The sequence below is a fragment of the Sporolactobacillus putidus genome (assembly GCF_014647035.1).
Taxonomy (GTDB): Bacteria; Bacillota; Bacilli; order Bacillales; family Sporolactobacillaceae; genus Sporolactobacillus; species Sporolactobacillus putidus.
Window position 1 is genome coordinate 346029 of record NZ_BMOK01000001.1, and the last position, 103816, is coordinate 449844.

General features: G+C 47.8%; 88 protein-coding genes, 14 tRNA genes, 3 pseudogenes and 2 riboswitches. Of the genes and pseudogenes, 27 read left to right on the forward strand and 78 right to left on the reverse strand.

Annotated features, from left to right (window positions below):
* Window positions 1–462 precede the first annotated feature (462 nt).
* Both IEX81_RS01725 and IEX81_RS01730 read right to left on the reverse strand, forming a co-directional pair.
* Window positions 463–699: a hypothetical protein gene (locus tag IEX81_RS01725; RefSeq protein ID WP_188801248.1), complete on the reverse strand. Its 237-nt coding sequence runs from the start codon at window positions 697–699 to the stop codon at window positions 463–465.
* Window positions 700–965: 266 nt separating this feature from the next.
* Window positions 966–1562, reverse strand: a complete 597-nt coding sequence (locus IEX81_RS01730; RefSeq protein WP_229727423.1) for an SGNH/GDSL hydrolase family protein — start codon at window positions 1560–1562, stop codon at window positions 966–968.
* 225 nt (window positions 1563–1787) lie between these two features.
* On the opposite strand from IEX81_RS01730, the gene IEX81_RS01735 reads away from it, so the two are divergent.
* Together IEX81_RS01735 and IEX81_RS01740 are read left to right on the forward strand one after the other, a co-directional pair.
* Window positions 1788–2798, forward strand: coding sequence for an aldo/keto reductase (locus tag IEX81_RS01735; RefSeq protein WP_188801251.1), 1011 nt, complete (start codon window positions 1788–1790; stop codon window positions 2796–2798).
* A gap of 242 nt (window positions 2799–3040) precedes the next feature.
* Window positions 3041–3946 carry a YitT family protein gene (locus IEX81_RS01740; RefSeq protein WP_188801253.1) on the forward strand — a complete coding sequence of 302 codons (906 nt, stop codon included), beginning with the start codon at window positions 3041–3043 and terminating at the stop codon, window positions 3944–3946.
* Window positions 3947–3960: 14 nt separating this feature from the next.
* Here IEX81_RS01740 and IEX81_RS01745 read toward each other — a convergent pair whose 3' ends face one another.
* Window positions 3961–5202, reverse strand: coding sequence for a multidrug efflux MFS transporter (locus IEX81_RS01745; RefSeq protein ID WP_229727424.1), 1242 nt, complete (start codon window positions 5200–5202; stop codon window positions 3961–3963).
* A 261-nt stretch (window positions 5203–5463) separates the two neighbouring features.
* Here IEX81_RS01745 and IEX81_RS01750 point away from each other — a divergent pair, with 261 nt between their 5' ends.
* Window positions 5464–6348 carry a LysR family transcriptional regulator gene (locus tag IEX81_RS01750; protein ID WP_188801257.1) on the forward strand — a complete coding sequence of 295 codons (885 nt, stop codon included), beginning with the start codon at window positions 5464–5466 and terminating at the stop codon, window positions 6346–6348.
* A 63-nt stretch (window positions 6349–6411) separates the two neighbouring features.
* Here IEX81_RS01750 and IEX81_RS01755 read toward each other — a convergent pair whose 3' ends face one another.
* From IEX81_RS01755 to IEX81_RS01780, 6 genes are all read right to left on the reverse strand, one after another.
* Window positions 6412–7116: a TerC family protein gene (locus IEX81_RS01755; protein ID WP_188801259.1), complete on the reverse strand. Its 705-nt coding sequence runs from the start codon at window positions 7114–7116 to the stop codon at window positions 6412–6414.
* A 359-nt stretch (window positions 7117–7475) separates the two neighbouring features.
* Entirely contained in the window at window positions 7476–8120 is a 645-nt protein-coding gene (locus tag IEX81_RS01760) for a response regulator (RefSeq protein WP_188801261.1), read from the reverse strand.
* Window positions 8113–9156 (reverse strand): sensor histidine kinase, encoded by a 1044-nt coding sequence (locus IEX81_RS01765; protein WP_188801263.1) that lies wholly within the window; start codon window positions 9154–9156, stop codon window positions 8113–8115. The genes IEX81_RS01760 and IEX81_RS01765 overlap by 8 nt, the downstream gene beginning before the upstream one ends.
* Window positions 9157–9161: 5 nt before the next feature.
* On the reverse strand, window positions 9162–9962 hold the full coding sequence (gene liaF / locus IEX81_RS01770; protein ID WP_373292311.1) for a cell wall-active antibiotics response protein LiaF: 801 nt from the start codon (window positions 9960–9962) through the stop codon (window positions 9162–9164).
* Between the two features lie 188 nt (window positions 9963–10150).
* Window positions 10151–11371, reverse strand: coding sequence for an ABC transporter permease (locus IEX81_RS01775; protein WP_188801267.1), 1221 nt, complete (start codon window positions 11369–11371; stop codon window positions 10151–10153).
* Window positions 11359–12111: an ABC transporter ATP-binding protein gene (locus tag IEX81_RS01780; RefSeq protein ID WP_188801269.1), complete on the reverse strand. Its 753-nt coding sequence runs from the start codon at window positions 12109–12111 to the stop codon at window positions 11359–11361. The genes IEX81_RS01775 and IEX81_RS01780 overlap by 13 nt, the downstream gene beginning before the upstream one ends.
* 234 nt (window positions 12112–12345) lie before the next feature.
* Between IEX81_RS01780 and IEX81_RS01785 the strand changes: the two genes are divergently transcribed.
* From IEX81_RS01785 to IEX81_RS01795, 3 genes are all read left to right on the forward strand, one after another.
* Window positions 12346–12783, forward strand: a complete 438-nt coding sequence (locus IEX81_RS01785; protein ID WP_188801271.1) for an HIT family protein — start codon at window positions 12346–12348, stop codon at window positions 12781–12783.
* Window positions 12784–12918: 135 nt separating this feature from the next.
* The gene (locus tag IEX81_RS01790; protein WP_188801273.1) at window positions 12919–13467 is read left to right on the forward strand and encodes a tryptophan transporter; all 549 of its coding nucleotides are present in this window, start codon (window positions 12919–12921) and stop codon (window positions 13465–13467) included.
* Between the two features lie 148 nt (window positions 13468–13615).
* The gene (locus IEX81_RS01795) at window positions 13616–14020 is read left to right on the forward strand and encodes a YtxH domain-containing protein (RefSeq protein ID WP_188801275.1); all 405 of its coding nucleotides are present in this window, start codon (window positions 13616–13618) and stop codon (window positions 14018–14020) included.
* A 112-nt stretch (window positions 14021–14132) separates the two neighbouring features.
* Here the strand turns inward: IEX81_RS01795 and IEX81_RS01800 are convergent, their stop codons facing one another.
* Together IEX81_RS01800 and IEX81_RS01805 are read right to left on the reverse strand one after the other, a co-directional pair.
* Window positions 14133–15365 (reverse strand): aminopeptidase, encoded by a 1233-nt coding sequence (locus tag IEX81_RS01800; protein WP_188801277.1) that lies wholly within the window; start codon window positions 15363–15365, stop codon window positions 14133–14135.
* Window positions 15366–15511: 146 nt separating this feature from the next.
* Entirely contained in the window at window positions 15512–16117 is a 606-nt protein-coding gene (locus tag IEX81_RS01805) for a YpmS family protein (RefSeq protein ID WP_229727425.1), read from the reverse strand.
* A 423-nt stretch (window positions 16118–16540) separates the two neighbouring features.
* Between IEX81_RS01805 and IEX81_RS01810 the strand changes: the two genes are divergently transcribed.
* Entirely contained in the window at window positions 16541–17428 is an 888-nt protein-coding gene (locus IEX81_RS01810; RefSeq protein ID WP_188801279.1) for a peptidylprolyl isomerase, read from the forward strand.
* A gap of 113 nt (window positions 17429–17541) precedes the next feature.
* Here the strand turns inward: IEX81_RS01810 and IEX81_RS01815 are convergent, their stop codons facing one another.
* The 12 genes from IEX81_RS01815 to IEX81_RS01865 all read right to left on the reverse strand — a co-directional run bounded on the left by IEX81_RS01815 (window position 17542) and on the right by IEX81_RS01865 (window position 31518).
* Window positions 17542–17835, reverse strand: coding sequence for a sporulation YhaL family protein (locus tag IEX81_RS01815; RefSeq protein ID WP_188801281.1), 294 nt, complete (start codon window positions 17833–17835; stop codon window positions 17542–17544).
* Between the two features lie 107 nt (window positions 17836–17942).
* Window positions 17943–18947 carry a 3'-5' exoribonuclease YhaM gene (yhaM, locus tag IEX81_RS01820; RefSeq protein ID WP_188801283.1) on the reverse strand — a complete coding sequence of 335 codons (1005 nt, stop codon included), beginning with the start codon at window positions 18945–18947 and terminating at the stop codon, window positions 17943–17945.
* 83 nt (window positions 18948–19030) lie between these two features.
* Window positions 19031–20416 (reverse strand): sensor histidine kinase, encoded by a 1386-nt coding sequence (locus tag IEX81_RS01825; RefSeq protein WP_188801285.1) that lies wholly within the window; start codon window positions 20414–20416, stop codon window positions 19031–19033.
* On the reverse strand, window positions 20416–21093 hold the full coding sequence (locus IEX81_RS01830) for a response regulator transcription factor (RefSeq protein WP_188801287.1): 678 nt from the start codon (window positions 21091–21093) through the stop codon (window positions 20416–20418). Before IEX81_RS01830 ends, IEX81_RS01825 begins: the two co-directional genes overlap by 1 nt.
* Before the next feature lie 291 nt (window positions 21094–21384).
* Window positions 21385–24216: an ATP-binding protein gene (locus IEX81_RS01835; protein ID WP_188801288.1), complete on the reverse strand. Its 2832-nt coding sequence runs from the start codon at window positions 24214–24216 to the stop codon at window positions 21385–21387.
* The gene (locus IEX81_RS16665) at window positions 24213–24341 is read right to left on the reverse strand and encodes a hypothetical protein (RefSeq protein ID WP_268239280.1); all 129 of its coding nucleotides are present in this window, start codon (window positions 24339–24341) and stop codon (window positions 24213–24215) included. The genes IEX81_RS01835 and IEX81_RS16665 overlap by 4 nt, the downstream gene beginning before the upstream one ends.
* Window positions 24341–25573, reverse strand: coding sequence for a metallophosphoesterase family protein (locus tag IEX81_RS01840; protein WP_188801291.1), 1233 nt, complete (start codon window positions 25571–25573; stop codon window positions 24341–24343). Before IEX81_RS01840 ends, IEX81_RS16665 begins: the two co-directional genes overlap by 1 nt.
* 307 nt (window positions 25574–25880) lie before the next feature.
* Window positions 25881–26717, reverse strand: coding sequence for a Cof-type HAD-IIB family hydrolase (locus IEX81_RS01845; RefSeq protein WP_188801293.1), 837 nt, complete (start codon window positions 26715–26717; stop codon window positions 25881–25883).
* 376 nt (window positions 26718–27093) lie between these two features.
* On the reverse strand, window positions 27094–27288 hold the full coding sequence (locus IEX81_RS01850; protein WP_188801294.1) for an alpha/beta-type small acid-soluble spore protein: 195 nt from the start codon (window positions 27286–27288) through the stop codon (window positions 27094–27096).
* A 166-nt stretch (window positions 27289–27454) separates the two neighbouring features.
* Window positions 27455–28003, reverse strand: coding sequence for a beta-class carbonic anhydrase (locus tag IEX81_RS01855; RefSeq protein WP_188801296.1), 549 nt, complete (start codon window positions 28001–28003; stop codon window positions 27455–27457).
* Window positions 28004–28148: 145 nt separating this feature from the next.
* Window positions 28149–28349 carry a cold-shock protein gene (locus tag IEX81_RS01860; RefSeq protein WP_188801298.1) on the reverse strand — a complete coding sequence of 67 codons (201 nt, stop codon included), beginning with the start codon at window positions 28347–28349 and terminating at the stop codon, window positions 28149–28151.
* Between the two features lie 346 nt (window positions 28350–28695).
* On the reverse strand, window positions 28696–31518 hold the full coding sequence (locus IEX81_RS01865) for a sigma-54-dependent transcriptional regulator (protein WP_188801300.1): 2823 nt from the start codon (window positions 31516–31518) through the stop codon (window positions 28696–28698).
* A 247-nt stretch (window positions 31519–31765) separates the two neighbouring features.
* Between IEX81_RS01865 and IEX81_RS01870 the strand changes: the two genes are divergently transcribed.
* On the forward strand, window positions 31766–32539 hold the full coding sequence (locus IEX81_RS01870) for a DeoR/GlpR family DNA-binding transcription regulator (protein WP_188801302.1): 774 nt from the start codon (window positions 31766–31768) through the stop codon (window positions 32537–32539).
* Window positions 32540–32572: 33 nt separating this feature from the next.
* A complete protein-coding gene (locus IEX81_RS01875; RefSeq protein ID WP_188801304.1) occupies window positions 32573–33418 on the forward strand; it encodes a Cof-type HAD-IIB family hydrolase in 846 nt (281 codons plus the stop codon).
* Between the two features lie 311 nt (window positions 33419–33729).
* On the opposite strand, the gene IEX81_RS01880 is transcribed toward IEX81_RS01875, so the two are convergent.
* On the reverse strand, window positions 33730–34422 hold the full coding sequence (locus tag IEX81_RS01880; protein ID WP_188801306.1) for a type 1 glutamine amidotransferase: 693 nt from the start codon (window positions 34420–34422) through the stop codon (window positions 33730–33732).
* Between the two features lie 185 nt (window positions 34423–34607).
* Here IEX81_RS01880 and IEX81_RS01885 point away from each other — a divergent pair, with 185 nt between their 5' ends.
* Window positions 34608–35525, forward strand: coding sequence for a ketopantoate reductase family protein (locus IEX81_RS01885; protein WP_229727426.1), 918 nt, complete (start codon window positions 34608–34610; stop codon window positions 35523–35525).
* 265 nt (window positions 35526–35790) lie between these two features.
* On the forward strand, window positions 35791–36690 hold the full coding sequence (locus tag IEX81_RS01890; protein ID WP_188801310.1) for a DMT family transporter: 900 nt from the start codon (window positions 35791–35793) through the stop codon (window positions 36688–36690).
* Between the two features lie 259 nt (window positions 36691–36949).
* On the opposite strand, the gene IEX81_RS01895 is transcribed toward IEX81_RS01890, so the two are convergent.
* Window positions 36950–37267: a TFIIB-type zinc ribbon-containing protein gene (locus IEX81_RS01895; protein WP_188801312.1), complete on the reverse strand. Its 318-nt coding sequence runs from the start codon at window positions 37265–37267 to the stop codon at window positions 36950–36952.
* Between the two features lie 264 nt (window positions 37268–37531).
* Here IEX81_RS01895 and pflB point away from each other — a divergent pair, with 264 nt between their 5' ends.
* From pflB to IEX81_RS01925, 6 genes are all read left to right on the forward strand, one after another.
* Window positions 37532–39775: a formate C-acetyltransferase gene (gene pflB, locus IEX81_RS01900; RefSeq protein ID WP_188801432.1), complete on the forward strand. Its 2244-nt coding sequence runs from the start codon at window positions 37532–37534 to the stop codon at window positions 39773–39775.
* Between the two features lie 45 nt (window positions 39776–39820).
* Complete coding sequence (pflA, locus tag IEX81_RS01905; protein WP_188801315.1) at window positions 39821–40582, forward strand: pyruvate formate-lyase-activating protein; 762 nt, start codon at window positions 39821–39823, stop codon at window positions 40580–40582.
* A gap of 140 nt (window positions 40583–40722) precedes the next feature.
* The gene (locus IEX81_RS01910) at window positions 40723–41571 is read left to right on the forward strand and encodes a MurR/RpiR family transcriptional regulator (RefSeq protein ID WP_188801317.1); all 849 of its coding nucleotides are present in this window, start codon (window positions 40723–40725) and stop codon (window positions 41569–41571) included.
* Window positions 41572–41710: 139 nt separating this feature from the next.
* A complete protein-coding gene (gene murQ, locus IEX81_RS01915; protein ID WP_188801319.1) occupies window positions 41711–42607 on the forward strand; it encodes an N-acetylmuramic acid 6-phosphate etherase in 897 nt (298 codons plus the stop codon).
* Between the two features lie 3 nt (window positions 42608–42610).
* Window positions 42611–43993 (forward strand): PTS transporter subunit EIIC, encoded by a 1383-nt coding sequence (locus IEX81_RS01920; protein ID WP_188801322.1) that lies wholly within the window; start codon window positions 42611–42613, stop codon window positions 43991–43993.
* 277 nt (window positions 43994–44270) lie between these two features.
* Window positions 44271–45341: a DUF871 domain-containing protein gene (locus tag IEX81_RS01925; protein ID WP_188801324.1), complete on the forward strand. Its 1071-nt coding sequence runs from the start codon at window positions 44271–44273 to the stop codon at window positions 45339–45341.
* A gap of 177 nt (window positions 45342–45518) precedes the next feature.
* Here the strand turns inward: IEX81_RS01925 and IEX81_RS01930 are convergent, their stop codons facing one another.
* Window positions 45519–46763 carry an MFS transporter gene (locus IEX81_RS01930; RefSeq protein WP_188801326.1) on the reverse strand — a complete coding sequence of 415 codons (1245 nt, stop codon included), beginning with the start codon at window positions 46761–46763 and terminating at the stop codon, window positions 45519–45521.
* Between the two features lie 259 nt (window positions 46764–47022).
* Here IEX81_RS01930 and IEX81_RS01935 point away from each other — a divergent pair, with 259 nt between their 5' ends.
* On the forward strand, window positions 47023–48006 hold the full coding sequence (locus IEX81_RS01935; protein ID WP_188801328.1) for a quinone oxidoreductase family protein: 984 nt from the start codon (window positions 47023–47025) through the stop codon (window positions 48004–48006).
* 53 nt (window positions 48007–48059) lie between these two features.
* On the opposite strand, the gene IEX81_RS01940 is transcribed toward IEX81_RS01935, so the two are convergent.
* The 8 genes from IEX81_RS01940 to IEX81_RS01975 form a co-directional block, all read right to left on the reverse strand.
* Entirely contained in the window at window positions 48060–48896 is an 837-nt protein-coding gene (locus IEX81_RS01940) for an FTR1 family iron permease (RefSeq protein WP_188801330.1), read from the reverse strand.
* A 378-nt stretch (window positions 48897–49274) separates the two neighbouring features.
* The gene (locus IEX81_RS01945; protein ID WP_188801331.1) at window positions 49275–51644 is read right to left on the reverse strand and encodes a bifunctional YncE family protein/alkaline phosphatase family protein; all 2370 of its coding nucleotides are present in this window, start codon (window positions 51642–51644) and stop codon (window positions 49275–49277) included.
* A 785-nt stretch (window positions 51645–52429) separates the two neighbouring features.
* Window positions 52430–53983, reverse strand: a complete 1554-nt coding sequence (locus tag IEX81_RS01950; RefSeq protein ID WP_188801334.1) for a phospholipase C — start codon at window positions 53981–53983, stop codon at window positions 52430–52432.
* A 643-nt stretch (window positions 53984–54626) separates the two neighbouring features.
* Window positions 54627–56039, reverse strand: a complete 1413-nt coding sequence (locus IEX81_RS01955) for a SpoVR family protein (RefSeq protein WP_188801337.1) — start codon at window positions 56037–56039, stop codon at window positions 54627–54629.
* Window positions 56040–56184: 145 nt separating this feature from the next.
* Window positions 56185–58515 (reverse strand): DUF4129 domain-containing transglutaminase family protein, encoded by a 2331-nt coding sequence (locus IEX81_RS01960; protein WP_188801338.1) that lies wholly within the window; start codon window positions 58513–58515, stop codon window positions 56185–56187.
* Between the two features lies 1 nt (window position 58516).
* Window positions 58517–59698: a DUF58 domain-containing protein gene (locus IEX81_RS01965; RefSeq protein ID WP_188801340.1), complete on the reverse strand. Its 1182-nt coding sequence runs from the start codon at window positions 59696–59698 to the stop codon at window positions 58517–58519.
* Window positions 59695–60657 carry an AAA family ATPase gene (locus IEX81_RS01970; RefSeq protein WP_188801342.1) on the reverse strand — a complete coding sequence of 321 codons (963 nt, stop codon included), beginning with the start codon at window positions 60655–60657 and terminating at the stop codon, window positions 59695–59697. Before IEX81_RS01970 ends, IEX81_RS01965 begins: the two co-directional genes overlap by 4 nt.
* Window positions 60658–60990: 333 nt before the next feature.
* A complete protein-coding gene (locus IEX81_RS01975; protein WP_229727427.1) occupies window positions 60991–62277 on the reverse strand; it encodes a globin-coupled sensor protein in 1287 nt (428 codons plus the stop codon).
* 314 nt (window positions 62278–62591) lie between these two features.
* Window positions 62592–62708: riboswitch (SAM riboswitch) on the forward strand.
* A 121-nt stretch (window positions 62709–62829) separates the two neighbouring features.
* Between IEX81_RS01975 and metE the strand changes: the two genes are divergently transcribed.
* The gene (metE, locus tag IEX81_RS01980) at window positions 62830–65136 is read left to right on the forward strand and encodes a 5-methyltetrahydropteroyltriglutamate--homocysteine S-methyltransferase (RefSeq protein ID WP_188801344.1); all 2307 of its coding nucleotides are present in this window, start codon (window positions 62830–62832) and stop codon (window positions 65134–65136) included.
* 364 nt (window positions 65137–65500) lie between these two features.
* Here the strand turns inward: metE and IEX81_RS01985 are convergent, their stop codons facing one another.
* The 3 genes from IEX81_RS01985 to IEX81_RS01995 all read right to left on the reverse strand — a co-directional run bounded on the left by IEX81_RS01985 (window position 65501) and on the right by IEX81_RS01995 (window position 69942).
* Window positions 65501–67078 (reverse strand): peptide chain release factor 3, encoded by a 1578-nt coding sequence (locus tag IEX81_RS01985; protein WP_188801346.1) that lies wholly within the window; start codon window positions 67076–67078, stop codon window positions 65501–65503.
* A 306-nt stretch (window positions 67079–67384) separates the two neighbouring features.
* On the reverse strand, window positions 67385–69127 hold the full coding sequence (locus IEX81_RS01990) for a phospho-sugar mutase (protein ID WP_188801348.1): 1743 nt from the start codon (window positions 69125–69127) through the stop codon (window positions 67385–67387).
* 146 nt (window positions 69128–69273) lie between these two features.
* A complete protein-coding gene (locus IEX81_RS01995) occupies window positions 69274–69942 on the reverse strand; it encodes an HAD family hydrolase (RefSeq protein ID WP_188801350.1) in 669 nt (222 codons plus the stop codon).
* Between the two features lie 260 nt (window positions 69943–70202).
* Here IEX81_RS01995 and yhbH point away from each other — a divergent pair, with 260 nt between their 5' ends.
* A complete protein-coding gene (gene yhbH / locus IEX81_RS02000) occupies window positions 70203–71360 on the forward strand; it encodes a sporulation protein YhbH (RefSeq protein WP_188801353.1) in 1158 nt (385 codons plus the stop codon).
* A 299-nt stretch (window positions 71361–71659) separates the two neighbouring features.
* Here the strand turns inward: yhbH and IEX81_RS02005 are convergent, their stop codons facing one another.
* The 14 genes and pseudogenes from IEX81_RS02005 to queG form a co-directional block, all read right to left on the reverse strand.
* Window positions 71660–72118: a hypothetical protein gene (locus IEX81_RS02005; RefSeq protein ID WP_188801355.1), complete on the reverse strand. Its 459-nt coding sequence runs from the start codon at window positions 72116–72118 to the stop codon at window positions 71660–71662.
* 267 nt (window positions 72119–72385) lie between these two features.
* Window positions 72386–72676, reverse strand: coding sequence for a hypothetical protein (locus IEX81_RS02010; protein ID WP_188801357.1), 291 nt, complete (start codon window positions 72674–72676; stop codon window positions 72386–72388).
* Entirely contained in the window at window positions 72658–73020 is a 363-nt protein-coding gene (locus tag IEX81_RS02015) for a hypothetical protein (RefSeq protein ID WP_188801359.1), read from the reverse strand. Before IEX81_RS02015 ends, IEX81_RS02010 begins: the two co-directional genes overlap by 19 nt.
* Window positions 73021–73256: 236 nt before the next feature.
* A complete protein-coding gene (locus IEX81_RS02020) occupies window positions 73257–73775 on the reverse strand; it encodes a hypothetical protein (protein ID WP_188801360.1) in 519 nt (172 codons plus the stop codon).
* Between the two features lie 12 nt (window positions 73776–73787).
* A pseudogene (locus IEX81_RS02025) lies at window positions 73788–75401 on the reverse strand (ribonuclease YeeF family protein); the annotation flags it as partial.
* A 126-nt stretch (window positions 75402–75527) separates the two neighbouring features.
* Window positions 75528–75782, reverse strand: a complete 255-nt coding sequence (locus tag IEX81_RS02030; RefSeq protein WP_188801363.1) for a DUF5344 family protein — start codon at window positions 75780–75782, stop codon at window positions 75528–75530.
* On the reverse strand, window positions 75782–76210 hold the full coding sequence (locus IEX81_RS02035) for a hypothetical protein (protein WP_188801365.1): 429 nt from the start codon (window positions 76208–76210) through the stop codon (window positions 75782–75784). The genes IEX81_RS02030 and IEX81_RS02035 overlap by 1 nt, the downstream gene beginning before the upstream one ends.
* A gap of 147 nt (window positions 76211–76357) precedes the next feature.
* Window positions 76358–76651, reverse strand: coding sequence for a WXG100 family type VII secretion target (locus tag IEX81_RS02040; protein WP_188801367.1), 294 nt, complete (start codon window positions 76649–76651; stop codon window positions 76358–76360).
* Between the two features lie 564 nt (window positions 76652–77215).
* Entirely contained in the window at window positions 77216–77779 is a 564-nt protein-coding gene (gene lepB, locus IEX81_RS02045; RefSeq protein ID WP_188801369.1) for a signal peptidase I, read from the reverse strand.
* Between the two features lie 133 nt (window positions 77780–77912).
* Entirely contained in the window at window positions 77913–78482 is a 570-nt protein-coding gene (gene lepB, locus IEX81_RS02050; protein ID WP_188801371.1) for a signal peptidase I, read from the reverse strand.
* 78 nt (window positions 78483–78560) lie between these two features.
* Window positions 78561–80456 carry a PrkA family serine protein kinase gene (locus IEX81_RS02055; protein WP_188801373.1) on the reverse strand — a complete coding sequence of 632 codons (1896 nt, stop codon included), beginning with the start codon at window positions 80454–80456 and terminating at the stop codon, window positions 78561–78563.
* A 178-nt stretch (window positions 80457–80634) separates the two neighbouring features.
* Entirely contained in the window at window positions 80635–81108 is a 474-nt protein-coding gene (gene trmL / locus IEX81_RS02060) for a tRNA (uridine(34)/cytosine(34)/5-carboxymethylaminomethyluridine(34)-2'-O)-methyltransferase TrmL (RefSeq protein WP_188801375.1), read from the reverse strand.
* A 105-nt stretch (window positions 81109–81213) separates the two neighbouring features.
* The gene (locus tag IEX81_RS02065) at window positions 81214–82113 is read right to left on the reverse strand and encodes an amidase domain-containing protein (protein WP_188801376.1); all 900 of its coding nucleotides are present in this window, start codon (window positions 82111–82113) and stop codon (window positions 81214–81216) included.
* 116 nt (window positions 82114–82229) lie between these two features.
* On the reverse strand, window positions 82230–83378 hold the full coding sequence (queG, locus tag IEX81_RS02070) for a tRNA epoxyqueuosine(34) reductase QueG (protein ID WP_229727428.1): 1149 nt from the start codon (window positions 83376–83378) through the stop codon (window positions 82230–82232).
* Between the two features lie 90 nt (window positions 83379–83468).
* Here queG and IEX81_RS02075 point away from each other — a divergent pair, with 90 nt between their 5' ends.
* Both IEX81_RS02075 and yvfG read left to right on the forward strand, forming a co-directional pair.
* The gene (locus tag IEX81_RS02075; protein ID WP_188801379.1) at window positions 83469–84137 is read left to right on the forward strand and encodes a B3/B4 domain-containing protein; all 669 of its coding nucleotides are present in this window, start codon (window positions 83469–83471) and stop codon (window positions 84135–84137) included.
* Between the two features lie 77 nt (window positions 84138–84214).
* Window positions 84215–84463 carry a protein YvfG gene (gene yvfG, locus IEX81_RS02080; RefSeq protein ID WP_229727429.1) on the forward strand — a complete coding sequence of 83 codons (249 nt, stop codon included), beginning with the start codon at window positions 84215–84217 and terminating at the stop codon, window positions 84461–84463.
* A 260-nt stretch (window positions 84464–84723) separates the two neighbouring features.
* Here yvfG and IEX81_RS16545 read toward each other — a convergent pair whose 3' ends face one another.
* From IEX81_RS16545 to IEX81_RS02095, 4 genes are all read right to left on the reverse strand, one after another.
* Window positions 84724–85059 carry a helix-turn-helix domain-containing protein gene (locus IEX81_RS16545; RefSeq protein WP_229727430.1) on the reverse strand — a complete coding sequence of 112 codons (336 nt, stop codon included), beginning with the start codon at window positions 85057–85059 and terminating at the stop codon, window positions 84724–84726.
* The gene (locus IEX81_RS16550; protein WP_229727431.1) at window positions 84972–85469 is read right to left on the reverse strand and encodes a Crp/Fnr family transcriptional regulator; all 498 of its coding nucleotides are present in this window, start codon (window positions 85467–85469) and stop codon (window positions 84972–84974) included. Before IEX81_RS16550 ends, IEX81_RS16545 begins: the two co-directional genes overlap by 88 nt.
* A gap of 110 nt (window positions 85470–85579) precedes the next feature.
* Entirely contained in the window at window positions 85580–86836 is a 1257-nt protein-coding gene (odhB, locus tag IEX81_RS02090; RefSeq protein WP_188801383.1) for a 2-oxoglutarate dehydrogenase complex dihydrolipoyllysine-residue succinyltransferase, read from the reverse strand.
* Between the two features lie 30 nt (window positions 86837–86866).
* A complete protein-coding gene (locus IEX81_RS02095; protein ID WP_188801385.1) occupies window positions 86867–89767 on the reverse strand; it encodes a 2-oxoglutarate dehydrogenase E1 component in 2901 nt (966 codons plus the stop codon).
* Between the two features lie 405 nt (window positions 89768–90172).
* On the opposite strand from IEX81_RS02095, the gene IEX81_RS02100 reads away from it, so the two are divergent.
* The gene (locus IEX81_RS02100) at window positions 90173–91042 is read left to right on the forward strand and encodes a CvfB family protein (RefSeq protein ID WP_188801387.1); all 870 of its coding nucleotides are present in this window, start codon (window positions 90173–90175) and stop codon (window positions 91040–91042) included.
* 86 nt (window positions 91043–91128) lie between these two features.
* On the opposite strand, the gene thiE is transcribed toward IEX81_RS02100, so the two are convergent.
* Together thiE and thiM are read right to left on the reverse strand one after the other, a co-directional pair.
* A complete protein-coding gene (thiE, locus tag IEX81_RS02105; RefSeq protein WP_188801389.1) occupies window positions 91129–91785 on the reverse strand; it encodes a thiamine phosphate synthase in 657 nt (218 codons plus the stop codon).
* 40 nt (window positions 91786–91825) lie between these two features.
* Window positions 91826–92638, reverse strand: a complete 813-nt coding sequence (thiM, locus tag IEX81_RS02110; RefSeq protein WP_188801392.1) for a hydroxyethylthiazole kinase — start codon at window positions 92636–92638, stop codon at window positions 91826–91828.
* 442 nt (window positions 92639–93080) lie between these two features.
* Window positions 93081–93179: riboswitch (TPP riboswitch) on the reverse strand.
* A gap of 231 nt (window positions 93180–93410) precedes the next feature.
* Between thiM and IEX81_RS02115 the strand changes: the two genes are divergently transcribed.
* Window positions 93411–93881 (forward strand): RpiB/LacA/LacB family sugar-phosphate isomerase, encoded by a 471-nt coding sequence (locus IEX81_RS02115; protein WP_188801394.1) that lies wholly within the window; start codon window positions 93411–93413, stop codon window positions 93879–93881.
* 207 nt (window positions 93882–94088) lie between these two features.
* Here the strand turns inward: IEX81_RS02115 and IEX81_RS02120 are convergent, their stop codons facing one another.
* Both IEX81_RS02120 and IEX81_RS02125 read right to left on the reverse strand, forming a co-directional pair.
* Complete coding sequence (locus IEX81_RS02120; protein WP_188801396.1) at window positions 94089–96197, reverse strand: glycosyltransferase family 39 protein; 2109 nt, start codon at window positions 96195–96197, stop codon at window positions 94089–94091.
* A gap of 353 nt (window positions 96198–96550) precedes the next feature.
* A complete protein-coding gene (locus IEX81_RS02125; protein ID WP_229727432.1) occupies window positions 96551–97429 on the reverse strand; it encodes a DNA adenine methylase in 879 nt (292 codons plus the stop codon).
* 70 nt (window positions 97430–97499) lie between these two features.
* Between IEX81_RS02125 and IEX81_RS02130 the strand changes: the two genes are divergently transcribed.
* Complete coding sequence (locus tag IEX81_RS02130; protein ID WP_188801398.1) at window positions 97500–97703, forward strand: hypothetical protein; 204 nt, start codon at window positions 97500–97502, stop codon at window positions 97701–97703.
* Window positions 97704–98176: 473 nt separating this feature from the next.
* On the opposite strand, the gene IEX81_RS02135 is transcribed toward IEX81_RS02130, so the two are convergent.
* Both IEX81_RS02135 and IEX81_RS02140 read right to left on the reverse strand, forming a co-directional pair.
* Window positions 98177–98557: an HIRAN domain-containing protein gene (locus IEX81_RS02135; protein ID WP_229727433.1), complete on the reverse strand. Its 381-nt coding sequence runs from the start codon at window positions 98555–98557 to the stop codon at window positions 98177–98179.
* A gap of 474 nt (window positions 98558–99031) precedes the next feature.
* Window positions 99032–99700, reverse strand: a complete 669-nt coding sequence (locus IEX81_RS02140) for a Crp/Fnr family transcriptional regulator (RefSeq protein WP_188801400.1) — start codon at window positions 99698–99700, stop codon at window positions 99032–99034.
* Window positions 99701–99851: 151 nt separating this feature from the next.
* Between IEX81_RS02140 and IEX81_RS02145 the strand changes: the two genes are divergently transcribed.
* Window positions 99852–100157, forward strand: a complete 306-nt coding sequence (locus IEX81_RS02145) for a cupin domain-containing protein (RefSeq protein ID WP_188801402.1) — start codon at window positions 99852–99854, stop codon at window positions 100155–100157.
* Between the two features lie 240 nt (window positions 100158–100397).
* On the opposite strand, the gene IEX81_RS02150 is transcribed toward IEX81_RS02145, so the two are convergent.
* Entirely contained in the window at window positions 100398–100760 is a 363-nt protein-coding gene (locus IEX81_RS02150; protein WP_188801404.1) for a DUF488 domain-containing protein, read from the reverse strand.
* Window positions 100761–100779: 19 nt separating this feature from the next.
* On the reverse strand, window positions 100780–101025 hold the full coding sequence (locus tag IEX81_RS02155) for a ferredoxin (RefSeq protein ID WP_188801406.1): 246 nt from the start codon (window positions 101023–101025) through the stop codon (window positions 100780–100782).
* Between the two features lie 132 nt (window positions 101026–101157).
* Between IEX81_RS02155 and IEX81_RS16795 the strand changes: the two are divergent.
* Window positions 101158–101310 (forward strand): annotated as a pseudogene (locus IEX81_RS16795) (SOS response-associated peptidase family protein); the annotation flags it as partial.
* Between the two features lie 155 nt (window positions 101311–101465).
* Here the strand turns inward: IEX81_RS16795 and IEX81_RS02160 are convergent.
* The 15 genes and pseudogenes from IEX81_RS02160 to IEX81_RS02230 all read right to left on the reverse strand — a co-directional run.
* A pseudogene (locus IEX81_RS02160) lies at window positions 101466–102091 on the reverse strand (DEAD/DEAH box helicase); the annotation flags it as partial.
* Window positions 102092–102191: 100 nt separating this feature from the next.
* A tRNA-Leu gene (locus IEX81_RS02165) sits at window positions 102192–102273 on the reverse strand.
* Window positions 102274–102287: 14 nt separating this feature from the next.
* Window positions 102288–102361: transfer RNA gene (locus IEX81_RS02170), tRNA-Cys, on the reverse strand.
* A 10-nt stretch (window positions 102362–102371) separates the two neighbouring features.
* Window positions 102372–102446 (reverse strand) — tRNA-Gly (locus IEX81_RS02175).
* A 7-nt stretch (window positions 102447–102453) separates the two neighbouring features.
* Window positions 102454–102525: transfer RNA gene (locus IEX81_RS02180), tRNA-Gln, on the reverse strand.
* Between the two features lie 9 nt (window positions 102526–102534).
* Window positions 102535–102610: transfer RNA gene (locus IEX81_RS02185), tRNA-His, on the reverse strand.
* A 17-nt stretch (window positions 102611–102627) separates the two neighbouring features.
* Window positions 102628–102698, reverse strand: a tRNA-Trp gene (locus tag IEX81_RS02190).
* A gap of 11 nt (window positions 102699–102709) precedes the next feature.
* A tRNA-Tyr gene (locus tag IEX81_RS02195) sits at window positions 102710–102791 on the reverse strand.
* Window positions 102792–102830: 39 nt separating this feature from the next.
* Window positions 102831–102903: transfer RNA gene (locus IEX81_RS02200), tRNA-Thr, on the reverse strand.
* 10 nt (window positions 102904–102913) lie between these two features.
* Window positions 102914–102989: transfer RNA gene (locus IEX81_RS02205), tRNA-Phe, on the reverse strand.
* 114 nt (window positions 102990–103103) lie between these two features.
* A tRNA-Asp gene (locus IEX81_RS02210) sits at window positions 103104–103179 on the reverse strand.
* A gap of 3 nt (window positions 103180–103182) precedes the next feature.
* Window positions 103183–103259: transfer RNA gene (locus IEX81_RS02215), tRNA-Met, on the reverse strand.
* An 18-nt stretch (window positions 103260–103277) separates the two neighbouring features.
* A tRNA-Val gene (locus tag IEX81_RS02220) sits at window positions 103278–103353 on the reverse strand.
* Window positions 103354–103422: 69 nt separating this feature from the next.
* Window positions 103423–103497: transfer RNA gene (locus IEX81_RS02225), tRNA-Glu, on the reverse strand.
* Between the two features lie 39 nt (window positions 103498–103536).
* A tRNA-Ser gene (locus tag IEX81_RS02230) sits at window positions 103537–103628 on the reverse strand.
* Window positions 103629–103816: the final 188 nt, after the last annotated feature.

The window sequence follows — 103816 nt, forward strand, 5'->3', positions numbered from 1 at the left end:
CCCTGTCGGCAGTTCTCATGGCTTCTTCCATATCTCCGAGCCTTTTATTATATTTTCACATTTATCATACATCAAAATGCTTCGCTGAAGAGAATACAGCGCATCCAAAATTTGAACTTTTGACGAATTTTATATAACTTTTATTAAATAACTTAGTTACGTAATAAACTGGGAAGAAAACGATTTGCCTGCTTTCCGGACAGGAACGTATTTCCCCGACACACGTATTAGAAAACTTGGCTTCGCCAATCCCTTGGCGCGGGCGTTGCCTTAGTTGCAGGGGCCAGGACGGTCTAATGCCGAACATGCCGCAGGACGCGGCGATCTGTTCAGTCGCTTTTACTATAATCCTTTAAAAATTTTATTCTTTCTTATAGTACAAAAAAAGCGGCACCAGGCAGCCGCTTTTTTTGCTTCGCATGAGTGAGAGGAGAGTGAACGGTGCCGGTCTGAAGTCTATGTTCATTTTCGGCAGCCGTAATGAGGAAGAAGATCTGATTTGCAGGCGGCGGAAAGACGTTCGGGGGCGCTGAACGACGGACGACGGTGCATGGCCCCGGGAATTTTGACTGGCGCTGACCGGCCAATTCTCAGCTTTGAAGCCCCGGCACTGTGTTTCACTTCTTCATCGCTGAACGGGCAGGCCGCTTGACCTGTCGGGAGCGTCCGAAAAGCAGGCTCTGCCTTCAGCTGCTCCATCAGGATTCCGGCTCTCTCGTTCGCTTGGCGGATCATTTGCTACAAAGAGCAGTGACGCACCAATTAAGGTAAATTTTTTACAAGGATCACAGTGCCCGGCCCCCTCTGCTTCGAATGATTCAAACATCTTGACCGGCGTGCAGGTCCTTTATTCCGCGCCGGAACGCTTCCGCTCTCTGCACATTCATCATAACCGGATATTCGTAAGCGGGCAAAACCGCAAATTGCGAATTGTCGCAGCATTTACTGCTGAAAATCCTTTCTTTTTAGCTTTCCGAACGGTTAAAAAAAGATTTTTTGTGATTTTCAGCCTTTTTAATTTCCCGGACAATCAGCGCAGAGAGCAGGTCATACCCCGCATTTGAAAAATGCAGTCCGTCTTCTTGCAACATCGGTCCATAATCCGATTCTTCCAGCATAAAACGATGCAAATCAATCAAGGAACTTTTTGTTTCTACAGCAGCTCGACGGACCGCATCGGCGTACAAGGCCACACGGGTGTTCATTCTCTTCCCTTTTTGTTTTTCTTCAATGACCGGGGAAGGGGTGATCAGGATCGCCTTGTCCGGTCCGCAGGCTTTGGCTATAATAACCACGTTGTCCGCAAACTTCTCTAGAGGAATGCCTTTGTGAAAGGAAGAATCGTTTGCCCCGAATAAAATCGTCACCCGATCATAGCTGTGGATCAGAACATCTCTGTCCATTCTCGCGAGTGCCTGTTCCGTGGTCTCTCCGGGTACACCCGCATTGCGCACCAGCCATCCCAGCCCCTTCTCCAGCCGCCTGGTCAGCGAAGGCTGTTCCCTTTTGCCATCCCAGCCTGCAGTTATACTATCCCCGAAACAGATTAGTCTTTTTTTCAAAGTTACTTCCCTCATTTCACGATTCGTTCCTTATTGCTGCGGAAAATCCAGGCACAGCTTTTTCATCGATTATTTTACACTTTTCACTGATGATCTCCAATCATCGGGGAAACGTCTAACCCAATGATGTGTTCCGTGCGCGTCGAATTCTTTGAATCTGTTCCCCTTTTCCTTTTATAATAAAAAAGGAATGAAATTCTTTTCAGAAAACAGAGGCGATTTTCCTTGGAAAGAACAACGATTTTGGGAACTGATGTTCAACCGACACGTGTCGCACTCGGAACATGGGCAATCGGAGGATGGATGTGGGGCGGTTCCGACGACAAAGAATCGATACGTACCATCAGGGAGGCGCTCGACAGCGGAATCAACACGATCGATACGGCTCCGGCCTACGGACAGGGGCACGCCGAGAAGGTTGTCGGCCAGGCGCTGAAAGAATACGGCAGGCGCAGCGATGTTGTTGTTGCGACAAAGGTCTGCCTGGACTGGGTCGGAACGGACGTCTTCCGCAATGGTTCCAAAGAGCGGATTCGCAAAGAGATTGATGACTCGCTGGCCAGGCTTGGCACGGATTATATCGATATCTATCAGGTTCACTGGCCGGACCCGCTTGTCCCCATTGAAGAAACGGCGGAAGCGATGGGCGCGCTGTACAAAGAAGGAAAAATCCGCGCTATAGGGGTCAGCAATTTCACCGCTCGGCAGATGGAAGCCTTCCGCAAAGTTGCGCCGATTCACACCGTTCAGCCACCCTATAACCTGTTTGAAAGGGACGTCGAGAGGGATGTGCTGCCTTACAGCTTGGGTCATGGCATCGTCGCACTGTGTTACGGCAGCTTGTGCAGGGGCCTGCTGAGCGGAAAAATGACGGAAGACCGCCAGTTCACGGGTGACGATCTCCGGCTCGCCGATCCGAAATTCCAGGCGCCTCATTTCGCACATTACCTTGCCGCCGTTCATGATCTGGAAAAACTCGCGCAGGAACGCTACGGCAAATCCGTGCGTGCGCTCGCCGTCCGCTGGATTCTTGATCGCACGAAAAATGGCATCGCCCTGTGGGGCGCCCGCCATCCTGACCAGATTGCGGCGGCAGCCGAAGTGGCGGATTTTAATCTGGACGATCAGGCATTGAAAGATATTGACAACATTCTTGATAAAAACATTAAGGAACCGATCGGCACCGAGTTTATGGCTCCTCCGACTCGCAAAGAATATGAGCAACAGCACAGTTGAGGGACTCCCCTTTCGGTAGTTTTCTATCGATGCCACTTTGGCCGGTAATGGGTGCTGCCGGGTCAGCGCCCATTACCGGCTTTTCTTTTAGTATTTTATTGACCACTCTTTGAGCCCTTTTCTCTGAAGAAAACGGACCGGTACCGGGCGGCTTTCCGATTCAGATACAGCCGGCAGTTTTCTTACCACGGACCGTCGCCCATTTTCTAACAACAAGTCATCGAAAGGTTGCGATCTCTGATATGGAAAAAGAAAGTGCAGCCGTTCAGACGGCATTACTGCAAAAGCAACAGCACAAAAAATTAACCGTTCATCAATTTATCTTGCGTTTATTATTAATTATAATCGGTGTCGCACTGGATGCGATTGCTCTCGAGGCCTTTCTCGTGCCCAACAAAGTGATTGACGGCGGAGTTGTCGGCATATCCATTATGCTTTCTCACCTGTCGGGCCTGCCGATCGGTATTTATTTGCTCGTCATCAACCTCCCTTTTTTCGTGGTCGGTTACAAACAGATGGGAAAAACGTTTACGATCACCTCAATTTGCGGTGTGACCCTGCTCGCTGTTCTGACCACTCTGTTTGGCCAGATTCCGACGTTCACCCATGATCTTTTGCTTGCCGCCGTCTTTGGCGGGGTTATCATGGGAATAGGCGTCGGTCTGATTATCCGAAACGGCGGTTCTTCAGACGGCACTGAGATTCTCGCCGTGCTCTTTAACGAGAAAACGCCGTTTTCCGTTGGTGAAGTGGTCATGTTTATCAATATCTTCATTTTGGGTTCGGCAGGTTTTGTTTTCGGCTGGAACTATGCGATGTACTCATTAATTGCCTACTTTGTCGCGTTTAAAATGATCGATGTAACGACGACAGGGCTGGAGTCCTCTAAAGCAGTGTGGATTATCAGCGACTATCACGCTGAAATCGGCGATGCGCTGAACGACCGTCTCGGGCGCGGCGTCACCTATCTGAATGGCGAGGGTGCCTACACGGGCAACGACAAAAACGTTATTTTCACCGTTATCAGTCGTCTTGAAGAAGCGAAAGTGAAAAGCATTGTCGATTCGATTGACAGAAGCGCCTTTCTAGCCATAAGCGACATTCATGATGTCAAGGGCGGCCGCTTTAAAAAGCGCAGCATTCATTAAAGAAAGGGACGGCTTTATTTTCCAATCCGCGCATTGTTTATCGAAACCGTACCGTGATTCTTTTTCCCTTTTTTCACCAGGAGTGTGGATACGATCACCCATGCGGCATTGATAAACAGAAGCGCACTTGTCGAGAAAAAGACGTACTTAATCCCAAACACGGCAGCCATATGCCCGCCGAGCAGCGCGCCGCCCAGCGTGCCGAGAAACTGGGCCGACTGATTGTAGCCGAACAGCTGGCCGGTGATTACGGACGGTGCCATTTTCTTGACGATGGTATTAATCGATGGCAGAATGCCGGCAATCGCCAGGCCCATCAAAAAGCGAAGCGTCATTAACTGCCACGGGCTGGAGACAAAAGCCTGGGGAATAAATATAAAACCTATAAAGATCAGCGCGCAAAGCAGGATGCGGCGCGGACCGATCCTGTCGGACAGCTTGCCAAGAAACGGTGCGGAAATGACACTCGCCAGTCCGGCGGCGGCAACAACGATTCCTGAAATCATTTCAAGATTCCGGGAGGAAGGCGCAAGAATCTTTACATAAACGGTAATTATCGGCTCAATGGACATATTGGCCAGCTGGACCATGAACGTAGTGATAAACATAGCCACAAACATCCCGGGATTCGGAACCATATTCCACACATCGTGAAATGACGGCATTTTTTTCTCCGAACGGACAAACTTTTCTTTGATGAAAATCAAGGATGCCAGAAATGCACAAAAGAGTAGGACACTTGTATCAATGAAAACCATGCGCATCCCCACGAACTGTGAGAGGAAGCCGCCGATTAGCGGGCCAACCAGGGAACCGCTGATCCCTCCTGTCGACAGCATGCCGAGTGCCCAGCCCGAGTGGCTCTTCGGAGTCTGGGTCGCAACGAGAATGATAGACGCCGGAATGAACCCGGAAACCGTCCCCATAATCATGCGCAGTGCAAACAGTTCATAAACATTGTGCACAAAAGCCATTGAAAATACGACCAGGCTCATGCCCAGTCCGGCCCGAAGCAGCATCGGTTTTCGTCCATACTTGTCCGCCAGGGAGCCCCAAAGCGGCGACACCAAAGCCGATACAAGGAAGGTTGCACCAAAAACCAGTCCAGCCCACCTTTCGATATCTGAGGTATTGCGGACCCCGAGCTGCTCAATATAGAGCGGAAGAAAAGGGACAATCTGGCTCATCCCCGCCGCCGTCGCAAACGCGCCGAACCAGCACACGTAAAGATTTCTTTTCCATAAGGGAAGTGACACGAAAAAACACCTTGCTTCTTTTTTCTTAAGCTTTGTTAAATAACTTTGCAGATTTTTTAACATAGCCTTTTTTAAAATCCAGCGACAGAGTGAAACAGCGCCCGTCAAAGAAGGAGGGACACTTTTTACACAGTCTTAATAATAGACACAATTGCTTATTTAAACCAATATATATATTATAATAAAAGTATAGGCTATAGCCTATATAAAGCGGCCGTGAAATGAACCTGTATCAATTTCAGCCAGATGGAAGGATGCATAATGGAACTGCTTCAGCTTAAATATTTTCAGACTGTTGCCCGCCTGGAACACATGACGCATGCTGCTAGAGAGCTGGCCATTGCGCAGCCATCTCTGAGTCAGACGATTAAGCGCCTTGAGAGTGAAATCGGCGTCCCCCTTTTCGACCGAAAAGGGCGCCGAATAAAATTGAACGGTTACGGAAAACTGTTTTTGAAAAAGGTGGAAACAGCCCTGTCCATTCTGCAGGAGGGCAAACGGGAAGTGTCCAACCTTGCGCAAGTAAAGAATGACCGTATCGCCCTTGCTGTCATGAGAACGCCGATTATTCCTGATCTACTCAGCAGTTTTCGGAAAAAACATCCCCTTGTCCGATTCCGGGTCAAACAGATTTCCCGGGACAACGTCAACAGACAGCTGGAGGCCGGAGATATCGACGTCTGCATCACACCTTACCCCCGCGAACGAGAAAGTCATTTCAATTGGCAGGAACTGATGACTGACGAGATTTATCTTGTCGTGCCGAAATCACACCCTCTTGCCTCAGAGAAAAACGTCAGCCTCAGGGAAATTGCTCATGAACCCTTCATTTTAAAAGCAGGAGGAGCATTCCGCGAAACAACGGATGCCTGTTGCAGAATGGCCGGTTTTCAGCCGGACATTGCATTTGAAGTCGATGATTCACTCTCGATCCGCGGTCTCGTCAGAGAAGGACTGGGTGTGGCCTTTTTTTCTTCGCTAACCTTGCGGACAATTACGGATTCAACCATCGTTCCGCTAAGAATCAGTCAGCCGCATTGTTTCCGCACCATCAGTCTGGTCTGGAATGAAGACCGTTATCATTCACCGATTGCAGTGGAATTCCAGCAATTCGTCACCCGGTATTTTGCCGACCTGAATCTCTAATGATCAATGCTGCTGTGAACCGGTGCGGCATTTTTCTTTTACTAAATTCTTATTTGTATAAACTTAAACTGCCTGATTCCGCCCCTGCGCCTGTGCCGCCTTTTTTTGGCTTCTCCACCCCGAGTACAGAACGGCCGCGATAATCAAGGTTACGACGGGCCACTCTATCCAGTTCTCCAGATCGCCAAGCAGATCGCTTACGGCCGGCTCGGCAAACAGCATCCGTCCTGCAGTCAGTGCAAGGATGGCCGCGCCTAAAAAAATAATCCAGTGAAACCGGTTAATCAGCGCCAGGATGATCGCGCTTCCGCCCATTAAAAGCGGCACACTGATCAGCAATCCGAAAATAACGAGAAGCGGATCACTCTGGGCAGCCCCCGCAACGGCAAGCACGTTATCCAGTCCCATCAGCGCGTCGGCAACGATAATTGTCCGGACGGCTGCCCAGATGCTCGTTTGCGCCCTGATCTTCTTCCCATTCCCCTTGCCACCATCCGGACGGAGGAGGCGACAGGCAATCCAAATCAGCACCAGGCCTCCCGCCAAATGAAGACCGGGAACCATCAGCAGATAGACGACAATCAGGGTGCACAGCGCACGCAGCGCAACGGCCCCTGCCGTTCCGTAAAGGATTGCACGCGAACGCTGGCGAGCGGGGAGCCGGCGGGCGGCCATGGCGATCACAATCGCATTATCTCCAGCAAGGAATAAGTCGATCCCGACAATAATGACGAGAGAATACCAGAATTCCGGCGAAAAAAATTCCATAGATAAACGGACCTCCTGTAATGTTGCCTTGATAACTGAGATGAAGAAGCGGGTTATCGGACCTCCCTCAAGAGGACACCAATAAATCGGCCGCGCACGTGCTGGCAATGTGCTGTTTTTTTCTCAATAAAAAGACAGCCGCTCCAACGTCTGATGGAAAGGCTGTCTGCATTAAAAAACCTTTGCCCTTTTCATCCGTTCGAGGCAAAGGTCTCGCCAGCAGCGTCACCGCTGCCAGGGAAGGCCGGGGATACTCCCGTAATGACGGCGCTTCTCTGTAGGCTACTCCCCTTTTAAGAGAGCTAATTTGCTTGTTAAATTGATTGTATAATAGACTCCCCGTTGTGTCAATAAAACCATCAGTTCTTTTCATTCGGAAGAAGATGATTCTTATAGGCATAAATGGCTGCCTGAGTGCGATCGGAGACCCCCAGTTTCCCGAAGATGCTGCTGACATGTGTCTTGACCGTTTTAATTCCAATAAACAACGTTTCGCCGATTTCGGCATTGCTTTTTCCGGACGCAATCAGGCTCAGGACCTCGCGCTCCCTTTCTGTCAGCTGTTCGAACGGCCGCGGCTCTTTGTGCAGACCCGCAACGAGCTTCTGCGCCACTTTCCCGTCAATGACCGTACCGCCTCCCTGAGCCTTGCGGATGGCTTGTATAATTTCTTCTGCAGACGCGGTTTTTAAAAGATAGCTTATGGCTCCTGCTTCTATGGCCGGAAATACTTGCGCGTCATCGTAGAAACTGGTCAGAATAATAATTTTCCGCCTGGGGTCTCTCGCCAAAATGTTCTTCGTCGCTTCAATCCCATCTCCATTTTCCATGATCAGGTCCATCAGAATGATTTCGGGCGCGAGCTTTTTATCCAGCAGGACAGCCTCTTTCCCGCCGGATGCCTCACCGACAACGTCAATGTCGCTCTCGGTCGACAGAAAGGCCTTCAGTCCCTTTCTTACCATATCATGATCATCGACAATCATCACCCGGATTTTATTCATCTTCGCTAACCCTCTCTTCTTGTATCGGGACACGGATATGAATGGATGTTCCCTCTCCTTCTTGTGTCGTCAATACAAAGTGTCCGCCAATTTCCGCTGTCCGCTCGCGCATGGTCTTCAGTCCGTAGGATGCAACCTTCTCTTTCGCCGGATTAAAACCGCGGCCATTATCAAATATGTTCAGAACAACGGATTGTTCCTTCACATAGAGCGCCAGTCTGACTTTCGTCGCCTCCGAATGTCTCAGAGCATTGGAAAGGGCTTCCTGGCTGAGCAGGAACAGATGATTTTCAATCCCTTTCGACAAGCCGGGGATCGGATCGACCGAAACTTCGAATTGAATCGGTGTCTTGCCGTCAAGCTCATGGATCAGACGCTCAAGTCCTCTATCAAGCGACTCGCCGCTCAAACGAACCGGGCGCAGGTGAAGCAGCAGTGCGCGCATCTCGCCCTGCGCCTTCCCGGCAATATCCGATACGTCCGCAATATTTTCTGCAGCTTTCTTCGGATTGGTAAATATCGTTTTTTCCGCGGCCGATGCAAGCATGGCCAGGGCGAACAGCTGCTGGCTCACCGCATCGTGCAGATCCCTTGCGATCCGCTGCCTTTCCTCGGTCACCGCCGCATTTTTGACCTTCGCATTGATCTCGACATTTTCATCTGCGAGTTTCTGCAAGAATTTCACCTGTGTGTCGATCTTATCCGCCAGCTCATTCAGCGACTGTTCCACCTGCGAAATCGTTCCCTCGTTCTCCGTTTTTATCCGAGCGGATAGTTTCCCGGATGAGAGCGTCCGGATAAACAGATCCATGTTCTCCATCCGGTTTTTGATCAGGCGGTAATCCTTTGTAAACAGCCTTGTTCCTGTAAACAGATTGGCAAAAAAGCTTAGGAAAAACGCCAATGTACTGATCAGCAGTGCGTGAGGATCCGGAATATAGAAAAAGAACAGCTGCATCATTCCGAAAAGCAGCACAGAAGAGAAAAAGCTCGACGTCGCCTGAATTTTAAACGTTCGGATTCGATAGTTGGACATCGGCATCACACCTGACTGATCGTCAAGTCGATCACTTGAAAATCAAATTTAAAATCAATCTTCCGGACCGTCTGATCGTAATTGATCGTTTGATAATCGATATTTTTCAGAATCCCGCTGTGCTCTTCACCCGCTATTCTAACATCGCCGACTGTCGCTTTGACACTGACCCGAAAAGGGACGTCATCAGGAATGGTGATCTTGATGTCTCCGACCCAGCCTGATAGCGTTATCGGGATGGTTTCTTCGGGAATAAATGCTTTTGTAAAATCAAAATTATAGTTTACAATTTTTACCCGCTCATTGATCGGCCTGACCGTCCAGTTTTCCTCTTTATACGACGCATCGTGGATAAATTTAAATGACGTGCCCGGTCGATCTTCCCCGAATGGTTTTTCCTCGTCGTCATCCAAAATGACATTCACCCGGCGTTTTTTATTTTTGTTTTTACGTTTCCTGTTCACCATCATCCCTGGTCCTTCGAACAGAAGCGTAAGCCCGAAATAGATGATCAGGTAAGGCCACAGTTTCCAAAAATCCTGCCATTGAAAGGAAACCTTCCCCCAATCGCCCGCCAGAATCAGGCCACCGTAAATCAGAAAGAAAAGCCCCCAGAAAAAACCCGGCCTTTTTCGATGCACGAGCGGCACGATAATCAGCAGCATGCCTAATAGAATGAATAGATAGGGTAAAATTCCGACGGGCATCGACATTATTCCCGGGGAAATCATATTAAGACTATCAAGAAGCCAGTAACATCCCAGCAAAATTACCATTAAGGCGATTAAAACTTTACCAAACGGCATTCAGCTCAATCCTTTCAGTTAGGAAACCTCTATTCCTACTATACAGAGAGCCATTACACATTTCTATAGACTGAATACGTTTTTTTTCTCCGTCTTGAGACGGATTATAAGCGGCGGGATTCATCCCGTTGCTCTGCCGTGATGCAATGGGCATCATTCGATCCCGAATCCGACGGGCGGACGCCCTTCTACTGACGACTTTCTTTCTCAAGCCTCTGTTTTGTATAGACCAAGGTGAACAGTGAACCGGCCCCAATTCCGGCAGCCAGAAAAAGCAGGAAACTCGCCGCGCTGCGGACGCCGAGGGCGCCCGCGAGGCTCATGATCAAGCTCTGCGCGGCGAGAAGCGCGAGGATCAGCCTGAGAAAGCTTTTCCTCCTGAAACGGCCGGCAATCGGATACATGCCGGCCAGCGCCTGCGGGAAAGGGTGGTACCACAGTGGCAGCAGCTGCAGGCCTGTCAGATAGACCACTGCCGCTGCCACAAGTGCCGTGTAATAGCCGTTATTGATAAAAAAACAGATGAGCGCCCCTGCCGCTGTGAGCCTCATGTAAATACCGAAATAATCATCTGCGCGAAGAAATGTTTTAATGAACAGCTGACGATAGACGTTTTCTTCGCCAAACGCACGTACTGGGAAAAAAGCGCTGATCAGCCTTCTTGCTTTGACACGATGTCTCAGTCTCGGAACATCCGTAAAAAGATTAGCAAAGCGAAGAAATTGCATCTCCTGTCTATTTTCCATTTCAATTACCCGGTCCCACTTTAAAAGGGAGCGGCCGGCCTGGCGATGAAACAGGAAAATACCGGAAAGCAGCATGATAATTGCGCAGACCGCAGCCACCACCCCGTTCAGGTCCCCGATCAAACCGTATAAAAACAAGAATGACAGCCCGAAACGGAGCATTTTCAGCGGCACGATGCCGTCGATGGACTGTTCCTGCCAGCGGCAGTCGATGTTCCACCCCTTGACCGCAAAAACGGCGGCGGCCACAATCCAATAAGATGCGGTTCCGGCAGAACTCTTCGCATAGAGCGGCGCGCAAATCAGCAGAAAGAAAATAAGAAACGCGCTTTGAATAATAAAACTGTATAATTTGCTCATGCGGAAATAGCCGCCGAGCTCCGCTTCGACCGGAAGAAGAAACACCCTGTCTGCAGGCCGCATAAATGTGCGGATCGGCGAGCGTACGGCAGGAACAGATAAAATAGCGGTTACCATCAAGGCGGCGGGAAAATCTTTCGGCAGACCGTCAAGCCAGCGTTTATAGTAAAACCCTCCGATAATCACGATCGCGTAAAGAACAAACATAAGACCGCTGTTTTTGCCGATCAGATTCCAATAACGCAGCTGCATCCGAAAATTATCGGCGCGCCTTCTCCGCCAGAGTTTGATCAGTTCAGCCATTCTGCCCTCCCCCTTGCCACGGCCAGATAAATATCATGCAGCGATGCCTTGCTGTCGCCGTACCGCTGCCTGATTGCTTCGATTGTGCCCTGGATGGCAATTTTCCCCTCGTGAAGAATAATGAACCGGTCGCAGTACTGTTCCGCCGTTGACAGGATGTGGGTCGACATCAGTATGGCCGCGCCCTGGTGCTTCATATCCTCCATGAGATCCAGAAGGGACTGGATGCCGATCGGATCAAGCCCGACAAAAGGTTCGTCGACAATGTACAATTCCGGCTGAATGAGAAAAGCGCACATGATCATCACCTTCTGGCGCATGCCTTTAGAGAAATGAGTCGGAAACCAGTGCCGCTTCTTTTCCATGTGGAAAAGTTCCAGGAGACGGGCGCTTCGTTCTTCGTAGGTCTTCCTGTCCATGTGGTAGGCCATCGCACTTAACTTCAGATGTTCTTCAAGCGTCAGCTGTTCGTAAAGTTCAGGCATCTCCGGGACATAGGCCATCTTCTGCCGGTAAGCAAGCTTGTCTTCTTTAACCGTTCGCCCCTTCACCCGTATTTCGCCTTCAAACGGATCAAGCAGACCGAGAATGTGTTTGATCGTTGTGCTTTTGCCCGCTCCGTTCAGGCCGACTAGACCGACGAGTTCGCCTGCTTTCATTTCAAAGGACACATCGTGCAGCACAGGGCGCTGATGCGAGTAGCCGCCGCTGAGATGTTCCACGGATAAGATCGTATTCATATGTTCACACCTGCCGTTTGCTTACTCGTGATAAGTTTTATTTTTTCCTTCTTATACAAGTCTAACAAAAAAAAGCGCGAATCGTAAATTCCGACCCTTCTCCCGAAAATCCTTTTTCTTTTTACCAATTAAAAACAATCCGCTTAATCAGTTGTGTTAAAATAGAAACAATTCATGAAAGTGCTTTATAAGCCGCATGATGATTGAAATGAGACAAAGAAGGGATGAGCCACCATGTCAGATGAATCAAACTGCATATTCTGTAAAATCGTTGACGGCGAGATTCCGAGTGCGAAGGTATATGAGGATGAAGATGTATATGCCTTTCTCGACCTCAGCCAGGTCACGAAAGGGCACACGCTGATTATACCGAAAGTGCATCAAAAAGACATTTTCAACTTGAATCCGGATGTCGCCGCAAAACTGTTCCGCCGTGTTCCGCTCGTTGCGGCCGCAATCGGCAAAGCCTTTCATCCTGCGGGGCTGAATGTTCTAAATAATAATGGCACTCTGGCGGGGCAAAGCGTCTTTCATTATCACATCCATCTGATTCCGCGTTACGACGAAAAAGATACGTTTACGTTCAGTTTCAAGTCACATGCGGAAGACTATTCAAATGAGCAGCGCTCGGCTATTGCCCAGGCGATTGCTGAAAATATAAAAGGTGAATAATCGTTTAGAAAAATCGAATGTTTTTCAACAAGTTTGCCTTTTCAAAAAAATAAGTGTATAGTGTTTGTAAAATCTTGCGGCAGGCTGTTAGGGCACTGCCGGAGAACGATCAGTTTAGCTTGAGGAGAGATCAGCGTGAAACTTCAGAATTTAATTATCGTCGCTTTGTTTTTGGCCATCGGAACCGTTCTTCATACAGTGGTTCCGGGGCTTCTGTTTGGTATGAAATCCGATCTTTCGCTTGTGATGCTGTTCCTGGCCCTTTATTTCTTTGCCGATAAAAAGAGTTTTCTGATTATCGGCCTTGTCGCCGGAATTCTGGCCGGAATAACGACAAGCATGCCGGGAGGATTTTTTCCGCACGTCATTGACAAACTCGTTACTGCGACAGTCGTTTTCTTCCTTTTTTCGGCAATCGCGCCGCATCTTTCAAAGATTCCCAAATACGTTGCCGGGGTTGTGATCGCTGGTTTGGGAACGGCTCTCAGCGGCACGGTTTTTCTTTCAATGATGATTTTATTGTCCGGATTGAACCATGGGACCTTCCTTGGACTTTTCGTCACACTGGTTCTGCCGACGGCTGCCGTGAATGCCGTTCTGACGGCGATCCTTTTCCCCATCATCGTCCGAATTGCCGAACGCAGTAATGCCTTCCGTCCAGGTGCCGGAAAGGCCCTACACTGACGGGGAACCCGGCGGGATAAGACGGGTGAAAAAGCCCTGCGGACTGCAGGGCTTTTTAATATGCAAAGATACTGACTGATAGAGTGATAATCGAACCCGACTAGGTTATAATAAGGATAGTCAAGATTATCTGAAGAGGTGAAACGCTATGGGAAAATTTATATCGTACACGATCGGAGCCGCAATCGGCGGACTTGTCGGCGGTACCGTTGTTCTTCTCGTAACGCCGAAAAAGGGCGAGGATATTAGAAACGACATTTTGCAAAGGGCTTCCGCCATTCAGCAGCCGCTCAAGGATGCCGCCAACAATCTGAGTACGGTCAAAGACCGCGTTTTATCGATGAAAGATGAAAGCCTTCCCGTGTTAAAATCGACGGTGTCGGACATCGGCGAACTTTTGAAGGGATGGAAGGAAGACGTTCAGCCTTATCTGACCAAAATCAAAAATAACGTCGTTCAACTCGAAGCTGCAAAAGAAAAGCTGAGCAATAAGCTCAGGTCTAACTCTCCTGAAAAGAAGCCCGGTGAAGAAGAAACACCTCCTTCTCTATAATTTCGAAGTTTTGCCGAAACCAAGCAAGTATAATGCCGCTTTCCAAAAAACGGAAAGCGGCATTTTTTAGTGTCCGGATGTGTGATCCGGAATTCGGCGGCCCCGGAAAGGGTCAAAGTGCCCAGACACCGCCACGAAAAACGGGTTCCCACTTGCCCGACACTGTTTGTCCGTCAATATCAAGCCGGTTTGAGCCGATCATAAAATCCACGTGAATCAGGCTGTTATTCGCACCATGCACTTCCAGTTCCTCCTCGGACATTTTAGTCCCTCCGTCCAGACAGGTCGGATAGGCTTTCCCGATAGCCAGATGGCAGGAAGCATTTTCATCGAAAAGTGTGGTATAAAAAATCAGACCGGATTTGGAAATGGGGGAATCATTCGGCACAAGCGCCACTTCTCCAAGATAATGAGAGCCTTCATCCGTGTCAATCAAGTGCCTGACCACTTCCTCCCCTTGTTCAGCCTCCACCCGGACAATCCGGCCCTCCCGGAACGTCAGGGACAGTTTCTCGATCAGTACGCCTCCATAATTCAGCGGTTTGGTACTCGTCACCGTGCCATTGACGCCTGTCTTCAAGGGGAGCGTATATACTTCCTCAGTCGGAATATTGGCAACGAACGGCGTTCCGCTGCTGCTCATTGACGCGCCGCCGTCCCAATGAGCAGCGGGATCAAAAGCGATCTCCAGATCCGTTCCCGGCGCCCGGTAATGCAGTTTCCGGTATTTTTTCCGGTTCAGTACCGACAGTTTGTCCGCCAGATTCTTCTGATGTTCCTTCCATGCCTGTATCGGATCCTCGAGATCAACTCTTGTCATTTTAAAAATAACATTCCACAGGTCGCTGACAGCGAGCTCCCTTATTTTCCCGGGAAACATCTTTTTCGCCCAGCTGACAGTCGGATAAATCAGTATCGTCCAGCTGACACGATCGGACATACGATAATCATAGTAAGCATCCAGCGCTTTCCATTCCGTCTCTTGATCGACCGCCGACTTGTGCGGATCAATTCCATCAGTGACGCCAATCCCCGGCGTACGGATATCAATACAGGCCGCGCCCCTTTTGACCAGAGTTTCAAGACCGGCCGCTTTCCACACCGGATAATCACGGAGCACATCCTCAGAGACATATTTTAAACGCAGATGATCTAGCTGATCATCCGTCCAATTAAAATAGACGCGCTTTGCGCCCGCCTCATAGGATTTTTCTGTCACAATCCTGACAAGCTCCGCCGCATCGATCGGGGCCTTGATAATCACTTCCTGCCCTTTCTGAACATTCGCCCCGACTTTAACAGCGAGATCAGCATATTTTTCCAGTTTTTGTGCAAAGGTTTTCATTTTCCCCGTCCTCCATGTCATTGAACTTTTAAGCAGACTGCCGGCCGCTTTTTCTTCAAATGCATCCAAAGTTATTTTATCACTTTACGGACGAATATACGCAAACCCCGGCACCGATTTTCATGGACCCTTCCCGCAAAGATGTCTCAATGCCTCTGATGGACGGTAAAAGAAACAATGTTCTTTGGGAGATCGATCGTTTCAGCCTGAAGATAGAGCCGGTTCTGTATGCTGATCTTTGTCAGATCGATATAGATCTGCTGCTTGTCCGGCTGGAAAATAACCCAGTCCGGAAAACCCGCGCTGATTTTTAAGAAATTCAGGACTTCTCTATCAGGAAGTTTCAGATTGCCAAGCCGCACATTGGATTCTTTCAAAATAATCGCTCCATTGCTGACGACAGGATCAAATGTCAGTGTGAATGGAATACCGGTAAACAGCAGTTTATAATCCCCTTTCAGAACAACCCTGTCACCGATGGTCACCTGATACGACAGCCTGTTATTCTGATTTCCTCGTATCTGATCATTAATCATATTCTGCAGCTGCAGCTTATTGGCCTGAACGGTGAAAATAGCGTTTCCACCAGTCAATTTTGAAGGGATAGGTTGTGATGTTCCGGAGAATCCTGACGTCAGCAGACTGAAAAGCAAAATTATAGTCAGCAAAATCATGAAAAGCAGTGCGAAAAAAGCGGCTTTCCATAGATTCTTTCGCCTTTTGTCATTCATCAACAATCTTTTTTCATTCAATTCCGACGTTGCCCCTTTCCGAGCGCCAATTTTTTAATTAAATTTGGAAAATACATCATTTCGGCATCTTAAATGATCCAGGTATGCACCGTTCGAATTTATTAATTATAGCGCATTTTCCGGCGGTTTCCGAGTATTGACAAAATCTTTATATTTTTTCAGAACCCCTTGTTTATACGGCATCGCGACTTTTTTCGAATGGCTGAGACGGATGAATTGGTGAATTACCTCGACAAGCCCGCCTTCTTTCGGGTAGAATGAACAGTGTTGATGGGGAGCGATCCGGTGCATGCTCTATTGGCAGCCTAATTTTCACGGCGGGTGCGACGGATTAAAATAAGTTTCTTCGAAGATTCTGTAGAGAAGCGATTGTTCGAATCGGACATCCTTTAGAAGGGACTAATTCAAATAGGAGTGGACATAGTGAAGAAATTAATCATTGTTTTTGCCGCGCTGCTTGGGCTCTCCGGCCTTGCAGCTTGCGGGAACAGCAGTTTGGGCAGTGCCGTTGTTGTCCAAACCAAAAGCGGCAATATTACGGAACAGGATTTTTACAATGAACTGAAAACAAGCAGCAACGGCAGTCAGATCCTTCAAAACTTGGTCTATGAAAAACTATTATCAAGCAAATACAATGTGTCGCAAAAAGAAGTCGATGCAAAGTATAATCAGGTTTTAAAAACTTTTCCTGACCGGCAGTCGTTTGACGCGGCACTTGCCCAGAATAATTTGACTGACAGCCAGTTCAGGCGCAACATCAAGGATTCCCTGATGATGACAAAAGCGCAGCAGACCGGCATCAAGGTCACCGACAAGGCGCTGCTTGACTATTATAATAAGAACAAGGCTCAGCTTACCCAGCTGAAAGCGAGTCATATTCTCGTCAAAGACCAACAAACGGCGGATTCCATTCTTCAGCAGCTGAAGAGCGGGGCTGATTTTGCCACACTTGCTAAGAAAAATTCGATCGATCAGGGGACGAGCGCGAAAGGCGGAGAACTGGGCTGGTTCCAGGCTTCGACAATGGTTCCGGAATTCAGCAACGCGGCAATGAAATTAAAAGTCGGCGAGATCAGCAATCCTGTCTATTCGAAGACGGACGGCGGCTATCACATCATCAAGCTTGAAGGAAAAAAAGATGCGTTCAATCAGATCAAGTCGGAAGTAAGATCCGCCTATCTGACAAGCAAGCAAAAATCCCAAAGCCAAGTTATGCAGACTTTGATCAAGGATGCCGATGTTCAGGTTAAGGACAAAAGTTTCTCAAACTTGTTCAATTCCACGACTCCTTCATCAACTTCAGCACAGTAACGGTAAAAATCAAAAAAAGCAGCCGCTGAAACGCTTATCCGTCAGCGGCTTTTTTTTTCAGAATCAGTTGTATCTTTGACCTTGTCTGCCGGGCAAATCGGGGGGCTCTCCGTTCAAAGCATGGCCTTCGGATCTTTGTTTCGGTTACGCCGCTCTTTTTCAGCCTCCATCCTTTTCATATAAACGCTGCCCTGTTTTTCGACCCACTCATCATCAATTTCTTTATCTTCCCTGGAAATGGAAAAAGCCTGGTAGCCACTAAAGAGAATACCGGCAATTAACAGATAAACCCACCAGGCCACACCTTCGATTTTGGAAAGAATCGGATCAATCAGGCCGAGCTGCTGCATCATAAATAACATGAAAAGCAGAACAACGGCATATAAAGAACGTCTTACCTGTTTCATTTTCCAGCCTCCTCCGCACAATTTCAGGTTTTTCAGCAATCCGGATCGTCTGATTGCGCCCTAATACCCTATTTTTATGCGCAGGTTCGGACAAATAGTACGGTCTGTCACTGCTTATCCTCGATACTGGACGGAAAAGCAGAGGACTCATCCCCGTCATCCCTATCGAAGGAGGGGCGATACAGGGAGCGGTTGTTCAGTGCAAAGACGCGCTCCGAGAATTCTCCCGGTCGCGTTTTCCGAATTGCCCGTGTCATGATGTTCATTTTGGCATCCATGTCGTCCAGTATATGAAGAATTTCCGCTTCCTTGAAAAGCGGCGGTTTCGGACTGCCCCATTCGGGATTCTCGTGATGGCTGAGCACCATATGCTGCAAAAGGAGCACTTCTTCTTTTTCGGCCATTCCCATCTCACCGGCCACTTTGCCGATTTCGTCAATCATGATTGAAATATGACCGAGTAGATTTCCCGGAAGGGTATAGCTTGTTGACGTGACGCCTGATAATTCCTTGAGTTTGCCCATATCATGAAGGATGATGCCCGCGTAGAGCAGATCGCAGTTTACTTCCGGATAGAGCTTGGCGACCGCCTTGGCCATGTCCAGCATGCAGCACACATGATAGGCGAGACCGGAAAGAAAATTATGATGAATGCTGGCTGCTGCCGGATATTCATAAAATTCGCGATGGTGTTTTTTCAGGAGTGCGCGTGTCAGCCTCTGAATCACCGGATTTTTAATTTCAAAAAGATACTGTGTTATTTTTTCGTCAAGAGCCTCTATTGAAAGCGGAGCCGCCATGACCAGTTCGGATTTTTTGACCGAATCATGTTCGTCCGCGAGACGGATGGTGCGGATTTTAAACTGATTCCTTCCCCTGTATGACATGATATCCCCTTCGGCCAATACGACCGCGCCGGAAACATAGTTTGATTCATCCTCCGGCGTGCATCCCCAGAGTTTCGACTCAATATCCCCGGATTTATCCTGCAAAACAATGGTGAGAAAAGGTTTTCCATTGCTTGCCGTTCCTCTTGTGACGGTTTTAATCAATAAGTAATCACGGACATGTTCTCCCTCTTTATAAAACGCGATCCCTTTCAACTTTCCCATTCCCTTCATAAGTGGTACGCGGCCGAATTTTCATTGAGATATCCTCGAAAACGCATAACGGAAACCCCGACCCGAAAAGTCTCCTACTTCGCCTGATCAGGAGCCTGCAAAAGTTTTTCTCTTGGCGGTGCCGGCACAGATATAATAAATGCCACGCCGTCTCCGCTGTTTTCAACCTTGATCCGCCCCTGATGATGCAGGACGATACGGTTGACGATAGCCAGGCCAAGCCCGAACTGGCCCCCTTCTCCTTTTTCAAAGGGTTCAAACATCGCTTCCATTTTGTTTTCGGGGATCGGCCGGCCGTCGTTTTTAACAATCAAGATTGTCTCGCCGTTCCGTTCTTCTGCAATCATCCATATGTTTTGCTCCGCATAGCGCAATCCGTTCTCCACCAGATTTTCGAAGACCGTCTGCCACTGCTCCTTGTCACCCCAGACGGCTGTTTCTTCCCCCTGAACATGAATCTTGATGTCCGGGCGCTGAGTCATCAGGCGTTTCTGAATGAACAGGGCAATCTCGCCGAACGTCATCCGGGTAAAGTGAAATTTCTGGCTTCGCAGAGAATCGAAACGCGTAAAATAAAGCAGTTTTCTGACCCTTTTTTCCATCTGTTCCGATTCATGAATAATGACGTCCATGGAATCCATAAGATCTCCCTTTGGGTAGATTCCGTCTTTAACGGACTGGGCGTAGCTGTGCACAACCATGATCGGGGTCTTCAGTTCATGAGACGCCTGCTGGAGGAAAACTTTCTGCGACTCGTCGTATTTCATCAGGTTCAGCCGCATTTTTTCAAACTGCGAAGAAAGCCGTTCGAATTCATAGTCGCCTTTCCATTCAAATGGTTTCTCCCAATTCAATCGTGAAATTTCTTCGAAACGGCTGCCCAGAATGTCCAGGGGGCGTTTTAAATAGCGTGCCAGCCAGAATGCGATAAAAAGGCCCAGAATGCCTGTCAGGATGAAGATGAAGATCAGCCTGGCCCAGAGTTTATGCATCAGTTCATTAGTATACGTATTCCACATGTAGGAAATGAGATAACCCGTTTCAAGATTGGCATTCACACGCCGTACGACATAGTACAATGTCGAACCGTGATAAACCAGTTCGTAACGCTGGGAGCCCGCTTTCTGCCGCCGGATGCGAGCCTTCATCTCATTGAAAACGGAAGCCGGGATCGGATTGCCGAGAATCTGGCGGTAATTCGAGTCGATCAGCAGGTTGCCGACCGCCTTGACCGCCTGCTGGCGATCCAGAAAGCCGGAACCCGAATTATCGACTCCATAGTTTCCCGAATCCTGGTGCAGCACATTCTGCAGCTGCTCCTGCTCAATCGTCTCAAAAGAGTCTTCTTTCAAAGCGCTCTGAATGGAGTAAGGATAGACAACAGTCATGATGATGCCGATAATCGATACAAGAAGCGCAAATGACAGCCAGATGCGCCTTGTCAGTGTCCATTTGAACATCAGGACACAACCCTGTATCCGGAACCGTAAACTGTCTCAAGCGACAGGCGGCTCAGTTTTCTCCGGATTCGCCGGACAACATCGTCAACCGCACGATCCGATCCGACATAGTCTTCGCCCCATACTTCTTTGAGTATATCCCTTCGCGACTTTGCGACGTTAGCATTTTCGACAAGGTACAACAGGACATCAAACTCCTTTGATGTCAAATCAATGACCGATTTTTCTTCGTCAAAAACTTTTCGGCGGACGACATCAATCTGATACTTGGAAATGGACAGAAGATTTTCATGAAGCCCCCCGCCGTAAACACGGTGCAGCAGCTTTTTGGCGCGAATGACCAGTTCTTTTGGCAGAAAGGGTTTGGCCAGATAATCGTCGCTGCCGAGTTCCAGCCCGATGATTTTGTCAAGATCCTGGTCTCTGGCCGAGATGAAAATGACGGGCTGTTCCGAATGGTTCTCCTTGATCTTCTGAATCAAATCATATCCGGACATGCCCGGAAGCATAATATCAAGAATCCACAGGTGAACACCGTTATGCATGAATTTGATTGCTTCTTCGCCTGTCCGAAAGACGGAAACGCTCCATCCCTCTCTTTCCATATAAACCTTCAGAATGGAGGCGAGGCTTTCCTCATCCTCGACAAGATTAATTTGAAAGGCAGTTTCGCTCATTTATACTCATCCTTATTCCGCTCAAAATTCCCGCACTATCAGTAAACTTGGCTTCGCCAAGCCTTTGGCGCTGGCGTTGCCTTAGTTTCGGGGGCCAGGACGGCCTAATGCCGAACATGCCGCAGGACGCGGCGATCTGTTCAGTCGCTTATACTATAATCCTTCAAAAATTTATACTATCTTGTAGTATAAATTAAATTATACCATGTGGCCCTGCAGCGCGTGATAAATGAAACAATTTTCATATTTTCGGACATGCCGCACCCGGCTTTTTCCCGCTGCACGGTTTGTTTACCGGACGGCTTGCCTGTTCTGTCCGGAAAGTGAAAGGACGGCAGACGGATGACCCTGCAGAAATGCAGAATCGTGGCACGTAAAAAGGATCACTTGGCGGCGGTTCGATATTTTTTCCAGGAGCGAATAGACACGCTCGGCCCTCGGACGGTCAAAGTTGACAAACCCTTCATCAATAATCACCGGCAGTGATTCACCGCTGTCAAAAACCTCTGTCAAAGCCAGGCGAAGCGACAAATACAACTGTTCGGCGGTTCCCCGGCTCAGTTCGCCCGCGAGAAAAGTCCGGCCGTCCCTGCGTTCTACGGCGAATCCGTTTTCATCATTGAGATTCAGGGATATGTAGGCTCCGCCCGTTACCTGCTCAAAATAGCGTTCTGCTTCTTTCAGCACTCTCGGCAGCCTCTGTTTACGGTAGTTGTCCTTAGTTTTGCCTATTGCCCATTCGGCCATCCGGCAGACAGCCCACTCCCTGGCTTTGCTGTTGACCTCGGTAAGCAATGCATGATAGCGGTCCAGTGTATCGCGGTATGAGTCGTTGTCTACCATGCTCCGGGACTCCGCCTTTTCTTGAATCAAATGCTCCCTGACTGCTTTCAGCTCTTCCTCCAGATCCGACAGACGTTTTTTGAGTTCTTCTCCCGTGATCCCGTCCCACTTGCCTTCGTTGAGATCATGAAAATAGCGATTCAGATTTTCTTCATTTCCCGCCAGTTCGAGCATGTGCATCTGCCGATCATTCCTTTTTTCTTTCAGCTTCTGAAGGCGGTCATAGCGATCGGCAGATTCAAAAAACTGTTCTTCATCGGCAGCACCCGCGAGTTCGAGCAATCGGTCCTGTTCCTTGTAAAAACGGTCAAGCTTCTTTTTCAATATCTGTACCTGTTTCAGATTAGTATCTCGCTGTTTTTTCAGATCCTGAACCTGCCGCTGTCTTTCCTTCTCTGTATTGTATCGTTTTTCCAAAAAGGCGGCATCACCTCCGGGTACGTGAAGAATGTCCGAAAGCCGCTCTCTTTCCCGTTCAAATCGTTCATGTTCCCCCCGCCTGTCCCGGATACGGGCTTCAACGACCTTAATTCTGTTCAGGAGGGCCTGCGCCTCATCAACCAGCCGCACAATGTCTGCAGCCCACTCCGGCCGTTCCATTCTGTAACCCTTTGTGGCAAGCCATTCCTTGAATTGACGATTTTCCTCACCCAGATCCTTTTTAAGAGCTTCAACGTTCAGAAGCGCTTGTTCACAGGCCCTTTCAGCCTTGGCAAACTGTTCACGGATAAAACTCAGTTCCGCTTCATAACGACTATCAACTGCTGGCCCAGTTTCATTCCTTGTGGACGACGGGATGCCGTTTTTCGACGCCAGCCTTGACGTATAGACAAAGAGTCCGCTGAGCAGCAAGCCGAAGAGAAAAATGAGAACAGCCGCTGCAGGGGTGAGCAGAAAGTAGGAGATCACGGCAACTAGGGCCGTCACAGCAAGTGCGGGTACGATCATCGGAACAGAAAGCGGGCCTGGGTTAACCCCGGTCCGGCCTTTCCGCTCATGTGCCCGCTTTCCTCCGTTTTCTTCCCCATGTTCTTTTTCCAGTGCTTCCAGACGATTTTTCAGCTGCGAGACCTCCTCTTTTCGGCCGGCAAGATCTCTGGAAGCGTCGGACTTCGCTTCCGCCAATACCTTCAATCGCTCTGTTTTTTCCTGCAACTGATGTTTGAACGCAACATCCACGGAAGCCCGGCTCAGCGCTTCTGCATCCCACCCGGGCCCGAGATTCTTCAGCACGCCGGCGTATTCGGTTTGATCTTTCCGCCGGTCATCCTCCAGCAGGACTGTTTCCCTGAGATTTTGTTCGTCTTTTACGGCTTCACGAAACAGTGCCGTAAGATTCCCCTCCTCAGAAATCCAGGAATCATCGACATGAACCGACTTAATCGATTCGTTCAGCTGCTGTATCCGGTCCGCGAGGCCAGCCGCTTCGTCCTTCGCAGCAGCAATCTGCCTGTGCCAGTCATTATACTGAATTCTTCCGTTTTCCGGAAAATGGGCGACTTCCCCCATGCCTTTGATTTCATCTTCCAGTGCGCGGTAACTTATGATGATTGGCCGGATCGCGGAAAAAGCGGTCCATTCCTGATGGCGCTGCAGGGCATCCTTTCTCTCCTGGTCGAGCCGCCGGATTCTCGCGTTTTCCCGATCGATCTTCTCCTGAATCTGCCTGAAAGCATCCAATTTCTTTTCATGGTTTCTCATTTCTGTCCGAAGCCTATCCAATTCATTGAGGAGGTGATTAATTTCAGGATTTCTTCCGCCCTTTTTGAAGAGGGCGCCACACCTTTTCCCCAGTTCCTGTTCCGCTTCCGCAAGCTCCCGGCTCCCGATCATCCCCGCTCCAAGCAGAAAGTCGTTCAGATCGGAAGGTTTCATTTTTTCAATGCCTCTGAGTCCCTCAAGGTCGAAGCAAAAGACGCTCTGATATAACAAACGGTCAACCCCGTGAAACTGTGCATTTACGTCGCCTATCCCGCTGCTGCCGGTAAAAAGGCGGGGGTCCTCTTTTTCTTTATACATCCTCTCGAGTCTGAACTCGTGCCCGTCTTCACCCTGAAAAGTCAGCGCTCCGCCAAGCCGGTTCTCTTCATTATTTCTAAGCCACCTGGCAAGCGAATTTTTCTGGGGATAACCGAACAGCGTGTTAAGCATGAAGTTCATCAACGTCGATTTTCCCGCTTCGTTCCCGCCATAGATGATCACAAAGGAAGAATCCGGCAAAACGATTTTCTGATTCTCAAAACGGCCAAACTGATTAATGTCCAATGATCTGATTTTCATTTGCCCGGCGGCTCTGTTTCAGCAAAACCGCGCCTCACCTTCCTTCGTTCATGATTAAGTCTGACAGCCGGGACAGCGATGAACGTCTGTATTTTCGTTCCCTCCTGCGGCCTGAAAGCCTTCATCAGCTCATCCTTCCGATATCCGGAAGAAGTTTCTCAACAAGCAGCTGCTCTGCTTCCTGTTTAATCTTCTCCTCCTCCTCACCTGTAAGCGGGCTGAGATAACGTCTGCCGGCATGGTGCCGGTAAAGCACGGCTGCCGCTTCTTCCAATGCTCCCTCCGTCTCAATCAGCCTGAAAAGATCCCCGATAAAATGCGGGCTCCGCAGCAGCTCCTCCCGATTCCAGTCCGCCCTGACCGTTATATCGCCGGAATTCAGCCAGACAAAATCGGGCCTTTCCTCTTCACCATCATTCGTTGCCTCAGTGAACTCCCGAATGAGATCATTCAGCTCGCTTCGATCCTGATCCGTGTCGGAAAAAGAAAAATCCGCACGGAGAAAGATGCCGCATTCATCGCTGCGGGCTTCTTCCTTGGTACGGTCGAGCACCTTTTCCAGATTCTCGGCCGTGATCCGGCCGGTCAAAGCAATCTCCTGCCTCTTCCATAAAATGTCGGCTGTCGGAATAAAACGGACATGGGCCCCCTGACCGTCCAGTTCGACAAGTGATGCTCCTTTATTGCCTGTTTCCTTTACAGACAACCCCTGGATATCGCCCGGATACCAGATCGGCAGCGGAGGGGACAGCTGCTGCCGCTTGTGGATATGGCCAAGTGCCCAATAATCAAACGCTTTTTCCGCAATCTTTCCGACCGAAAAAGGTGCATAACGGCCTTCGCCAGCCGCCGACCGCTCTGCGCCGTGAAGAATGCCGATGTGAAAATCTGCGCCGTCTTTCCTGATGTATTCCGCGCCCATATCTCTCGCCACCCAGCGCTCAGCATAGCTGAACCCATATAAATGAACAACCTGGCCGTCCTGCTTCCGGTATGGAATCATCGCCGGAAAAGTCGGGAAGACATGAACATTTTCCGGAAAATCAAGTCTGTTCCACGGATCATCCAGATGATCATGATTTCCAAACACAAGAAATACCTGGATTCCCCCCGACTGAAGACGTTTCATGGATTGAATAAACCTTTTCTGGGCCAGCAGGCTGCGATGGCTTTCGTCAAAAATATCGCCAGCAATGATCAGAAAATCCGCTTTTTCCGCCAATGTTCTGTCAATCAGCCGGCCCAGGGCTGTAAACGTGCTCGCCTTCACGCGCGCGTGCAAGGGTGCGGGGAGTTCCGAAAGTCCTTCAAAAGGCCGGTCGAGATGCAGATCGGCGGCATGAATGAAACGAATCATATCATGCATGCTCCCTCTCTTTAATTTGTGCTTGTCTTATATTTTAGCATATCTTCCGATCGATCACACGTTCTCTTATACCGAAAAAAACCAGGCAAAATGCCTGGTTTCATGTAGAAATCCAGATTATCGGCAAGCGGACCCCAATCACCTTTGACTGCTAAGAAAAACTTGACGAAGCCAAGCCTATGACGACGGCCTGAGCCTTAGTTTTTCTTATACCAGACACCTCTAATCTTTTTTTATTACACTTTCTTATTTGTACAAAAAAAGTCATCCGCATCCGGGATCGTCCTCAACGTCCGCATCAGTGAACGCGCAGCTGCTTCCGGAACACTTCCCTGACCACATAAGCAACGCCGTTCATCTCATTCGTCCGCGTCACCCAGTCCGCCTTCGCTTTCACATCGGGAGAGGCATTCCTCATCGCAACGCCGAGCCCTGCTTTTTCAATCATCTCCGCATCCTCCGGCCCGTCGCCGACCGCCACAATTTCATGAAGAGGAATGCCAAGTTGTCCGGCGAAAAAAAGCAGTCCGTTAAACTTTGACGTTCCCTGGCGTACCAATGTGATGTCGTGAATCGAGGGGCGGCTGACAGCGAGCGACGGAAAATAGTCACCCATCGCTTGTTCAATATCGTCCATTACTTTTTCATCTTTCAGTTTGATTTTTACATCCGTAGCACTCTCATAATTTTCCAAAAGATACTGGCTGAGCGTATCCACATAGGTCACCGGATAAAACAGCGGCTCATTCATACCGATGGTCATTTTAGCAATCAGATTTTTTTGGCGCGGCCTGTTGCTTATTGACAGCCGTTCATGGGAAATCTGAATCTGGCACGGATAGGTCTCCAGAAATTCAACAAGCTGCAGCAAGACGCTATGTTCGATTTTGCTTGTGTAGACCGGGTTATCCATTGAAGAAGACACGAATGCCCCATTATGCGTAATAATCGGATGAGTCAGTCTGAGCGAGCGAGCCACTTTGGCCGCAGAATGAAAGTGGCGTTCGGAAACAAGTGTGACGACAACGCCTTTTTTACGAGCGTACTGAATAACGTCTTTAGTCTGCCGGTCCAGTTTATTGCTGTTGGTCAAAAGGGTTCCATCGATGTCCAATGCAAGCAAGCGGTATACCAAGGTCCTCCCCCTTTTCGGAATCCAGATTCAATCCCCTATTCCTGTTCCCAGCATATGAAGCACGCCCAAGAAATAGAACAAGACCGGGGAAGGACGTCACGGTTAACTGCTCGCCTGCCGTCCGCGAACGCCGGCGATTATTGGCGCTGTTTCAGTAAAGAAGAAAAAGAAGTCCTTGGTACAAACCGAAATTGGTAATTATACCCCGCTCTCTTCTATCGGGAATAAGAGCTGCTCGGGAGTATCTAAGATGGACAGGATCGGCTCATCAGGAGATGATTGATCACCGCTTTTTTAAAAAATGGTTCCCTTTCTTCGCAGCAAAATAAGAGCGGCTTAACGCCGCTCTCTGTATATTTCTTAATCATTTCTTTTTTTATTTCTGATAGCCGCCAAATTGAGACTGAGCCTGAGCGACCAGACGTTTAGTAATTTCTCCTCCAACCGAGCCGTTCGCTCTGGAAGTCGTATCAGCCCCGAGGCTAACGCCAAATTCGCGGGCAATTTCCACTTTCATCTGATCAAGTGCTTGCTGTACACCTGGCACGAGTAATTGATTTGAATTTGCCATGTGTCTCACCTCCCTTGTAAGCCTATTTTGCTCCGCTTTCAAATTCTATATTCTGATTAACGGCTGGAAATTGTTAGCGGAGTGCTGCATTAAAAGGGACGAACACGAATGGCAAAAAGGATAAAGGGCAACGGAAGAAAAGACGAAGGCTGGGCGATCGGACGCTTTAATTTACTGGTTTTAATGCACCGGTTTTCGGGTCAATAACCAGGCCGTATACGGGCGTTCCTTCAGGAAGCAGCGGATGATTCTTTATGATCGATACGCTCTTCTGAACCTGCGCTTCAACCGATTGAAAACCGCCCAGCCACATGTTCAGGTCAATTCCGTCACTTTCAAGCGCGGTAAACACTTCTTCTCCGACTCCGCGATCTTTCATGTCCTGAATCATTTTTTCCGCTTCGAGACCATGCATACCGCACCCGGTATGACCGATCACATAAACCGCCTCGGACCCCAGTTCATACAGGGAGACAAGGATGCTCTTCATGGTGCTGCCGTACGAACCCTCAACCATTCCTCCGGCACATTTTACCATTACGGCATCTCCGTTTTTTATATTTAACGCTTTCGGGAGCAGTTCGACCAGTCGGCAATCCATACAGGTCACGATTGTCATTTTTTTTGCCGGGCGTCCGCCTGCTTCATATGGGACATAAGCTTTTTCTTCCACAAATTTTTGATTATATTCCAGAATTTCTTCCAACTGTGACACTTTTCATTTACCTCCGCTAATCATTATGTATCATCAACAATCATAGAGGAATTTGAAAAATGAATCCAGCCTCATGCTTGATTTCACGTCGTAAAAAATAAAAGCCGCTCCCCTGTTAAGGAGAGCAGCTTTTAAAAAAAGCGAATCACAGTTTAACGACGTTGGCTGCCTGCGGTCCGCGATTGCCTTCAACTACTTCAAATTCAACAGCCTGACCTTCATCAAGCGTCTTGAAGCCGTCGCCCGTAATAGCACTGAAGTGAACGAATACATCGTTTTCACCTTCAACTTCGATAAAACCGAAACCCTTGTCTGCATTAAACCACTTAACTTTACCTGTTTTCAAAACGTAAACCCCCTGTAAATTTGTCATATGCGCATGTTTTATTTGGAAAACGAGCTATGTCTGCTTACAACCATCATAAGCAAAACCTATCCCACCCATTAAAAAATTCACATATTATAAAAAGTATCAATAAAGTAGCTAAACATTGATAATCCTTTTATAACACGTGAATTATGAATGCCATCTTTATCACACGAACAAGTATAAAATTGGAACAAACAATCACTCACATTGATTCACAATAATTATATACGCACAATAAAAAAGTGTCAACATCCCGAAAAAGAAAAAGCACAATTACTTAATGTTATTATAACATACTGGTGTCCGTTCATCCTTAGATGCTTCAATGACTGATAACTTTTTGCGGCCTGTCCGCAAACTCGTCCTGCAGCAAATCGACAAGGCAGTAAATTTCATCCTCCGCCAATTGGATGTTCATTTCTTTTTCGATAACTTGGGAAGCGTTTTTGACCTTGGCAAGCATCCCTTTTTTTTCATCTGTGACCCCATCTTTGTATTGAAGAACTTCTCCCCTGACCGCACGTTCCAGAGCAAAAGCGCTGTGGACGACAATACGAAACGTGGTCGTATTTTTAAAATGGACATCCAACTCCTTCTGAAGGTTGTCACAGAAGTGCATCAAAGTTGAAATCGCGCGATAGGGATTCAGATAGGTCAGCATCATTTTCAAACTGTCTTCGCACAGTCCGCGGACGATCATGTCGGATTGTCCGTTTTTAATATGAATGCGTTCGTTCCTGATCGCCTGTTTGATCGTCAGCTGCCCCTCTCCTTCGATGAAATGTTCCAATGAAATGAAAGGCGCATTGATTCTCGGTTTTCTGACTCCGACCGACGCGATGATCGTATATTTCTTTTCCAGTTCCTGTACGTTTTGATTCAGACCATCGACAGACAGGGGAATGATTTTTATCGGTTCATCGGTGATGTCGCCGAGAAAAGTTTTAATCAACTCGTCTATTTTTTTCGCCGCACCTTGACCGCTGGAACAAATCGTCAGTATGGCTTTCGGTTTTCCCTGATTCTTGGATGCCTGAATGATTTCCTCTTCAACAGAATTCTGAGGGCTCTTCAGGGATGCCGCGATGGATTTCAAATCCATGTCCAGAAAATTGGCCTTCCGCACGGCATCGAGAACCATCGGCGTCGATACCCTATCAACTGCTTTCACTTCAATGTCGGACTTCTCCCTGATTTTTTCTTCAAAATAATAAAGCGATCCCATATCAACCAGCATCAATACCCCTTCTCCGCGATCCATCTGCCTGACGGCTGCCGCAATTTCGCCCAGGACGACTTTAAAGCTGATATCAAGAGGCATATCCACAGCCCTGATATTATAATCGCCAAGCAGCTCCTTCGTTACATTGACAATCGATGTCGCCGTGCTGTTCCCATGGGCCGCGACCACAATGCCGACCTTTCCCTTTTGATTCAGTTCATTTGCAGAGACAAGCAGGATTGCCAGATACATGACTTCGATCTTCGGAAGCCTGACTTTCAGTTTTTCTTCTATAATTTCCCTCATTTTCAAAGCGACCTGGTACTCGATCTCGTTTTCATCGATCAGCCTTCCGTGTGAAGACGAGGCCCCCGCATTCAGCCTGCTTTTTCTCTTCAGAAAACCATCGATATGGAAGCTGATAAAATAGAGAAATTTATCATTAAAGGTTTTGTGCAGCATGCTCTCGGCAAGCGACCTCAGTTCCTCGGCCAGGTTGATCACGCGCTCGTCCACCAGCTTGGACAGTTTCATGTTGGGCCTTTTCGTGACCTGCTGATAGAAACTTTTGATGTGCAGTTTGATATCCGTGGCTACAAAACGATTGATCTCGGCAGGATCCACATTTTCCTGCCTAAGCAGGTTCGCCTTATCCTCGATGATTTTGTACATATCAAAAGGAAGCTCATAAACGTCATCATCGACCAGTTCCTTGCTCCCCTCTCCTGTAATCACCGTTACTTTGCCTACTTCATTCGATATTTCTTCGTTCTCCCGGGCGTTCCGCGAAATGAGGCTTAATCCTTCTTTCATTTCCTGGGGCAGCATTTTAACATATAGATTCACATACGGACTGTCCATGCTGTCCAGAAATCCCTGTGCGCAGACAAACTGAATGTTTGACTTCAGTTGTCCGACATTCCCGAATGTTACACTGCCGATCAGCGCCTTGATCACATCTTCATTCACTTTAATATCCTTGTGAATCCTCTTTGCTTCTTTCGACAGTAAGTATTTGGTCAGATCCACCTTCTCTTTTGCCTGCCGTTCATGGAATGACGGCATTGTGATGGTGACCGGGATCCGCCTCAGGAATGTCTGAAGAAACGAGGAAGACGGGTCTTCCGTGGTCGCGGCAATAATCAGAACTTTGGCCTGCCTTCTTTTCTCCGTCTCGCCCAGCCTGTTATACCGCCCGGTGTCCATAAAATAGAAGATCATTTCCTGCCCCTCTGGCGGAAGACGGTGAACCTCATCAAGAAACAGGATGCCGCCGTCTGCTTTTTCCACCAGACCCTGTTTATCGCTTTCCGCCCCCGTAAAAGCGCCTTTGACATGGCCGAAAATCTGTGAAATCAAAAGCTGCGGATTATTATAGTAGTCCGCGCAGTTAAAAACGATAAAAGGTGAGTTTTTATCCATTCTTTTCATATACACGGCGTAGCTGTGCATCATGTGTGCGAACAGCGTCTTCCCTGAACCGGTAGGCCCGAGGATCAGCGTATGCAGGCCGCGCGGGGGATAAACGACAGCCGCTTTGGCCTGGCCCGTCAGTTTTTTCAGACTGCCGTCCGAACCAATCAGCAGGCTGAACGGGTCTTCGTCCTCGCCGATGTCCGCTTTTTCTCTGGCCAGGTAGAGTTCCTTTAATGAAGAAATATCTAATATCGTTTGATCAATAATATAGCCGTAATTTTTTTTAACCGTATCACGCGGGATGTACAGCACGGGACGTTTTTTAATTTTAATAACCTTTCCGAGCCGTACGAGATTGTTCAGCTCAAGGCTGACGTTGTTTCTCAGCATATCCAGATCGTCCGCAAGATCGTCTGCCGAAAAACCTTCCCGCTCCAGCAACTGGTCTTTCTTCAGGGCATCGCATTTCTCCTCCAGTTGTTGATAAATGCGGTCGATTCTTTTCATTTCTATTCCCCCGCAGTGAAAATTTATTCCCGAAAACAGCTTTTCCAGGCGGTCTAAAAAAAAACGGACCGAAAGTCACCGAAAACGATTTTAATTTCATTTTATCATAAGACACTATTAGTGTATTAATCAGGAAACAAAAATAGCATAATTACTTATATTCACGTAAAAAATAAAAAATAAAGTTCATTATTACTTGAATATAAAGATATAATGAATTACAATTACTTAAAAGGAGATGAATACAGTGTATCAAGAAGAGCGGCTGGTCAGTATTCTCGATTATTTGAAAGCGCATCAAAGTATGTCCGTAAATGAGATATGCGCACATTTTCAAATTTCGCGTGACACAGCCAGAAGAGATATTGTCAGACTGACCGAGCAGGGCGCGGCAATCCGGACGCATGGCGGCATTGCCCTACCCGATTTACAAAACACGGTATTGGCGTACCGCGAAAGGCTTCAGACTTTTTCCGGTGAAAAGATGCGCATTGGATCAATGGCGCTTTCGTTGATTCACGAAAAGGGCCACTATTTTTTTGATACATCAACTACAGTGTCATGCATGGCGAGACAGCTGGACATCGAGGTCGCCGTATACACTCACTCTCTGGATATTGCTGAAATTCTGTCCAATCAGACCCGATCAACCGTCTTTCTCTTTGGCGGGGCGCTTAACAAAGCAAACCGTTACCTGTTTGATATTGAAAGTGCCGGTCAGCTTGAACGAATCCATTTTGACTGTGCTTTTCTCGGCGCGGCGGCGATAACGGAGGACGGATTTTATTATGAAGATAAAGACGACGCTTTTATAAAAGGAACAGTCGCTTCCCGGTCCGACAAGACCGTTGTCCTTGCCGACAGCAAAAAATTTACAAAAAGGAGCCGTTTTAAAGGACTTGACTGGGAAAATGCCGACACACTGATCACCAATGAAAGACCTCCTGCACCCTTTATTCATTCGGAATCTATGCGCGGGACGGAACTCATGATTGCAGAAGCAGGCGGAAACGCTGTCTAAAGAGCTTAAAATGAATATCGGGGAGGAAATAAAATGACCATTAAACTTGTGTTCAGCGATATAGACGGAACGCTGCTCAACTCTAGCCATCAAATCAGCGAAAAAACACGACGGGCTGTCCATGATTTGTCTCGGAAAGGTATCCCCTTTATTTTGGTTTCGGCACGCATGCCGGACGGGATACTCCCTCTGCAGCATGAGCTTGGCATTTGCGATCCGGTCATCTGCTATGGCGGGGCGCTGATTCTTGATTCCAGGAAGTCGGACGGCCTGAGAAATGTGATGCTCAATGTTTCTATCGAGACAGATACCGTTCTGTATATTTATGATTTGATATGCAAACGCTTTCCAAATGTCAGTGTATCCGCCTACAGCCCCGATGAATGGTTCGTTCCTGAACCGGATAATGCCTGGATCGCACAGGAACAGGCCATCGCAGGCACTAAGGCACATCTTTTGCGATTTGCGGACAATGATATGGATAAAGATTTTCCCACAATTAACAAAGTTTTGTGCATGGGACCTCCCGCAGCCATTGATTCACTTGAAAAAGCGCTGGCCGAAAGCAAAGTGGGTGCCACGTTCTACAAATCGAAACCTTCTTATCTTGAGATTATTGCGAAAAGTGCCAACAAATCGGCGGCCGCGGCTCTGCTGACGGAATACTACCATGTTAAAAGGGAAGAAACCATGGCGTTCGGCGACAACTTCAACGATCTGGACTTGCTGCGCTTTGCCGGCGTCGGCGTTGCGATGGGCAATGCCCCGGATGAAGTAAAAGCCGCTGCAAACGTGGCTGCGCCATCCAACGATCAGGACGGAATCAAAAGTACTCTCGAAAAATACGATTTGATCGATCGGCTTTTATTCGAGCAATAGGTTGTCTGACTTTACTGCTGCGCGGTAAGCAAGATCGGGTAAATTTGAAGGGAATGATGCAAAGCGCTTACTGAGTATGAAACGGAGCAACTTTTCCCCGAATTGAAAAAAGCAGCTCCGTTTTTGGAAAAAAATCAAATGGATGAACGCACAGGATAAAACTTAAGAATGATTGGGATGAACTTCTGCCGGATTCGGATGAAGTTCCGGATTTCGGAACCCTTTTTGCGGCGCAGGAATGACGGCTTATACCTTCCATACGAACAACTCTTTGTTTCGCTGGTTTGCCCTTAAATGAAGACTGGTTGCTGTTATACGTCACGCCTGGAAAATTCATCCAGGAAGCGAAACAGCAATTTTTTATTAGCTTCGATTTTATCCGCCTGGCCGATCATTTTCTCAGCCCGCTCAATAAAAGGACCGGGGGTCAGCTCATTTTTCGAATGTTCGATCACGCCCCGAATATTTTTCTCAGCCATTTCGATATGAAACTGCAGGCCGGCTGCGTGATCATGGTAGAGGAATGCCTGATTTTCGCATGTTGCACTCGATGCCATTCGCTCCGCTCCCTCCGGCAGATCGAACGTGTCGCCATGCCAGTGAAACACGTCAAGTGTATCGGGGAAAACCCGGAACGGGCCCTTTCTGTTTGCCGGGAAAGAGATCGGAAACCAGCCGATCTCTTTTTCCTTTCCCGGATGTACCTTCCCGCCGAGACAATCGGCAAGCAGCTGCGCGCCAAGGCATACACCCAGAATCGGCATCCCGCGGTCCAGTGCGTTCCGGATGAATTTTTTCTCCTCGCGGAGCCAGGGATACTTTTCTTGCTCATAAATGTTCATGGGGCCGCCCATAATCACCAGTAAATCGATTTTTCCGATGTCCGGAAGCCGGAACGGTTCAAAAAAGTGCGTTCCACTGATTGCATGATGATTCTCTTCCGCCCAGGCGGCAATATTCCCGGGCGACTCAAATGGAACATGCTGGAAGTAATGGATGTGCATTTCGCCGTCAACTCCTTTAACTCATTTTTATGACGCAGGCCCTGCCGGTGAATTTTCGGACGCGCTGTTTCTGATACACAGGGCATGTGATACTATTATTATAAAGGATAATAAACGAACGAGAGGCCGTGCACCTGTGTGGTTACAGCTTTATTCAAAAAATGCGATGTCAAAGGAGAACAAACGTGTCAATAAAAAAAATATCTTTAATCGGTATGGGTGCCATCGGCTGCGCTTATGGAAGCAAACTGCATGATCTTGCACCGGAAAATCTCCACGTGATCGCGGACGGGGAGCGCATCAAGCGATACAGGGAAGACGGATTTATCATTAACGGCAAACCTTATTCCTTCAATTATGTGACCCCTGAAAACGAAACTGAACCGGCAGATCTTGTCATCATTGCCGTCAAGTTCACCCAGCTGCCGCAGGCCATCAGAGACATCCGCAACCATGTCGGCGAAAAGACCATCATTTTGTCCTTATTAAACGGCATCTCCAGCGAAGAAATGATCGCGGAAAGCTACGGCACAGACAAAATCCTTTACTCGCTCTGCAACGCTATCGACGCGAACAGGGAAGGCAACAACGTCGATTTTACAACCTACGGGATTATCTACTTTGGTGAAAAGACAAATACGGTTTATTCGGAGAAAGTGAACGCCGTGAAGAATTTGTTTGACCGGGCCGGCATTGATTATAAGATTCCCGAGAACATGATGCGTGCCCTATGGTACAAATTCATGGTCAACGTCGGTATCAATCAATCGTCCGCAGTCACCGGCGGACGTTACGGAACATTTCAGACCAACCAACAGGCCATCGATCTGATGATTTCAGCCATGCGGGAGATCATCAGCATCTCTGAAAAAGCCGGTATTGGATTGAATGAACAGGATATACAGAATCAGCTCGACATTTTCAAAAAGATGAATCCTGAGGGCCGGACATCCATGCTTCAGGATATTGAGAGCGGAAGAAAGACCGAGGTGGACATGTTTTCAGGAACGGTATGCAGGTTAGGCGAAAAATACGGCGTTCCGACTCCGGTTAACCGCACCTTGTACAGAATCATTAAGACACTTGAGTCGACCCGCCGATAAAGACTCTTCTGAATAATAAGCTAGAAAAAAAGTATTTACAAAAAAATCATAATTTTTTTATTTTTCGAAGGAATATTTGCAAAATTGTCGAATGTCTATATTAAAATAGAAGGCGAATCTTGAAACAGGTGTGAGCATTTTTCTTTTGCCGATTGGAAATCGTTGGTCTTTTAAGAGAAATTTAATTTTTTCATTCTTGGGCTGAGCTCTTTCTACTGAAAGAACTCAGTCCTTTTGCTGAAAAAACATAATCAAGGTGAAAACGATGCAATCTGTTCACAGTAAATGGCTAATTTATTGTATTTTTGTGATCCTTTGGAGTGGGGGAGCTATTTTTGTTGAATTAGGCCTCAAATTTGCCGATCCATTACCCTTTTTGATGTTACGCTTTTTAATTGCAACTGTACTTATGTGGACGTTTTGTCTATTTGTAAAGCCTTCTTTTCCAAAACAAGCATTTGAATGGCGGATGATTATTTTAACAGCCATCTTTCAACAAATCGGTTATCAATTTTTTTATTTTCTGGCGCTAGATAATCGTATTTCTCCTGGAGTTCTTACAATTATTCTGGGTGCACAACCCATTTTAACAGCTATTTTGATGAATGAAGGGACTAATAGATTTCAATGGATCGGTCTTTTATTTGGAATGATCGGCTTAACTTTTGTTGTTTGGCAACAAATTTTCAGCGGTACACTGTCTACTATTGGTATTTTATATAGCCTATTCTCTTTCCTGTCTATTACTGTCGGTACCATCCTACAAAAAAATGTTCATACCAATTTACCAATTAATGTATCCATTCAGTATACGTGCAGCTTTATTGCTTTCTCTACTTTCTCATTGTTTTTCCATTCGTTAAATGTAAGATGGACAGGGCTGTTTGTTCTTTCATTACTGTTTATGGCATTAGGGGTAACTGTAAGTGCAACATTACTTTTGTATTACATGATTAGCAAGGGAAAGTTGACGAACACTACAAGTATTTTTTATTGTGTCCCACCATTCACTGCGATACTGGATTACATTACTTTTGGTCACAAACTAAACGTACCGATTGTTATCGGCATGGTTTTGATTATTCTTGGAATGGTATTGATAAATCCTCAAAAAGTTTCAAAGCGCACTGTCAATCAATCCGAGATAATAAAAAAACACCTTTAAATGATCTGAACCCCAAAATAGTCCTCAGATTTGTGTCGTATGATCTGGACCTACATCCATGTTTGAAGTAAATCCTATTTTCGATGAATATTACTCAATATTTTAAGTATTGTTCCGACAAACTTAAGCCCACAGTTATCTGTGGGCTTAAGTTTTAATATTATTTTAGCCGGTTTAGCACGCATTACGTAAGAATCCAAAACCGCTTTGTTTTAAGTGAAGGGTGGTTTAGAATGAAGGACCCCATTTATCGTGCCGTTCAATCAAACATGTCTCCGAACATATCGAATACAGACTCTTTCTTTTTCTTTCGGGGGTAATGCGAATGTCCGTCATCGTCATGATACCTGTGATGCTCATGATCATCGTGCCCATGGTGCCGATCTTCATGCTCCCAGTCGTCGTCTCGCTCGTGCCATTGATTAAACGGCTGCCGGACTTCTTTTACTTGCTCCGTAATTTTTTCCAGCTCTCCGCGGTCCAGCCATATCCCCTTGCAATTCGGACAGATATCGATCATCACGCCGTACCGCTCCACTTCTTTCATCCGCACATCTTCACATACCGGACAATTCATCTCATCGCTCCCTTTCCGCAATACTTTTTCTAATCTGATTATATCAAAAAAGACGAGCATGCGTTTTCCTCAGCGGATCCTTCCCTAATGAAAAGCTGCTTCTGTGCTTATCCGTGCTGTATATTCATGAAAATATCAAGATGTGTTAATGTGAACAAATCGTCACAAATGATATGTAAGCGCTTTCGTATATTAAGATATAATATAAGCGTACCCGTTCAGGTAATTACTCTTTCAAGGAGGATGATAGCAATGGAAGCCGTAATGAAGGGCAACAAAAACAGTTCGGCATGGGACGGATTTGTCGAAGGCAACTGGAAAAGAGAGATAGACGTCCGTGACTTTATCATGAAAAATGTAACTTCCTATAATGGTGACGAATCATTTCTCGAAGGAGCGACAAAAGAAACAGAACTGCTTTGGAAACAAGTAATGCAGCTGTCCGAAGAAGAAAGGAAAAAAGGCGGCGTGCTGAATCTGGACACTGAAATTGTATCTACGATAACGTCGCATAAGCCCGGCTATCTGAATAAAGAAATTGAAAAGATTGTCGGCGTTCAGACGGATCAGCCGTTCAAACGCTCACTGATGCCTTATGGCGGCATACGCATGGCAAAACAGGCTTGCGAATCATACGGTTATAAGATGAGTGATGAACTGGAAAGAATTTTCACCGATTACCGCAAAACACATAATCAGGGCGTGTTCGACGCCTATACGGACGAAATGAAGCTCGCCCGCCACGTCGGCATCATTACCGGACTGCCGGACGCATACGGCCGCGGAAGAATCATCGGCGACTATCGCCGCGTCGCGCTCTATGGTGTCGACTATCTAATTAAACAGAAAAAGATTGACAAACAGAATACAAGCAGCAAAATGACGGAGGATGTCATCCGTCTCAGAGAAGAGCTGACGGAACAAATTCGTGCGCTGCAGGATTTGAAAACTATGGCGGCAAGCTACGGCTTCGATATTTCCGGACCGGCGAATAACGCGAAAGAAGCTTTTCAGTGGCTTTATTTCGGCTATCTCGCTTCCGTAAAAGAACAGAACGGAGCAGCGATGAGTCTTGGACGTACATCGACATTTTTGGATATTTATATTGAGAGAGATTTGTCCAAACATATTCTGACAGAATCGGAAGTCCAGGAACTGGTCGACCACTTCATCATGAAGCTCCGCCTTGTGAAATTTGCCCGCACACCGGATTATAATGAACTGTTTAGCGGTGACCCAACTTGGGTAACAGAATCAATAGGGGGCATGGCCGTTGACGGCCGGTCACTTGTTACCAAAAATTCATTTCGTTTCCTGCACACACTGGAAAATCTTGGACCTGCGCCCGAACCGAACCTGACCGTCCTCTGGTCAAAGCAGCTGCCCGGTGCATTCAAGAAATACTGTGCAAAGATTTCTATCAAGACAAGTGCGATTCAATACGAGAATGATGATCTGATGCGTGTGGAATACGGAGACGATTACGGCATTGCCTGCTGTGTATCCGCGATGCGTATCGGAAAACAGATGCAGTTCTTCGGCGCCCGCGCCAATCTGGCAAAGACTCTGCTTTACGCAATCAACGGCGGCGTCGATGAAGTTAAAAAAGTTCAGGTCGCACCGCCTTTTTCTCCTGTTAAAAGTGATGTGCTTGATTATGATGATGTGATGGCGAAATTCGACCGGATGATGGATTGGCTGGCCGATCTTTATATCAATACGCTTAATGTGATTCACTACATGCATGATAAATATTGCTATGAACGCAGTGAAATGGCGCTTCATGACACGCAGATTCTGCGTACGATGGCTACAGGTATTGCGGGGCTGAGCGTAGCCGCCGACTCCCTGAGCGCGATTAAATATGCGAAGGTCCATGTCGTACGCGATGAGGACGGTCTGGCTGTAGGTTTTAACACGGAAGGCGATTTTCCAAAGTACGGCAACAACGATGAACGCGTGGATTCCATTGCCGTTGATCTGGTCAAACGCTTCATGACGAAGCTGAACAAGAACGCAACCTATCGTGAGTCAGTACCTACTCTTTCGATTCTGACGATCACATCCAATGTCGTCTATGGAAAGAAAACGGGAAATACACCGGACGGACGCCAACTGGGCGAACCTTTTGCCCCGGGCGCCAATCCGATGCACGGACGCGACACAAAAGGAGCGCTTGCGTCTCTGACTTCTGTCGCAAAACTTCCGTACCGCTATGCAATGGACGGTATTTCAAACACATTCTCGATTGTGCCTCAGGCACTCGGAAAAGAACAGGAAACAAGAGTTGCAAACTTGATAGCCATGCTTGACGGCTATGCTGAGAAAGGGGGTCATCATATCAATATCAACGTGTTTAACCGTGAGACGCTGCTTGATGCTATGGATCACCCTGAAAAGTATCCGCAACTGACCATTCGTGTGTCCGGTTATGCCGTTAACTTTATTAAACTTACCCGTGAGCAGCAGCTCGAAGTCGTTCACCGCACATTCCATGAATCGATTTGAGCAGCGTGTCCGGCAGAGTGATGAAGCAACCGGGAGGGGGGTAACATGGTTACGGGCAATATCCACTCAATTGAATCTTTCGGCACGGTCGACGGACCGGGTATCCGCTTTGTCGTGTTCGTGCAGGGCTGCCCCCTGCGCTGCAAATACTGCCACAATGTCGACACCCGAGAAATCGGTACCGGAAAATCGATTAGCGTTGAACAGATTGTCAGCGAGTTAAAAGATTATCTTCCGTTTATTCAGTCGTCCGGCGGAGGCATAACGGTCAGCGGCGGAGAACCCCTGCTGCAGATGCCGTTTCTTACAGAGCTGTTCAAAGCTTGTAAAGCTCTCGGTGTCCATACGGCGATTGATACATCCGGAGGCTGTTATGTCGATGCGCCTTTTTTCCACAGAGCTTTTGATGAATTGGCTAACTATACGGATCTGGTCATATTGGATCTAAAAGAGATTGATTCAGATAAGCATAAGTGGCTGACCGGCCTGCCAAACAAGAACATTCTCGCCTTTGCCCGGCTTCTGGCAGAAAAGAAAATACCGGTCTGGATCCGCCACGTACTCGTTCCCGGAGTTACCGATTCTGAGAGCGATCTCGACAGGCTCGGCAAATTCATCGGCACACTTGATAACGTCGAACGTGTTGAAATTCTTCCCTACCATAAAATGGGCATCTATAAATGGGAGGCACTCGGACTCGACTATGCGTTGAAAGAAGTCCAGCCCCCTTCCTCTCAGGATCTCAAACGAGCTTATCGTCTGCTCCGGCAGAATCTTGATGAAGGTTTGGTTGCAATTCCTGAGTAATAAATTAACGTTCTGCAAGCCTATAAAGCTTGCAGATTTTTTTTGTCTTATATGATATTAACCGTGTTATTGTTAAATTATTGCATCTAAACAACAGTTAGACTATGATACAAAAAAAGAATGATCCGGAGGAAGAAAAGTTGAACTCATTGCTCGATCAGATCAAAAATCGCTTAGAACAATTATCAGATGCCGAAAAAATAGTAGGTACTTATATCATTAAATATCCTGAAAATGTTCCTAATATGACAGCCAAAGATTTATCGATAAAAACAGGGGTCAGTCCCGCGAGTGTCGTGCGTTTTTTTAAATCGATCGGTGCGGCAAGCTTCAAAAAATTTAAGCTTGAACTGGTTAAGGAATTAACTTTATCAGAGAACGATCTGACCGATTTTTCCATTCTTCAAAAGAAAGACTCACCCTATGAACTTTTTTACAAAGTGACAAAACTCAATCAGAATGCTCTCGAATCAACACAACTCTCACTTGAACGAAAAAATTTTGAAAAAGGGGTGGATGCATTAAAAAATGCTGATAAAATTACATTTTTCGGAGTCGGTGGTTCGGCGATCGCAGCAATCGACGGAAGTTATAAGTTCTCACGGCTTGGTTTTCATTCCACGATGATGTCGGATTTTCATCAAATTGCCGCCACGATTCCCTATCTCACTAAATCTTCCGTATTTGTTGCGATCAGTATGTCCGGAAAAACTAAAGACGTACTTGAACTTGCACAGCTTGCAAAAAAGAATAGCGCGTTAGTTGTGGCAATAACAAATGCTCAAAAATCACCGCTTTTCAAGCTCGCAGATATTCAATTATGTACCCCCATTGTTGAACAGGACTTTCGGATAGGAAGCATTGCCTCAACCATGACACAACTCAATATTATCGATGCCTTATACTTAAGTGTTTTTCACCTGCTCGGTGATCAAGTGATCAGTCAGTATCGAGAAGCGCGCGAGGCCGTCATTCGACTCAGAAGATAAAGTTAAACGGCTCTTTTTTTTTTTTCATAAATTAGATTATTTGTTTCGTTATTTTTTATAATATTATTGACTTTTAGTTTCAATTGAATAGAATATTAAGAAGAAAATAAATTAAGAAAACAACAAAGGTGTGTTTTAAGTGATCGATCATTTGTCTACAGAAAAGCGCAATGAGAAGACCATGAATCTTGACACCATGTCTATTCATGACTTATTGACCACGATGAATCATGAAGACCGGACCGTGCCCCAGGCTGTCGGAAATGTACTGAACGCTGTCGAGCAAGCGGTTCAGTGTGTCGTTAAGTCTTTTAAATCGGGCGGCCGCCTGATTTATCTGGGCGCAGGAACAAGCGGACGGCTGGGCGTATTGGACGCTGCGGAGTGCCCTCCGACATTTAGTGTCTCTTCGAACATGGTTCAGGGGATCATTGCAGGGGGTGAAAAAGCATTAACTCACGCTGTTGAAGGCATAGAAGACAATGAAAAATTAGGAGGTGAAGATCTTAAAGCATTATCTATCTCCGAATGGGATACGATTGTAGGTATCGCAGCAAGCGGAAGAACGCCTTATGTCATCGGTGGATTAAAATATGCTCAAAAAGCGGGGGCAAAGACAATTAGTCTTTCTTGTAATAAAAATGCTGAAATCAGCAGATACGCGAATGTCAAGATTGAGATTGAGACCGGACCTGAAGTCTTGACCGGGTCGACCCGCCTGAAGGCTGGAACTGCGCAAAAACTGGTTCTTAATATGATTTCAACGGCTTCAATGGTCCAAATAGGAAAAGTTTATAAGAATCTAATGGTCGACGTGCAGCCAACAAATCAAAAATTAATTGATCGCGCTGAACGAATCATTATGCAGGCAACAGATATCGAACGGGAAACAGCCAGGAAATATTTTGAAATGGCTCACCATGACGTTAAAGCGGCAATCGTGATGAATCTGCTGAACTGCTCATATGATGAGGCAAGAAATCATTTAAAACATGCAAATGGTTTTATTCGAGAAACGTTGCAGGAGGGATCATAAATAATGAAAAAAGAAGAACAGATGGCGGTCTCTATTTTGGAGAACATAGGCGGCAATGAAAATATTCGTAAAATTATGCACTGTCAGACACGTTTGCGTCTCTCTATTAAAAATGATCAACTCGCAGACATCGCCAAATTAAAAAAAATTGACGGTGTGATGGGCGTTGTTAATGACGAGACGCTGCAAATTGTTGTCGGTCCGGGCATCGTCAATAAAGTCGCTGCAGAACTGAGTAAATTAACAGATCTGGGTATCGGGGAAGAGGCTGGACCCAACCATGAAGATTTAACTCTTGAGGAGAAAGCCGCACTCAAAAAGGAATCGATTAAGAGTAAAAATAAGACTCCCATTAAAAATTTACTGAGAAAAATCGGAAATATATTCATACCTTTAATTCCCGGATTGGTTGCTTCCGGTCTCATCAGCGGAATTGCCAATTTTGCTATCAACGCAGGTGCCAATCCTAAGGCAACCTGGCTGTCTATTTTACTTGTCATCGGGAGCAGCATTTTTACGTTTCTTGCTATTTTAGTAGGCTGGAATACTGCAAAAGAATTTAATGGGACTCCTGTACTTGGAGCGATTATGGGAATGATTTTATTTAATCCGCTATTAGCCAATATTCAGATTTACGGGTCTCCGCTCACTCCGGGGCGCGGCGGACTATTCGGTGTTATTTTTGCGGCATGGTTGATAACGGTTATTGAAAAACAAGTACGAAAAGTTATTCCTACTAGCATCGATATTATTCTGACGCCTTTAATTTCTGTCCTGATTGTCGGTCTCTTGTCCTTATATGCCGTTCAACCTTTGTTCGGTGTGTTTACTGATGGCATAACAAACGGTATTCAAGCAATACTGAATGTCGGCGGGGTTGTTGCCGGTGCCTTATTGTCCGGATTTTTTCTCCCTCTCGTCATGGTCGGTTTGCACCAAGGTTTAACTCCGATTCATCTGGACTTGATCCATAGATATGGGTTCACAAGCCTGCTCCCTGTATTGGCCATGGCAGGCGCAGGGCAGGTCGGCGCCGCAATTGCCATTTATGTAAAAACAAAAAACCAAAAATTGCGCGATAACATCAAGGGCGGCCTGCCTGTTGGTTTTCTGGGTATCGGAGAACCGCTTCTATATGGTGTGACGTTGCCCCTGGGAAGACCGTTTGTCACTGCATGTATCGGCGCTGCTTTCGGGGGTGCCTTCCAGGCAGTGATGCGTACCGGGGCAGTTGGCATTGGCGTGTCCGGACTGTCACTGATTCCTCTGATCGCTCAAAACAAGTACATCTATTACATCATCGGTCTTCTGCTCGCTTATGCCGGCGGCTTTATCTTCACATACTTTTTCGGATATAATGAAAAAATGGCTGAAAACATTGAGTAGTAGAATTAAAGTAAAATTCGATGATCTTGTTGAATGGAGCAGGCTGAAAGAAATGGATCTGCTTCATTTCTTTTTTTTGCAAGTTCTATATTAGAAAACTGGGCGAAGCTAAGCCCTGGCGTAGACTGAGCCTTAGTTGCGGGGGCCAGGACGGCCTAATGCCGAACATGCCGCAGGACGCGGCGATCTGTTCGGTCGCTTACACTATAATCCTTAAAATTTTATACTTTCCTATAGTGCAATGAAAGATCGAAAAGAGAAAATGGGGGCGATTACCATGCTGGGATTCTCTGTTTATTTAAATGAATCTTTGAAAAAACAGGAAAAAGTCATTGAAAGCTATAGAGCTCGCGGATTTAATATGGTTTTCACTTCTTTGCATATTCCAGAAGAAGATTCATCAACTTATCGTGAAAGATTGTACGCACTCGGGAAAATAACCGGAGGATTGAAAATGGGACTGATGATGGACATAGCCTCTGATTCTTTTTCCTGTTTAGGCTTGTCTTTACATGAAGCTGAGCAACTATCCGATCTGGGTGTCACAGGTCTCCGATTAGATGAAGGATTCGACGAACAGACAACTGCCGATCTGTCTGGCAAGATATCGATCGCGCTTAATGCCAGTAGATTGACACCAGAATCATTGAATCAAATGAAAGGATACGGAATGGATGTTGACCGAGTCAGTGCGTGGCACAACTTTTACCCGCGTCCGGAAACCGGTCTCGACAGAACTGCCTTTCGCAGCATGAATAAGATGCTTCAGCAGGAAGGCCTGTCAATCGCTGCCTTCTTCCCAGGAGATAAGGTATTCCGCGGGCCGCTATATCAAGGTCTGCCAACTCTTGAAGACCATCGATACGTATCCCCTTTTTCCGCATATGCCGACCTGCTGCTCAGAGAGAAAATTGATGATATCGTATTAGGCGATCCTGAGTTGACTGAAGATTCTCTTCAGCAATTTTCCTCCTGGGAAAAAAGAGTCTTCCTGCTTCGGGCTAATCCTGAAACTGATGACCGGAATCTTCTGCAAGCCGCTTCAGCTGTTCAAAGCAATCGCACTGATGAAGCGCGTGACTGTATTCGTTCGAGAGAATCGAGACAGCTGCCTTTAACAAGCCCGCCTGTTGTACCTTTTAATACACGTCAAAGAAGAACAGGGTCTATCACGATTGATAATGAACTTTATAAAAGATATCAGGGAGAAATTCAGATTGTCAAGAAGGACTTGCCCGCCGACCCTAAGGTCAACGTCATCGGACACGTCATCGAAGCGGATCTGCCCCTGCTTTCTTTAATTCATGGCGGCGATTCATTTCAAATTAAATGGGTCAATGAGAGTTAGAGCAATCTGGCCCGAAGAAGCATGATAACGCCGCTTGGATTTGGAAACAATTTATCTCCACTTTTTACTCCTATGGTGATTCTTCAAAGAATGTACCCTCACGACGGTCGATATATTTCCGTGAAGGCCGTTATACCCTCACGACGGATGATATACTGCCCGCCTTTATAGACTTCTTTATTCATGATCCGGAACCTTGCTCAGGATCAGACCTCCAATGATAAAAAGGACGGCCACACTGAGTATGCCTACATTCGTTCTGCCTGACAGCTGAGTCGTGGCAGCCAGAAGAAGCGGCCCCAGGACCGTTGAAAACTTGCCGAAGATGCTGTAAAAGCCAAAGAACTCATTGGCCGACTCCTTGGGTACCAGCTTCGCAAAATAGGAACGGCTGATTGCCTGAATGCCGCCCTGCGATGTGGCGACGAGCATTGCCAGAATCCAGAAGTCCAGGGCCGTCTTCATGAAATAGGCATAGACGCACACGACAATATAGACGGCGATGCCGCTGTAAAGCATCTTTTTGGCACCAAATAAATAGGAAAGGCGTCCGTAGAGCACGGCAAACGGGGCAGCAACCCATTGAGTCACCAGCAGAATCAAAAGAAGCTGAGCCGCTCCGATGCCAAGATCGGTTCCAAATGAAGTGGACATTGTGATGACGGTACCGACGCCGTCAATAAAGAAAAAATAGGCTAATAGAAAAAGGAAGACAGAAGGATAGCTTTTTACCGATTTAATGGTATGAAACAGACGCCGAAAACTGGTTGCAATTGGTCTTGGCACTCGTTCAACAAAATAGCGCTGTTTGACGTTTTTCAAAAAGGGGATAGTGAATAAACCCCACCAAAGCGCCGTAATCGCAAATGACAGCCTGCTCGCCGTACCGACAGTAATCGGAAGCCTGCCGTTCTGAGCCAGCATAACGATCGCTATGCAAAAAATGAAAGGAATCGAGCCTCCGATATAGCCGAGCGCGAACCCCCTGGCAGAGACTTGATGCATCCGTTCATTAGATGTGACATCGACAAGAAAGGCATTGTAAAAAACATTCGCCCCGGTGGATCCAATTAAAGCAATAAAATAGCAGACTAGGATCGCCGCCCACTGGGTCGCCGAAATCCAGGTGAGAAGTGCGGTGAATAGAACGCCGAGCAAGAAGAAACCTGTAAAAAAGCGTTTTTTATATCCCCTGAAGTCCGCAATCGTTCCCAAAATCGGAGCAAGCAGAGCAATGATCAGTGTGGCAAAAGAATTTACATAGCCCCATATAGCGGTTGATTCAGGTCCGCTCATGCCCGCTCCCGCCGCCGCGGATTTAAAGTAGATAGGGAGCAGCGCCGTCATCATGACAATCGAAAAGACTGTTGCTGCCCAGTCATAAAGCATCCAGCTTGTTTCTTCCCGGGACGGCTTTTTCATTGAATACTTCCCCGTTTCCATTTTAATTGAATTGCCAGGATACTAGAATTGGTCTTTCGATTCCTATTCTCTATTTTATAGAATGAATGGGAGTTTTGCCAAAAAATGTTCCATTATTTACAATAATTTATCACTGGACCAAACAAAAAGTCCCCCTCCTGTTCCATGCACATTGAGTGCAACATCCGGAACGCATCATTATAATTGATACTGGTGTTATGGTACAAAAGATTGAGTTCAAAACAGGGAGGTAAGTAGAATGAAGACAATTGTTGTCTCTGATTTTGGCGGCCCATCCGTTTTAAAGGTTGCCGACACGGACACACCCTCAGTTGGAGCAAGGCAAGTGCTCATCCGTGTCGTTGCAACCAGTGTGAATTTTGCCGATATTATGTCGCGGCAGGGCCGGTACCACTCCGGCAGCAAGCCGCCTTTTATTCCCGGTCTGGACGCAGCCGGCGTCATTGAAAAAATCGGACCTGATGTGCGGCACTTAAAACCGGGCCAGCGGGTCATTGCGCTTCTTAAAAACGGCTCCTATTCGGAATATGTGGTTTCCGACGAAAATCTGACTTTCCCGATTCCGGATAACGTTGACTTTGAAACGGCTGCGGCCTGTCCAACCGTCTCCTTCACTTCCTATAAACTGCTTGCCGATGTCGCCCGTCTTGCTCCCGGCGAGACCGTTCTGATCCACGCCGCTGCGGGCGGAATAGGAACGACCGCCGTTCAGTTTGCCAGACTTTTGGGTGCGGCACAGGTGATCGGAACGGTGGGAAATGACAAGAAACGCGGTATCGCTCTGGAAGCGGGCGCGGATCAGGTTATTAACTATCAGACCGAAGATTTTGCTGAAAAAGTCAAAGAATTGACAGACGGAAGAGGTGCCGACATCATTCTTGATTCGATTTCCGGTGATGTCGCAGAAAAAAGCCTTACCTGCCTTGCCATGTACGGAAGGCTTGTCAATTTTGGCAGTGCGGCAGGCGGAACAGGGCATTTTAAGACAACGGATCTGCATTCAAGCTGCCGCGCCGTTCTCGGCTTCAGTCTCGGAACAACAGTCAGGAACCGTCCGGATCTTCTGGCCGATGCTTCGGCCAACATTTTTCGGTTTTTAAAAGAAGGGCGGCTGAAAATGAAGGTCGGGAGACATTATGCCCTGGAAGAGGCGGCAAAAGCACACGAGTGGATGGAAAGCAGGCAAAGTACAGGGAAGATCGTCCTGGATGTAGCAAAATAAAAGGAGATGGCTTAGCGGCCTTCTCCTTTTATTTTTATCCTTATTAATCGTGATCACTTGTCGGATGATGCGGTCATTTTTCCTGTCGGCACGCTCTTGTTTCTCGTAAACAGGATCATGACAACAACCAGATAGATAAGCCATGTCGCGCCCTGCAGATAGGTCGGGTGATCGGAGTAGCCTACTAGGGCGTTGAGCACTGCGCCGATCGCATCATGCTGATTCAGAACTCCGCTCAAGTTATAGATGTAGCCGGTTACCGGCAGTATGCCGATCTCTGTTAGCGCGGCGACGGCACTGCCAAGCAACCCGGCTGCGATGACGATCAGCAGGCCGCCCATTATTTGAAAGAAGTGAGACAGATTCATTCGGTAAGTCCCGCTGTAGATACCGTAACCGATCAGAACAGCGAGGACGAGTCCTATTGCCGTACCCGATACGACGGGCACCGGATTCGCAGACTGGTTGTTAAGGATGGCAAGAACAAACATCACAAACTCGGCGCCCTCGCGGATGACGGTGATAAACGTCAGAAAGACGAGCTGAAACACACTTCCGGCTTGCAGTGCATTATTGATTTTATCTTTGATACCGGCGTTCATCGACGAACCGTTCTTCTTCATCCAGAAGGTCATGTAGGTCAGAATCGTTACAGCCAGGAAAAAAATGGTCGCTTCAAGATAGGCCTGATACGCCCATTCACCGGGACCGTTAAAGTGATAAATGACCGCTGCAAAACCGACGGATACGAGTGCTGCTAAAAAAATACCGGCCCAAATGTACGGGTTTTTCTTTTTTTCGCCGATTTTATTTAAATAGGCAAAAATGATACCGGCAATGAGCGCTATTTCAAGACCTTCCCTGAGAGCGACAAGAAAAGCGGCGTACATGAATATCATCCCTTCATATTCGAAATTGATAATCATTATCAATTGTTTTCATGAACATCTTATCATGTGAGCCCGGTTTGCACAAGAAAAAAATGAAATAAATTCCCTTCTTCCGAGTCAAGCATTTCTTTTGTGCCTATCGCAATGTTCACTGAAAAATGCAGCATCCATTCATCTATTTGAAATTACCTTCATTCCTAAGCTTCCGAACACGAGGCCGTCCTTGGAACTCCACATAACAAAAAGAAACCGCACTCCTGCAGCAGAGTTCCGCGGCTTCTATTGGTGTCTGCGTTTAGATTATCAAAATTTTCCTGCAAAGTCAGCACAAGACGCTTTATAGAGTAAGATTTTAGTGAACGGAAATTCCATGCTTATTTATTTTGAAGACTTTGGATAATTACCCTTTTTCGCCTTCAGCGTGGCATCCCACAATACTTTGTTCAGCGTATCTTCATTCGCGTGATCTTCCGCCGAGAAATCCATTTTTGCGGAAATTTTTGCATCAGGGGCATTGGCGCCGTTCTTTTGGTCAATCGGATATTGCGGATCGGCGGCTGTGTAAGGCGCAAAGTTAGGGTTCGATGTAAATGAACGGTTCATCGGGATGCTGGCGGCGTCAAACTGCGACATTGGTTTCATGCCGAGAATCAGTTCCATTGTATGGATCATCGAGGCCGTATCGTAGAACACGCTGTCCACTTTTCCGGTTTGCGTATACGGGCTGATAACGAGTCCTTCCGTTCGATGAGCGTCGACATGATCCCAACCGTTTTGAGCATCGTCCTCTATGACAAAAATGGCCGTGTCTTTCCAGTACTTGGAGCGGCTGACCGTATCGACGAGCTTGCCGACCGCGTAGTCGTTCTGTGCGACCATCGCCTGTGGTGTCAGTTGTCCCGGTCTTGTTCCCGCCGTATGGTCATTCGGCAGGCGGACGATCTGCAGCTGCGGTAAATTATCATTCTTGACAAAGTCATTAAATTCTTTTTCCCATTCCGCCTCACGCGTCAGATCGGAGATGCTCAGGTTCCATCCCGGATAGTTCGGATCCAGGCTGCTGCCGATGCTTGGGTCGGCAGCAACCCACTTCTGACTTGCAGCGTCATAATTGGCGTATTCACCGTAATCACGATAGCTGACACCGGCACGCTGCGCATTATTCCATAGAAACCCGGATTTAGGATAGGCTGCCGGATTATTGCCTTCAAAATCGTAGCCCCTGTTTCTGCCGGAATAATTGGCAAGCCAGTTCTTTTCTGTATAGTCGTTGGCTATCGCCGCCATCGACCAGCTATGGCCCTGGGCGCTGATTTCGGCATCGGTGTACAGATTGTCCAGCGTCACAAACTGCTTGGCCAGCTTATGCAAGTTCGGTGTGGTCTGGGCGCCAAAGCCTGTCAGACTCGGATCGCCGTTGCCTCTGCCGAGGTCGCCGAACACCTGATCATACGTCCTGTTTTCTTTGATAATATAGATGACATGCTTTATTGGCGACTTTTCCGCCGTGTTTCGCGGAATAACGACTTTTTGGCCGTTTCCAGCACTGCTTTGTTTTATGGTATTGTTTTCCTGCACCTGCAGCGTGTAGTGTTTCAGTTCATCAGTTGACGGTTCGCTGACTATCGACAGGGTTCCTGCCATCATGTTGCCGATGTACTGGCCCTGCGTGTTAGGTCCTGCCCCAAGTCCTTTCGCGTTGGTCATCATTAACTTGCCGCCGATAGCAAAGACGCCGGTCGGGTACCAGGCGGTTGGAATCAGGCCTTTGACCTGGGCATTTTCCTTTGACAGATCCACTACGGCAACATCATTATTGCCCGCATTGGCGACATAAAGCGACCTGCCGTCAGCACTCACCGCGAGCGCATCCGGCATGCTGCCGGTCGGCGCATTTCTGTAAGGCTTCAGAGAAACTGTTTGTTTGACCTGGCTTGTTTTACCGTCCAGAACCGCAATCGTGTCATCATCTGAATTAGAAACGTAAATATCCCCGGTCTTTGCATTTTCAGCGACCGCGTTCGGATGAAGCCCTGTCGGGATTGTTTTCCGAACTTCCAGCGTATCCGGGTCCAGAACGGAAACACTGCTTTCTCCCCAGTTTGTCACATATAGCGAATGACCATCCTTTGACAATAATGCCGTATATGGGTTATTTCCGACAGCCGTCGTTTTGATCACTTTCTTTTGGTTCAGATCGATTTTGGAAACTGAATTATCCAGGTTGTTTGCGACGTAAAGTGCCGTGCCGTCCGGCGAAACGGACAGGCCTGCCGGATAAACATTCGTATTCGACGAATTTTTCACGCTGATACGGTCTTTTTCAGTCAGCTGGCCATTTGAAAAATCATAGACGCGGATCGTATTGTTTCCTCCTGCCGATGCATAAAGCTGCCTGCCGTCCGGACTGAAAGCAATTCCGAGATAAAGTGAATCGGGTGAGTTGTAAGGAAGAGTCTGCAAAACTTTATTCGATTGAACATCGACAACCTGCAGCGATTGCTGGCCTTGTCCATCGTTGCTGACGACGAGATAGCGCCCATCAGGACTCAAAACGCCTCCTATAGGGAAATCACCCAGTGTCACTTGCTTTCCGGCCGGTGTCAGCGACCAGTCATAAGATGTTACCCCGTTGACCGGCCCTTGTGGCCCGGCAACCCGGTTGAACACATAATTTGAGGCATAGGCGGTTCCTGAAACAAACGCCAGAGACGCAACGACAGATACAACCACTCTCTTCACTTTCACTTTCTCAGCTCCTTTTAATAGATTTATTACTTACTCTGTTAATTATAGAAAGCGTTTTTAAAGGAACTTTTGGTGAAAAGTTAAGAATAGATAAATAATTTCGAGCATTAACTATTGAACCTTTTGTCCTATTTTCATTCCGTTTCTATTCTGTTAATTAATTTGGCCGGATCGATGATTAATAGTATATGATTATCCCACTTGATCATCCAGGTCGACAAAAGGCGTCCCAAGTTTTCGATAAGGAATCTAGACTCAAGATCATCCTCCCACTGCCGCCGAAATTGAGCGTGCAGTGCCGGTTAAAAGTGCTTTATATAGCTCTGATTATTCGCACTTATTGATTTCAGATCGTTTACTGTTGATTCTTTGGCCGTAACTATTGATTCTCTGCCGATTACTGTTGATTCCCCAACGTTTACTGACGATTTTCAGATCTTTACTGACAATTTCAGACACTTTGCTCCTGTATACACATCGGGAACGAGCCATTTCAGCTTGTTTTTCATCATTTAGCGGAAAAACGGATTCGATTGATCGCTCAATGAAAAAAACTTCCCCTTTTTTTCACCAGTTTGTCCTTTCAGTAGAGATCTGACATGATCCGGCGGTACAATCAGTCAATCGTATAAATGCAAAAAACCCGGAAGAAAAGTCCTGATGACTCTTCTCCCGGGTTAGGCATATCAAAGCCTGTTGTTTTCCTCTGCAGCTCATCCCTTTCTCTTTTTTCGAGACTAAGTTTGCAGTAAATACTTTTTTATTTTTTCGCGGATTTCTTGTGGTTAATCCTTATTCAGTTTGCCCAGTTGAACTTGCTCGCCGGTCGTCGGGTCAAGGAACAGTTTCTGGGCTTTCGGGTCGTGTTTGAAATTAAACATGTTATTCAGCGAGCCCGCCACTGCATCGAACGAATGATCGCCAATTCTTCCAAGCTTCCAATTGTCCTCGATAAAGCGCAGGATCGAAGACTGATCGGTTAATGTGTGGTCAACATAATTCGTCTTCGCATAAGGCGATATCACAAGAAGCGGGAGACGCGGGCCGTAGCCGGCACGGTCGAGGTAGTTTCCAAGACTTGGTGTGCCGCTGTTGCCCGGGCCAAACAAAGCATCGTTGCTCGGGTCATTTGAACCGTTGACAAGCGGGCTCGCCACATGGTCGTACCAGCCGTCTGAATCATCATAGGCAATGACGACCGCCGTATTTTTCCATTGCGGCAATTTTTGCAGCTTGTTGATTGTATTCACGATGAAGTTCTGTTCGTCGAGCGGATCGGAATAACCCGCGTGGCCGTCCTGGGACATTCCCGCCTTCAGGAAGCTGACGGCAGGCAGGTTGCCTTTATCTGCCGCCGCCCAGAAATCGGTCAGATCATATTGGTGATTCGCCTGATCTGTATAACCGATTTTGCTGACAGACGATGGAGCCAGATGACTCGGGTTGGCCGTTGACTGATAATATTGAAAAGGTTCGTGGTGCGGGCTGTAGTCCGTAACCGAAGCGCCCGCGATATTTTGATGCGTTGCAGACGGGTTGCGGAATCCGCCCTGGAACCAGCCCCAAGTAATCCCTTTGCTGTTAAGCAGGTTGCCGACGTTCTTGCCGCTCGCGGAAATGCGCGCGGATGATTTTGAAGCCGAATCATAGTAAGGATCCGGATCGGCAATAACCGTGCCGTTTGCGACCTGGCCGGGAACACCAGGGACGACTTGTCCATTTTGATAGGCCGTAATGCCGTGCGTCTGGCCGGATACAAGATTCAGCGCGCCCGGTGTTGACGGCCCGAAGGTCGTGTTGTATGAATTGTCGCTCATTGAGAAGTTCTGTGCATAGTTCCACAGAGCGGTGACCGTATTGCCGTCATAGTAGTTCATAACGATCGGATTCCCGTTTCCCGCATATTTGACAAATTGATCCATTTTGCCGCCGTCGAATGCTTTCTGTTCTGCAGCGTAACCGTGATTCATGTCGGGAGTCATCGCCTGCGAGCGTGACAGCCGCTGCGGATTGCTGGAATTCGGATTATTGGATAAAAGAGTGCTCGTTAATCCATTAACGCTCGGCGTATTCGGTTTCGCGGTAAATTTCGGTTCGCCGGGCGTGCTGTTTGCTGCGTTCGGGTATGTCCCAAAATAGTGATCAAAAGAGATGTTTTCATTAAACAGTACGACAATGTGCTTGATCGGCGTTGTTGTCTGAGATTTGGATACTTTCACGCTCTCTGTCTGATGATCGGAATCTTTGCCGAAAACATGGTCGGGAACCGCCGCACTGAAAACCGCGCTCACGGCCAGCGCAGCGCCCGCAATGCTTGCTGCCACTCTCTTAGCTCTCAACTTATTCAACTCCCCTTAATTAGATTACCTTTTTGGAATAGATTACTTTTTTAGTATAGACTGTATATCGTTAAGCAGATTTTAAGATTATATAATGATCACGCTAAATATGAGCGTATCCGAATAGTCCAAAAGGTTCAGAAGATTAAAATAGAAAAAGGCATAGAAAAAAAGACTTTCTAAAGTCTTTTCAAAAAGGAGGACAAAAAGGACCAAGGTCAGGCAAAGCGCCACGTCCTATGGCATGCCTGACACTAGCCCGTCCTGGGCGTTGAAGGTTAAGGAAACGAAGCTTTGCGCTACCTGCGCGTACTTTCACAGGATGTGATGACTTCAACGTTGCGTACAGGACGTGCGCGTTCTTAGTTGAAGTTCCTCTGTTAATACGTGAAGAGCAGAAAAGCGAGTTGACGCAGAACTTCCACAGGATGTGGTGACTTCTGCGTTGTGCACAGGACGTGCACGTTATTAGCAGAAGGTCTTATCTTAGCTTTTCCCGGACTTTTTGAACTCCCTCTTTTAAGGTCCGGTCTTTAAATGCAGCTCATTCAATCTTTTTTCTTTCAAAACGGCTTCCTTTTTCTTCCGTATTCTCCATCGGAACCCGGCAGAAAGGATGTGTTTTGAAAAGATAACAGGCCGATCAGTCAAGTCTTTTGCGCTTCATCTCGTCTTTTTCAAAGCTGAACAGAGTCGGGTGGTCTTCAATAATTGTCTGCAGATGAACGGGTCTGCCCCAGAGCTGAACAAGATACTTCAGCACCCCTTCCATGTCCCTGACATCCAGTTCGATGCCCTCATAGCGGTGTTTCAGCAGGAGTTCCCCGTTGCCGTTGTAGTCTCCGTTTTCGACAACGATATACGGAAAGCCGCCGTTAACCCTCATGGACACAAGCTGATCGCGAACATTTTTCCAGTCTTTATCCGTAATTGTGTAATCAGTCCCCTTCTTCTCAAACAGGAAGAGATCCTCCCGATGAACCAGTTCTTTAGTCATGTAGTTACGGATGAATGACTGATCGGACTCCAGTTCGCGAACCTCGAATATCTTTTCAGAACCGGATCCCGCTTCAACGCCAACCGCTTTCATCGCTTCGCTTGGATGATTATATCGTTCCTCAATATCTTCAAACAGCTTCAGTCCCAGGTAGTAGGGATTGATCGTTTGCCGCGAAGGCTGCACCACTTGAGCATTCAGTTTCGCAAACTCAACGGCGTCGTCGGATGTCAGATCGAGTTCGCGCATGATCCGCGCGTGCCAGTATGAGGCCCATCCCTCATTCATAATCTTTGTCTCAAGCTGCGGCCAGAAATAGAGCATCTCCTCTCTGAGCATCGTTAAAATATCGCGCTGCCAGTCTTCAAGAACCCGGCTGTATTCTTCAATAAAGAAAAGAAGATCTTTTTCAGGGCGTTTCGGAAATTTGGCTTTTTCTTCTTCTCCGTTCTTTTCTTCAGTATCGTCCAGATCAAGCATATCCTGGTATTGAGAAAGCGGGCGTTTCCTTTTCTTGGTCGGTTTCCCGGGTTTGTTATCCAGCCAGTCTCCTTTTCTGATAATGCGCGGATCCACGTGTTCCTGAATGGCAAGTACTGCGTCAATGAACTTTTCCACTTTTTTCCGGCCGTATTTTTCTTCGTAGTCATGGATGCGTTCTGCAGTAGCACTCATGCTCTCGACCATGTCCCGGCGGGTATTGACGAAACGGATATTGTTTTTAAAAAAGTCGCAGTGGGCGAGCACATGGGCAACAATCATTTTGTTCTGGATAAGCGTGTTCGTATTGAGCAGGAATGCGTAACACGGATTGGAATTAATCACGAGTTCATAAATTTTGCTGAGACCAAGATCGTACTGCACCTTCATTTTATAAAACTGTTTGCCGAAACTCCAATGGGAAAAACGCGTCGGCATACCATAGGCACCAAATGTATAGATGATTTCCGCGGGGCAGATTTCATAGCGCATCGGGTAAAAGTCGAGGCCGAAGCCTTTCGCAATTTCTGTTATTTCGTCAATGGAACGGTCAAGTGCTTTGAACTCTTCTTTATTCACTGGAGCGCCAGCATCCTTTCCAAGCCAATTTCGCCTCAGGCAAATGCTTCTTTCTTCATCCTATGAACAAACCCCGTCTCAATATACCCGGGTATGGGTTCAAATCAACCGACTTTGGACAGTTGCTGTTTGAACGGTACTAATGCTATCGGTTCTGTTCTTTGTTTGAGTGCACTTCATCCCCGGCAGGTTTCAGTTTCTCGATAATAGCCTCACACAGGCCGTCAAGCGCCGCTTTCTGATGATCCGGAACAGCATCCTGATTTCCGTAGACAAAGCGTTCGTAATGCATCGTCAGCCGCATCATGTTGTTTCCCGAAAACCGGTGATCGACCCTTTCGGCAAACTCTCGGAGCGTCTGTGTTTCGCTCCGTTTCAGCCCTTTCAGGCGCAGCAGCCGGAACAGGTTCTTGTAGGCGCGGTTGAAACTGTTTCTGTCTCTGATTTTAAGCCCCTTCTGCCTCCGTGTATAAATCGCCGCCATCCATTTTTTCCATGTCAGAACGAGCAGAAGAAGTCCGGCCGCGATCACACCGGCGAACATCCATCCGGCAAACCGCCAATCATTCACTGCGCCGTTCTGTTTTTTGAGAGAGTCTGCCGCCTTACCGGCCGTATTGGAGCTCTGGCTTTGCTGCTGCTCACGGATTGGTTTTGGCTGAGTCCCCGTTTTCAGTTGCTGATTAGGCTGCGTTTGTGTTTGCTGTGCCTGAGACGGCGCGCTGCTTTGCGTGCTTCCCCCCTGGCTGGCGGCGGGTAAAGGCTGCGCCTTACCGGGGGAAGTACCAATGAATTTATCCGGTCCGCTGAAAGATGGTGTCGGTTCAAAGGCTACCCAGCCGCTGCCGGGAAAATAGACTTCCACCCAGGAGTGGGCGTTTGCATTGGTAATCTCATAATCAAATCTGGTTACTTTCTTTCCACCGGCCGTTTCCGTTGTCTGTCCGACATACGTGCCTGAATTAAAGCCTTTGACCCAGCGCGCCGGAACACCGACTGATCGCAGAAGAACAACCATCGCCGTTGAAAAATTATCACAGTAGCCGATTTTTGAATTAAATAAGAACTGATCCACATAATCCTGATTTCCTGTCGGCCGCGGTACCCGATCCGTTGAATAGCTGAATGTCGGGGACTTCAAATAATTGACCACCGCCATAGCCTTATCGTACCGATTGTTCTCGGAACCCGTGATCCGGCGGGCAAGCGATCGTACGCGGCCGGGCAGCGAGTCCGGAAGCTGCAGGTCCGCCTCCCTAACTGACACCGGATCTCCTCCGTTTTGTACCTGTCTGAGCCTGTCAATCTGGAACGTCGGCTGCAGATAACTGATACGCTCCGTTTTCACTTTTTTCCCGTCACTGGTCAAAATCTGGCCTGTCGCCTGATCCAGCTTCAGCATCTTGCCCTGTGCCTGTATGACGGTCAGCTGACCCGAATACGGGAGTATCGAAGGGCTCTCATTCGTAAATGTGAGCGTTGCGGTCTCTTCCGAAGTATTTGTGTTCCCCTCATATGGATTAAGCACTGAAAAACGGCTGTAAGGGCTGGAAAGCGGTGCATAGGAATCATTGCTGCTTTTCCATCCTTTTCCGGTATAAATGTCTTTAGCAGCTACCTTCCAATAATCATTGTTTCCGCTGGAACTGACTGTGAAAAGGGTCGTTGTATCCATTCCTAGCGAACCGCCAAGATTGAAATCATCTTCATCATAGCCGATACGCTGGCCTGCCGAAAAAAAAGCTCCTGTCCTGCTTAAACCGGGAACACTGATTTTCTGAAGATAGGATGCGGGGTTCGGCCACCGGGCAGCAAGCTTGGGGCCGGCAAGTCCCGCGGCAAGTGCAAGAACGGAAATCACGCCGATGGTGAGGAACCAGGTGGAATATGGCTTTTCACCTTCGAATTTCATGCCGCTTTCCTGCACCCTCATCAATTTCTGAACACCTAGAATTATCAGTCCGGAAACCGTGACAATCACAATCGCACGGCGGGCATCATAGAACGTGAACGTGTTCAGCACCGAAAGCAATGCGAGCGCAAGAAAAAAAAATAAAAAAAAGTGTCCGGCCTTAATCCAGTGCTGCAAGGCCAGGCTGATCAGCCACAGCAGAACAAAAAAGATAAGGGTGCTGAAAAGGTCGGACAAATTCACCAGGTTGCCCTGCAGCAGCATTCTGAAGTTTTGATAAATGCTTTGTCCCACCTGCATGATCCATTTTACGTTGAACAGTGCCTGATTCTGAAAAAAGAAATAATGCAGACTGTACAGAACCATCAGTCCGCCTCCTGCACCTTGCGCCCAGCGCGGGAGACGCAAATAGGAAAGCATCATGGTCACGGCAATAAAGGCCATAATGACGGGCTCCGACTGTAAAATCGTCAGTTCGGTAACCGGCCGGGCACATTCCCAAAGAATGACGGAGCCCAGGAGGTAAAGCACGGCGGTAAGAGACCTTTTTGCGATCGTCTGCATTTTATCCACCTGCCTTGAAGAGTCTGTCAAATTGTTCATTGATTAATAGATAGAGTGAAAAATAAGGGGACTTGCAGGGCTTTAGGCTGTCTTCCGCGCCATAATCGGTAACAAAGAACAGGGTCTGCCGCTGTCTTGCCGAACGTGCAAACTCGCTTACAGGCTGTGCCAGTGCAGGATCGGTCGTGACCACGAAGCCGGCTTTTCTACTGTCGCCGGAGAGCCGCAAATCGTCGGCTTTCAAGGCCTCGGCCTCTGATAACTCTGCCAGCTTTTCATTGGCGCCGGCCGTTGCACGAACAACACTCCCTCGCAGAAGAAGCGGTTTTTCAGTGCCGCTCCAGGTTAGAAGAACGGTGAAGCCCGCCTCGAGCAACGTTCGGACCAGAGAAGCTGTAAAGGCAACACCACGTTCAAAAAGGGCGTCTGTATCCTTTCTGCGCGCCACGAAAACGACGGAGGCATGCCTTTCTCTTTCCGGTTCAAACTGTTTAGCCACAAGTTGGTTTGTCCGCGCCGTTGATTTCCAGTCAAGCCACGACAGGCGGTCGGTCGGCTGATAAGGCCGAATACCTGCGAACCGCGAGAGATCTCTCTGCCGGCCGTCAGGCGTGATTCTGCCGGGACCCGCTCCGGGTATTTCAAGCGGCTGCACTTTTGGGAAGACGAGCCATGTTGCCTCGCACTTCAATCTGACCGTTCTGTGAAAGAAGCCGAAGGGATCGCCGGTTTTAAGCTGAATCTCCCTGACCGTGTATTTTCCGCGTGCCATGTCCGCAACAGAATAGGAAAAAACGGCATGGCGCCGCATCCAGAACAGCATGCCCGTTTTTCCCTCGCGTATCGGTCCGCCGGACAAAGGAGCAAACTCCTCCTGAATGGTAACGAGAAAAAAGGGGGCCGGCCACTTTCTTTTCAGCACGATTCGAACATGCATCGTGTCGCCGGCAGACAATTCTTTTTCCTGAATCGTTCTTTCCGCTTCTATTAATCGAAAAGGATAGATAACCAGAAAGATCATGTAGAGAACAAAAGGCAGGAATGCATAGAAAATAAACCAGCCCGTAAAGCCGCCCTGAAACATTGCAAAAGCGAACATACAGGCAAAAACGGCGAGCATGACCACGCTCTGACAGAACGCACTTTTTCTGAACTTGAGGAAATACTGAAGACTGTGCTTCATTTAACCGGTTCCTCGTGCATCACAGGAACTTTGATTTTACCGATGATTTCATGAACAATCGTGAGTGCGGTCATGTGTTCATAGGTAGCTTCCTGTTTCAGTACCATCCGATGTCCGATAACGAACGGAGCAACGGCCTTGACATCATCCGGAACAGCGAAATCGCGCTGTTCCACGAAAGCGTGTGCCTGGACGGCTTTCAGCAGGCCCAGCGTCCCTCTTGGACTGACACCGAGATAAATCATCGGATGTTCGCGCGTCGCTGCAACGATGTCGAGAATATAGTTTTTGATGCTGTCCGAAACAAAAACCGAATCCGTATGGCGGCGCAGCCGCAGAATATCGGAAACCTCCAGAATCGAATGGAGTTCTTTCAGAGGATCGCGACCGGCCGCACGATTTAAAATCGCCAGCTCATTCTCTCTGCTTGGATAGCCTATGGAAAGCTTGATCAGGAAACGGTCCAGCTGAGCTTCGGGCAGGGCATAGGTCCCTTCATACTCGATCGGATTCTGAGTGGCCATGACGAAAAAAAGGTCGGGAAGTTCCCGGGAAACACCGTCAACGGTCACACTGCCCTCCGCCATTCCTTCAAGGAGAGCGGATTGTGTCTTCGGAGACGTCCGGTTGATTTCATCGGCCAGAATAATATTGCCCATCAGCGGGCCGGGCCTGAATTCAAATTGCAAGGTTTTTTGGTTATATATAGATAATCCCGTGATATCTGAAGGCAGAAGATCAGGAGTAAACTGAATCCGCTTGAATTCCGCCCCGATCGTTCTGGCGATTGCACGGACAAGGAGTGTTTTGCCCACACCTGGAATGTCCTCAATCAGAACATGTCCCCCGGCAAGCAATGCAACCGTGATCAGTTTAATGGTTTTCCTCTTGCCGACCACTACGGTTTCAACGTTATCGATCATATCCGCGATTAACTGATGCTCAGCGCCATGGTTCATATCATTTCCCCGCTTTGTTATATGTTCTGATTATTTCAATCATTTTAATTCTATTGTACAGACTTCCCGACTGCATTTCCATCCGGCGGCTTCTCTTGGATGCCGGCATGAAAGACGTTCAGGTGCTAATGAATATGTTTTGTTAAATTATTCTGAAACGCGTTTTGTGCGCTGGATTCAAAAACCGCTTCGACGGGACTATTGCTTAACACGGCCAATTGAAAAAAGCCGCCATTCTTTTTTCCTAAAAGTAAAGGAGAAATCACGCCATATCTTTTCGCGTGCTTTCCCCTTTTTCAGTCCTGCTCAATTAAATCGGCGGCTTGCCTTTTTTTACAAACTGTTTTTTAACTGTTCCAGTGAAACGGATAATGTCTCGGTTCCCGTCCCCAGTTTTCCTGTGATGCCGACCAGTTCATCCATATTTTTATCGATTTCCGCGGAAAGCCTGCTGTTTCGGTCAACCGATGAAATGATGTCCCGGAATTTATCAGCAGTCTGCTTCGATTCTTCCATTCCTTTTTCTATAATTCCGGTTGTTTCATTCAGGGAACCGACAACGTGGGAGGTGACGTTTACAGACTTGTCTATGAGATCCGAGATTTGCGCCATGGCGTTATTGGTTTCTTCAGCCAGCTTCCTGATTTCCTGTGAGACAACAGCGAATCCCTTGCCGTACTCTCCCGCCCTGGCCGCCTCGATTGCCGAATTCAGGGCAAGTATGTTCGTCTGTTCTGAAATCTCTCTGACGAGAATGGTAACGCGGCCGATTTCCTGCGACGACTCTTCCAGTCTTCCGACCATTCTGCCCATTTCTACAATGGATTGGTTGGCCGCCGTAACCTGAGAGAAGAGTCGTTCAAGCTGAGTCTGTCCCTCGGAAGCCTGCGCTTTAGCAGTCTGTGTCTCCCGGTTGCTTTTTGCTGAGGACGCCCTGACAGATTGAAAATGTTCAGACAGAGCGCTTACCGTCTCCCTAGTCTGATCTGCCAGAGCTGTCAGACTGTCACCGACATGCACGATCGCCGATCTGAGATCTTCCCGGCCCCCTTCATATTCTCTCTTCAGGTTCTGTGAATATTCCAGATCATAGGCTTCCAGAACAATCTGCTGCTCAAAACTGATGATCTTATGAATCGCCCTGATGATCCGCTCTGTGGCAGAAAAATCGCCGACCGATTGAAAAACAACCCGGCACAAGCTGTTCTGCAGATTCTGAAAAGTTCCCATATAGTAAGACGGACTCAGAGCAATGATATAATGCATTTTCCCGACCCTGAACCGTCTTTCAAGAAAGGCTTCATCAATGACTCCGGAAAACAGTTCCATAACGTGTGCTGCCAGCGTCCGGCTTAATTTTTCGACGGAGCTGTGTTTGTCGATAATCTGCCTCAGCGGCTCAATTTTATAGAAACTGTTGTAGAAGTCTTTCGAAATTATATCGATCTCCTTCTGCACAAAAGGCCGCAAAAGTTTCAGCAGTTGCAGATCGCCGTCTGTCAGATCAAGCATTCTCAACTTCTCGAGCACTTTGCTGTCTTTGACCGTGACAGAGACTTTTTCGGACTTCGCCTTTTCCAGCCAGTCATAAACCGCCTCTTCACTTTTTTTAAAAAACACCCGGTTCCCCCCGCTTCTCTTCACTCTTTAGAGCCGTGATCGACATCTAATCCATTCAGGATACGCTTCACTAAAAAGCTTATTATATTATAACAAACCTTACCAATGAGACTTTTAACGAATTTCAAACAGATGTGAGGCTGCCTCCCCCACTTTCGAACAGGCTCTTCGACGGTACCGCAGAAACTCATCCGGAAAATCATTCAGTGAAAAGGCGTTTCCAAAACCGTATTGGGCATATTAACGACTTTTGCAGTTTCAATTGACGCAAGAAGTGTTTCGTGCTAAAATTTTTTTAAACTTAACATGAAAGACTCTTATTGAGAGTGGCGGAGGGACTGGCCCAGTGAAGCCCGGCAACCTTTCAGTGAATTTGGAAAAGGTGCTAATTCCAGCAAAACTTCGATCAGCGGGGTTTTGAAAAATAAGAGGGTGCGGATAATCAATCAGGCCTCTCTGCCAAAGCTGGAGAGGCCTTTTATTTTTCCACTTTTTTATTTTCCGCTCGCATATAGGGTTTCTTTCAAGGACAGGAAACAGGAGGATGAGAGTATGGCAGAAGTACTGAGTTCCAATCTTGGCTACCCAAGAATCGGCGAAAAAAGAGAATGGAAAAAGGCTCTGGAGCAGTTTTGGGCCGGTAAAATTTCAAAGGACGATTTTCTTGCGACGGTAAAAGAACTTCGTCTGAGCTATCTGAAGAAACAAAAAGCGATCGGCGTAAACCTGATACCGGTCGGTGATTTCAGCCTTTATGATCACGTACTTGATACGGCCGTATTATTCGGTCTGATCCCCGATCGTTTCAACAAGGGAGAAAAAAAGATCCCGCTCGAAACCTACTTTTCCATCGCGCGGGGAAGCAAAGAGGCCGAAGCCTCGGAAATGACCAAATGGTTCAATACCAATTATCACTATATCGTCCCCGAAATCAGCAATCAGACAAAACCCTTTATCACTGAAAACCGCTTGCTTGCTCTGTTCAATGAGGCCAAAAACGAGCTCGGCATTATCGCCAAACCGGTGATTGTCGGCCCGGTGACCCTGCTCAAACTGTCCAAAGGCTATGATCAGGATCATTTCAAGCCGCTTCTTGAATTGCTGATTCCGCTGTACATCCAGATATTCAATGAACTGAAAAATGCCGGGGCCGAATGGGTGCAGATTGATGAACCGGTATTAGTCAGAACACTGTCCGATGAAGATCTGGATGTGTTCCGTGAGACGTATCGGTCACTCAGAAACGGTGTGCCCGGATTAAAACTGCTCCTTCAAACGTATTTTGAAGCAGTGGATGCTTACGAAGAAATCATTAAACTGCCGGTCGACGGCATCGGACTCGATTTTGTTTATGGCAGGGAGGCGAACCTCGGCTCGCTTCAGACTTTCGGCTTCCCGAAAGATAAAGTGCTCGCTGCCGGTGTGATTGACGGACGCAACATTTGGAAAACCGACCTGGCCGACACTTTCGGTCTTCTTCAGAAACTACTCGGGTATGTCGGCGGAAAAGAAAAATTGTTTATTTCCCCGTCATCCAGCCTACTGCATGTTCCCGTGACCGTCAGAAATGAGGAAGCACTTGATCCGGTTTTAAAAGATGCCCTTTCGTTTGCCGATGAAAAGCTGGCGGAAGCTGTGACGCTCGCCAAAGGTCTCAATGCGGGAAAAGCGGCGATTGAAGCAGAAATCGAGAAAAGCAGGGAGGACCAGCAGGCGCTGCAGCAGTCCGATCACCGCAACAACAAAGATGTACAAAAAGAATTGCGGCATCTCGGATCTGAATTGCCTACGCGTCCCGGCTCATTCAAACTGCGCCAGCAAATTCAGGCCGATGCTTTTCAACTACCGGTGCTCCCGACAACAACAATCGGAAGCTTTCCTCAAACTCCTGAGGTCCGCCAGGCGCGGCGCAATCTGCGCAAAGGCGAATGGTCGGAAGAACGGTACAATCAATTTGTCAAAGATGAAACGGCAAAATGGATTAAAATTCAGGAAGACATCGGCATCGATGTGCTCGTCCATGGAGAATTCGAACGGAATGACATGGTTGAATATTTTGGAGAGAAACTGGCGGGTTTCGCCTTTACTCGATTTGCATGGGTTCAGTCCTACGGTTCGCGCTGCGTCAAGCCGCCGTTGATCTTCGGTGATGTCGACTGGAAAAAACCGATGACGGTGAAAGAAAGCGCCTATGCCCAGTCGCTCACCAAGCTGCCGGTCAAAGGCATGCTTACCGGTCCGGTCACCATCTACAACTGGTCTTTTGTCCGTAACGACATCAGCCAGGCCGATGTTTTCAACCAGATCGCGCTGGCCCTGAAGAAAGAAGTGCACGCGCTTGAAGAAGCGGACATCCGGATGATTCAGGTAGATGAACCGGCGCTCCGCGAAGGCCTGCCGCTTAAGGAGGAGAAAAAAGCCGGGTATCTGCACGATGCGGTTTACGCGTTCCGGCTCGCGACCTCGTTTGTCAACAACGATACACAGATCCACACACATATGTGTTACTCTGAATTCGACGAAATCATTGAAGCCATTGACGCGCTTGACACTGATGTCATTTCGATCGAGGCCGCACGCAGCCATGGCGAGATCATCTCGACTTTTGAAGACTTTAAATACAAGAAGGGTATTGGCCTCGGTGTCTACGACATCCACAGCCCGCGTATTCCAAGCGTTGATGAAATGAAGTCCTACGCTGAACGCGCGCTTCAGGTGCTCGATCCGAAGCTGTTCTGGATTAATCCGGACTGCGGCCTCAAGACGCGCAAACCGGAAGAAACGATTCCCGCACTGAAAAACATGGTTGAAGCTGCTCGTGAAGTTCGGGAAGAACTGGGAAACAAAATCGGAAAATAAACCGTACAACGCCGTTCGAAAAAAAAAAACGCCTTGGGGCGTTTTTTTTTGCAAATTAGACTGATATTATTTGAAAAATCCAGCCGCGCTCTCCCCAAGTTATTGGGTTGAATAGCAGCGGCCATGGGAACCGGATTACCCAATCGGCCGATTGACCTCGTGATTCCGCCGATAGACCCGCGAATCCCGCCGGAAGAGTCCCAATTTTGGCCGGTAGGCCCGCGAATTCTGCCGGAAGGGCCCCAATTTTGGCCGGTAGGCCGCCGGACCGAACCGGCGGCACAATCATTTTTATCAAACAAAAAACCAGGCTCTTTTTACACCTGGTTCTGTCGATTGATAGCTTTTTAACCTGGTTCAACAGTTACATATTGTGACTTGAATCCCGCAATTCAACGTCCGGATGTTTCTGCTGGAACCAGCGCAGCGAAAAATCGTTTTCGAATATAATGACCGGCCGGTCCTTGTAGTCGGTCACAACCAAGTTGTTTGAATTCCGGCGCAGGGCTTCGGCATCCTCGCGTTTGGCAATCCATTTCGCCACCTGGTGGGGCATATGTTCGATATCGAGATCGACGCCGTATTCCGCCTGCATTCTGTAGACGAAGACATCAAACTGCAGGGTGCCGACAACACCGAGGATGGTCTCTTCAAAAGGCGTCTTATAAACCTGTATGGCGCCTTCCTGGGCAAGTTGGCTGACACCCTTCAGAAAATGTTTTTGCTTCATTGCGTTTTTCGCCCGCACCTTGGCAAAGTGCTCGGGCGCAAACTGCGGCAGTGCCCCGAAATTGAACGTGTCTCTCGAGTCGCAGACCGTATCGCCGATTTGATAGAACCCGGTATCATAGAGTCCGACAATGTCGCCCGGATAGGCTTCATCGATCAGCTCTCTGCTGTCCGCGAAGAACTGCTGCGGTTGGGCAAGCTTGAGTTGCTTGCCGGTCCGGTCGAGATAGACGGTCATTCCTTTTTCAAACCGTCCCGAACAAATACGCAGAAAGGCGATACGGTCGCGGTGAGACGGATTCATGTTAGCCTGGATTTTAAAAATAAATCCGGAAAAACCGTCGTCATCCGGACTGACGAGCCCGCCGCTCGACTGCCGCGGCTGCGGATCCGGCGCCATCTTAAGATAGTGTTCCAGAAAAGTCGGAATGCCGAAACTTGAGATGGCGCTGCCGAAAAATACCGGGGTCTGCTTTCCCGACTCCACCGACTCGAAGTCGAAGGTGCTTCCTGCCTCATCGAGCAGAAGAAGGTTCTCTTCGAGCTGTCTGAGCGTATAATCATCGACCGTTTTCTTAAGAATGTCGCCCAGTTCCTCCACTTCGCCCAGTTGCTGCACCTGGCGTTCACGCTTGTCATTATACCACTCGATTTTATGCTCCACGCGATCGTAGACACCGCGGAACGACTGACCCATGCCGATCGGATAGTTAATCGGATACGTTTCAATACCGAGCACATCCTCAATTTCTTCGAAAAGCTCAAGAGGTTCTTTTCCCTGGCGATCGAGCTTATTGATGAAGGTAAAAATCGGGATGCCGCGGTCACGGCAGACCTTGAAGAGCTTGATCGTCTGCGGTTCGACTCCCTTCGCCGCGTCGATGATCATCACCACGCTGTCGACAGCCATCAAGGTGCGGTACGTATCTTCACTGAAATCCTGGTGTCCCGGTGTATCCAGAATATTGATTTTATAACCTGCGTATTCAAACTGCATCACACTGGAGGTTACTGAAATCCCTCTCTTTTTTTCCAGTTCCATCCAGTCGGAGGTCGCAAACTTTTCTGCCTTGCGCGACTTGACCGCTCCCGCCGTGCGAATCGCTCCGCCCAGAACGAGCAGTTTTTCCGTCAGCGTCGTTTTCCCGGCATCCGGATGAGAAATGATCGCAAACGTGCGCCTTCTTCGAATTTCCTGTTGTAAATGATTCATTTTTTCCTCCTAAAAACCACTGATCGCTTGACTCCCAGACCTGATTCACACCATGATTCACCCAAGAAAAAAGCATTCGCAGCCTGTTTCCGGGGCGGATGTACTTCTCAGCAGCTTAAACTGAGAAGACCTTTCCCGAAAAAGCCATTATCTTGCTCTGCGAATGCCTTTCTACCATTCTATCCCGGTATGTTCAAATATTTACATAGAAATTTCTCATCAAAGAAACTTCCGCTAAAAAGAAAGGAGCTTCAACTAAAAGATCGGTCTCGGACCAGGCAGGTACGCCCGGTCCGGCGTCCCCTATCATTTTTTCACCAGCGCATGCACACGTTCCATAACGGCCGTTTTCAGAGCGGCGAATTTTTTGTCCCGTGTTGCCTCGTCGCTGCCTTTGACACCGAAATAAAATTTGATCTTCGGTTCCGTTCCGGACGGTCTCAGGCAAAACCACGAACCGTCATCAAGCTTATACTTCAGCACATCGGAAACAGGCAGTGCAATCGTTGTTTTGGCAGCTGCGTTCACGTCGGTCGCTTCGGACTTCTCATAGTCTTCAATGACGGCGACAGGAACTCCGGCCATTTCCACTGGCGGATGCGTTCTGAAGTCGGTCAGAATCGCGTCAATTTCCGCCTTGCCCTGAATTCCCTTAAGTGTCAGGGATTCAAGCCCTTCCCTGAAGTAGCCGTACTTTTTGAAAACATCCTGAAGCGCATCGTAGAATGACTTTCCCTGCGATTTGAAGAAGGCGGCCGCTTCGGCAGCAAATACGGCAGCCTGAACCGCGTCCTTGTCACGGACAAAAGAGCCGATCAGATAGCCGTAGCTTTCCTCGTAGCCAAAGAGGAAAGTGTGCGCTCCGCTCAGTTCATATTCATGAATTTTTTCACCAATAAATTTAAAACCGGTCAATGTGTCGATGGTTGGGATTCCGAAAGCCGCGGCAATTGTCCGGCCGATCTCGGAGGTAACGATGGTTTTAACAACAATTCCGTTAGCCGGCAGTATCCCTTTTTCCTTCTTTTGCGTAAGCAGATAATCCAGTAAAACCGCTCCGGTCTGGTTGCCGGTCAGGACGACATATTCGCCCTGAGCGTTCTTGACGGCAACGCCAAGCCTGTCGGAGTCCGGATCCGTCCCGAGCAGGATATCCGCATCGATTTTCTTTCCGTACTCGATGGCAATTTTAAAAGCCGCATGCTCCTCCGGATTGGGCGACTTGACCGTTGAAAACTCAGGGTCGGGCTCCGCCTGTTCTTTAACAACCGTCACATTGGTAAAGCCCCAGTTCTTCAGCCCGTTTACAACCGGGTGGTAGCTGGATCCATGCAGCGGCGTAAAAACAATTTTCAGATCGGAGCCGACCTGTTTGATAATTTCGGGATTCAGCGACAATGTCTGCAGGCTTTCCTGGTAAGCCTGGTCCACTTTTTCACCGATGATTTCAAGCAGGCCCTCCGCCTTCAGCGCCTGTTCGTCCCCGACTTTCACCTTCAGTTCATCTTCGACCGAAGCCACGAATTTAATCACTTCATCCGCTTCGGCAGGAGGCAGCTGTCCGCCAAATTCGTTGTAAACTTTGTAACCATTATACTGCGGCGGATTATGGCTCGCCGTGATCATGACGCCTGAGAAGGCGTGCAGGTAGCGTACGGCAAACGAGAGCACCGGCGTCGGGCGAAGCGAATCGAAAATAAACGTTTTGATGCCGTGGGCACCCAGCGTTCTGGCTGCCTCAACCGTAAATTCCGCTGAGAAGTGGCGCGGGTCATGTGCAATCACGACGCCGCGTTTAACAGCTTCTTCGCCGGCATTCAGAATGTATCTCGCCAAGCCTTCCGTTGCTTTTCTGACGGTGTAAATATTCAGCCGGTTCGTTCCGGGGCCGATTTCTCCGCGCATCCCGCCTGTACCAAATTCGAGATTTTTGTAAAAACAGTCTTCCAGTTTGACTGGATCATCGGCGATCGAATCCAGCTGCGCTTTCAGATCCTTGTCCAGACTTTCATCCGCCTGCCATTTTTTATAAACTGTTTCCCAACCCAAAATGACCACCTCGTGTTTATGGCTCTTCGTTCCTTTTTACTAAAGCTTCATTCCTTATTATTATAGCAAAAAAACGCTGCCATTCACATGTAAATCAAAATGCCATGCACTCAAAAATACACGCACGGCTCTCACTCTTTGTATGGTTATTTATTGACCTTAGGTGTGAAATACCTGATCAGCTTATCAAGAGACACATCCTTGAGAGAATTGAAACAACCGTCGACGTGCCCGAACGGCATTCTTTTGGTCACGGCATTTGGAACGACAATACAGTACAAGCCCGCTCTTTTCGCAGCCAGCGAACCGTTGAATGAGTCTTCGATGGCGATGGCTTCCTTGGGCTGCACACCTAGGCTTTCAATCGATTTTATATAGAGCGCGGGATCGGGTTTGACCCTCTCGACATCATCCCATGACTTTATGCTGAGAAAATAGTCGGAAAGGCCGAGACGTTTCAGATGCCTGCGCGGCCACTCGCCTCTTGAACTAGTGGCAAGGCCGATCTTCAGCCCCAGACTTTCCGCCTGGCTGAGTACCGATTTTACACCGGGAAGCACCTCTTCCTGATCGACAAGTTTGTTAAAAAGCGCGTACCTTTCACTCTGAAAAGCTTCACGGTCAATTTTGACATCGCCCTGTTCTTCAAGATAGCCGAGCGAGTCAAAACCGTGCTGCGTTCCGATGGCCTGGCTCCACACACTGAGGGGAAGATCCACTTGATATCTCTGGAACATGTTCTGCATGACTAAGTACATAATTCTTTCACTATCCAAAATCACACCGTCAAAATCGAAAACAATGGCTTTAATCATTTCAAACAACCCTTCTAAGTGGCTTCACGTTTCATTTTAACATGGCTCATTCGCTATTTTAAAAAAATCACAAAAACTTCTCAAGTTTTGAAGCTGTTTCCATGTCTGGAGATAGTGGACAAATTTCGAAGCGTCCATTTTGCAAATCGCATGAAAAAAAGAGTCAAGGTTTCACGGAGCACGCATAAACTAAATTAATCAACCCTGCAGACGGGCGACTCTTTGAAACCCAGCTCATCTTCAATAAGGAGGGATCTTTGATGACAAACTTTTTGATTTCCGAAGAGCAGTGGGACCTTCATCAAAAGGGCTATCATGACCAGCGCCGGCATGCGGAAAAAGTCAAAGAAGCGATCAAGAACAATCTTCCCGATCTGATCAGCAGCGAGAGCATTATTCTGTCAGACGGTCAGAAGATGACCCAGATCCCGATCCGTTCATTGGACGAGTATAAACTGCGCTATAATTTTGAAAAAGCAAAGCATGTAGGTCAGGGAAAAGGCGACAGCAAGGTCGGCGATGTCATTGCCAAAGCACCTGGAAAGCAGGCCGGCCAGGGAACAGGCAAGGGAAACGGGGCGGGCGACAGACCCGGGATTGACTACTATGAAGCCAACGTTTCGATTATGGAAATTGAGAATCTCTTTTTCAGGGAACTGGAACTCCCCCACCTGAAACGCAAACTGGAAGCGGATATTGTCGTCGACAGCATCGATTACCGTGATGTCCGGCGAAAGGGATTGATGGGCAACATCGACAAGCGGCGGACGATTCTGCAGGCAATCAGGAGAAATGCCCAATCCGGAAAAACTCAGATCTATCCAATTCGCGAAGAGGATCTTCGGTTCAAGACATGGGAGACTTCCATTAAGCCGGAAAGCAAAGCCGTCGTACTCGCACTGATGGATACAAGCGGATCGATGGGCGTCTGGGAAAAATACATTGCACGGAGCTTCTTTTTCTGGATGGCGCGGTTCCTCAGAACAAAGTATGAAAAAGTCAGCATTCAGTTTATCGCCCACCATACGGAAGCGAAAATTGTTACTGAAGAGGATTTCTTTTCCAAAGGAGAAAGCGGGGGCACGATCTGTTCATCAGCCTATGTGAAAGCACTGGAATTGATCCAGACGTCCTATCCGCCCTCAAAATATAATATTTATCCTTTCCATTTCTCAGACGGCGACAATCTCTCATCGGATAATCCGAAATGCATCCGTCTGGTCAATGAAATTATGTCGCTGACCGACTTTTTCGGCTATGGGGAAATCAATCCCTACCACCGGTCAAGCACGCTCATGAGCGCTTACCGAACCATCAAAAATGAAGCCTTTCACTCATTTATCTTAAAACAGAAAAGCGATGTCTATCACGCCATGAAGTACTTTTTTCATAAAGAGCCGGAAAGCACTGCCATATGAATGACTGCGTCCTTTCCACAGGCATTTCAAGGACTCGGCCTTCAATTAAGGCCAAAGCTTAAAACTACCACCTGTGAATACAGACGGTAGTTTAATTTTCGTGCTGTGAAACATAAGTAAAATAAACCTCTTTCTAAACCAATATTATAGTTCTTCACTTCAGGAATATTCATTGCAAGAGCCAATGCCTTACATTCTTTCTTATTTTTCTAAGACCATTTAATTTAGAAGTTTATTCAGCTCGGTCTCGACTATATAGATCCGTTAGGATTATTTCGTATATATAGATTTCAAAAGTTCTATTTTTTTTCTTTAATTGTATAGCCCTCAAATCCAAGTTCAAAAGAAATCATTTCAGAAATAAAATCAACAAATTTTATTTCTTTGGATTTGGTATTAACGGTAGCCACGTTATCCCCTGATAAACCTAAAGAAAGTATCTTCGTACCATCAGTCCCAGTAGTTACAAATTCTTGAATTATTGAATCTGAATTTTTTAAGTGAAACTGTTCAATACTCCCAAAATCATCATTTGGATTTGTAAGCAGATTCAAGCTAGAGATTAATCTTAAATACTGAACACCTTCGAATTGAACGATAATCTCTTTAAAACTGTCCTCCATATTGCTTACATTTGCTGAATCAGGATGTTCGAACGTAATTTTCGCATCAATTTCTAATTTTAAAGTACAACCCAATGGATCATATTTTATGTCCATTAAATAACTCTGTTCAAACAAATACCATTCGAGGTTCATCTTTATCTCTCCTTAATCAATCATCAATAACAGGGGTATGATTTCCCTTACTCTTTCTTGTGACGGGATTTCCAAATGTATCTATTCTCTGACCTGTAGAGTCTTTTATTTCCACGTGTGGGTATTCGCTTCCTGGCGCACGGCCACTCCCTTTTTTTATAGTGATTCTTGGAATATTATTATTATCAATCCATTTTTCGGGTCCATTTGGGGTTTGAGTTTTTTTCCAACCTTGCGATTTAGCATACTCCCGTAAATTACTTGCCTTCAAAGTTTTCGATGAATTAAACCAAATATATTGGTTTTAGCTCCACTATCACTCTTAAAATTTTTATCTGCACTCCCAGATCCACCGCTAACTTTCTTAACCGATGCCTGCTGGATCAGGCTTCTGGCCTGATTTAATGGATCGAAGAAACCATTTCCTTGATTTTGCCTGGCCACGCCTAATAATTTCTCTCTTAAACCTGTAGAATGGATGACATTGTAGGGAGCGCCGCCGGCCCCGGCAAGCGCCGTCTGTAAGCTGCTTTGCGGCCTTAAATCACGGGTAGCCATCTTGCTGGCGGTTTTATGGGGTTAGCCTGGCTGCTGAGTTCGGCAAGGTCTGCGGCTTTGCCGACTTTGTCCACCCCTTTCGTCCCGACAACCGAGGTGGCGACCATGGCCAGTGCATAGGTGATCCATCTGGACCGGGTATAGGCGTTTCCATGCACCATGTCCCGTTCGTAAGATTGAACGATCGCCGTTTTGATGATGTCATACGTTCGAACCGGATGAATCGACGCGTTCACGACATTCCCGAGGACTTCTACTGGAGAGGTCGTGACGGTGTCCCACAACCGATTATCCGGTTGCGCTGTGTCCGCCCAGGTACAATAAAAAACGAGATAATCTTTCATCTCGTTTTTACTATGAGAACGGCGTTATATATTTCATAATTTATGATAGCATGGACGCTGACGGAAACTGAACGCGGGCAAAGCTTTCTTCAGGCGATTACGAGCAGAAACTGTTTCCGAATTCCTGGAAGGTGCCGTCAGTGGGGTCATAGGCTTCCAAAGCATGACTGCCGCGCTCATGCCTTGGCGGTATTGGCAATTGTTTTCCCGTTCTTGAATGCTTTGCCGGGTAATCTTCAAATTTTTTCTTTTAATTCTCGAATTTTACTTAATTCTGAAGTGTAGGGGTTATTTACTAAGCCTAAAATACCTGTAATATTTTGGAAAAACTTTTCACTTGCATTAAGCAATGTAGTCAAAAATTCTTGTTTCGGTAGAATCCAGGATGAACGAGTATTTGCTTCTACAATCATGTTCAAGCATTCATTCGATATCTTTTGAAACTTTATCCTTGCAGGCTGATCCGGAAAAAAAGTCTCAGAGCTATCCCTTAATATAAATTCTTCTATCAGCTGAATAACATATGCCCACAATTGGTCTACATAATCCCAAAGTTGAAATCCCAGGATTACTTCATTACCATATTTCAAGTAAATAGCTCCTTCTAAATAGTTTAAGTTCAATTTATTTACTATAGGTGCACTTATATTTTTTTCCGAAACTTCAATAAAATATTTTTCCCATTCTTCATTGATTGTATCTAAACTGTCTATTTTCAATTCAGGTTTTTTAATAAAAGATTTACATATAAACAAGGTATTCATCACCTATTTCTTATAAAATTGACCTACCCTACCTTTATTTAAACCTACTACATAATCAACTCTTCTATAAATACCTTCTACTTGGTACATGCCAGTTGTTCCTTTTTCTATTAACTTTTCTCTATTTTGTTTTAGTACTTTACTTACTATGTTTGTTATATCATCGATGGACATATTTTCATCTAAAAAAGTTTGCATAGATTTTATAGAACCATCCCAATATTCAGCGTGATGCCTTTCAAGAATATGTTTCATCCCGCTCTTATCTAAAACAAACTCTGCACTACCAAAAGTCCACCTCCTACTCTTATAGTTTGTTAACGCATTAACAACTTTTTCTGGATTAGCTTTACTAACCCGCTTGGACCCGCTAACTTTCTTAACCGACATCTGCTGGATCAGGCTTCTGGCCTGATTTAATGGATCGAAGGAACCAGTTCCTTGATTTTGCCTGGCCACGCCTAATAATTTGTCTCTCAGACCTGTAGAATTGATGACATTGTAGGGAGTGCCGCCGGCCCCGGCAAGCGCCGTCTGTAAGCCGTTTTGCGGCCATAAATCATGGGTAGCCATCTTGCTGGCAGTTTTGATGGTGCCAGCCTTGCTGCTGAGTTCGGCAAGGTCTGCGGCTTTGCCGACTTTGTCCACCCCTTTCGTCCCGACAACCGAGGTGGCGACCATGGCCAGTGCATAGGTGATCCATCTGGACCGGGTATAGGCGTTTCCATGCACCATGTCCCGTTCGTAAGATTGAACGATCGCCGTTTTGATGATGTCATACGTTCGAACCGGATGGAGCGCCGCGTTCACGACATTCCCGATCACTTCGACCGGAGAGGTCGTGACGGTGGCCCACAAACCGAGGATCGTATCCTTTCCGGCATCCAGAAGGCCCGTCGCAATCCCATCGTTGATTTTTTGGCCAAGCTGCACGAGACTGTAGGCCGTCTGTAGGACGGAGTCTACCCGATCCTCCTCTTCTTTCTTCACTTCCCGCGCTTTTTCCTGCTGCTTTTTTTCGTCCAGATAGCTTTGCGCCGCTTTCTCCAGCTCACCCTGGAGCTGGTAGATTTTACTGTCATGATAGGCCCGGGCGTTGAAGTGCATCGGCTGGATATCGGCGCCCTGACGCGTGGCCTGGATCAACTCGCCGTAGAGCGCAGCGATGGCGGGCACGTCCTCCATCACCTGCCGATATTCCGTGGTTAGTTCCCGATCGAGTCCCTGAACGTCGTGGATCATCCGGTTGCGCTCGTGATCCGCCTCGTCGAGTGCCTGATCCACGTTGTGCGTAGAAAAGACGTTCATCGGAACGAGGTCGGAGATGCTGCGGAGAATTTGGCCAATGTCCTCCTTCTGCTGGGCAACCATTGCTTTCGACCGATAGTGCCCGTTTGCGAGATCCTGTTCCAGAAAGGGCATCTGGACAAAGGTATCCCCGCCAAGACTTTTGTCATCGATTTCGCCGGAGAGGCCGTTCAGAAAAGCGATCTGCTTGTTGATCAGCCGCAGCCAGGCGTCGACAACGTTCACCTGTGCGGCGTAAAAGCCTTTGATCGCTTCGGCTCCCTTGCCCTGAAACGCGGGGCCCAGGTTGGTGATCTGCTGAAATGCGGCTCTTAAGTGCTGAAATTGCCCGCTTAGCGCCTGATAATGTTTAGCGCGGGCCTGGGCCGCTGATCAGCGCTTTCGCGTCATAGGTCTTCGTTCCTCCCGAAGAGGATCCACCCCCGTCCATGATTCTCATGGGATCACCTCGTCCTGCCGCTTCAGCAGGTCCACATTGGCCCGGGTGTCCGCGATCGTCTTCCGAACCCCTTCTCTGTAGGCGGACAGGAGCCGATGAATCCGCTGTTCTTCGTTCTGCCATTCACCTGTAAACACCAGTTGATTCTTCCCCAGGCCGGAGAGCGCGGACAAAGAAAGCTGTCCCAGCGCCTGCCCCGCTTCATCCAGCCGTCCGCTCACAACGCTGTGATGGAGTTCAATTTGGACCATCAGAACAACCGCCCTTTAATTTGAGTCAGCCGGCGGCTTAAAGCTTCCGCAGCTTTTTCTCCCTGGTGAAGCAGGGATTCGGCTTCATCAGCCAGGGCACCGGTGGCCCGGAGAAAGTCGCTCTCCAGACGCAGGTCGTTGATTTTCGCCTCAATCCGCTGCCGGTAGTCCTCAAGGTCAGCAGTCAGGATCCCTTTCATCTGCTGATCCGCGCACTCCCGATTCTTTTGAAAGACGCGGGCACGCGGTCCCATCCAGTCCGCCCCAAGTCCCGGCTGGGTCAGATAGCGGAGCGCCTGCAGATCCGCGTGCTCCTCCTGTGACAGTTTCCGGCTGGCCTGCCTCAGCCGCGCCATTTTGTCTTCAACATTCGCCGATTGACGGGAGAGAGCCTGAAAGATAACTTCTAACGTCTCTGAAGCACCCAAAGTCCGCACCTCTTTTATCATCCGTTTTTCAAAATCATTCTCCGGGTCGTGCTCTCACTGTCTGCTCGTTCCTGGCGTTCCTGATGGTCTCTGAAATGATGAAAAAGCCGGACCCTCATATGCTGAAGATCCGGCCCATACCTGTCTTTAACCGTTAATTTGCCCGGCAATCTGCTGGTCCGTTTCTTCCAGAATGTTCGCCGTCTTTGCCAGCTGCCGGTCGATGTCCTCCAGAAGCTGCTGCATCTGTAGGAAAGAGGGTTTCAGCCGTTCATACTGATCTCTGAAGGCCCGGCTCGAGGCGCCTTCCCAGACTTGCCCCAACTGGTCGATCATCCCGTTCAGCCGCCCGATCAGCTCGCCTGTGTTTGAGGATTCCTGTCCGTATTTCGCCGCGTAGCTGCGCAGTTCTTCCGGAGTCAGCCTGATTTGTCCTGCCATAAAGAAAAACTTAGCGAAGTCAAGTCTTTGACAACGGCCTGAGCCTTAGTTTTTCTTATACTAAACCCCTCTAATCTTTTATATTTTATCCTTTCTTATTTGTATGAAAAAAAGCCTCCTTGTTTCTCCATCTGTTGGCTCAATCTTATCCAAAGGCAGCCAACTAGTGAATGCGGAAAAGCGCCTATTTTTACGCCTTTTTTTGCGAATTTTCAACTGATTTCGACAAAAACAAAGACGAAGAGGAGGGGACTTTTATCCTAAAAATGAACCGTGTAAATTTCTCGGTTGGAAAATTGAATCACTAAAAGAATCGATCCAAGTCTATCAAGGACCTGATTCGGTCATTAAGCGAATTGAGGTGCCATTAAAGCAAAAAAGCATCAGGCTTATGCCTAATAACTCTTTTGTCCATCGATCTCAATTAATTTAAAAAGAACCCTGCACAACACTTCAGGGACTCAACTTACAAATCGGCGGGTTTTCAAAATAGTCGAAGCCGCTATGACTCGCTCGAGCGAAAATGATGAATGCTGCTGTCCTATTAAAAAAGGAGGGCGTTTTTTAATCGTTGTGAATCGTTCCCAGGTGATTAAACGGCCAATAGCGAAAATCCACTTTACCAACCAGCTTCTTTTCACTGACAAAACCGAATACGCGGCTGTCCGCACTGTTCTGCCGGTTGTCGCCCATAACCCAAAGTTCGCCCTTCGGTACGCGCATCTGTCCCGTCAGCCCCTTTAAAGTGAAATTCCAGGTCAGCATTCCGCCTGATAATTGCTTCTTATACTTATTCAGGTAAGGCTCACTGACCGGTTTATCATTAACATACAGCTGATCGTTTGAATACGTGATTTTATCTCCCGGCAGGCCAATGACTCTTTTTACATAATCGTCCGTCGGAGTTGCATGGAAAATGACCACATCAAAACGCCTGGGCTGACTGAACCTGTAATCCACTTTGTTTACGATCAGCCTGTCGCCGTTGTATAGCGTCGGCATCATCGAAGGACCCTGGACAATATAGTTTCCAAAAATAAACGTCCGCACGATAAGAACAACAAGAACAGCCAAACCGATCGCCCGAATCCATGCGAATGCTTCGTTTTTCTTTTTCTCTTTCTTCATCTGACAACGACTCCCTCTGCCTCTTGGAAAATACGTCCGGCCGCCGGAGCTTTATCCGGCGGGTATTCAAACATCCTTATCGTGCACGAAAAGCGCTGTTCCCAATCGGCCGCAGCGCTTTTCAAAAATAAAATTATGGGTTGCTCAGTAAATTGATGATGCTGAATTCCTGCAAGGGCCAGTAGCGGACATCCACTTGGCCGATGATCTGTTTTTCATCCACAAATCCGAAGAACCGGCTGTCCTCGCTGTTTTGGCGATTATCTCCCATGACCCAGATTTTTCCTTTTGGAACGCGAAGCAACCCGGTTTTTTCTTTAAGATTAAAATCGGGTGTCAGCAACTCTCCTTTTGGCAACTGCGCTTTATATTTATCCAGATAAGGTTCCTGTACCGGTTTACCGTTCACATAGAGCTGATCATTTTGGTAGGAAATCGTGTCGCCGGGCAGCCCGATGATCCGTTTGACATAATCATCCGTCTTCGTTGCATGGAAAACAACAATATCGAACCGGTGCGGAGTGCCGACAGAATAGCCGATTTTACTCACGATCAGCCGATTGCCGTCCTGCAGTGTCGGCATCATGGATTCGCCTTTGACTACATAATTGTCAAAAATAAAATAGCGGATGAGAAGAGCAATAACCACGGCAATCGCAATAGCTCTTACCCAGCTCCATATTTCTTTTGCTGCTGCCTTCATTTGTTTTCCCTGCCCTGATTTGCATTCGGTTCTGCGACCGGAGCTATCATTGCGGCAGTCCGGGTTATGTCACTTAATTCAGCGATTGAGCAGACTGCCTACATACCTTAATAGTTCGTTCGCCGAAGTGGTATTATAGCCGTACTCATCGACAAGTCTTACAATCACTTCGTTAATCCGCTTGAGCTGTGTTTCGTCAGGTGTTTTGCTGGATGTCGTGATTTTAACAACATCCTTCAGATCGGCAAAAAGTTTTTTCTGAATGGCTTCCTTCAGCCGTTCATGCGACTGATAATTGAACCTTTTTCCCTTGCGTGCGTAAGCGGAAATCCGGATCAGTATCTCTTCCCTGAACGCTTTTTTGGCATTTTCGGAAATACCGATTTGCTCCTCAATCGAGCGCATCAGCTTTTCATCCGGATCGACTTCATCCCCTGTGATCGGATCAAATATTTTATTACTGTTGCAATAGGCCTCGACATTATCCAGGTAATTATCCATCAAGGTCTTTGCCGATTCCTCAAAAGAATAGACAAACGCCTTCTGCACCTCGCGTTTCGCCATTTCGTCATACTCCCGCCGCGCGATGGCAAGAAATTCGGTGTAGCGCTCCCTGTCTTCTTCGGAAATTGACGGATGCTGATCAAGCCCTTCTTTGACCGAACGGAGGATGTCGAGCGCGTTGATCGAAGGCACTCCTTTTTTTATGATCGCTGAAGAAATGCGATTGATCACATAGCGCGGATCAATGCCGCTCATCCCTTCATCTGAATATTCATGCCTCAGCTCTTTGATATCGGCCGCGTTATAACCTTCCACCAGTTCTCCGTCATACAGCCTCATCTTTTTCACCAGATCGATGCCGCGGCTTTTGGATTCTTTCAGTCGGGTCAGGATAGAAAAAACGGCGGCCGTTCTCAGCGCATGCGGAGCAATATGGACATTCGCAACATCGCTCTCGAAAATCAGCTTCTGATAAATTTTTTCCTCGTCGCTGACTTTCAGATTGTAGGGGACGGGCATGACAATCATACGCGAGTGCAGCGCCTCATTTTTTTTGTTGCCAATAAAATTCCGGTACTCGGTTTCGTTCGTGTGGGCGACAATCAGTTCGTCCGCCGAGATCAAGGCAAACCGCCCCGCTTTAAAATTGCCTTCCTGAGTCAGCGAGAGCAGATGCCAGAGAAATTTCTCATCGCATTTCAGCATTTCCTGAAATTCCATCAGTCCGCGATTGGCTTTGTTCAGCTCACCATCAAAGCGGTAGGCGCGCGGATCGGATTCCGAACCGTATTCGGCAATGGTCGAAAAATCAATGCTTCCCGTCAGATCGGCGATGTCCTGCGACTTCGGATCCGAAGGGCTGAACGTGCCGATGCCGACACGCTTGTCTTCCGACAGAAAAATACGTTCTATCGGTACATCCTCGATTTTTCCCCCGTAATCCTTTTCGAGCCGCATCGCATTGAGCGGCGAAAGATTTCCTTCAATCCGTATGCCCGTCTCCTGATAAAAATCCTCACGCAGATGAGAGGGAATCAGATGCAGCGGATCCTCGTGCATCGGGCAGTCTTTAATGGCGTAGACGGCCCCTTCATCCGTCCACGAATACTGCTCAAGTCCCCGTTTGAGCATCGTCACGATCGTCGACTTCCCGCCACTGACCGGACCCATCAGGAGCAGGATACGCTTTTTTACGTCCAGACGTTTCGCCGCCGGATGAAAGTATTCCTCAACCAGGCGTTCAATCGCTTCGTCAAGGCCGTATATTTGTCCATCAAAAAAGTTATAGTGCTTCAGACCGTCTTTTTCTGAAACTCCCGCCGATACAATCATCTGATACACCCTGGAGTGCGCGGACTGTGTAATCACCGGGTTTTTTTTCACCAATTCCAGGTAGTCTGTAAATGTTCCTTCCCACTTCAATTGTTTCTCATAGTCGCGGAATTCTTTTAGTTTATCCAGAAAGTTCATATTATCCCCCCAGAAAAGATTAACCCATGTAATAAAGTGTATGCGGTCATCTTCCAATCTTTCATGAAAACTCTGTTCTCCCGTTCCTCGTCTAATAAAAAAACGATTGGAGAAGACTTTTTCAGGAAAGAAAAAATCGGGTATGGGGGCATCATAGAATCTTTCTGCGCCCCGGCTGTCAGTTCAGCCGGGGAAAATTCTGCTGGCGAAGCGCCTCGTAGACAATGATTGCCGCTGTGTTCGAAAGGTTAAGCGAACGGATGGCATCCGTCATGGGCAGTCTCAGGCACCGGTCCCTGTGCGCGGCGACAAGATCTTTAGGCAGCCCTGTCGTTTCCCGCCCGAAAAAGAAATAATAGCTTCTGTCAGGATCACTGAAATCAAAATCGCTGTATGGACGGCTGCCGTCAGTTTCCACAAAGTAAAATTCTCCTTCATCGTGCTTGGCGAAAAAATCATCAAGAGAATCATAGTAATGAATATCCACGGAAGGCCAGTAGTCCAGTCCGGCTCTCTTCAGATGCTTGTCATCGGTAGAGAAGCCGAGAGGCCGGATCAGGTGGAGCGAACTGTGTGTGCCGGCACAGGTTCTGGCTATGTTGCCCGTGTTGGGAGGAATTTGCGGCTGATAGAGAACAACATGAATACTCATAAAACGTGTACACCTCGGAAAAAGTCAGGATGCCGGATGCGCTTTCTGCGTCCGGCTGCCCGAAGAAAATCCATTTCATTATAACATGATCCGACAGGCCCCACATCATGCTTCATCCCGGATATGAAAAAATTTATATTGAATTCTATCTGTCCAGGCAGGTGAATCCGTGTACGACCAGTCGCGGTGACGTGCATCGTACGTATGGGCATTGACAAGCGGCTGACCGGAAGGATCAAGAGCCGTGACGATGGTGTTGTGATTCCAGCGGCCGTCGCCTTCAAAATCATAGCAGATAACGTCTCCGGGTACCAGTTTGTCCGGTTTGTCTGCTTCTGCAGCGCCGATGATATTGCCGCTTCTGCTCAAATACCAGCGCAGGTTGTTGGCCACCGCCCAGCTGAAACTCCAGTTCGCCTGCTGCTGCCACCAGCCTCTGTTTCGGATCGGCTGGCCGTTCATTGGAAGGCCGCCGGCAAACAGGCACTGCGAAATAAAATTAGTACAGTCATTTTCCATTTTCGGAAAACCAGGATTGCGCTGATTCCACCAGACTTCGGCATAGCGGACGGCATTAAGCCGGTTATAGGGCCCCCGCGGATTCCTCTCTTCCGCGTCCTTTCCCGGAGCGGGGGGCAGCGCGCCTTCCTCATTTTTTACGAAAGGTGTTTTCAAACCATCGGCCACGATGCTCTTACCGCGCAGAACGGCCTGTCTGTCCTCAATTCTTTCTTCCAGATAGAATCGTTCGCTTTGTCTGAGCAGCCATTGTATGTGCAGACGATAGTCTATGACCCGATCCTCTCTTTTTTCTTCGATCCGGATCACTTTTGTCCGGCCGATCGCTTTCTCAATTTCAGAGTTTGTGTTTCTCAGCCGCAGGCTTCTTCTCAGCATGCAGGCCTGTTCATCGGTGTTCAATGCCATGTCAAAATCGTCCGACCGGTTCACCCACCATTCACATAACTTTCCGACATGCGCCTGAAAAGGTTCTTTCCAGTCCATTTCGATCACCCGCTGTCGACGTATTTTACGTCATACCTATGCGGGGGCCTTAACGTTCATGCACCTTGGAAAATCCTATCGAACAGCTGTGCTCTTTAAAAATTTCCGCTGCCGTCTTAACGGAGCAGCAAGCGCTCCATTTCGTTCCGGACTTTCTCGTCGGTCTCCTTCTCAAGCAGCGTCTTAAACGTATGAATCATTTTTTCACGCACGCCTTCCTCAAAAAGATCCCACATTTTCCCCACTGCCCAGACCGCGGTCCGGCGAATGACCGGACGCGGATCCTCTTCAAGCAAAAGAAGCAGTTCCGGAGCGGCGGTCACATCCTTGTAATTGCCGAGCGCGAGAATCGCGTTGCGCTGAATCGGTTTTTTCCCCCGCCAGGATCCGGATAAGTCTCCGAATATCTCCTTAAAACCGCGGTTTGAGATCGAGAGCAGCGGTTTGAGCAACGGCCGCGCCAGTTCAGGATCGGGCTCCATTTCTTCATGAAAATGGCTGTCCACGTCACGGTTGTAAGGACAGACCTGCTGGCAGGTGTCGCAACCGTAGACACGGTTGCCGACCGCTTTACGGTAATGTTCGGGAATGTCCTGTTTCGTCTGGGTCAGAAAAGCGATGCATTTATGACTGTTCAGCTGTCCGCCTTGAACAATTGCCCCTGTCGGGCAGCGGTCGATGCAAATCGTGCAGTCTCCGCATAAATTTTCGGCGGGCTTGTCCGGTGGAAGAGGCACGTTCGTCAACATTTCACCCAGATAGACGTAAGATCCGAATTCTTGTGTGATCACATTCGTATTTTTTCCGGCCCAGCCGATGCCCGCCCTTTCGGCGACCGCCCGGTCGGACAGTTCCCCGGTATCCACCATGTTTTTGAATTTTGCTCCGGACACTTCATTTATGAGGAACCTGCCCAGTTTTTCCAGGCAGTCTCCGACAAGCCTGTGATAATCTGTTCCCCATGACGCCCGGCAAAATGCGCCGCGGCGGTTCTCTCTGGTATTTTCAGGGCGGACGGCCATCTTCTTCGGATAGGCCAAGGCGATCGCAACAATCGACTGCACGCCGTCCATCAGCAAAGACGGTTCGGTCCGCTTCTCAATATCTTTTTCCTCAAACCCGGACTGGTAGCCGAGCTCCCGCTGCCGATAAAGCCTGGCCTTCAGTTCGGTAAACGGTTCCGCCGTCGTAAAGCCGATCTTGTCAACCCCGATTTCCTTGCTGTAAGCGATGAGTTTCTGTTTCACTATGCTGTAATCTGTCACGCCGTGCACTCCTTTCCGAGCACGTATTCTACTAGAGACCCGCCGGAATTGTGGTAAACTGAAAAAAGAATGATATTCAGGAGGCGCGCCATGCTTGATATCTCTGTTTCCGCAAAGCTTAAAGATCTTGTCCCCGATTTCAGAGCCGGCGTCATTTGTTATCATCATATCGTGATTGCCGATCTGCCGCAAATCATTGCCGAGCGGCTTCCGCTTTTTTACGAAAACATACGTCTGTCTCTGGAGGATCATCCGGTCAGCGCCGTTGAAGGTGTGAAGGAGTGGCGCGGGATTTTTAAAAAAGCAGGCACCGATCCTTCCCGATACCGTCCTTCGCAGGAAGCTCTGCTGCGCCGTATCGGGAAAGAAGGACGTCTGCACACCATCCACTCGGCTGTAGATCTCAACAACTTCTTCAGTGTCCAGTACAGCATTCCGCTTGGAATCTACGACCTTGGGCACCTCGAGGAACCGATCCGGATCACAGTGGGTACTCAAGAGGACCAGTATGAAGGATTGAACGGCAGAATCATGAATATGGAAAACAAAATGATCTCCGCCGACCGCAGCGGTGCCTTCGGAAGTCCTATTGTCGACTCCAGACGCACCTGTGTCACGGAACAGACGACCGACGCACTGCAGATCGTTTACACCCGTCCTTCCACGCCAGCCGAAGAAAGCCGCAGGATGATTAAGAAAATCGCCGGGATGTTCACGCAGATTCACGGGGGAGAAAACGAATGGAAGATCATTGAATAGAATATGATTTTATAGTCGTTCGGAGCAGGAACAAAAGCTTCTGATCGACTTTCTCACACGATAATTTTCGGCAAGGAGTGAACGTATTGAACTCGGATCTTTTCAGTATTGACTACTTTAAGCAGGCGCTGCGCCTTCAGATTGAGAAAAACAGCGATGTATTCACACCCGTTCAGACGATGAACAGCTATTATCATACGGTCGTTTCGGCAATCATCCAGGACAGAATCAATAAGAATTTTGAACTGATCCGCCGTATCCGAAACCTGGAGGCGGCCTATAAGTCTGTTAAAAATGAAATCATTCAGCAGCAACAGCAGCAGTAAACATTCTTTCATGAACAAGAAACCCGCGGAATGCCCGATACGGCCTTACGGTACGGTACGGAACAGGCAAGTTATGTATGCCGGTACAGCACTGCAACAAAAGAAGCTGACCTTTTTGGGGACAGCTTCTTTTTGTATCGTTTAATTTCAGTTCAAGTTTTCCCGCGCTCGGCTCAACTTTTACAGGTTTCGGTTCGCCTTTTCCCTGTTTCGGTTCGACTTTAGCGCAAAATCAGCCATGTCAGTGAAAACCTATAGGATCACAGTCGGCAAATGTTCATCGGGCAGCGATCTTCGCAATGGCAGATTGCTTTAATATAATCCAAGTTTCTGATCACGATCGATCCGTGGTAATAGCCGATAGCGCCGTCATTTTTCCATGCTTGAAGCATACGGTTGACGGTTTCCCGGGTAGAACCGATTAATTGCGCCAGATCGGAGTTCGTCAGATCAATGGTGTAGTGAATACCGTCTTCTTCTTTCCTTCCGTACCCGTGAGCCATTCGAATCAGGGTGGAGGCCAGCGCTCCGTTTTTCCGTAAAAAAGCAAATCGCGCATTTTTATTTGCGTATATTGGTTCATCAGCCCGATCCACTTCATAAACTCAAACGAGAGTCCGGGGTTTCCCGCCAGAAGCGCCTCGACTTCTTTCTCGGGGATCACGCCGATCGTGCAGTCCGTCACACTATTGGCGGTAAATGAATATTCCTCGTATCCGAAACAGCCGATTTCTCCGAATAAATCGTTCGGAGTAAAATAGTGCAGGACGAGATCTTTGCCGTCATAAGCGGACTTGAATAGTTTCACACGGCCTTTGACCACATAATAGAGCTTGTCGGAAGGATCGCCTTCCCAGTAAATACTCGTGCCTTTTTTGAATTCGGTCACAGTCATAGTATTTTTCAGAGCTTTCAGATTCTGCTCTGAAAACATGGACGTATTGCTCATCTGATCCTGTATGGTATACGCCGCACTTTCCACGCCGATCACACCTTTGCCACTCAATGAATTTTCTTGTTTTCATTATACAAGATAAATTCTAATGATTTTACTGTTTGTGTGACAAAAATCATACAAGTTCGCGAATTCGACAAAATTCATAGATGTTCCGCTCATTATCCCTCGAGCAGCAATGTTTCCGGATCTTCCAGCAGTGTTTTGACTTTAACAAGGAATTGTACCGCTTCACTTCCATCGACGATTCGGTGATCATAAGAGAGCGCAATATACATCATAGGCCGGATTTCAATTTTGTCTCCTTCAGGTGTTTCAACAGCCACAGGACGCTTTTTGATTCCATGCATGCCGAGGATGCCGACCTGCGGAGCATTGATAATCGGAGTGGACATCAAGGAACCGAACGTGCCGCCGTTTGTAATCGTGAATGTCCCTCCCTGAAGATCTCCCAATTGCAGGCGGTTGGTTCTTGCCTTTGCCGCCAGATCCTTGATCGACTGTTCAATTTCAGCAAACGTCAGGCGGTCCGCCTCGCGGACAACCGGGACGACAAGCCCTTGATCCGTTGCCACGGCAATACCGATATCGTAGTATTTTTTAACGAGTATATCCGTTCCGTCAATTTCTGCGTTCAGAAGCGGAAAACTTTTCAAAGCGCCGACCACGGCTTTTGTAAAAAAGGACATGAACCCGAGTTTTACATCATGTTCTTTGACAAAGGTCTCTTTGCGGCGTTTCCTGATTTTCATGATGGCCGTAAGATCCACTTCGTTAAATGTGGTCAGCATGGCCGCTTCGTGCTGGACTGAGACAAGCCGGTCGGCAATGGTCTGCCTCCTGCGCGACATTTTCACGCGTTCAACCGGTTTCGCCGGATCCACGGCAAGGGGCAGCGGCTGCCCGGCAGGCTGCCGGACTTCATTTCCGGAAGCGCTCTGCCGCGTGACATCATCCAGTCTGACACGCCCGAGCGGATCGCTGGTCTGAACCGAATTCAGGTCAATCCCCTTTTCCCTGGCCAGCTTCCGCGCAGCCGGAGAAGCCGGGCGCAGATCCGCGGCACCCGCCTCCCGGACTGGTTCCTGTTCCTTGGCCGGAGCAGGCCGTTCTGCGGGAGCCTGTTTTTCCGCACTCTGCGGTCCTGAAGAGTCGGCCGCCTGCTGTTCTGTTCCGGAACCTTCATTCTCATCAAGCAGCGCGATGACTTCACCGACCTCGACCGTATCATCCACGCCTTTCTCAATTTTTTTCAGGACTCCGGAATGTTCCGCACTGATTTGTATGTTGACCTTGTCGGTTTCAATCTCGGCGATATCATCCCCCTGGTTGACTTTGTTCCCTACATCGACCAGCCATCTGACGATCGTTCCTTCCGTAATGGACTCGGCAAGTTCCGGTACTTTGACTTCGATCAATCTGATCCCCTCCCAATAACACGATGTTAATTAAAAATTCTTATGCAAAGTCTCCGAGATAATGCGTTTCTGTTCCTGTTTATGAAATTCGGGTTCACCGGTCGCCGTGCTGGAACGTTCCGGGCGGCCGATATAGCTTAAATCAGTTCCTTCCGGCAAAACACTGCGCAGCCTCGGTTCCATATAACTCCAGGCACCCATATTCTTCGGCTCTTCCTGAAGCCAGACGATTTCTTTCAGTTCAGGATACTTGCTGAAGAAATTCTTTAAAGCTTCCTCAGGAAACGGGTAAAGTTCCTCGATGCGCAGAATATGCAGCCAGTCAAGACCGGCCGAACTCGTTTCAATATCAACTTCAAGATCGACCGCTACCTTTCCGCTGCAAAGCACCAGTCTCCGCACTTTCGAAGGATCGCCGCCCGTCAGCGGTTCCTCGAGGATACTCTGGAAATGGCCTTCAGACAGATCCTCCGGCGAGGAAGTGGCCTTCGGATGGCGGAGCAGGCTTTTCGGCGACATGATCACGAGCGGGCGGACCACATCGGTATTCAGAATCGAAGCCTGCCTGCGCAGAATGTGAAAGTACTGGGCGGGTGTCGTTAAGTTAGCGACAACCCAGTTGTTCTCCGCCGACAGCTGCAGGAACCTTTCCAGACGTCCGCTGGAGTGCTCCGGACCCATGCCTTCATAGCCGTGAGGCAAGAGGATGACGAGACCGGATTTCTGTCCCCATTTCGCTCTACCGGCGGTAACAAACTGGTCGAACATCACCTGGCCGACATTGGCGAAGTCGCCGAACTGCGCCTCCCAGATGACCAGAGTCTCAGGAGCAAAAACGTTGTACCCGTATTCGAAACCAATAACGGCCGTTTCCGACAGCGGACTGTTATGGATGTCGAATGAGGCGCGGACATCCTTAAGATAATGAAACGGGGAATAAAGAACACCTGAGTCCGCATCATGGAGCACCGCATGCCGGTGGGCGAATGTCCCGCGCTCAACGTCCTGGCCCGTGAACCGGATGGGCGTGCCGTCCTTGAGGATTGAGGCAAAAGCGAGCGATTCACCGAGACCCCAGTCAATTTTCCGGCTGCCGTTCAGGGCCGTCTCACGGCGCTTCAGGATCCGGGCCAGTTTCGGATAAACATGCAGTTCCTCCGGCCAGTCAAGCAGCTGCCCGTTCAGCTCTTTCAATTCGTCAATCGGCACTTTGGTCTGAATATGATCCAGCGGCTCCGCAAGCTTTTTCGGAAAAGGCGTTTCCTTCAGTCCCTTTTTCTGTTCTTCCCGTGATAGGTTGTAAATGAGCTGCAGTTTGTCCAGAAGATGGTTTTTGTACTTTTCCAGCTCGTTTTCAGTGACCAGCTTCTCGCCTTCCAATTTTTTTTGGTAAAGGCTGCATACGGTCGGGTGATTGCGGATCGCATGGTAAAGAACAGGCTGCGTGGCCTCAGGATCATCGGATTCATTGTGTCCGTAACGCCTGTAGCCGCACACATCAATGAGAAAATCTTTCCGGAACGTTTTCCGGTACTGATAGGCCAGGCTGATTGCGCTCAGACAGGCTTCCGGATCGTCTGCATTGACGTGAACGATCGGCACCTCAAATCCCTTGGCCAGGTCACTGGCATAAGCGGTCGACCGTTCGTCCTCCTGATCCGTCGTAAATCCAAGCTGATTATTGGCGATGATATGAATCGTACCGCCGGTGTTAAAGCCTTTCAGCCGGCTCAGGTTGAACGTTTCGGCGACAACGCCTTCACCGGGAAAAGCCGCGTCGCCGTGGATCATAATGGTAAACGCCTTCTCAGTATCCTGATCCGGATAGCCTTCTTTCCTGCGATTATCCTGAGCGGCCCGTGTATAACCCTCGATAACCGGATCGACAACTTCCAGATGGCTGGGGTTGTTCGCCAAAGTCACCTTAACCTGGAAAGACCCATTATCGGGATCTTTTTCCCCTGTATACTGAAGCAGGTATTTCTTGTGTCCTTCTTCAATCGACCGGGCTGCACCAAGGTGATATTTCACATCGCCGGTCCAACCGTAATTGATGCCCTTTGATCCTTCAGAGGGGACCATGCTTTTGATTGGCGCATGGACGAATTCCGCCATGATTTTTTCATAAGGTTTGCCCAAAATGTGAGCAAGCACACTCAGGCGTCCGCGATGCGCCATGCTGATCATGACCTGTTTTGTTCCATCCCCGACACCGTACTGGATCAGTTTGTCAAGCATCGGCACAAGCACGTCCAGCCCTTCAATCGAAAACCGTTTCTGGCCGACAAACGTCTTGTGGAGGAAATGTTCAAATGTTTCGACCTTACTCAATTGCTTCAGTAAATCTTTTTTTTCGAGATCGGTAATTTTAAATTGAAAGCGCTTTCTTTCAATGGCTTCATTCAGCCACTTTTTTTCCTTCAGATCCTGCACATGGCTGAATTCATAAGCGAGCGAACGGGAGTAAAGATCACGCAGATAATTAACGACATCAAGCGCATTGCGAACTTCATCAGGCGCTTCCGGCCAGATGACACGTGAAGGAATCGCTTTCAATTTTTTCGGCGACAAATTAAAAGCTGCAAGATCCATAAGATGCGTTTCGACAATATGATGTTCACCCAGTGGATTGACGTGGGCCAGCAGGTGGCCGTAGGTCCGGATCCGTTCGGCAAGTCTGACGGCCCCTACTGCCTGATCAAGATCAAAGCCGGTTTCAAATGCGCCATATTCAGGGACGGGATGAACTTTGAACGGGTTTCCGGCGATGGTCTTCGGCCTTCCCCATTTATCGAACAGATCGCGCAGTGTAAGATCCACAGTATCCGGATCTTCAAGAAATTTATCATACTGTTCATCAACATAACCCAGATTCAGGCCGGAAAAACTCTGCCACGGGTTTGTCTTGTCTAACGTTTCATTAGCAGACACTTTACATCGCTCCCCGTTATGATGGATTGATTCTCAAACTTCTAATTCCGAGACTGTTAGAAAGATGCCGATCGTAAACCCAAAACATCTGCTGTTCCTTGAAAAAAAACTTGTTTTCTTCTTGTAAACCCATTTTAGCACACTGAATTTGAAGTTTAAATTGTTACGATATTATGAAACGATGATTTTTTGTAATCGTTTTTATGCAATTTCCCATTTTATGTTCTTGACATATTTTATCTTATGTGAAGGAAAAATAATCGAATGGGAATGTGCCTTTTTACTTTCGTTTTTTTGCAGGCAGCCTCTCATGTTATAATGAGTACCTGAGCACTTTCCTATTCTGTCTCCCTTCGAAAACGGGCAGAATTTCACATACACATTTGAAGAAAGAGGGCAGGAATATTGGAAACGCTAAAGGCAGGTACCGTCGTCACTCTCGAGTTTTCACACAAGGCGCCGTTCGGCTATTTTCTTACCGACGGAACTCAGGAAATACTGCTTCACGAAAACGATGCGGTTCAGCCTTTCGATGAGCACGCCCCGCAAAAAGTCTTTCTCTATCAGGATCATCAGGGAAGGCTGGCTGCAACGATGCATATCCCGGATATCCGGCTGGGCGTTTACAATTGGGCACGGATTGCCGGCATGCGCAAAAAATACGGTGTATTCGTCGACATCGGTATCAATAAGGATGTTCTTCTGTCAAAGGACGACCTGCCTGATGAATGGCCGGACTGGCCCGCCGAGGGCGACCGCGTGTACTGCAGCCTGAAGCTGGATAAAAAAAACCGGCTGTTTGCCAGGCTTGCGGACGAGCCGATCATGCGTATGCTATCCGTTCCCGCTTCTGAGGATCTTTTCAATCAGGAAGTCGATGCCGCCGTCTACCGACTCCTCTCTGAAGGAGCCCACCTGATTACAGATGAAGGCTATCTCGGTTTTATGCATAATAGTGAAAAAGAAGGCAGGCTTCGTCTGGGGCAGAGCATCCATTGCCGGGTGATCGATGTCAAGGAGGACGGGACCATCAATCTTTCCATGCATGCAAGAAGCTATGAGTCCATTGACAAACACACCGCAGCCATCCTTGAGTACATGAACGCCCGAGGAGGCGCCATGCCCTATTGGGATAAAAGTCTGCCCGAAGACATCCGCAACAGGTTTTCAATCAGCAAAGGCGACTTTAAAAAAGCGCTCGGCAAACTGATGAAGGAAGATAAAATCTACCAGAAAGACGGCTGGAGCTACATCCGGGGAGCTGAAAAAAATTGAGCCAGTGCCTATGGCCGGTAGATAAGGGCGGACAGAAAAAACAGTCCTGTTCAAGGAACAAACAGGAACAGGACTGAATCCGGAAATCATCGGTTGAGCTCTTTCAAAAATTCACGGACAACACTTGGCGGGTCCGGACTTTTTGAAATGGCGGATATGACGGCAACACCGGCGGCGCCCGCCGAAGTAATTTCAGGCACATCGTCCGGCGTAATGCCGCCAATAGCGACAATAGGCAGAGGATAACTAAGGGCGCGCAGCTGCCGGATCAGCGTACTGCCGATCACCGATTCGGCGTCCGGCTTTGACTGAGTCATTTTATAAGGACCGACGCCGATGTAATCCGCACCCTGTTCGCGCGCACGCTCGGCTTCTTCAAGGGAATGTGCGGAAACACCCAGCCACATTTTATCCCCGATTTTTCGGCGGACGGCCTTCGCATTTTCGTCTTTTTGCCCGATATGAACACCGTCCGCTTCCAACTGAACAGCTAAGTCTACATCATCATCTACGAAAAAAGGAACGCGGTACCTTTGGCATAAATTCCGTGCATCCTTTGCGAAGTCGATCCGTTCCCGGCCCTTTAAGGACCGGGGGCCTTTTTCGCGCCATTGAAAACAGGTGACTCCGGCTTTCAATGCCCGATCGATGGTTCTTAAGGGCTGTTCTTCGCGCCCGTCCTGAGAACCCATGATGAAATAAAGAGATAACGCTTTTCTTAATGCTTCCTGTCCCCTCGTCATGATCATTCCTCCTCCCCGCATAATGATCGGTGTTTCAGCCTCATGGAAGCTTTACCTCCTCCAGGTCGGCGTATTTTTGAATTTTTTCCGCATTAAGCGTATACAGCTCATCCATCAGCAGCTGCCGAAAAGTTCCGGGCCCCCCGCTACGTTCACCGGCAATCTGCCCGGCGATGGCATAGTTGGCCGAAGCCGCGACCGATGCTTCCAGAAAGTTTGCGGAAACCGCGGCATAGCCCGCCTGTATCACACCGTTCAGGCAGCCTGAACCTGTCATAATGGGAAACAGCGGATGGCCGTTGCGGACCAGATAGGCCTGCTTTCCGTCCGTGATCGTGTCCGTTGTTCCGGACACGGCGACAACCGTGTGATAGCGCCGGGCCACCTGGACAGCCAGCGGCAGAATATCGCCGTTCGCGGCACCCGCATCAACGCCTTTTGCACCCCAGTTCGCTCCGGCAATGGCGGCAATTTCACCAGCATTGCCGCGGACAATGGCAATGTCCAGCTCATCGAAAAGATTTCTGACCGTATTCAGGCGGAATGAAGTGGCACCCGCTCCGACCGGATCAAGCACAACCGGAACGCCGGCCTCGTTCGCCGCATGTCCGGACAGCATCATGCTTTGTATGGAGTAGGGTGTTAAATTTCCAATATTCAGTTCAAGTGCATTGCTGATTGCCGCGATTTCGGCGACCTCTTCATGGGCTTCGGCCATAATCGGCGAAGCGCCGATTGCCAGCGCGCCGTTCGCCGAATCGTTGATGGCCACCCGGTTTGTGATCACATGCAATAATGGATTCTGTTTACGGATAGTGTCCATTTTTTCAATCAATAATTCCGGTTTTATCATAGAATATCCCCTCCACACATCGTGTTATTATTGCCGGCTCCAATCGTTCATGCCGAAACCCATATTCCAGAATATGATGATCCCACTTGCTCATTTGAATTGGAAAAATGTGTCTTCAATTATTACAACTAAAAATTATCGTCCGATCCCTCTGAATTTGGGCAGTTCGCAGCGGCTTAAAAAATTCGAGCCGAATTCCAACTATTCGCACTTATTGATTGCAGGCCGGTTACTGTTGATTCTTTAAGCGTTACTGATGATTCTCTGCCAGTTACTGTCGATTCTCTGCTCTTTACTGTTGATTCTCAACCGGTTACTGTTGATTCTCCGCTCTTTACTGCCGATTGTCCTGTTGTGTGTGCTGTATTCCGCTTTCCAGGCACAAAAAAGCCGCCTTCTGATGAAAGCGGCGGACAGATCTATGTATCAAGTGCTCCTCTAGATCGAATCGAAACCACTTTCCTACGCCAGCATCATCTGGATCAGGTTCGAAGGGTCCTGACATTGTCAATCTCAGCAAAAAGCTCCCCTAGTGGACGAACATTATTCAACTGTTTTCAGATTATCACAGCTGTATTCACTTTACAAGATATTATACTTCCATTTTCAGCAAAGCGCCGCCCGGACCGTTTCTGAGGCGTGATCAGTCCGAGAATGGCTTTAAGTAATGTCGCTTTCCTGAAATTAAATCGATAAAATAAATGGACACCATGTGTATTATAATAGATTTGGGAAGAACATCAAAACTACGAGAACACCGGAGGTTTTCAATATGAAAATTGCAATGGCCAGCGACCACGCCGGACACGATTTAAAAGAAGAAATAAAAACATGGCTGAAAGAAAACGGACACGAGGTGCTGGATTTCGGCACGGACAGCAAGGAATCGTGCGACCTGTCCGATTACGTTTATCCTGCTTCCCTTGCCGTCGCAAGGGGCGAGGCAGATCGCGGGATCTTTGTCGACGGCGTCGGTTACGGCAGCGCTCTGATTGCCAACCGCATCTATGGTCTCACCGCTGCCGTCTGCCAGGATCCTTTCTGTGCCAAACTGGCACGTGAGCACACGGACAGCAATGTACTGTGTATCGGAGGAAAGATTATCGGATCGGGTATCGCTCTTGAGATCGTCGATGTCTGGATGCGGACCGAACCGCTCAAAGGTATTGAAAAATATGCGCGTCGTGTCAGAAAAGTTGAAGCCATAACCGAAAAGCATTTGAAAAAGCTGTCGGAAATTTAAAATATGCGGCCACTGAAAATTCATAGAATAAAACCGGATCAAATGATCCGGTTTTATTCTATGAACGCTTTTTAAGTTTTCGAACGAATAGGTTATAATGAATTGCCGCAGCGACCCGGGTAAAATGATTCCGGTGATTTTCTCCTGAAACCTTTACTGCGGCGTCAGGACAAAACCGCAAATCACGGATTACCGAATGCGGCCGCCTTAACCCTTATAGACATACAGCGCCTGTCCGCCCGCCTGCTGCGCACTTCCAGAAGACCACTCGCTTGCCGGCACCTTGCTGCAGTTTTTCTCAATCCATTGCAGGACGCTCTGATTCGATCCCATACGGTCCCCGCCGGAAATCAGAAAATATTTCACTTCGCCCGCTTTGGCCATTTTTGCCAGTTTTACAGCATCTACGGCCGGATCGCTGCCTTGAAATCCGCCCATCGCCATGACGGCGTAATTCGTATTCAGCATGATCGAATAAGCAGACTGGGCACTCTGGACGGCAAGAATAAATTTTTCGCCATTATAGTGTTTTTCAAGATAACTAAGCAATTTTTTGCTGACTTGTCCGTCCATTCCGCCCCCTCGTGAGAAGCCGAACCTCATCTGGCTGATCCTGTCTGCCGAAAACCCTGTCATCCCCTGTCCGGCAGTCTTTCCCGCACTCCAGAATCGATCACCTGAATCCCGGTTTTGCAGCGCGGCAAGCTGAGGCAAATTACCCCCGTTTCCGCCATATCGCGATAGACTCGGACCCGCAACCGGAAGCGAACTGTTCGTCTGATTAAAGGTCGCCGGCAGCGCCCAGTAAATGGGAGCAGCAAGCAGAATAATCAATCCTGCAGCGGCCGCATACTTCTGATTGTTCCTCCACCGCTCGCCGCGAAAAATGGCAAAGACCGTGAACAGGATCAAACCTCCTGAAAGCGTCAGATAAATCCATTGATTAGACACGCTGTTCTGGTAAAGGATCAGCGCTTCAAAAAGCATCGTGGCAAGAAGTGCGGCGGGAAGCAGCCAGCTCGTCCACTTTTCTCCTTCCTCTCTGTAGAATTTCCACAGAATCGAAGAAGTAATCCCTGTCAGAGCGCCGATTGCCGGGCCCATCAGGCTGAGATAGTATTGATGGAAGAAGCCGGCAACGCTGAAAAAGGCCATCATCGGAACAAGCCAGCCCAGCCAAAAAATGGCAAACTTGCTCTGCATGGTCAGCTTGCGCGTGCGCAGGAATGATACAGTCAGGCCGATAATTCCAAAAAGGATAAAGGGCATCAGCCAGCTGGCCTGACTGGAAAGTGCCTTTGAGAATAAGCGAAGCGGTCCTGCCTGGCCGGTGCTGAACATTCCGCCGGCCTGCATATTGCCGAACTGAGCCGTTCTGCCGGCAAATCCGCTTGTCCCGCCTTGCGCAAACTGCGGCTGGCTGCCTTGTGCTCCATTTACCCCTGTGCCGCCGTCCTGGCTGCTAAGCGCTCCGTTTTGCTGCCCGGCGAAGTTTCGCTGACGATCAGCGCCTCCCCGGCTGCCCTGACCATGCTGGCCTGTAAGGCGCGATACACCATTATAGCCAAAAGCCAGTTCAAAAACCGAGTTCGTCTGGCTGCTGCCGATGTAAGGACGATCGTTTGCGGGAACGAGCGCAACGGCCGTTGCCCAGGAAAAAGAAACGGCGAGAAGGATGACGGTAGCAATTGTCAGATGCAGAAGACGCTTCTTCCAAGTCGTCTTCATCGCGATCCAATAATACAAATAGACGGCCGGAAGCACCATGAAGGCTTCAAGCATTTTCACATTGAAACCAACTCCGACAAGGATCACGCTGACCACAAGCCAGCGCATCCTGCCCTTGTCAATGGCCCGTATTAAAGCCCATGCAGCCGCCAGCAGAACGAAAATCAATATGCTGTCGACGTTGTTCGTACGCACGATAGCAACAAAAATCGGCGTCGTCGCCAGAACAAGCCCTGAAATAAAAGCGGCGATTCTTCCGAACTTTTTCTTCACAATGCTATACAGCAAAGCCACAGAAGCTACCCCTGCCAGAGCTTCCGGAAGCACCACGCTGAAATTGCTCAGCCCGAAAATTCTAGCACTCAAAGTCTGAATCCACAGAGCGACGGGCGGTTTGTCAACCGTAATGAAGCCGGCAGGATCAAACGACGCATAAAAGAAATTATGAAAATTTTTCATCATGCTCTTTACAGCAACCGTATAGTATTCATTCGAACCTGCATGATTCAGGAGATACAAATTCAGAAAAGCAGAAAGAACCACAACTCCAAGTAATAAATAATCAAAATGCCTGACCTTGTTTTTCAAGGGCCATTCCTCCAAATCTTCGCCAGGAACGGTCGGACCGCTCCGGATCGCCTGTGCTTTAAGATGTTAAAATCATTATGGTCCCTGAATCTTAATTTTTTCTTAAGCAGTCCCTTAGGTTTAAACTCCAGATCGGCCGCACGTACAGCCTTGAAATCACGGCAAAAGCAGCCTTCCAGCCCATAATTGCTAACGGACAGTGTTCCGGTCCGGCAGTCGCCCATGACGCCGTCGCACCTATAAATAAAACGGTTCATGAGCAATCCTGAACCGTTTTTCTTATAATAATCTTATGTCAATCAAAGGTAACGGCAACTTAAGGATTTCCCATCTGATCAACGGAATCCTTCTCTTTAATAATTGGTTACAAGGACTTCGTCAATTCTCCCTCTTTTGCTTCCGTCGGCATTGATCAGACGGCTCGTGGAGGAGAAAGTGATGCGATAATCACGGTACATATCCTTAATAAAAGGCGTCGCCGAATTGCTCATCAGAACAAAAGCGCCGCGGCGGTCCAGATCAATAAACAAATCATGCAGCCTGATCTGGTCCTCCCTGGAAAACCCGTCATTACTGTAGCTGGTGAAATAAGATGTCGTCGAAAGCGGATCATATGGGGAATCCAGATAAATAAAATCCCGGTCTCCCGCGCCTTCCACCGCTTCAGCAAAATCGGTTGTCATCATTTTCACCCGGTTTTCACGAAAATATCGGCTAACCCCCCTCAATGTTCTCTCATTGACAATATTGGGACGGCTGTACTTCCCGAAAGGCACATTAAAGTGTCCCTCCTTGTTGACCCGGAACAGCCCGTTGAAACAGGTTTTGTTCAAATAGATAATCCGCGACGCCTTTTCAAGATCGGACATTTTCTTATAATCTTCGCTCAGATCCAGATCCCGAATTTTATAGTAATAGTCCTTTTCATTGCAGTGTTTCTCCAAATCCCCGATCAAGCCCTCAACATCACTCTCTATGACCCGATAGACATTCATCAATTCTTCATTGATATCATTAATCACCGCTTCGGCAGGCTGCAGATCGAATAAAAGCGCTCCTGCTCCAACAAAAGGTTCGTAATACCGGCGAAAATGTTCTGGAACACAGCTGCGGATATCGGCAAGCATTCTTCGTTTGCCGCCCGCCCATTTTAAAAACGGTTTGACACGCTCATTATTCATAACTTCAACCACTCTGATTTTCCCCCAAAGCAACGAATGCAGTATTCTCACGATGTAAACGTCCACCCGCTGACGTGGCAGTGTTTTAATCGCACAATTGATTTTTAACAGCTCCGGTCGCATGGAAACCCATGAACAGCAGACCGGTGATATTAGAAAACTTGGCGAAGCCAAGCCCTGGCGCAGGCTGAACCTTAGTTGCGGGGGCCAGGACGGACTAATGCCGAACGTGCCGCAGGACGCGGCGATCTTTTCGGTCGCCTACACTATAATCCTTAAAATTTTTGTACTTTCCTATAGTGTAAAAAAAGCCAAAGACTTATAAAATAGTGTCAGTTCCTTCCCATATGGAAAGGTCTTTGGCCTCAATGACAACTATATCATATTCTGAATGTATAAAAACTGAATTTCTCCGGTAACTAATCGAGCGGAATGCTTCCCCAATCGACCGATCCATGTTTTGCCTGCGGCGGGTGCAAATACCAGGCGCCGTCCGAATCTGTCAACCTTTCCGATCGGTGCGGCTAAACTCGCAGGGGTAAAGTGCAAAAATACGGGCGCAACCGTCATCACCCGTTTTCCAGGCGGCAACCCTCGCGTCCGTATTCCGCAAATTATCCATTTGTTTTCCTGCTTCTTTGATTTTCAAAATAATTTTACCGTAACAGATAGCCGCCATCTACCTGACACTGTTTTTCAAATCGTATTCGGAATAACAGAAAAAGGGCCCTCATTATTCGTGAAAACCCTTGATACGCACCTGTACTCCCGCTTGTCCCAATGCAACAAATAATCTCTCTATTTTCTCTTATCTTTTAGTTTCACGACTACACGAAACTGACGCTCCGGATTTTGTTCTTTATCTGCAAATTGAATTTTTGCTTCGAAAATATCGCCATGTCCAAAGTACAATATTTTACTGATCATAGTATTTCTATCTTTTGGAATATACCCTAATTTTTTATTTTGATAAAAAATCGCAACTGCTTCAGGATCGTATGGATTATCTGGTTCGACCACTAAATCAACTGATTTTCCAAGTGTTAATTCTTCGATTACATCCAAACCATCATAATAAGTAAATCCCGCAATATGAAAATCCAGGAAATACTTGCTTGGTTCAAATTTATGATTTCTCATTTCTTCAATTTCATCTACGTTAAAATGTCTTTCATTCATACAGAACACCGTCATTCCTTTTTAACAAGTTAACCTCACGCTACCTGCTTTAAAGCATTCCATCCACTTTTTCATAAATATCTTACATTGGGCCAAAAATGTCAACTAAAAATCCACATTGTCTGTCATACTCCTGAAGCTCGCGATAGTAGAATAGCTTATTTTCATCCGCTGTGACCTCCTCCGGAATCCGGATTGGTGATCACAATCGCGTCTCCCGTTTCCGAATCCCAATGAGAAGTTCCTCCATCACCTGCTTGTGAAGAGCAAATAGTATATTTAAGGTCACAGACATATTCGGGAGCGATAATTGAATATTATTGTTCCTACATAATCAGCTTTAAAATAAGCTTCTTTTAACACGCGCTCTGCTTGCATCTAGTAATCGAAATCCCCTTTTTTCGACCTGATGCAGCAAAAATAAGATTAGTGTTACTCCTTATCCAGGCCTTGCTCAGTTGTGCCAACAACGGATTATCTGTCCAGCTGCTCCGGATTGACGTAGATTTTTTTCCGACCGACACGTTTTACCTTGTTACCTTGATAGAACCGGCTCATAATCCGGCTTACCGTCTCCTGAGTAACACCGATATAATCCGCCATATTCTCTTCCGTGAGCGTATCGCTGATCAAATACCATCCATCCTCCGCCTGTGCTTCGGACTGAAGAGCCAATTGCTTCAAAAGCTGAGCCAGTCGATGAGCTGCACTTTCAAGCAGGGAATCCGAGCAGCGCGTCATCAGTTCCTGATTTTTTTCAGAAAGAAATTGGGTAAGGTGTTCCTGCAGAGAAGGATATTCACGCATCAGGCAAACCATATCCTTTCTGTGAACGATCAGAAACGTGCATTCTGTCAGTGTTTCGGCATTTGCCGGATAGACTGCGGACGGCCGATCAAAGCCAATGTGCGGGAAAAAAGTTCCTTCACCGATCAGGCTGGCAATCCAGCGTTTCCCCTCACTATTTTGTCGATAAACGGCGACCAGCCCTTTGACAACGAAAAAATAATGAGTCAGTGATTTACCTTTAAGGAAGACAAGTGTTTTTGCCTGATAACTTCGCAACCTGCCGCGGGATTCAATTTGGCGTAGAACGGATTCATGCTGATCCTTCAGCCAGCCTTCTGCACGCAAAACGGACATTGAATCACCCCCATAAGAGCTTTATCATAGCAGCACCCATGCTCTTAATCTAAGAAACTTGATCTGGATCATGGCATGACGCCTGCCTATACCTTATTATAAATGATAGGGATTATCATTTAAAACAGTTAAGCCGGAAAGAGGAGAAAAAATGGACGTTTATACACTGCAAGAACAAAATTCCCGTTTGAAGGAAATACTGTTTATGGATCCGTCCGTCACTATCGTTCATCTGTCTTTGAAAGAGGGACAGGAAATAGGAAAACATCATGGAGGGCCTGCACGGGTCACAGTGATTCCGGTCAAAGGTGAAGTGATTTTTTCGACAGACGATCAATCGGTACAGCTTATTCCGGGGAAATTCGTCCGGCTGAACGCCGGAGAAACGCATGGGCTAAAGGCCAATCAGAACAGCGAAATCATCATTATCAAGCAGCCCGATACGACGGAAAAATGACTGTCAATCCGGGAGCAAGAGCGAACGGCATCGGTCTTTTGACTTGGAAATTGCAACTGCAGCACTTCTCCGGGCAATGCGGAGAAGTTTTCACCTTTCATTTAGCCAATCGGTTCTGCATCTCGTACGTGTTGGCAGAACCGAGCACGCAACCCTCCTGACGGAAAATATCATCAGCATCAAACAACGACAGGCAAGACGGTGCCCGAATGCTGCGAGGCCGTCCTGCCTGTCGTTTGTCTACACATCATATTGAGTACGGAGAAATGTCAGAAGCACGATGGCATGATTCACCAACGGATCTTTCGCCGCATAAACAAGCGTGACTGTCCCCTCCCTGCTTTCAGAGACAATCCGTTCCAATAACGGCCGTTTCTCCTGATCATGCGCGAGTTCATCCATATACTGATCCTGAAACAATTCGAATTTGCCCGCCTCATGGTTGAACCAGCGACGAAGTTCTGGACTCGGCGCCAGGTCTTTATACCAGTCTGCCAGCCGGGCGCGGTCTTTTGATACACCCCGCGGCCAAAGCCGGTCGACCAGATAACGCTGTCCGTCCTCGGGCACAGCCGGTTCATAGACGCGTTTGATTTGAATCATCGGCGTAGCCTCCTGCTCCTTACTGTTCTTTGATACCATCAACGAGCGGATGTTCCGCCACTTCAATCGACTCAGTCGGACAGCCCATATAGGCATCCTCCAGATCCTCAAGAAGCGCTTCGGGAATAGGACGAATACCCTTATTCTCGTCAATGAGCGAAAAAGCGATTTCCTCCCCATCACAGTCAAAGATGTCAGGTGCCGACGCCTGGCAGGCACCGCAAGCGATACATGTATCCTGATTAACACGAGTATATTTAGCCAATCTTGAAAACCTCTCTTTCCAACCCGTTGCAGAGTCATAAATATCGGGTAGCTTAATTCACTCACAAGCATAACAGCAGGATGAGAGAATAACCATGATCTCGATCAATTTGTGTCCATGACCGTCGTATGCTTCATCAATGACGACACCGACAACCGCTTAGGCTTATTAAGATGGGGACTCATTCCTTCATAGGCAAAAGATGAGAAAAAAGTTTTCAAATTGATTAATGCGCGTTCTGGGACGGTTCAAGCCAAACCCAGTTTCAAAATGCCTTTCTCTTCCTAAATTCACCCAGACGGCGCTGGTACTCAGTGTTGGGGTCTATCCAATTTCCGGGCCACCACATTTTGAGTGAATGCGCAAACAGCGAATTTTGTCCCGTAATGGGCCGCTTCGTTCATGAATTTGAGGACCGTTCTTGATGTTTCAAGTTTTAGTCAGATATTCAAAATCTCCCTGATTTCTTTTTCAGTTAACCGGGACAGCGACTGATCGCCGGGCTCTACAACTGATTCAATTAAATCTCTTTTATTTTGTTGCAGTTCATGAATTTTTTCTTCGATCGTGCCTTGAGTAATCATTCGAACAACCTGAACAACGTTTCGCTGCCGATTCGATGGGCTCTTCCGACCGCCTGATCCTCTACCGCAGGATTCCACCACAGATCAAAAAGGATCACCATATCGGCTCCGGTTAGATTGAGTCCTGTATTTCCGGCCTTTAGAGAAAGAAGAAATACATTTTTCTCCCCGTGGTTGAACTGTTCCACCATGTCCACTCTTTCTTTTGCCGGCGTTTGTCCGTCAAGGTAAAAAAAGGGCAATCCCTTTTTTTCTAATGCAGGACGAATGATCGCCAGCATGCTGGTAAACTGAGAAAAAATGAGCATCCTCCTGCCATTATCGAGCGCGTCGGAGATCAGCTCCAGCAGCTGCTGCAATTTGCCGGACTCTCCATGATAGTCTTCCACAAAAAGAGAGGGATGACAGCAAATCTGCCGAAGACGGGTGAGCCCTGCAAGGATCTTGATCCGGTTCTTATCAAATCCTTCCGTTTCAAGAGAATCCTTTTCTCAGAAAATGAAAAAAGCTCATAAATCCCTTTATATTAAGGATTTACAAGCTCTTCACAAGGTCCTAATGCTACGTATCGGAACCTAGAAATACCGGTGGTCGGGGTCGAACCGACACTCCTTGCGGAACACGATTTTGAGTCGTGCGCGTCTGCCAATTCCGCCACACCGGCACAAAAAAATAAAATGGAGGCGACACCCGGAATCGAACCGGGGATAAGGGTTTTGCAGACCCGCGCCTTACCGCTTGGCTATGCCGCCGTCATATAATTGGAGCGGAAGACGGGATTCGAACCCGCGACCCCCACCATGGCAAGGTGATGTTCTACCACTGAACTACTTCCGCATTACTACTGGCCCAGCTGGATTCGAACCAGCGCATGACGGCACCAAAAACCGTTGCCTTACCGCTTGGCGATGGGCCAACTTAATTATGGGGCGATTAGTGGGGATCGAACCCACGCATGCCGGAACCACAATCCGGTGTGTTAACCACTTCACCATAATCGCCATAGTAAAAAAACAAACAGGGGTAGTAGGAATTGAACCCACACTGGAGGTTTTGGAGACCTCTGTTCTACCTTTAAACTATACCCCTATAATATGTAATGGAGGGAGAAGGATTCGAACCTTCGAACCCATAGGGAACGGATTTACAGTCCGTCGCGTTTAGCCTCTTCGCTATCCCTCCATATTTATATGTCAAGGATAGGCGGCAACATATAAAAAGTGCCGGTCAGAGGACTTGAACCCCCAACCTACTGATTACAAGTCAGTTGCTCTACCAATTGAGCTAGACCGGCACACCATAAATGGTGGCTCGAGGCGGAATCGAACCACCGACACGAGGATTTTCAGTCCTCTGCTCTACCGACTGAGCTATCGAGCCATAAAAATAAATGATTAACGAGTATCCAACATGCCGTTCAGCGCATATGAATAACAGGCAATCTCTATAATTTTCAATTATTAACTGCATAATGTTTTAAATAAAAAAAATAAATGGCGGATCCGAGCGGACTTGAACCGCCGATCTCCTGCGTGACAGGCAGGCATGTTAACCACTACACCACGGATCCATTTGGTTGCGGGGGCAGGATTTGAACCTGCGGCCTTCGGGTTATGAGCCCGACGAGCTACCAGACTGCTCCACCCCGCGACAATAAAAACCAATAAATGGTGGAGGATATAGGGTTCGAACCTATGACCCTCTGCTTGTAAGGCAGACGCTCTCCCAGCTGAGCTAATCCTCCATGACAACAGTGTTGTTTAGAAACACCATTATATTTTATTATATAAAATCAAAAAAATCAAGAAAAATTTGGTGACCCGTGCGGGATTCGAACCCACGAACCCACCGTGAAAGGGTGGTGTCTTAACCACTTGACGAACGGGCCATTGAATAAAAGAAATATTTCAATATTCATTAAAAATAATGGCGGAGAGCGAGGGATTCGAACCCTCGAGACGGCCTTAACCGTCTACACGATTTCCAATCGTGCTCCTTCGGCCTCTCGGACAGCTCTCCAAAAGGCTTCGCAGCAAGATCTCCAATCTCCGACCACCCCGCAGCAACAAAACCGGTTGATACCGACTGATCGATTCTTGAGTTGCTTTGAAGCACAGTATTTATTTCAATATCAATTAAATATTGCCTGGCAGTGACCTACTCTCACAGGGGGACAGCCCCCCACTACCATCGGCACAGAAGAGCTT

What these genes read in the sequence shown, in the direction of transcription:
- IEX81_RS01920 (WP_188801322.1), top strand. Translation starts at nt 42,611, where the DNA reads ATGAAAAAAGAAGAACAGATGGCGGTCTCTATTTTGGAGAACATAGGC.
- IEX81_RS01795 (WP_188801275.1), top strand. Translation starts at nt 13,616, where the DNA reads ATGGGAAAATTTATATCGTACACGATCGGAGCCGCAATCGGCGGACTT.
- IEX81_RS01835 (WP_188801288.1), bottom strand. Translation starts at nt 24,216, where the DNA reads ATGAAAATCAGATCATTGGACATTAATCAGTTTGGCCGTTTTGAGAAT.
- pflA (WP_188801315.1), top strand. Translation starts at nt 39,821, where the DNA reads ATGGTTACGGGCAATATCCACTCAATTGAATCTTTCGGCACGGTCGAC.
- IEX81_RS01750 (WP_188801257.1), top strand. Translation starts at nt 5,464, where the DNA reads ATGGAACTGCTTCAGCTTAAATATTTTCAGACTGTTGCCCGCCTGGAA.
- IEX81_RS01890 (WP_188801310.1), top strand. Translation starts at nt 35,791, where the DNA reads ATGCAATCTGTTCACAGTAAATGGCTAATTTATTGTATTTTTGTGATC.
- IEX81_RS01775 (WP_188801267.1), bottom strand. Translation starts at nt 11,371, where the DNA reads ATGGCTGAACTGATCAAACTCTGGCGGAGAAGGCGCGCCGATAATTTT.
- IEX81_RS01965 (WP_188801340.1), bottom strand. Translation starts at nt 59,698, where the DNA reads ATGAAGCACAGTCTTCAGTATTTCCTCAAGTTCAGAAAAAGTGCGTTC.
- IEX81_RS02140 (WP_188801400.1), bottom strand. Translation starts at nt 99,700, where the DNA reads ATGTCCGTTTTGCGTGCAGAAGGCTGGCTGAAGGATCAGCATGAATCC.
- IEX81_RS01925 (WP_188801324.1), top strand. Translation starts at nt 44,271, where the DNA reads ATGCTGGGATTCTCTGTTTATTTAAATGAATCTTTGAAAAAACAGGAA.
- IEX81_RS01875 (WP_188801304.1), top strand. Translation starts at nt 32,573, where the DNA reads ATGACCATTAAACTTGTGTTCAGCGATATAGACGGAACGCTGCTCAAC.
- IEX81_RS02030 (WP_188801363.1), bottom strand. Translation starts at nt 75,782, where the DNA reads ATGGTCCAAATTGAACTCCATCACAGCGTTGTGAGCGGACGGCTGGAT.
- IEX81_RS01755 (WP_188801259.1), bottom strand. Translation starts at nt 7,116, where the DNA reads ATGGAATTTTTTTCGCCGGAATTCTGGTATTCTCTCGTCATTATTGTC.
- IEX81_RS01780 (WP_188801269.1), bottom strand. Translation starts at nt 12,111, where the DNA reads ATGAATACGATCTTATCCGTGGAACATCTCAGCGGCGGCTACTCGCAT.
- IEX81_RS01850 (WP_188801294.1), bottom strand. Translation starts at nt 27,288, where the DNA reads ATGGCAAATTCAAATCAATTACTCGTGCCAGGTGTACAGCAAGCACTT.
- IEX81_RS02135 (WP_229727433.1), bottom strand. Translation starts at nt 98,557, where the DNA reads ATGAATGAAAGACATTTTAACGTAGATGAAATTGAAGAAATGAGAAAT.
- IEX81_RS01785 (WP_188801271.1), top strand. Translation starts at nt 12,346, where the DNA reads ATGTCAGATGAATCAAACTGCATATTCTGTAAAATCGTTGACGGCGAG.
- IEX81_RS01940 (WP_188801330.1), bottom strand. Translation starts at nt 48,896, where the DNA reads ATGTACGCCGCTTTTCTTGTCGCTCTCAGGGAAGGTCTTGAAATAGCG.
- IEX81_RS01760 (WP_188801261.1), bottom strand. Translation starts at nt 8,120, where the DNA reads ATGAATAAAATCCGGGTGATGATTGTCGATGATCATGATATGGTAAGA.
- IEX81_RS01740 (WP_188801253.1), top strand. Translation starts at nt 3,041, where the DNA reads ATGGAAAAAGAAAGTGCAGCCGTTCAGACGGCATTACTGCAAAAGCAA.
- IEX81_RS02075 (WP_188801379.1), top strand. Translation starts at nt 83,469, where the DNA reads ATGCTTGATATCTCTGTTTCCGCAAAGCTTAAAGATCTTGTCCCCGAT.
- lepB (WP_188801371.1), bottom strand. Translation starts at nt 78,482, where the DNA reads ATGAAGGCAGCAGCAAAAGAAATATGGAGCTGGGTAAGAGCTATTGCG.
- IEX81_RS16665 (WP_268239280.1), bottom strand. Translation starts at nt 24,341, where the DNA reads ATGAAGGCTTTCAGGCCGCAGGAGGGAACGAAAATACAGACGTTCATC.
- IEX81_RS01725 (WP_188801248.1), bottom strand. Translation starts at nt 699, where the DNA reads ATGGAGCAGCTGAAGGCAGAGCCTGCTTTTCGGACGCTCCCGACAGGT.
- IEX81_RS01815 (WP_188801281.1), bottom strand. Translation starts at nt 17,835, where the DNA reads ATGAAACAGGTAAGACGTTCTTTATATGCCGTTGTTCTGCTTTTCATG.
- IEX81_RS01930 (WP_188801326.1), bottom strand. Translation starts at nt 46,763, where the DNA reads ATGAAAAAGCCGTCCCGGGAAGAAACAAGCTGGATGCTTTATGACTGG.
- IEX81_RS02055 (WP_188801373.1), bottom strand. Translation starts at nt 80,456, where the DNA reads ATGAACTTTCTGGATAAACTAAAAGAATTCCGCGACTATGAGAAACAA.
- IEX81_RS02150 (WP_188801404.1), bottom strand. Translation starts at nt 100,760, where the DNA reads ATGATTCAAATCAAACGCGTCTATGAACCGGCTGTGCCCGAGGACGGA.
- IEX81_RS01840 (WP_188801291.1), bottom strand. Translation starts at nt 25,573, where the DNA reads ATGATTCGTTTCATTCATGCCGCCGATCTGCATCTCGACCGGCCTTTT.
- IEX81_RS01865 (WP_188801300.1), bottom strand. Translation starts at nt 31,518, where the DNA reads ATGAAAAGAATCGACCGCATTTATCAACAACTGGAGGAGAAATGCGAT.
- metE (WP_188801344.1), top strand. Translation starts at nt 62,830, where the DNA reads ATGGCAGAAGTACTGAGTTCCAATCTTGGCTACCCAAGAATCGGCGAA.
- IEX81_RS01970 (WP_188801342.1), bottom strand. Translation starts at nt 60,657, where the DNA reads ATGAACCATGGCGCTGAGCATCAGTTAATCGCGGATATGATCGATAAC.
- IEX81_RS01985 (WP_188801346.1), bottom strand. Translation starts at nt 67,078, where the DNA reads ATGAATCATTTACAACAGGAAATTCGAAGAAGGCGCACGTTTGCGATC.
- trmL (WP_188801375.1), bottom strand. Translation starts at nt 81,108, where the DNA reads ATGAGTATTCATGTTGTTCTCTATCAGCCGCAAATTCCTCCCAACACG.
- IEX81_RS01765 (WP_188801263.1), bottom strand. Translation starts at nt 9,156, where the DNA reads ATGTCCAACTATCGAATCCGAACGTTTAAAATTCAGGCGACGTCGAGC.
- IEX81_RS01935 (WP_188801328.1), top strand. Translation starts at nt 47,023, where the DNA reads ATGAAGACAATTGTTGTCTCTGATTTTGGCGGCCCATCCGTTTTAAAG.
- yhaM (WP_188801283.1), bottom strand. Translation starts at nt 18,947, where the DNA reads ATGGGAAAGTTGAAAGGGATCGCGTTTTATAAAGAGGGAGAACATGTC.
- IEX81_RS02145 (WP_188801402.1), top strand. Translation starts at nt 99,852, where the DNA reads ATGGACGTTTATACACTGCAAGAACAAAATTCCCGTTTGAAGGAAATA.
- liaF (WP_373292311.1), bottom strand. Translation starts at nt 9,962, where the DNA reads ATGCCGTTTGGTAAAGTTTTAATCGCCTTAATGGTAATTTTGCTGGGA.
- IEX81_RS01995 (WP_188801350.1), bottom strand. Translation starts at nt 69,942, where the DNA reads ATGATTAAAGCCATTGTTTTCGATTTTGACGGTGTGATTTTGGATAGT.
- IEX81_RS01880 (WP_188801306.1), bottom strand. Translation starts at nt 34,422, where the DNA reads ATGCACATCCATTACTTCCAGCATGTTCCATTTGAGTCGCCCGGGAAT.
- IEX81_RS02040 (WP_188801367.1), bottom strand. Translation starts at nt 76,651, where the DNA reads ATGGCAGGACAAATCAGGCTGACTCCGGAAGAACTGCGCAGCTACGCG.
- IEX81_RS02015 (WP_188801359.1), bottom strand. Translation starts at nt 73,020, where the DNA reads ATGAAAGATTATCTCGTTTTTTATTGTACCTGGGCGGACACAGCGCAA.
- thiE (WP_188801389.1), bottom strand. Translation starts at nt 91,785, where the DNA reads ATGACGAGGGGACAGGAAGCATTAAGAAAAGCGTTATCTCTTTATTTC.
- IEX81_RS01825 (WP_188801285.1), bottom strand. Translation starts at nt 20,416, where the DNA reads ATGTTCAAATGGACACTGACAAGGCGCATCTGGCTGTCATTTGCGCTT.
- IEX81_RS02005 (WP_188801355.1), bottom strand. Translation starts at nt 72,118, where the DNA reads ATGAACCTCGAATGGTATTTGTTTGAACAGAGTTATTTAATGGACATA.
- IEX81_RS02065 (WP_188801376.1), bottom strand. Translation starts at nt 82,113, where the DNA reads ATGGACTGGAAAGAACCTTTTCAGGCGCATGTCGGAAAGTTATGTGAA.
- IEX81_RS02115 (WP_188801394.1), top strand. Translation starts at nt 93,411, where the DNA reads ATGAAAATTGCAATGGCCAGCGACCACGCCGGACACGATTTAAAAGAA.
- IEX81_RS02010 (WP_188801357.1), bottom strand. Translation starts at nt 72,676, where the DNA reads ATGGCTACCCGTGATTTAAGGCCGCAAAGCAGCTTACAGACGGCGCTT.
- IEX81_RS01960 (WP_188801338.1), bottom strand. Translation starts at nt 58,515, where the DNA reads ATGCAGACGATCGCAAAAAGGTCTCTTACCGCCGTGCTTTACCTCCTG.
- IEX81_RS01895 (WP_188801312.1), bottom strand. Translation starts at nt 37,267, where the DNA reads ATGAATTGTCCGGTATGTGAAGATGTGCGGATGAAAGAAGTGGAGCGG.
- IEX81_RS01800 (WP_188801277.1), bottom strand. Translation starts at nt 15,365, where the DNA reads ATGAAAACCTTTGCACAAAAACTGGAAAAATATGCTGATCTCGCTGTT.
- thiM (WP_188801392.1), bottom strand. Translation starts at nt 92,638, where the DNA reads ATGATAAAACCGGAATTATTGATTGAAAAAATGGACACTATCCGTAAA.
- pflB (WP_188801432.1), top strand. Translation starts at nt 37,532, where the DNA reads ATGAAGGGCAACAAAAACAGTTCGGCATGGGACGGATTTGTCGAAGGC.
- IEX81_RS01830 (WP_188801287.1), bottom strand. Translation starts at nt 21,093, where the DNA reads ATGAGCGAAACTGCCTTTCAAATTAATCTTGTCGAGGATGAGGAAAGC.
- IEX81_RS02130 (WP_188801398.1), top strand. Translation starts at nt 97,500, where the DNA reads ATGGAAACCCATGAACAGCAGACCGGTGATATTAGAAAACTTGGCGAA.
- lepB (WP_188801369.1), bottom strand. Translation starts at nt 77,779, where the DNA reads ATGAAGAAAGAGAAAAAGAAAAACGAAGCATTCGCATGGATTCGGGCG.
- yhbH (WP_188801353.1), top strand. Translation starts at nt 70,203, where the DNA reads ATGACAAACTTTTTGATTTCCGAAGAGCAGTGGGACCTTCATCAAAAG.